Origin of the sequence: Metabacillus flavus (assembly GCF_018283675.1) — a bacterium.
GTDB lineage: Bacteria > Bacillota > Bacilli > Bacillales > Bacillaceae > Metabacillus_B > Metabacillus_B flavus.
Genome location: NZ_JAGVRK010000001.1, coordinates 686,332 through 800,477 on the forward strand (window position 1 = coordinate 686,332; position 114,146 = coordinate 800,477).

119 protein-coding genes and 5 pseudogenes (2 of these 124 only partly in view) are annotated in these 114,146 nt (G+C 44.7%); 81 read left to right on the forward strand and 43 right to left on the reverse strand.

The genetic code is table 11. The features are described 5' to 3' along the window. Positions 1 to 476 carry the 5' portion of an alpha/beta fold hydrolase gene (locus J9317_RS03605; protein ID WP_211556520.1) on the reverse strand. Its footprint begins 382 nt before the window's first position, so 476 of the gene's 858 nt are visible here — the first part of the coding sequence; its start codon is at positions 474 to 476; its stop codon lies off the left edge, out of view. 161 nt (positions 477 to 637) lie between these two features. On the opposite strand from J9317_RS03605, the gene J9317_RS03610 reads away from it, so the two are divergent. From J9317_RS03610 to J9317_RS03635, 6 genes and pseudogenes are all read left to right on the forward strand, one after another. Further along, the gene (locus J9317_RS03610; protein ID WP_211556521.1) at positions 638 to 1,222 is read left to right on the forward strand and encodes a CGNR zinc finger domain-containing protein; all 585 of its coding nucleotides are present in this window, start codon (positions 638 to 640) and stop codon (positions 1,220 to 1,222) included. Between the two features lie 104 nt (positions 1,223 to 1,326). Further along, positions 1,327 to 1,452: pseudogene (locus J9317_RS03615) on the forward strand (helix-turn-helix domain-containing protein); the annotation flags it as partial. 474 nt (positions 1,453 to 1,926) lie between these two features. Continuing rightward, complete coding sequence (locus J9317_RS03620) at positions 1,927 to 2,562, forward strand: hypothetical protein (RefSeq protein ID WP_211556523.1); 636 nt, start codon at positions 1,927 to 1,929, stop codon at positions 2,560 to 2,562. 45 nt (positions 2,563 to 2,607) lie between these two features. Then, positions 2,608 to 3,087 (forward strand): DinB family protein, encoded by a 480-nt coding sequence (locus tag J9317_RS03625; protein WP_211556524.1) that lies wholly within the window; start codon positions 2,608 to 2,610, stop codon positions 3,085 to 3,087. A gap of 140 nt (positions 3,088 to 3,227) precedes the next feature. Then, positions 3,228 to 3,722, forward strand: coding sequence for a GNAT family N-acetyltransferase (locus J9317_RS03630; RefSeq protein WP_211556525.1), 495 nt, complete (start codon positions 3,228 to 3,230; stop codon positions 3,720 to 3,722). Further along, complete coding sequence (locus J9317_RS03635; protein WP_211556526.1) at positions 3,712 to 4,143, forward strand: NUDIX hydrolase; 432 nt, start codon at positions 3,712 to 3,714, stop codon at positions 4,141 to 4,143. The genes J9317_RS03630 and J9317_RS03635 overlap by 11 nt, the downstream gene beginning before the upstream one ends. A gap of 29 nt (positions 4,144 to 4,172) precedes the next feature. Here the strand turns inward: J9317_RS03635 and J9317_RS03640 are convergent, their stop codons facing one another. Both J9317_RS03640 and J9317_RS03645 read right to left on the reverse strand, forming a co-directional pair. Then, positions 4,173 to 5,045: an RNA polymerase sigma-70 factor gene (locus J9317_RS03640; RefSeq protein ID WP_211556527.1), complete on the reverse strand. Its 873-nt coding sequence runs from the start codon at positions 5,043 to 5,045 to the stop codon at positions 4,173 to 4,175. A 1-nt stretch (position 5,046) separates the two neighbouring features. Continuing rightward, a complete protein-coding gene (locus J9317_RS03645) occupies positions 5,047 to 6,333 on the reverse strand; it encodes a phytoene desaturase family protein (RefSeq protein WP_211556528.1) in 1,287 nt (428 codons plus the stop codon). Positions 6,334 to 6,511: 178 nt separating this feature from the next. On the opposite strand from J9317_RS03645, the gene J9317_RS03650 reads away from it, so the two are divergent. The 4 genes from J9317_RS03650 to J9317_RS03665 all read left to right on the forward strand — a co-directional run bounded on the left by J9317_RS03650 (position 6,512) and on the right by J9317_RS03665 (position 10,805). Then, positions 6,512 to 7,711, forward strand: a complete 1,200-nt coding sequence (locus J9317_RS03650; RefSeq protein WP_211556529.1) for a dicarboxylate/amino acid:cation symporter — start codon at positions 6,512 to 6,514, stop codon at positions 7,709 to 7,711. Positions 7,712 to 7,855: 144 nt separating this feature from the next. Continuing rightward, the gene (locus J9317_RS03655; protein ID WP_211556530.1) at positions 7,856 to 8,833 is read left to right on the forward strand and encodes a ring-cleaving dioxygenase; all 978 of its coding nucleotides are present in this window, start codon (positions 7,856 to 7,858) and stop codon (positions 8,831 to 8,833) included. A gap of 91 nt (positions 8,834 to 8,924) precedes the next feature. Beyond that, on the forward strand, positions 8,925 to 9,362 hold the full coding sequence (locus J9317_RS03660; RefSeq protein WP_211556531.1) for a hypothetical protein: 438 nt from the start codon (positions 8,925 to 8,927) through the stop codon (positions 9,360 to 9,362). Positions 9,363 to 9,821: 459 nt separating this feature from the next. Beyond that, positions 9,822 to 10,805 (forward strand): DUF3231 family protein, encoded by a 984-nt coding sequence (locus J9317_RS03665; protein WP_211556532.1) that lies wholly within the window; start codon positions 9,822 to 9,824, stop codon positions 10,803 to 10,805. 175 nt (positions 10,806 to 10,980) lie between these two features. Here the strand turns inward: J9317_RS03665 and J9317_RS03670 are convergent, their stop codons facing one another. Continuing rightward, the gene (locus J9317_RS03670) at positions 10,981 to 11,931 is read right to left on the reverse strand and encodes an MBL fold metallo-hydrolase (RefSeq protein WP_211556533.1); all 951 of its coding nucleotides are present in this window, start codon (positions 11,929 to 11,931) and stop codon (positions 10,981 to 10,983) included. 228 nt (positions 11,932 to 12,159) lie between these two features. Here J9317_RS03670 and J9317_RS03675 point away from each other — a divergent pair, with 228 nt between their 5' ends. The 3 genes from J9317_RS03675 (at position 12,160) to J9317_RS03685 (ending at position 15,771) form a co-directional block, all read left to right on the forward strand. Next, positions 12,160 to 13,005: an AraC family transcriptional regulator gene (locus J9317_RS03675; RefSeq protein ID WP_211556534.1), complete on the forward strand. Its 846-nt coding sequence runs from the start codon at positions 12,160 to 12,162 to the stop codon at positions 13,003 to 13,005. A 77-nt stretch (positions 13,006 to 13,082) separates the two neighbouring features. Further along, the gene (locus tag J9317_RS03680) at positions 13,083 to 14,738 is read left to right on the forward strand and encodes an SWIM zinc finger family protein (protein WP_211556535.1); all 1,656 of its coding nucleotides are present in this window, start codon (positions 13,083 to 13,085) and stop codon (positions 14,736 to 14,738) included. A 109-nt stretch (positions 14,739 to 14,847) separates the two neighbouring features. Next, positions 14,848 to 15,771, forward strand: coding sequence for a transglycosylase SLT domain-containing protein (locus J9317_RS03685; protein ID WP_249291982.1), 924 nt, complete (start codon positions 14,848 to 14,850; stop codon positions 15,769 to 15,771). Positions 15,772 to 15,841: 70 nt separating this feature from the next. Here J9317_RS03685 and J9317_RS03690 read toward each other — a convergent pair whose 3' ends face one another. Then, positions 15,842 to 16,951 carry an AI-2E family transporter gene (locus J9317_RS03690; RefSeq protein WP_211556536.1) on the reverse strand — a complete coding sequence of 370 codons (1,110 nt, stop codon included), beginning with the start codon at positions 16,949 to 16,951 and terminating at the stop codon, positions 15,842 to 15,844. Between the two features lie 455 nt (positions 16,952 to 17,406). On the opposite strand from J9317_RS03690, the gene J9317_RS03695 reads away from it, so the two are divergent. Further along, positions 17,407 to 18,336 (forward strand): aminoglycoside 6-adenylyltransferase, encoded by a 930-nt coding sequence (locus J9317_RS03695; RefSeq protein ID WP_211556537.1) that lies wholly within the window; start codon positions 17,407 to 17,409, stop codon positions 18,334 to 18,336. Positions 18,337 to 18,361: 25 nt separating this feature from the next. Beyond that, entirely contained in the window at positions 18,362 to 19,258 is an 897-nt protein-coding gene (locus J9317_RS03700; protein WP_211562091.1) for a TIGR01777 family oxidoreductase, read from the forward strand. Between the two features lie 329 nt (positions 19,259 to 19,587). On the opposite strand, the gene J9317_RS03705 is transcribed toward J9317_RS03700, so the two are convergent. The 3 genes from J9317_RS03705 to J9317_RS03715 form a co-directional block, all read right to left on the reverse strand. Continuing rightward, positions 19,588 to 20,049, reverse strand: a complete 462-nt coding sequence (locus J9317_RS03705) for a GNAT family N-acetyltransferase (protein WP_211556538.1) — start codon at positions 20,047 to 20,049, stop codon at positions 19,588 to 19,590. A gap of 12 nt (positions 20,050 to 20,061) precedes the next feature. After that, positions 20,062 to 20,424, reverse strand: a complete 363-nt coding sequence (locus J9317_RS03710) for a hypothetical protein (RefSeq protein WP_211556539.1) — start codon at positions 20,422 to 20,424, stop codon at positions 20,062 to 20,064. 71 nt (positions 20,425 to 20,495) lie between these two features. Further along, positions 20,496 to 20,906 (reverse strand): DUF1801 domain-containing protein, encoded by a 411-nt coding sequence (locus tag J9317_RS03715; protein ID WP_211556540.1) that lies wholly within the window; start codon positions 20,904 to 20,906, stop codon positions 20,496 to 20,498. 210 nt (positions 20,907 to 21,116) lie between these two features. On the opposite strand from J9317_RS03715, the gene J9317_RS03720 reads away from it, so the two are divergent. From J9317_RS03720 to J9317_RS03735, 4 genes are all read left to right on the forward strand, one after another. Continuing rightward, complete coding sequence (locus J9317_RS03720) at positions 21,117 to 21,419, forward strand: heterocycloanthracin/sonorensin family bacteriocin (protein ID WP_211556541.1); 303 nt, start codon at positions 21,117 to 21,119, stop codon at positions 21,417 to 21,419. A gap of 111 nt (positions 21,420 to 21,530) precedes the next feature. Then, entirely contained in the window at positions 21,531 to 23,354 is a 1,824-nt protein-coding gene (locus J9317_RS03725; protein WP_211556542.1) for a bacteriocin maturation protein, read from the forward strand. Next, on the forward strand, positions 23,351 to 25,279 hold the full coding sequence (locus J9317_RS03730) for a TOMM precursor leader peptide-binding protein (protein WP_211556543.1): 1,929 nt from the start codon (positions 23,351 to 23,353) through the stop codon (positions 25,277 to 25,279). Before J9317_RS03725 ends, J9317_RS03730 begins: the two co-directional genes overlap by 4 nt. Positions 25,280 to 25,293: 14 nt before the next feature. Beyond that, positions 25,294 to 26,850, forward strand: coding sequence for a SagB family peptide dehydrogenase (locus J9317_RS03735; protein WP_211556544.1), 1,557 nt, complete (start codon positions 25,294 to 25,296; stop codon positions 26,848 to 26,850). 389 nt (positions 26,851 to 27,239) lie between these two features. Here J9317_RS03735 and J9317_RS03740 read toward each other — a convergent pair whose 3' ends face one another. Beyond that, on the reverse strand, positions 27,240 to 28,193 hold the full coding sequence (locus J9317_RS03740) for a D-2-hydroxyacid dehydrogenase (RefSeq protein ID WP_211556545.1): 954 nt from the start codon (positions 28,191 to 28,193) through the stop codon (positions 27,240 to 27,242). 157 nt (positions 28,194 to 28,350) lie between these two features. Next, positions 28,351 to 28,653, reverse strand: coding sequence for a hypothetical protein (locus J9317_RS03745; protein WP_211556546.1), 303 nt, complete (start codon positions 28,651 to 28,653; stop codon positions 28,351 to 28,353). Between the two features lie 94 nt (positions 28,654 to 28,747). Between J9317_RS03745 and J9317_RS03750 the strand changes: the two genes are divergently transcribed. The 5 genes from J9317_RS03750 to J9317_RS03770 all read left to right on the forward strand — a co-directional run bounded on the left by J9317_RS03750 (position 28,748) and on the right by J9317_RS03770 (position 32,662). Then, on the forward strand, positions 28,748 to 29,056 hold the full coding sequence (locus tag J9317_RS03750) for an alpha-helical endospore appendage domain-containing protein (RefSeq protein ID WP_211556547.1): 309 nt from the start codon (positions 28,748 to 28,750) through the stop codon (positions 29,054 to 29,056). Continuing rightward, positions 29,053 to 29,505 carry a hypothetical protein gene (locus tag J9317_RS03755; RefSeq protein ID WP_211556548.1) on the forward strand — a complete coding sequence of 151 codons (453 nt, stop codon included), beginning with the start codon at positions 29,053 to 29,055 and terminating at the stop codon, positions 29,503 to 29,505. The genes J9317_RS03750 and J9317_RS03755 overlap by 4 nt, the downstream gene beginning before the upstream one ends. Before the next feature lie 61 nt (positions 29,506 to 29,566). Further along, positions 29,567 to 30,622: a glycosyltransferase family 2 protein gene (locus J9317_RS03760; protein ID WP_211556549.1), complete on the forward strand. Its 1,056-nt coding sequence runs from the start codon at positions 29,567 to 29,569 to the stop codon at positions 30,620 to 30,622. Beyond that, complete coding sequence (locus tag J9317_RS03765) at positions 30,619 to 31,698, forward strand: polysaccharide pyruvyl transferase family protein (protein WP_211556550.1); 1,080 nt, start codon at positions 30,619 to 30,621, stop codon at positions 31,696 to 31,698. The genes J9317_RS03760 and J9317_RS03765 overlap by 4 nt, the downstream gene beginning before the upstream one ends. A gap of 16 nt (positions 31,699 to 31,714) precedes the next feature. Further along, complete coding sequence (locus tag J9317_RS03770) at positions 31,715 to 32,662, forward strand: glycosyltransferase family protein (protein ID WP_211556551.1); 948 nt, start codon at positions 31,715 to 31,717, stop codon at positions 32,660 to 32,662. Between the two features lie 11 nt (positions 32,663 to 32,673). On the opposite strand, the gene J9317_RS03775 is transcribed toward J9317_RS03770, so the two are convergent. Then, positions 32,674 to 33,756: a glycosyltransferase family 2 protein gene (locus J9317_RS03775; protein WP_211562093.1), complete on the reverse strand. Its 1,083-nt coding sequence runs from the start codon at positions 33,754 to 33,756 to the stop codon at positions 32,674 to 32,676. A 94-nt stretch (positions 33,757 to 33,850) separates the two neighbouring features. On the opposite strand from J9317_RS03775, the gene J9317_RS03780 reads away from it, so the two are divergent. Continuing rightward, complete coding sequence (locus tag J9317_RS03780) at positions 33,851 to 34,759, forward strand: CgeB family protein (protein ID WP_347880498.1); 909 nt, start codon at positions 33,851 to 33,853, stop codon at positions 34,757 to 34,759. 25 nt (positions 34,760 to 34,784) lie between these two features. On the opposite strand, the gene J9317_RS03785 is transcribed toward J9317_RS03780, so the two are convergent. Beyond that, positions 34,785 to 35,846: a polysaccharide pyruvyl transferase family protein gene (locus tag J9317_RS03785; RefSeq protein WP_211556553.1), complete on the reverse strand. Its 1,062-nt coding sequence runs from the start codon at positions 35,844 to 35,846 to the stop codon at positions 34,785 to 34,787. A gap of 227 nt (positions 35,847 to 36,073) precedes the next feature. Between J9317_RS03785 and J9317_RS03790 the strand changes: the two genes are divergently transcribed. Beyond that, positions 36,074 to 38,215, forward strand: coding sequence for a polysaccharide pyruvyl transferase family protein (locus tag J9317_RS03790; RefSeq protein WP_211556554.1), 2,142 nt, complete (start codon positions 36,074 to 36,076; stop codon positions 38,213 to 38,215). 40 nt (positions 38,216 to 38,255) lie between these two features. Beyond that, a complete protein-coding gene (gene wecB, locus J9317_RS03795) occupies positions 38,256 to 39,350 on the forward strand; it encodes a non-hydrolyzing UDP-N-acetylglucosamine 2-epimerase (protein ID WP_211562095.1) in 1,095 nt (364 codons plus the stop codon). Between the two features lie 309 nt (positions 39,351 to 39,659). On the opposite strand, the gene J9317_RS03800 is transcribed toward wecB, so the two are convergent. After that, positions 39,660 to 41,174: an alpha-helical endospore appendage domain-containing protein gene (locus J9317_RS03800; RefSeq protein WP_211556555.1), complete on the reverse strand. Its 1,515-nt coding sequence runs from the start codon at positions 41,172 to 41,174 to the stop codon at positions 39,660 to 39,662. A 228-nt stretch (positions 41,175 to 41,402) separates the two neighbouring features. On the opposite strand from J9317_RS03800, the gene J9317_RS03805 reads away from it, so the two are divergent. Beyond that, entirely contained in the window at positions 41,403 to 43,112 is a 1,710-nt protein-coding gene (locus J9317_RS03805; RefSeq protein ID WP_211556556.1) for a CotO family spore coat protein, read from the forward strand. Here J9317_RS03805 and J9317_RS03810 read toward each other — a convergent pair. Together J9317_RS03810 and J9317_RS03815 are read right to left on the reverse strand one after the other, a co-directional pair. Next, positions 43,109 to 43,516, reverse strand: a complete 408-nt coding sequence (locus tag J9317_RS03810) for a CotY/CotZ family spore coat protein (RefSeq protein ID WP_211556557.1) — start codon at positions 43,514 to 43,516, stop codon at positions 43,109 to 43,111. The two genes, J9317_RS03805 and J9317_RS03810, sit on opposite strands and share 4 nt — an antisense overlap. 341 nt (positions 43,517 to 43,857) lie before the next feature. Beyond that, the gene (locus J9317_RS03815; protein WP_211556558.1) at positions 43,858 to 44,433 is read right to left on the reverse strand and encodes a CotY/CotZ family spore coat protein; all 576 of its coding nucleotides are present in this window, start codon (positions 44,431 to 44,433) and stop codon (positions 43,858 to 43,860) included. 525 nt (positions 44,434 to 44,958) lie between these two features. On the opposite strand from J9317_RS03815, the gene J9317_RS03820 reads away from it, so the two are divergent. Then, the gene (locus J9317_RS03820; RefSeq protein ID WP_211556559.1) at positions 44,959 to 45,126 is read left to right on the forward strand and encodes a hypothetical protein; all 168 of its coding nucleotides are present in this window, start codon (positions 44,959 to 44,961) and stop codon (positions 45,124 to 45,126) included. A gap of 130 nt (positions 45,127 to 45,256) precedes the next feature. Continuing rightward, positions 45,257 to 46,027 carry a TerC family protein gene (locus J9317_RS03825; protein ID WP_211556560.1) on the forward strand — a complete coding sequence of 257 codons (771 nt, stop codon included), beginning with the start codon at positions 45,257 to 45,259 and terminating at the stop codon, positions 46,025 to 46,027. 594 nt (positions 46,028 to 46,621) lie between these two features. On the opposite strand, the gene rbsK is transcribed toward J9317_RS03825, so the two are convergent. The 5 genes and pseudogenes from rbsK to J9317_RS03850 all read right to left on the reverse strand — a co-directional run bounded on the left by rbsK (position 46,622) and on the right by J9317_RS03850 (position 49,649). Then, complete coding sequence (gene rbsK, locus J9317_RS03830) at positions 46,622 to 47,524, reverse strand: ribokinase (RefSeq protein WP_211556561.1); 903 nt, start codon at positions 47,522 to 47,524, stop codon at positions 46,622 to 46,624. A 100-nt stretch (positions 47,525 to 47,624) separates the two neighbouring features. After that, positions 47,625 to 48,005: a two pore domain potassium channel family protein gene (locus tag J9317_RS03835; RefSeq protein WP_211556562.1), complete on the reverse strand. Its 381-nt coding sequence runs from the start codon at positions 48,003 to 48,005 to the stop codon at positions 47,625 to 47,627. Between the two features lie 115 nt (positions 48,006 to 48,120). After that, a pseudogene (locus tag J9317_RS20990) lies at positions 48,121 to 48,371 on the reverse strand (DUF3986 family protein). Positions 48,372 to 48,467: 96 nt separating this feature from the next. After that, on the reverse strand, positions 48,468 to 49,106 hold the full coding sequence (locus tag J9317_RS03845) for a YczE/YyaS/YitT family protein (protein ID WP_211556563.1): 639 nt from the start codon (positions 49,104 to 49,106) through the stop codon (positions 48,468 to 48,470). 90 nt (positions 49,107 to 49,196) lie between these two features. After that, the gene (locus J9317_RS03850; protein WP_211556564.1) at positions 49,197 to 49,649 is read right to left on the reverse strand and encodes a DUF2269 family protein; all 453 of its coding nucleotides are present in this window, start codon (positions 49,647 to 49,649) and stop codon (positions 49,197 to 49,199) included. Between the two features lie 217 nt (positions 49,650 to 49,866). Here J9317_RS03850 and J9317_RS03855 point away from each other — a divergent pair, with 217 nt between their 5' ends. The 15 genes and pseudogenes from J9317_RS03855 to J9317_RS03920 all read left to right on the forward strand — a co-directional run bounded on the left by J9317_RS03855 (position 49,867) and on the right by J9317_RS03920 (position 62,842). Beyond that, positions 49,867 to 50,214, forward strand: a complete 348-nt coding sequence (locus J9317_RS03855; protein ID WP_211556565.1) for a DoxX family protein — start codon at positions 49,867 to 49,869, stop codon at positions 50,212 to 50,214. 93 nt (positions 50,215 to 50,307) lie between these two features. Further along, complete coding sequence (locus tag J9317_RS03860; protein WP_211556566.1) at positions 50,308 to 51,321, forward strand: carbohydrate kinase family protein; 1,014 nt, start codon at positions 50,308 to 50,310, stop codon at positions 51,319 to 51,321. A gap of 141 nt (positions 51,322 to 51,462) precedes the next feature. Then, positions 51,463 to 51,867 carry a YhfM domain-containing protein gene (locus J9317_RS03865; RefSeq protein ID WP_211556567.1) on the forward strand — a complete coding sequence of 135 codons (405 nt, stop codon included), beginning with the start codon at positions 51,463 to 51,465 and terminating at the stop codon, positions 51,865 to 51,867. Between the two features lie 28 nt (positions 51,868 to 51,895). Continuing rightward, a complete protein-coding gene (locus J9317_RS03870; protein ID WP_211556568.1) occupies positions 51,896 to 52,300 on the forward strand; it encodes a VOC family protein in 405 nt (134 codons plus the stop codon). 229 nt (positions 52,301 to 52,529) lie between these two features. Then, the gene (locus J9317_RS03875; protein ID WP_211556569.1) at positions 52,530 to 52,982 is read left to right on the forward strand and encodes a YwqH-like family protein; all 453 of its coding nucleotides are present in this window, start codon (positions 52,530 to 52,532) and stop codon (positions 52,980 to 52,982) included. Beyond that, entirely contained in the window at positions 52,979 to 53,245 is a 267-nt protein-coding gene (locus J9317_RS03880) for a YwqI/YxiC family protein (RefSeq protein ID WP_211556570.1), read from the forward strand. The genes J9317_RS03875 and J9317_RS03880 overlap by 4 nt, the downstream gene beginning before the upstream one ends. A gap of 22 nt (positions 53,246 to 53,267) precedes the next feature. Beyond that, the gene (locus J9317_RS03885; RefSeq protein WP_211556571.1) at positions 53,268 to 55,352 is read left to right on the forward strand and encodes a T7SS effector LXG polymorphic toxin; all 2,085 of its coding nucleotides are present in this window, start codon (positions 53,268 to 53,270) and stop codon (positions 55,350 to 55,352) included. Positions 55,353 to 55,386: 34 nt separating this feature from the next. Continuing rightward, positions 55,387 to 56,184: an Imm47 family immunity protein gene (gene imm47, locus J9317_RS03890; RefSeq protein ID WP_211556572.1), complete on the forward strand. Its 798-nt coding sequence runs from the start codon at positions 55,387 to 55,389 to the stop codon at positions 56,182 to 56,184. A gap of 170 nt (positions 56,185 to 56,354) precedes the next feature. Beyond that, entirely contained in the window at positions 56,355 to 57,776 is a 1,422-nt protein-coding gene (locus tag J9317_RS20995; protein WP_211556573.1) for a pre-toxin TG domain-containing protein, read from the forward strand. Positions 57,777 to 57,779: 3 nt separating this feature from the next. After that, complete coding sequence (locus J9317_RS03900) at positions 57,780 to 58,262, forward strand: DUF6985 domain-containing protein (protein WP_211556574.1); 483 nt, start codon at positions 57,780 to 57,782, stop codon at positions 58,260 to 58,262. 681 nt (positions 58,263 to 58,943) lie between these two features. Continuing rightward, a pseudogene (locus J9317_RS21000) lies at positions 58,944 to 59,666 on the forward strand (T7SS effector LXG polymorphic toxin); the annotation flags it as partial. A 135-nt stretch (positions 59,667 to 59,801) separates the two neighbouring features. Then, complete coding sequence (locus tag J9317_RS20510; RefSeq protein ID WP_249291985.1) at positions 59,802 to 60,899, forward strand: hypothetical protein; 1,098 nt, start codon at positions 59,802 to 59,804, stop codon at positions 60,897 to 60,899. Between the two features lie 16 nt (positions 60,900 to 60,915). After that, positions 60,916 to 61,413 (forward strand): Imm6 family immunity protein, encoded by a 498-nt coding sequence (locus J9317_RS03910; RefSeq protein WP_211556576.1) that lies wholly within the window; start codon positions 60,916 to 60,918, stop codon positions 61,411 to 61,413. A 217-nt stretch (positions 61,414 to 61,630) separates the two neighbouring features. Continuing rightward, positions 61,631 to 61,798, forward strand: a pseudogene (locus J9317_RS03915) (pre-toxin TG domain-containing protein); the annotation flags it as partial. A gap of 600 nt (positions 61,799 to 62,398) precedes the next feature. After that, entirely contained in the window at positions 62,399 to 62,842 is a 444-nt protein-coding gene (locus J9317_RS03920; protein ID WP_211556577.1) for a toxin-antitoxin system YwqK family antitoxin, read from the forward strand. 191 nt (positions 62,843 to 63,033) lie between these two features. Here the strand turns inward: J9317_RS03920 and J9317_RS03925 are convergent, their stop codons facing one another. Then, positions 63,034 to 63,780, reverse strand: coding sequence for an Ltp family lipoprotein (locus J9317_RS03925; protein WP_211556578.1), 747 nt, complete (start codon positions 63,778 to 63,780; stop codon positions 63,034 to 63,036). 750 nt (positions 63,781 to 64,530) lie between these two features. On the opposite strand from J9317_RS03925, the gene J9317_RS03930 reads away from it, so the two are divergent. Together J9317_RS03930 and J9317_RS03935 are read left to right on the forward strand one after the other, a co-directional pair. Next, entirely contained in the window at positions 64,531 to 65,094 is a 564-nt protein-coding gene (locus J9317_RS03930) for a hypothetical protein (RefSeq protein ID WP_211556579.1), read from the forward strand. A 34-nt stretch (positions 65,095 to 65,128) separates the two neighbouring features. Further along, positions 65,129 to 65,674, forward strand: coding sequence for a GNAT family N-acetyltransferase (locus J9317_RS03935; protein ID WP_211556580.1), 546 nt, complete (start codon positions 65,129 to 65,131; stop codon positions 65,672 to 65,674). A 61-nt stretch (positions 65,675 to 65,735) separates the two neighbouring features. On the opposite strand, the gene J9317_RS03940 is transcribed toward J9317_RS03935, so the two are convergent. From J9317_RS03940 to J9317_RS03950, 3 genes are all read right to left on the reverse strand, one after another. Next, positions 65,736 to 66,140, reverse strand: a complete 405-nt coding sequence (locus tag J9317_RS03940; protein ID WP_211556581.1) for an ankyrin repeat domain-containing protein — start codon at positions 66,138 to 66,140, stop codon at positions 65,736 to 65,738. Positions 66,141 to 66,287: 147 nt separating this feature from the next. Further along, a complete protein-coding gene (locus tag J9317_RS03945) occupies positions 66,288 to 66,950 on the reverse strand; it encodes an O-methyltransferase (RefSeq protein WP_211556582.1) in 663 nt (220 codons plus the stop codon). A 201-nt stretch (positions 66,951 to 67,151) separates the two neighbouring features. Continuing rightward, positions 67,152 to 68,693: a BCCT family transporter gene (locus J9317_RS03950; RefSeq protein ID WP_211556583.1), complete on the reverse strand. Its 1,542-nt coding sequence runs from the start codon at positions 68,691 to 68,693 to the stop codon at positions 67,152 to 67,154. A 349-nt stretch (positions 68,694 to 69,042) separates the two neighbouring features. Here J9317_RS03950 and J9317_RS20755 point away from each other — a divergent pair, with 349 nt between their 5' ends. From J9317_RS20755 to J9317_RS03965, 4 genes are all read left to right on the forward strand, one after another. Beyond that, positions 69,043 to 69,168 (forward strand): hypothetical protein, encoded by a 126-nt coding sequence (locus J9317_RS20755; RefSeq protein WP_284143251.1) that lies wholly within the window; start codon positions 69,043 to 69,045, stop codon positions 69,166 to 69,168. A gap of 982 nt (positions 69,169 to 70,150) precedes the next feature. After that, a complete protein-coding gene (locus tag J9317_RS03955) occupies positions 70,151 to 70,444 on the forward strand; it encodes a CD3324 family protein (RefSeq protein ID WP_284143295.1) in 294 nt (97 codons plus the stop codon). A gap of 100 nt (positions 70,445 to 70,544) precedes the next feature. After that, positions 70,545 to 71,177: a FusB/FusC family EF-G-binding protein gene (locus J9317_RS03960; RefSeq protein ID WP_211556585.1), complete on the forward strand. Its 633-nt coding sequence runs from the start codon at positions 70,545 to 70,547 to the stop codon at positions 71,175 to 71,177. Between the two features lie 522 nt (positions 71,178 to 71,699). Further along, positions 71,700 to 72,926 carry an MFS transporter gene (locus J9317_RS03965; RefSeq protein WP_211556586.1) on the forward strand — a complete coding sequence of 409 codons (1,227 nt, stop codon included), beginning with the start codon at positions 71,700 to 71,702 and terminating at the stop codon, positions 72,924 to 72,926. A gap of 41 nt (positions 72,927 to 72,967) precedes the next feature. Here the strand turns inward: J9317_RS03965 and J9317_RS03970 are convergent, their stop codons facing one another. Further along, positions 72,968 to 74,134 (reverse strand): ABC transporter permease, encoded by a 1,167-nt coding sequence (locus tag J9317_RS03970; protein WP_211556587.1) that lies wholly within the window; start codon positions 74,132 to 74,134, stop codon positions 72,968 to 72,970. Beyond that, positions 74,124 to 74,873: an ATP-binding cassette domain-containing protein gene (locus J9317_RS03975; protein WP_211556588.1), complete on the reverse strand. Its 750-nt coding sequence runs from the start codon at positions 74,871 to 74,873 to the stop codon at positions 74,124 to 74,126. The genes J9317_RS03970 and J9317_RS03975 overlap by 11 nt, the downstream gene beginning before the upstream one ends. Positions 74,874 to 75,036: 163 nt before the next feature. On the opposite strand from J9317_RS03975, the gene J9317_RS03980 reads away from it, so the two are divergent. From J9317_RS03980 to J9317_RS03995, 4 genes are all read left to right on the forward strand, one after another. Continuing rightward, positions 75,037 to 75,738, forward strand: a complete 702-nt coding sequence (locus J9317_RS03980) for a LytR/AlgR family response regulator transcription factor (protein WP_211556589.1) — start codon at positions 75,037 to 75,039, stop codon at positions 75,736 to 75,738. 14 nt (positions 75,739 to 75,752) lie between these two features. Beyond that, a complete protein-coding gene (locus J9317_RS03985) occupies positions 75,753 to 76,712 on the forward strand; it encodes a sensor histidine kinase (protein ID WP_211556590.1) in 960 nt (319 codons plus the stop codon). Position 76,713: 1 nt separating this feature from the next. Further along, on the forward strand, positions 76,714 to 77,709 hold the full coding sequence (locus tag J9317_RS03990) for a serine hydrolase domain-containing protein (RefSeq protein WP_249291987.1): 996 nt from the start codon (positions 76,714 to 76,716) through the stop codon (positions 77,707 to 77,709). 232 nt (positions 77,710 to 77,941) lie between these two features. After that, complete coding sequence (locus tag J9317_RS03995; RefSeq protein WP_211556591.1) at positions 77,942 to 78,568, forward strand: MSMEG_1061 family FMN-dependent PPOX-type flavoprotein; 627 nt, start codon at positions 77,942 to 77,944, stop codon at positions 78,566 to 78,568. Between the two features lie 316 nt (positions 78,569 to 78,884). On the opposite strand, the gene J9317_RS20515 is transcribed toward J9317_RS03995, so the two are convergent. Both J9317_RS20515 and J9317_RS20520 read right to left on the reverse strand, forming a co-directional pair. After that, positions 78,885 to 79,322 carry a peptidoglycan-binding domain-containing protein gene (locus J9317_RS20515; protein WP_347880548.1) on the reverse strand — a complete coding sequence of 146 codons (438 nt, stop codon included), beginning with the start codon at positions 79,320 to 79,322 and terminating at the stop codon, positions 78,885 to 78,887. A gap of 60 nt (positions 79,323 to 79,382) precedes the next feature. Next, positions 79,383 to 79,904 (reverse strand): annotated as a pseudogene (locus J9317_RS20520) (peptidoglycan recognition protein family protein); the annotation flags it as partial. Between the two features lie 423 nt (positions 79,905 to 80,327). Here J9317_RS20520 and nagA point away from each other — a divergent pair. The 4 genes from nagA to J9317_RS04020 are packed head-to-tail and all read left to right on the forward strand — an operon-like array spanning position 80,328 to position 83,830. Then, positions 80,328 to 81,500, forward strand: coding sequence for an N-acetylglucosamine-6-phosphate deacetylase (nagA, locus tag J9317_RS04005; protein ID WP_211556593.1), 1,173 nt, complete (start codon positions 80,328 to 80,330; stop codon positions 81,498 to 81,500). Further along, a complete protein-coding gene (nagB, locus tag J9317_RS04010; protein WP_211556594.1) occupies positions 81,491 to 82,252 on the forward strand; it encodes a glucosamine-6-phosphate deaminase in 762 nt (253 codons plus the stop codon). The genes nagA and nagB overlap by 10 nt, the downstream gene beginning before the upstream one ends. Further along, positions 82,249 to 82,986 (forward strand): phosphonate metabolism transcriptional regulator PhnF, encoded by a 738-nt coding sequence (phnF, locus tag J9317_RS04015; RefSeq protein WP_211556595.1) that lies wholly within the window; start codon positions 82,249 to 82,251, stop codon positions 82,984 to 82,986. Before nagB ends, phnF begins: the two co-directional genes overlap by 4 nt. A 1-nt stretch (position 82,987) precedes the next feature. Then, complete coding sequence (locus J9317_RS04020) at positions 82,988 to 83,830, forward strand: DUF4037 domain-containing protein (protein ID WP_211556596.1); 843 nt, start codon at positions 82,988 to 82,990, stop codon at positions 83,828 to 83,830. 19 nt (positions 83,831 to 83,849) lie between these two features. Here the strand turns inward: J9317_RS04020 and J9317_RS04025 are convergent, their stop codons facing one another. Then, on the reverse strand, positions 83,850 to 84,434 hold the full coding sequence (locus J9317_RS04025; protein ID WP_211556597.1) for an RDD family protein: 585 nt from the start codon (positions 84,432 to 84,434) through the stop codon (positions 83,850 to 83,852). A 201-nt stretch (positions 84,435 to 84,635) separates the two neighbouring features. On the opposite strand from J9317_RS04025, the gene J9317_RS04030 reads away from it, so the two are divergent. Together J9317_RS04030 and J9317_RS04035 are read left to right on the forward strand one after the other, a co-directional pair. After that, on the forward strand, positions 84,636 to 85,847 hold the full coding sequence (locus J9317_RS04030; RefSeq protein WP_211556598.1) for a threonine synthase: 1,212 nt from the start codon (positions 84,636 to 84,638) through the stop codon (positions 85,845 to 85,847). A gap of 129 nt (positions 85,848 to 85,976) precedes the next feature. Next, positions 85,977 to 87,185: a C40 family peptidase gene (locus tag J9317_RS04035; RefSeq protein ID WP_211556599.1), complete on the forward strand. Its 1,209-nt coding sequence runs from the start codon at positions 85,977 to 85,979 to the stop codon at positions 87,183 to 87,185. A gap of 44 nt (positions 87,186 to 87,229) precedes the next feature. Here the strand turns inward: J9317_RS04035 and J9317_RS04040 are convergent, their stop codons facing one another. The 5 genes from J9317_RS04040 to J9317_RS04060 form a co-directional block, all read right to left on the reverse strand. Further along, entirely contained in the window at positions 87,230 to 87,418 is a 189-nt protein-coding gene (locus tag J9317_RS04040; RefSeq protein WP_211556600.1) for a YfhD family protein, read from the reverse strand. Between the two features lie 75 nt (positions 87,419 to 87,493). After that, a complete protein-coding gene (locus tag J9317_RS04045; RefSeq protein WP_249291989.1) occupies positions 87,494 to 87,613 on the reverse strand; it encodes a YfhE family protein in 120 nt (39 codons plus the stop codon). A 382-nt stretch (positions 87,614 to 87,995) separates the two neighbouring features. Then, entirely contained in the window at positions 87,996 to 88,553 is a 558-nt protein-coding gene (locus J9317_RS04050; protein ID WP_211556601.1) for a GNAT family N-acetyltransferase, read from the reverse strand. Between the two features lie 251 nt (positions 88,554 to 88,804). Beyond that, positions 88,805 to 89,977 (reverse strand): amidohydrolase, encoded by a 1,173-nt coding sequence (locus tag J9317_RS04055; RefSeq protein WP_211556602.1) that lies wholly within the window; start codon positions 89,975 to 89,977, stop codon positions 88,805 to 88,807. A gap of 31 nt (positions 89,978 to 90,008) precedes the next feature. Further along, positions 90,009 to 90,899: a TIGR01777 family oxidoreductase gene (locus J9317_RS04060; protein ID WP_211556603.1), complete on the reverse strand. Its 891-nt coding sequence runs from the start codon at positions 90,897 to 90,899 to the stop codon at positions 90,009 to 90,011. 96 nt (positions 90,900 to 90,995) lie between these two features. Between J9317_RS04060 and recX the strand changes: the two genes are divergently transcribed. Together recX and J9317_RS04070 are read left to right on the forward strand one after the other, a co-directional pair. Then, positions 90,996 to 91,814: a recombination regulator RecX gene (gene recX / locus J9317_RS04065; RefSeq protein WP_211556604.1), complete on the forward strand. Its 819-nt coding sequence runs from the start codon at positions 90,996 to 90,998 to the stop codon at positions 91,812 to 91,814. A gap of 59 nt (positions 91,815 to 91,873) precedes the next feature. Continuing rightward, entirely contained in the window at positions 91,874 to 92,191 is a 318-nt protein-coding gene (locus J9317_RS04070) for a YfhH family protein (protein ID WP_211562099.1), read from the forward strand. Between the two features lie 146 nt (positions 92,192 to 92,337). Here the strand turns inward: J9317_RS04070 and sspK are convergent, their stop codons facing one another. After that, on the reverse strand, positions 92,338 to 92,529 hold the full coding sequence (gene sspK / locus J9317_RS04075; protein WP_431190668.1) for a small, acid-soluble spore protein K: 192 nt from the start codon (positions 92,527 to 92,529) through the stop codon (positions 92,338 to 92,340). A 93-nt stretch (positions 92,530 to 92,622) separates the two neighbouring features. On the opposite strand from sspK, the gene J9317_RS04080 reads away from it, so the two are divergent. Then, positions 92,623 to 92,892 carry a YfhJ family protein gene (locus tag J9317_RS04080; RefSeq protein WP_035405955.1) on the forward strand — a complete coding sequence of 90 codons (270 nt, stop codon included), beginning with the start codon at positions 92,623 to 92,625 and terminating at the stop codon, positions 92,890 to 92,892. A 33-nt stretch (positions 92,893 to 92,925) separates the two neighbouring features. Here the strand turns inward: J9317_RS04080 and J9317_RS04085 are convergent, their stop codons facing one another. Beyond that, positions 92,926 to 93,906: a metal-dependent hydrolase gene (locus J9317_RS04085; RefSeq protein ID WP_211556606.1), complete on the reverse strand. Its 981-nt coding sequence runs from the start codon at positions 93,904 to 93,906 to the stop codon at positions 92,926 to 92,928. A 138-nt stretch (positions 93,907 to 94,044) separates the two neighbouring features. On the opposite strand from J9317_RS04085, the gene mutY reads away from it, so the two are divergent. The 3 genes from mutY to J9317_RS04100 all read left to right on the forward strand — a co-directional run bounded on the left by mutY (position 94,045) and on the right by J9317_RS04100 (position 95,812). Further along, positions 94,045 to 95,133: an A/G-specific adenine glycosylase gene (gene mutY, locus J9317_RS04090; protein ID WP_211556607.1), complete on the forward strand. Its 1,089-nt coding sequence runs from the start codon at positions 94,045 to 94,047 to the stop codon at positions 95,131 to 95,133. A 97-nt stretch (positions 95,134 to 95,230) separates the two neighbouring features. Continuing rightward, entirely contained in the window at positions 95,231 to 95,605 is a 375-nt protein-coding gene (locus J9317_RS04095; RefSeq protein ID WP_211556608.1) for a hypothetical protein, read from the forward strand. Positions 95,606 to 95,653: 48 nt separating this feature from the next. Further along, on the forward strand, positions 95,654 to 95,812 hold the full coding sequence (locus J9317_RS04100) for a hypothetical protein (RefSeq protein WP_211556609.1): 159 nt from the start codon (positions 95,654 to 95,656) through the stop codon (positions 95,810 to 95,812). Here J9317_RS04100 and J9317_RS04105 read toward each other — a convergent pair whose 3' ends face one another. Next, positions 95,813 to 96,037, reverse strand: a complete 225-nt coding sequence (locus tag J9317_RS04105; RefSeq protein WP_211556610.1) for a hypothetical protein — start codon at positions 96,035 to 96,037, stop codon at positions 95,813 to 95,815. Positions 96,038 to 96,127: 90 nt separating this feature from the next. On the opposite strand from J9317_RS04105, the gene fabL reads away from it, so the two are divergent. From fabL to J9317_RS04130, 5 genes are all read left to right on the forward strand, one after another. Continuing rightward, positions 96,128 to 96,877: an enoyl-[acyl-carrier-protein] reductase FabL gene (gene fabL / locus J9317_RS04110; protein WP_211556611.1), complete on the forward strand. Its 750-nt coding sequence runs from the start codon at positions 96,128 to 96,130 to the stop codon at positions 96,875 to 96,877. A 76-nt stretch (positions 96,878 to 96,953) separates the two neighbouring features. Further along, complete coding sequence (locus J9317_RS04115; RefSeq protein WP_211556612.1) at positions 96,954 to 97,145, forward strand: gamma-type small acid-soluble spore protein; 192 nt, start codon at positions 96,954 to 96,956, stop codon at positions 97,143 to 97,145. Positions 97,146 to 97,422: 277 nt separating this feature from the next. Then, the gene (locus J9317_RS04120; protein WP_211556613.1) at positions 97,423 to 97,677 is read left to right on the forward strand and encodes a YgaB family protein; all 255 of its coding nucleotides are present in this window, start codon (positions 97,423 to 97,425) and stop codon (positions 97,675 to 97,677) included. 172 nt (positions 97,678 to 97,849) lie between these two features. After that, entirely contained in the window at positions 97,850 to 98,380 is a 531-nt protein-coding gene (ntdP, locus tag J9317_RS04125) for a nucleoside tri-diphosphate phosphatase (RefSeq protein WP_211556614.1), read from the forward strand. Positions 98,381 to 98,499: 119 nt separating this feature from the next. Further along, entirely contained in the window at positions 98,500 to 100,245 is a 1,746-nt protein-coding gene (locus tag J9317_RS04130) for an ABC transporter ATP-binding protein (RefSeq protein ID WP_211556615.1), read from the forward strand. 113 nt (positions 100,246 to 100,358) lie between these two features. Here J9317_RS04130 and J9317_RS04135 read toward each other — a convergent pair whose 3' ends face one another. Beyond that, positions 100,359 to 100,625 carry a hypothetical protein gene (locus J9317_RS04135; protein WP_211556616.1) on the reverse strand — a complete coding sequence of 89 codons (267 nt, stop codon included), beginning with the start codon at positions 100,623 to 100,625 and terminating at the stop codon, positions 100,359 to 100,361. Between the two features lie 819 nt (positions 100,626 to 101,444). Between J9317_RS04135 and J9317_RS04140 the strand changes: the two genes are divergently transcribed. The 6 genes from J9317_RS04140 (at position 101,445) to J9317_RS04165 (ending at position 107,575) form a co-directional block, all read left to right on the forward strand. Further along, the gene (locus tag J9317_RS04140) at positions 101,445 to 102,446 is read left to right on the forward strand and encodes an ABC transporter ATP-binding protein (RefSeq protein ID WP_211556617.1); all 1,002 of its coding nucleotides are present in this window, start codon (positions 101,445 to 101,447) and stop codon (positions 102,444 to 102,446) included. Then, the gene (locus tag J9317_RS04145) at positions 102,421 to 103,389 is read left to right on the forward strand and encodes an ABC transporter ATP-binding protein (protein ID WP_211556618.1); all 969 of its coding nucleotides are present in this window, start codon (positions 102,421 to 102,423) and stop codon (positions 103,387 to 103,389) included. Before J9317_RS04140 ends, J9317_RS04145 begins: the two co-directional genes overlap by 26 nt. A 48-nt stretch (positions 103,390 to 103,437) precedes the next feature. After that, complete coding sequence (locus J9317_RS04150; protein WP_211556619.1) at positions 103,438 to 105,051, forward strand: ABC transporter substrate-binding protein; 1,614 nt, start codon at positions 103,438 to 103,440, stop codon at positions 105,049 to 105,051. A gap of 57 nt (positions 105,052 to 105,108) precedes the next feature. Next, positions 105,109 to 106,110, forward strand: a complete 1,002-nt coding sequence (locus J9317_RS04155; RefSeq protein ID WP_211556620.1) for an ABC transporter permease — start codon at positions 105,109 to 105,111, stop codon at positions 106,108 to 106,110. A 14-nt stretch (positions 106,111 to 106,124) separates the two neighbouring features. Beyond that, on the forward strand, positions 106,125 to 107,015 hold the full coding sequence (gene nikC, locus J9317_RS04160; RefSeq protein WP_211556621.1) for a nickel transporter permease: 891 nt from the start codon (positions 106,125 to 106,127) through the stop codon (positions 107,013 to 107,015). 152 nt (positions 107,016 to 107,167) lie between these two features. Next, on the forward strand, positions 107,168 to 107,575 hold the full coding sequence (locus J9317_RS04165; RefSeq protein WP_211556622.1) for a cytidine deaminase: 408 nt from the start codon (positions 107,168 to 107,170) through the stop codon (positions 107,573 to 107,575). A 285-nt stretch (positions 107,576 to 107,860) separates the two neighbouring features. Here J9317_RS04165 and J9317_RS04170 read toward each other — a convergent pair whose 3' ends face one another. Further along, the gene (locus J9317_RS04170; protein WP_211556623.1) at positions 107,861 to 108,937 is read right to left on the reverse strand and encodes an FUSC family protein; all 1,077 of its coding nucleotides are present in this window, start codon (positions 108,935 to 108,937) and stop codon (positions 107,861 to 107,863) included. Positions 108,938 to 109,304: 367 nt separating this feature from the next. Here J9317_RS04170 and J9317_RS04175 point away from each other — a divergent pair, with 367 nt between their 5' ends. The 3 genes from J9317_RS04175 (at position 109,305) to J9317_RS04185 (ending at position 111,111) form a co-directional block, all read left to right on the forward strand. Further along, positions 109,305 to 110,126 carry an MBL fold metallo-hydrolase gene (locus J9317_RS04175; RefSeq protein WP_211556624.1) on the forward strand — a complete coding sequence of 274 codons (822 nt, stop codon included), beginning with the start codon at positions 109,305 to 109,307 and terminating at the stop codon, positions 110,124 to 110,126. Positions 110,127 to 110,674: 548 nt separating this feature from the next. Further along, positions 110,675 to 110,845, forward strand: a complete 171-nt coding sequence (locus J9317_RS04180) for a YezD family protein (RefSeq protein WP_211556625.1) — start codon at positions 110,675 to 110,677, stop codon at positions 110,843 to 110,845. Beyond that, positions 110,842 to 111,111 (forward strand): hypothetical protein, encoded by a 270-nt coding sequence (locus J9317_RS04185; protein WP_211556626.1) that lies wholly within the window; start codon positions 110,842 to 110,844, stop codon positions 111,109 to 111,111. The genes J9317_RS04180 and J9317_RS04185 overlap by 4 nt, the downstream gene beginning before the upstream one ends. Before the next feature lie 101 nt (positions 111,112 to 111,212). Here the strand turns inward: J9317_RS04185 and J9317_RS04190 are convergent, their stop codons facing one another. The 4 genes from J9317_RS04190 to J9317_RS04205 all read right to left on the reverse strand — a co-directional run. Beyond that, the gene (locus J9317_RS04190; protein WP_211556627.1) at positions 111,213 to 111,395 is read right to left on the reverse strand and encodes a hypothetical protein; all 183 of its coding nucleotides are present in this window, start codon (positions 111,393 to 111,395) and stop codon (positions 111,213 to 111,215) included. A 30-nt stretch (positions 111,396 to 111,425) separates the two neighbouring features. Then, positions 111,426 to 112,244, reverse strand: coding sequence for a carbohydrate ABC transporter permease (locus J9317_RS04195; RefSeq protein WP_211556628.1), 819 nt, complete (start codon positions 112,242 to 112,244; stop codon positions 111,426 to 111,428). An 11-nt stretch (positions 112,245 to 112,255) separates the two neighbouring features. Next, complete coding sequence (locus J9317_RS04200) at positions 112,256 to 113,131, reverse strand: carbohydrate ABC transporter permease (protein ID WP_211556629.1); 876 nt, start codon at positions 113,129 to 113,131, stop codon at positions 112,256 to 112,258. A gap of 65 nt (positions 113,132 to 113,196) precedes the next feature. Further along, positions 113,197 to 114,146 carry the 3' portion of an ABC transporter substrate-binding protein gene (locus J9317_RS04205; RefSeq protein WP_211556630.1) on the reverse strand. The gene runs 295 nt beyond the window's last position, so 950 of the gene's 1,245 nt are visible here — the last part of the coding sequence; its start codon lies beyond the right edge, outside the window; it ends in the stop codon at positions 113,197 to 113,199.

Genomic DNA, 114,146 nt, shown 5'->3' on the forward strand with positions numbered 1-114,146 from the left:
GAATCTCGGCAGGCTTCACGGTTTTCAGGTGTTGGAGAGTACCAATAATTCTTCCATGGTCCCCATGCGTCACTAAATCCCTCCATATAAGCGTTGCCATTCTGACTAATAATTGCTTGAACTCTTTCCGGGTGAGCTACTGCCAAACGATAGCCAACAGGTGCACCGTAATCAAACACATAAAGGATATAATGCTTTAGAGCTAATACTTCAGTAAAACCTTCAACTACTTTGAACAGATTTTCAAATGTGAAGTTAAATTGACTGCGCTGTGGAGTTATTGTTTGGCCGAACCCAGGAATATCAGGGGCAATGACACGATATTGTTCTGCCAGCTTAGGAATAAGGTCCCGAAACATATGACTTGAAGATGGGAATCCGTGTAATAATAAAATTACTTGACCGTTCTTAGGACCAGCTTCACGATAAAAAACTTCAAAATCCCCGACTTTTTGTTTATGATAACTAATTTTCAATTTTTACATCTCCTTTAAATTTTTTATTATCACTCCAGAAAAACGATTTATTATAACCTCTAAAAATAAATTTTAGCGGTTACGCAACTCTATATTACTACTCACTATCTAACTTGTAAACGGATTTTTTAAAGGTTATAATTAAATGGAGGTGAAACATATTGAACAAATCACTATTCTTATTAGGTGGAGCAGCGTGGATAAACCTGGTAAATACACGGTATATCTCCGAAAACCAAAACATTGATATCCTTATCGAGCCATCCAAAACTCTTCAGTGGCTTGAAGATAATAAATTATTACGGAAGTCAGATTTTCTGGCTTTAAAAAATGAAGAAATCCTTAATTCTTTTATAGAGGACCTCAAATCACTTCGTGACCTGAGCAAAATGATTTTAGGTGATTTAGAAAAACAAGGAAAACTTTCTTTAAATCACACGGAGCAATTAAAAAGGCTTACCCAACAAATTAAGGTAAGCCTATCTATCGATTCAGAGTTTGACAAATTGACATTGGTCTATGAAGGATTAACGACCATAGAACACGTGCAATATACTATCATCCAATCAATTATTCGAACGCTAAATTCAACCCCTGCACATCGAGTTAGGAAATGCGAACACCAGGAATGTCATCTCTATTTTGTCGATACTTCAAAATCAGGAAAAAGGCGTTGGTGTAGTATGGAATTATGCGGAAATCGCCAAAAAGCAGCCGAATTTTATGCAAGGAAAAAGAAAAAGTAATAAGTACTTTAAAAAGACACCCCTTTGGCTAAATAAAACCAAGGGGTAAAGCTTAAAATCATTAGACTAACCTAAATAAATGATACACTTCAAAACACCTTCGATTAACGGGTGTAAGTGTTGACTTGTATACAAGACTTGAGCAAGGGAGGGATATTCAGGTCTCTATTTCAGTCTTGGAAAGCCTAACAAAAGCTCTTCAATTAGATGCGATTGAACGTAGACATTTAAGGAGCCCTAAATGATTCCAAAAAGAATTGTTTAGGGTTCTTTCTAATATGGGACTCTTTGTACCCTCCAGTATCCCTTTCAGGAGTTTGCCCATTCGTGAGCTTTCCTGCGAGGGACTCCGAGTCTAATGAGGTCCCGTTTACTTGCCAGTTTTGATACTTTGTTATATAGATAGACTGTTTTTCTACCATTTTTTTATTTTAATAAAAGCATCCTCAGTAAATTGAGATAAGTATTTAAACAAGATACTATCATGAACTTCAATCATTTATTGCGCCTCCCCTGTGAGAGGTTAACTTTAATTTTATAATGGCCAGCGCGGCAGGGAATTGAGTGCAGTGCTGCCATTACTCTGTCTTTTGAGTTCTTTACAGAGCAGCATCAGAAAAACCAATGACTTCATATTATGAATACCGGTCATCCTATTTTCCCTCTACAGCTACCCGGTAGTGGTGATTGGCATGTTGAAGATCATGAACAGAAAATCAGGATTCCTATTGGTGGCGGCCATCAGTATTTGGGCTTTGGCTGCATGCGGTGATGCTGAGCTGGATAAGAAGTCAGAACCGGCAGCGGCAGAGGAAGGATCAAAGAGCGATAAGAAGAAAGAGGAGAAGAAAACAGAAGAAAAGGCTCCGGAAAAAGAAAACACGATTACCCTGGCACAATATGAAAAGGCCAAAGGGGGCATGACGTATGAAGAGGTGACAGCCCTATTCGGCTCCAAGGGGGAACTGGTCGGAGATGATAAAGGTGACGGGAACATTACGTACAAATGGATGGGGGCTGAAAAGAAGCTTAGCTCGGCGATGCTGTTCTTTGAAGAAAATAAGCTAGCGACGAAACAGCAGGCAAGGATGGGGCTCGAATCGACCGTAAAAGCGACAAAAGCTCAATTTGACCAAGTAAAAGAAGGGATGAACATGGAACAAATTGAAAAGATCATGGGTGGAAAAGGCAGCATTGGTGTAGAAACGGACGGGGAAAATGGAGAATTTAAGACCGTGCAGTATGTGTACGATGCGGAAGATGAGGACATTTACTATTACTTGAAGAACGGGATTCTGCAAAGCAAATCGTATGGTTTAACTATGAATCTACCATCATGATATTCTTTTTGGTAAAATAATCAAAAAGAGCAGGAGATGATTACGATGGAACACTTCCTATTTAACCAGCTGGCGTTTGTGAGAAACCAAACCTTGAAGCAGCTGGAAGGCGTGACAGAGGATATGGCCGATCGTATTCCGGATGGATTCAGGAACTCGATTCGCTGGAATGCGGGACATGTGTATGTTGTATTGGAGCGGTTTGCTTTTTCATACATAGGTCTTCCTCAAGTATTGCCGGATGGGTTTAAAGAGCAGTTTGAGTACGGATCCACGCCGTTAAACGGGCACTCTTTTCCCGTTCCGACGCTGAATGAGCTGAAGGAACTCATGGAATCCCAGCAGTCCCGGATCAGGGAAGAACTGTCCGGCCGCCTGGAGGAAAAGGTTCCTGCACCGTATACGACTTCTGCCGGAATGACGCTCGAGACGGTCGAACAATTCCTTACCTTCAGCTTGTATCATGAGGGGATGCACGTTGATACGATTAAGATGTATAAGACGTTGCTGGCCCGTAAGCAGTGAAAAGCCACTTTTTAAGTGGCTTTTTTGGCGGAATCCTTACGGGACTTAAATAGATGGGAGTATGATTGAAATTACGATAGGAGGGAGAGGAAGCGTCGGTACTGCTCTTTTAGTATAATAAGGAAAAAGGGGGAGTCCATATGAATCTCATCATTCGGCCGTCACAAAAGAAGGACATGCAGCAGCTGATGGAGCTCGATCGGCTGATCTGGGACAGCACGACTACACCCGTTCTGCTCCATTGGGACTCGGCCGGGGTTTACGAAAAATCGTATCCCGAGGGGCAGCAGACAGTCGCGGCAGATGGAGACCGGATTGCCGGATACATAAGCTATAAGCACCCTGTCGACATTCCGTCCAACCGGCATGTGTTCGACATGGCGATCGGGATTCATCCTGATTATCAGGGCAGGAAAGTAGGGAGCCGCCTCATGGAGCACTTAAGGCAGACCGCCCGCGAACAGGGCGTAAGGAAAATTTCCCTCAGAGTCCTGTCCACAAATGAAAAGGCCATCGCTTTCTACAAAGCCATCGGATTTAAAGAGGAAGGCCGCCTCCACGAGGAATTCTTCCTGGATGGGAAGTATGTGGATGATTTGCTTATGTATAAGATGGTGGATGGATATGAAAATTGAATTCTATGATCTTGGTATTGTAGAAGACCAAAAGTTAGATTTTGCAGTCATAAGTGCTTATTACAAAGGACAATGGGTGTATGTCAGACATCGCAGCCGGCAATCCTGGGAGATTCCAGGTGGAGACAGGGAACAAGGTGAGACAATCGAGGAAACCGCAGGACGAGAGTTGTTTGAGGAAACGGGGACGAAAGAAAGTAACATATTGCCAATCTGTGATTACTCAATGGATGATTCCTTAAATAAAGTGTATGGACGATTATACTTTGCAAGGATCAATGGAACTGGTCCATTACCTGATTCTGAAATAGAAGAAGCAAAAGGATTTAACAGTCTGCCAAATCACCTTACATATCCTGAGATTCAACCTATGTTATATGGAAAAACAATTGCTTTTATGAGAGAGCGTGATTTGTATTAAAATAGAGCAGCCAAGCGGCTGCTCTATTATCAAGTAATATGAGTGAGCTTCTCTGGGTTCATGACGGAGTAAATTGTTTGGATTTTGTTGTCCTCGATGTGAAGGGAGAGGACCGCGTACGCGTGCTTCCCGGCATATAGAATGAGTCCTGGATCTCCGTTTACGTAAGTGATGGAATAGGTCATGTCCTGAGGGAACTTTGACAGAATCCCCATGTAAAAGCGGATGATGCGTTCCGCTCCAAGGATTGGGAAGATGGCTGCTTTTACTTTTCCGCCGCCGTCCGTTAAGAGGGAGGCGTCTGCAGACAGGAGGCTCAGCATTTTGCTTGTATCTCCTGAAGCGAGGGCTCCAAAAAACTGTTCGGCGAGCAATTTTCCCTTTTGGGTCATTTGTGGTTCTTCCTTTGGGGGGACGATGCTCCTTTTAGCCCGCGAGAATATTTGCCGGCAATTGGTGCTGCTCTTGCCGACGATTTCCGCGATTTCCTCATAGCTGTATTGAAGCACTTCTTTCAGGATAAAGACCGCACGCTCTGTTTCGGATAATTGCTGAAGCAGCAGCAGATAGGCCATGGATACCGATTCTTTTAAAAAGATGTGGCCGGCCGGGTCGCCGTTCGGACGGTTTTCGGTAATCAGCGGTTCAGGCAGCCATGTTCCGGTATATTGTTCCCGTTTCTTAGAAGCAGATTTTAGACGATCGATACAGCGGTTTGTCACCATTTTGCATAGATAGGCTTTCTTATTTTGAATACCCCCTGTCTCTGTTTCACTGAATGTGATATACACATCCTGAAGCAGATCCTCTGTATCCTGTACACTGCCGAGCATTCGGTATGCCAAAGAGAAAAGCAGGGGGTGGTGAGAGGTGAAAAGCAGTTCGGATTCAGTCGGACTCACATTATGCCTCCTTTAAAATTCCAGGGTTTGCACACTTTTGAATCATCAAGGCTGACGCTCTTTTCGCGCTTGCGAATGCGGCATCTGCAAGTAATTCGCTGCGGCCGGCTCCATCTCCTGCAATGTAAAGGCCCGGGATATCAGGGACAGCTGGACCGAGGGGAAGATAGCCATTCTGTGCACAGGATCCGTTCGACACCGCTATGTGAGGCAAGTACTGATAGCCTTCCAATTCCTTTCTCCAGCCTGGCTGCATTAATTCCAGGACGTTTTCGAGCTCTCTTTGATCAGACTGGGCATTTGAGGTTGAGTCTGTCCCCAAGTACTTGATGAGACTGATCACGGAGGAGCCAGTATCGCTTAATTGGGCGGCTCTCGATTGATTGGTGAACAGGATCGGCTGGTCGATGCCGATGGCAAATTGCTCGTTCGGTTTTGGGAGCTGACGAAGTGAAACGTCGAGGCAGGCGGCATAAATCGGTTTGACGCGCTGCCTCCATGTATCTAATGAGGTTCCAGCCGCTCCTTCTACCAGAGAGAAGGTTTGATGAGGGCTTGCTGTTGAAAGAACCATCGGAACTTGGATGATGTCCCCGTTTTTTAAAGTAATTACAAACCCTGATTCTTTCTTGATCGAAACAGCAGATTGATGAACGATGTCTGCGCCGAAATCTATAGCCTTTTTCTTTAACGGATCGATCATGGATTGCCAGCCGCCGTCGATATAGAATACCCCATTCATCCCCCTCTGCACTTGATCGAGAACAATCGCCGCCTGCTGATTTTCGGGTCCGATGCAATACGTTGAGGTTCTGCATAGTGCGTAAAAAGCATGCCGGACCATTGGATCGGTCATCTCAGCCTCAGCCCAATCCCGTAAGCTCCTCTCGCCGATTGATGCAGGCTGTAGATTCTTCAGCTTTCTCATCACGTTTCCGAGCTCGATCTTTCCGGATAGCGTTAAAAGTTTTGTGGATAAGAGGGAGGAGAGGCTTGCAGGAAGCGAGAAAAGCGACCCGTTCCAAATGGCTCTCCCCTTCGTATCAGGTACACCGCCCGACAGTTCAATCCCCAGTTGATCTAATACCGCTTCCGCTGCTCCCCCTTTATAGAGAGCATGGGCTCCGATATTGAAATAGGCGCCGTTCTTCTTGATTGTTTTTGCCCGGCCCCCAAGTGCTTTTCCTTTTTCAATCACCACCGTTGAGATCCCGGCCTTTGCCAAATAAACTGCCGCCGTCAAACCAGAAATCCCTCCGCCAATAATCGCTGCTTCATATTTTTTCATCAAAAATTCCCTCTTTCTGTTTTTAGTAACAAGACGAAGAGGGGAGGTGTTCTGTGACAAATTAAGAAGAAAATGGTTCGGGGAAGGGTAAACTACCTCAAGTAATATGAGTTGGTTCATCTTGAAACTTATTATATAGTAAACCTATGAAACAACTAGGGATAAGGAGTGGTACAACTTGAAGTTATCAACGAAAATCTTAGCAGGCCTCATTTTAGGTATTGTGGCAGGCGCTCTATTGCATGCGCTCGCACCCGGTCAAGTGGGAACAATCGATCGTTACATTCTGTCACCTATTGGACAGGCTTTTATCCGCATTATCCAATTTATCGTCGTACCCGTTGTTTTCACATCCTTAATCATCGGACTGACAAGCCTTCAGGGAACAGGAAAGATTGGTTCTTATACAATCAAGCTTTTGCCTTTATACATCGTGACGAGCTCGGTAGCGCTTGCTGTGGGGATGATTACGGCGGCGATTTTGCAGCCGGGATCAGGTGTGTCCCTTTCCAATATGGGGGAGGGACCGAAGACTCAAAAGGGGCAATCCCTGGTAGAGTGGCTCGTCAGCATTGTCCCGACCAATCCATTTGAAGCTTTGAGCACCGCTAATTTGCTGCAGGTTATCATATCCGCCGTGCTGATCGGCGTGGCCATGAACCTGGTAAAAGATAAAGCGAAGCCGTTTCTGTCATTGGTGGAAAGCATCTATGCCATTGCAGATCGGATTCTGCAGCTGATTTTAAAAGCGGCACCGATTGGGGTATTTGCTTTAATGGCCTCTGTCATTGCTTCACAGGGCTTTGGCATTTTGAACAAGCTCCTGTTGTACATTGTGGGACTTCTTTTGGCCATTGCAGTGATGACGGCCATCTATTATGTATTCCTGCTAATCGTTGGCGCTAAGCCAAACCATTTCTTTAAAAGCTTTTTCCCATCATTTTCTTTGGCGTTCGGAACAGCGAGTTCCAACGCGGCTCTTCCCGTTTCCATGGACAACGCAAAAAGCCGCTATGGGATGAATCATGGCGTGGCAAGCTTCGCGCTGCCGTTTGGAACAGCCGTGAAACGGGATGGAGCGGCCATTCTCCAGGGGTTCAACGCCCTGTTTATCGCCCAGTTCTTCGATGTTCCCATTACGGCTTCATTAATTACCGCTGTATTTATCAGCGCCCTGCTTGTCTCCTTCAGTACGGCAGGAGTGCCAGGTGCCGGAATTATCATGATGACGACCGTATTATCGGCGGCCGGACTGCCGCTCGAAGGAATAGCGATTGTCGCAGGAGTCGACAGATTAACGGATGGATTCAGAACCGCTCTCAATGTCATCGGAAGCACCGCGAATGCTGCAGTGATTAACCGCTGGGAGAAAGAATAGCTTGTTAACCAGAGGATTCCTTAGTTATGAGGAATCCTCTATTTAATTTAAGCAACTTGGAAATAAACACCGTTCTTGACTTGCTGAGCATTACATGATAAATTTATCTCGAATCCAAGATATTTTTATAAGGAGCTGTGGACCATGAACCACCTAAAAGGCATCCACCACGTAACCGCAATTACAAGCAGTGCTGAAAAGAACTATGAGTTTTTCACATATGTATTGGGAATGAGACTGATCAAGAAGACGGTGAACCAGGATGATATCCAGACATACCATCTGTTTTTCGCGGATGATAAGGGAAGTGCGGGAACAGATATGACGTTCTTTGATTTCCCGGGCATCCAGAAGGGTATGCACGGAACGAACGAGATTTCCAAAACGTCATTCCGCGTGCCGACCGATGCGGCGCTTGATTACTGGGTGAAGCGATTTGACCGGCTGGACGTGAAGCATGAGGGCATTACGGAGCAGTTCGGGAAAAAAACGCTGTCGTTTGCTGATTTTGATGATCAAAAGTATCAGCTCATTTCCGATGAGTACAACGAAGGAATCGAATCCGGCACACCTTGGCAAAAAGGACCGGTTCCACTGGAGTATGCGATCACCGGACTTGGACCGATTTTCGTCCGGATTGCGAATTTTGATTTCTTGAAGCAGATGCTTGAGAAGGTTCTCCTATTTAAAGAAACGGCGCAGGAAGACTCGTTCCACCTGTTTGAAGTCGGAAAGGGCGGAAACGGAGCTCAGGTCATCGTCGAGGATAACCCGGAACTTCCGGAAGCGGTCCAGGGCTTTGGAACCGTTCATCATGCAGCGTTCCGAGTGGAAGACCGCACCGTGCTGGATGAATGGACAGACAGGCTTTCAAGCTTCCGTCTGCCAAACTCCGGCTATGTGAACCGCCATTTCTTTGAATCCCTGTATGCAAGAGTGGCTCCGCAAATCCTGTTCGAATTCGCGACAGACGGACCTGGATTCATGGGAGACGAACCGTATGAAACACTCGGCGAGAAATTGTCGCTCCCTCCATTCCTTGAGCCGAAGCGCGCAGAGATTGAAGGTTTGGTAAGACCGATTGATACGGTGAGGAGTACGAAGGAGTTTGTGAAGGAATAAAGACAGCTTGCTTCAAACCATCGGGAAACCCGTCATTATTTGACGGGTTTTTCTTATATAATAGATAGTGGAACGATAGGAGGAAGAGTGGATGGAATTTAAAGAGGCAATTCTTAGCGCTGATTTTCAAAAAGCGAAGGAAATCGCCAGTCATAAAAATATGGATGCGGAAAGCTTGATGGATAACCTTTTCCTCATTGCATATGAAGAGGGAAGCATGGCTGCATATGGTTTCGCAAATCAATTAATCCTGGAAGAGGAAACGTCAGAGCATCATTATTTAGCCTCCTTTCTGCTCAGTATGGGGTTAACCCATTTTGAAGGGGCTTATCCAACAGCCTTTTACCACGCAAAACGAGCTGCCGAGCTCTCACCTGAGGATCTTTCCTATAAAGAATATCTCCTGTTTTTTCATATCCTTCCCGATCCGCTTTTAAGCAGGGAAGAAGCCATTGATATTGCCGGGCAGATCCTTGAAGTGGAGCCGGATAACGACTCTGCTTTAGAGGTTTTGAATCAAAAGAAATGAACGTATTCTACATCCCTAGAACGGCCAAGGCTTACCGGCCTGCTGCAGGATCGGAATTGGCCGGGGAGCACTGGCAGCGAGCGAGATCTTTAGAGGGGTAGGGAAAGAAATCAGTATTCCCTATATTGAGGCTGAGGTAATCGAAGCGCTCAAACGGAACGATCCAGGCTGTACTTGGGATGGGATGAACGGGATTTCCAGGAGACTGACCACTATCGGCAATTGAACATGCTGGCTGAGGATTAAAATTATTTTCTCTCCTCCGAGAATCCTACTAGTGCAAATCAGCCATTCCTATAGCAAAAAAATTCGGAAAAACAGCCAACGAGTCAGACAATACGGGAAGGACAGGCAGGTTTTTGCCATTCTCGTCTTCGTTTCAGTCCTACTAAAGGATAGTAGCAAGGAATACTCCGCATACTATATAAAAAGGACAAAACTTGAAGGGATTGCTTCATCATGTCAAAGACCAGGAAAATGAGTTCAGCCGAGATCGGTGCTTTGTGGACAACGTATCATAAAAAGACGATGATCCTTAGAATACTGGAGGGGTTAATCGAGAAATCGGATGAGAATGAAGCAAGGAATTTGATGTCTGATCTGCATAGGAAGCTTGATAAGAAAGTTCTTGAAATGAAAACGATGATTGAAAAGGAAGGAGCAGCCGTACCGGTGGGATTTACAAGCCAGGATGTCCATCTCGATTCACCGAAACTATTCGATAACGGCTTCGATATTATGTTTTGCAGGGTACTGAAGCAAATCAGCATGGGTATGTATGTACTCCACATGACCATCTCTTACCGGGAAGACATTATAGAATATTATAGGCAGCTGACGGATTTAACACAGACCTATTATGAAAAGTTCACCCAATATCTTCTGAAAAAAGAACTTCTATCATATCCCAACTATAGTACCATGCCAAAATCGGTTGGTTACATAACAGATCAATCCTACACAAAAGGCACCAATTTATTTGGAGAAAAAAGACCCTTAAATACAATTGAATTCGGGATGATGTACCATTCAATTGAGACAAACATTTTCGGAATGCAATTAATGAAGGCCTTTGCCCAATGCACCAAGGATGAGGAAGTGAAAAAATACTTTATCAGCGGGCACGAGCTGGCAAAGGAAATATTAAAAGAAACGAACGAAATTCTTCTGGCGGATGATATACAGCCTCCTGCTGCATCTGGCGGAACCTTAACTGGCTCGACAGCCGCACCTTTCTCCGAATATCTGATGCTGTACTGTACATACCTGTTAGGCGGATTCGGGCTTGGAGGCCAGGGCTTTAGCTCAGTTTTTATCCTTCGGAATGATTTGAGAGCAAAGTCGGCCGTATTTGCGAAAGACACGTACGAATACACGATGGCAGGTGCCAAATTAATGATGGATAAAGGGTGGATGGAGGAGCCTCCGGGAATGGACAGCTGATCAGGATGAATCAGAGGTGCTTATTGGGCCTCCATTTACTTAATAACAAACCTGTTTATGATAATTGCTGACTTTTCCTAAATAATTGCTGACTTTTTCCTATTAATTGCTGAAACACACCTTGTCCGGTTAAAAAGGGGTCCCGCGCTTTATGCACGGGACCCCTTTTGATTATTCAAGAATGGCTTATCGCAGCGTGCTCCACATAATCAGATAAAAACCGCACGTTCCGCTCATACATATGGGCACTATTCAGAATGGCGTGCTTAAGTGGAATCGGTTTGAGAAGAATTTCTTCCGCGGTCAGCCCCTTCTGTTTATGAGCGCATACGAAACTCAACATATCTTTAAGGTAGCTTTTCATTTTTCCTATATGCTCCGGTCCTCCGACAGGTCCGTGCCCTGGAATGACCGCGTCAATTTCAAACGGTGCGAGACGGTCCAGAATTGTGAGCCATTCTTCCGGACGTCCATGTCCCATCCACGCATGGTTGTCTACTAAAACCAAGTCTCCCGCGAACAAAACCTTTTCCTTCGGTACATACATAATGAGGTCGCTGCACGTGTGGCCGCAGCCGAAATGATGAAGCTCCACACTGCGCTTGCTGCACTCAAGGACAAGCTTATTCTCCATCAGCAGGGTTGGAAGGATTTCTTCTAAAAGATCCATCGCTTCTTCCTGTCTTCGTTTGTCAGATAAATTGATTTCAAGGGAGCGGCGCAGCTGATCGTTTTCCGTTCCTGCGATCCTCTCTTCGGCTTTTTGCAAGAAGTTTATTAGAGCAGTTTTCCGTTCAGAAAGACTCTGTTCTGCAAAAGCTTCAGCTATTTTTTCCTTCGTTTTGGGGGTGGAAATGATCACACAGTCTTTAAAAAGCTGGTTTCCATTTGTATGGTCGCCGTGATAATGGCTGTTAACAGCGTATTTCACGGGGTTTCCCGTCAAGCTTTCAGCTGTGGCCCGAAGCTCAGCCGCTGCCTGTGGCAGAGCGAACGTATCAAACACGAGGGTGACCTGTCCCAAATTGACGAACCCGGCATTTCCAAGCGCTCCCATTCCTTCTTTCACAATGGCCGCATACACTCCTGGACGAACTTCCTCGCACGTAAAGTAATGGTTTTCCATTAGGGCCTCCTGGCTTTTTGGCGTTGCCTAACCATTTCGGGGTGAGAAGTTAGAATCCTTTTTCCTTGTAAAAAATGAGAGTTTTGGAGGAGACTTGGGAAAGACAGGGAGGATTTTGTCAATATATGCTGAAATATAAAAGAACAAACATCCGGCTTTTTGGTGCAAGGAATATCGGACATACACTTTTGTCCTTAATTAGAATAGAAGAGGAAGGGAGGTTAGCGGATGGAATGGCTAGACCGGATGAACAGGGCATTGGATTACATAGAAAATCATTTGCAGGAAGAGATTGATTATAAGGAATTGGCGAAGGCGGCCTGCTCCTCGGAATTCCATTTCTCGAGAATGTTTTCGGCGATATCAGGAATATCCCTTTCTGAATACATTCGGCGGAGAAGGCTGACGCATGCCGCATTCGAGCTGCAGAAAAGTGATCGCCGGATTCTGGAGATTGCCAATCAATACGGCTATGAATCAGCGGATTCGTTTGCACGAGCGTTTCATAAAACCCATGGAATCAAGCCTTCTGAAGCACGCCGGGAAGGAGCGCAGCTGAAAGCCTTTCCTAAGCTCTCCTTTCAATTAACAATCAAAGGGGATACGGAAATGGAGTATCGGATTGAGCATCTTGATTTTGAACTGATTTTAACAGGGAAAAGGGAGCCGGTGAAAACAAGCCGTGCCTTTAAAACCATTCCAAAACTCTGGAGCCAGGCGAAGAAAGAAGGGTTTACACAGCAATTAATCGATCTGTCATGGGAAAATCCAAAATGTAAGATGGAAGGCATTTTAGGCGTCTGCGGCAAAGAAGCTGCCATTACCGATGAGGAATTTGATTACTTTATGGGGGTCCGGTATGAAGGCGACTTCCCAAAAGATTTGGAAATTCTTACGATTCCCCCGGCCACATGGGCGGTATTTCCGAATATCCCGGATGCTTGGAAGCGCCTCTATACGGAATGGGTTCCTACATCCGGCTACGAACTGGCGAATCTGCCGTGCATCGAGTGCTACTACGGACCGGGCCGCAAGCCGAGGCATGAATTGTGGGTACCGGTGATCATGAAGTGATGAATTCCTGACACGATTGAAAGGACCGTTGCAGACCTGTTACATTAATGATAAGACAAACAGACGGGGTGCCGGATATGTATTTAGCTGATTTTGAGGATTTTATCAATGAAACGATCCTGAAGCGCGGAAAAGATTATTATAAAAAAGGTCAGATCTTAAAGCTTCGGGAAGTGGATGGCATGCATAAGGCCGTTGTAGAGGGCAGCAGCTATCCTTATCATGTCAATGTGAAAATGGCCGGCGGAACGGTTCTTGAAACGTATTGCGATTGTCCGTTCGACGGGCTTTACTGCAAGCATGAAGCGGCTGTGCTTTTTGCTTTGAGAGACGGCATGGTGGAACGGGAACCCGAGGAGAGCAAATCGAAAAAGAAAGAGACAGCGATTGAAGACCTGCTTCCTCAAATGAAAAAAGAGGACCTCGTCCGTGTATTGATTGACCTTTCTGAAACCTATCCGGAAATTGAGAAAAAGCTGCTCTTCGAATTTGCGCCAATTGAGGACGAGGTGGCAGCGAGCAAAAAAATGATCCGCGAATACATACGCAAGGCTAAGAAGCAAGGATTCATTTCATATGGCCGAGTTGATCAGGCCCTTTATGGAGCGGTGCTTACACTTGAAAAGGCACAGATAAAAAGGGATGCCGGCCAGCCTGAAAGTACGGTGCTGCTGAGTCTTGCGGTCATGTCGATCGTTATTGAGATGCTGCAATACACAGATGACTCCAGCGGTTCTATCGGCTCTGTATTATTTACAGCCGTGAATCTCATCGATGAAGCCGTTGAAGAGGGCTTGGGGCAGTGGCCGGAAGCGAAACAGAAAGAATTATTGAAAGCCATTTTAAAAGAAGCCATGCATGCCAGATACGATGACTGGAGCGAGCGCGTTGATCTGCTTCGGATATGTGTCCAGTTTGCCGTTGATCCTGAACTCCGAAAAGAACTGGAAAAGACGCTGTTGAAACGACTGAGGGAACTAAATGGGGAAGATTATGGCGGACGGTATGAAGAAGAGAGCATCATGGGCTTTTTGCTTGAACTTTACGAATCGGCAGACCTGGAAGAGGCCGAGGCATTTCTCAAGGCAAACCTCAGCTACCCGTCATTCAGGGAAATAGCCATTAACCGGTCTATGGAAAGCGGGGACTATCAGCAGGCGATTTCCCTATGTGAAGAAGGAATCCATGCAAAAAAGGAACGGCAGGGAAATATAATCAAGTGGAAAAAGCTTGAATATAAGGCCTATGAGCTGCTTGGCGATCGTGAAAAGCAAAAGGAACTGGCAAGAAAGCTAATCAGCGGTCAAGAAGGAATCCATTACTACCTCAAGTTGAAAGAGCTGTATGATCCTGAAGAGTGGCCGGCTGTTTTGGAAGAGCTTTTAACTGAACTCTACCCATCAAGTCCTTATAACCCTTACTTGGAAATCCTTAAAATCGAGAACCAAAAGGACAAAATTCTGGAGTACTGCCGCGCTTCAACCAGTGAAATCGTAAGGCTGCATCCTTATATTCAGGGGGAGTATCCAGAAGAAGTGAACGACATTTTTGCCCAGCACATTCGAAATGAATCATCCCGGGCCTCCAACCGCAATCAGTATAAGAAAGTAACCAAGCTATTTGAGCCTTACAAAAAAGCATGTGGGGAATCGAGCGCCCGTGGGCTAGCAGAGGATCTGAAGAAGGAATATCACTACCGTCCGGCGATGGTGGAGGAACTGGAGAACGTATAGGGGGAGAAGCAGATCATTTCTGGTCTGCTTTTTTGTATTTTCCAATTATTCTCTTTTGTGTGGTAATATTTACATAGATTAATAACGATTATGAATGGAGAATAATTGAATGAAATTAATGGGGAAATTGTGTTTAACTGCGGTTTTGACATTAGGGTTGTTTCATCCAGGAGGATCTGCAGAAGCTGCAGGAACGAATTTTTCGTCTAAGTGTACAAAGTACGGTGTATTAAAACCTAATGTAAATCCGTCTTTTCAGCATATGAATTGCTTGTTAACAAATGCTGCATTGGCAGCTGATATACCGCCAGAAGTAGTGAAAGCTGTTGCTACGCAAGAAAATGGCAAGTGGCAGCAATTTGGAATTAAACCTGTTGATAGCGGCATCGGTCTTATGCAGGTCACTAACTACCCTGGTTACTCCAAGGAAAAATTGAAAAATAATGTTATCTATAACATTGACGCTGGTGTTAGCATTCTTTCAAAAAAGTATGATAGTAATGTTCCTAAGATAAAAGGGGCAGGCCGGAGTATTATTGAAAACTGGTATTTTCCTGTAATGGCTTATAACGGAATCAAGCCTGTGAACAGTCCGCTTATAAAAGCAACCGGCAAGAAAAATACAAGGGCGTACCAGGAAGAAGTGTTCACCAAAATAGTGAAAGATAGCTTAATGGGGTCTGCAAATCTAGGTCAATTCCCTTTCAATACAGCAGATTTTGAATATGATCCCACATCCAATAAGAACATCGTTTTTCGAAAGATGGAATACTCTATAAAAAATCTGCATCCAACCGTTTATCAATTTAAAGCAGGAAATCGAGTGATGGTGACAGTAAATAGCGTCAATGTAAGGGTTCATCCAGATACTACAAAATCGGCAAAAAATGTGGGGAAAAATACCGTTTTATTAGTTAGGGGAGATTTTGTTTATAGCAAAAGTTCTGCTAATCAATTTGTTTGGTACCCGGTAAGAACGGCTGATCAAAAGATAAAGGGATATATTTCATCCGCTTACATTAAAAAACTTTAATAGGCCATAAAAAAAGAAGCAGAGATTGAAAGCTAATCTCTGCTTCTTTTTATTTTCCTGCAAGCGAATCTCAATCTTCCTCAATCTTCAAAACCTGTTTCTTCTCAATCTTATGCAGCTGATACAGCCTGTAAATATGGCTGACGATTACTTTCAGCACGGCATATACCGGCACAGCGAGGATCATGAAGAGCAATCCGCCCATGCTTCCGGCGACGAGCAAGAGAAGGATGATGGTCAATGGATGGACATCAAGTTTCCGCCCCATGATGAGCGGGGAGCTGATATTTCCGTCAATTTGCTGGACAATAATGGCGACGATCAGTACTTTGACTGCCATAAATGGAGAGTCAATGAATCCAATGATTAACGCCGGAATGATAGCTAAGAACGGTCCGATAAACGGGATCACATTCGTAAACATGGCCACAATCGCCAGGATCAAAGAATATTTGACGCCGATAATCAGGTAGCCTATGTACATCATGATACCGACTATTAGACAGATGATTGCCTGTCCCTGAATGTAGGAACTCAGCGCGGAGTCCATGTCCTTTAGAATTTTTTTTGATTCGTTTGCTTTTAACGGGAAGAAGCGGGCAATCTTTGTTGACAGGCCTTCGCTGTCTTTCAATAGATAGAACAGGATAAATGGAACCGTCACGATGATGGTGGCGAGGCTTGAGATAATGCCAATTACGCCTGTTATGCCGTTTCCGATATTGCTTACATTGTTTTTAAGATAATCAGAAACTTTGGCAGTCGCCTGTTCCACCGTCATATTGCTGTTTTCCTCGAAACGGGACATCCATGAACTTTGTCTGATTTCATTGGCTTTGGTCTGAAGCGTTTCAATAATGCTTGGGGCATTATCAATCAGTGTTTTGAACTGCTTCTGAATTTCGGGACCAATAAGGAAGAATAGCAGCGTGCCGATGCCGATAAATAGGATGTAAATGACAACGATTGATAACGTTTTTGGAACTTTTTTGTGATCCAGGTAAAGAACGATTGGCCGAAATAAATAGAAAATGACCCCTGAAATCAAAAACGGAAAGAATAACGTTTGAAAAATGATGACGAGCGGTGTGAAAATGAACTGAACCTTCACAGCAAGCATAATGATGACCAAAATAATGATGATGGTATAACCAAGTCTGAAATATTTGGAATCCGGCAAACTGGAACACTCCTTTTTCGAAAGCAATTGCACATTATCATGTCGCAATTGCCTAAATTAATAAAAGCTTAGACACTCAATTATATAAGAAAACGAAAAGAAACGCATTTTTTTCCAAATTGTTCTTTTTATTTATTAGCTCTGTTAAACTTGGCTGTTGATTGCAGCTAGCAGGCGCTCGCTTTCCGCGGGGCGGGCGGTGAGCCTCCTCCTCGCTTCGCGACTGCGGGGTCTCACCTGTCCCGCTGCTCCCGCAGGAGTCTCGTGCCTTCCACTCCAATCAACAGGTTTTAAAAATCAACAAAATGCTTTAACATAGCCTATTTGTTCAATCAGTCAGCCTACTTTACCCTGCCAGTAAGAATCGGAAACTTTAGGGGAATAACATTGGAGGAATTCCGCTATTTTTCAAGAAGTACCTATAGAGAAAACCTTAAGGAATGGGTGAACCGCGCTTGAGAACTGAAAAGGAAATGTTTGATTTAATTATAGGCACGGCCGAACGGGATCATCGCATTCGAGCAGTCTATATGAATGGCTCAAGGACGAACCCGAATGCCCCGAAGGATATTTTTCAGGATTACGATATTGTCTATGTAGTGACAGAAACCGCTTCCTTCATTAATGATGAGGGCTGGATTGGAGTGTTCGGGGATTTGCTTATCCTCCAGGAGCCCGATAAAATGGACCAGCTTGTTGGAATAGAGACGGATTTTGATCAATCCTACGCCTATTTAATGCTTTTTACTGACGGAGTTCGCATTGACCTTCATATTGAAACCGAGGAAGCGATGATGGAAAACGGATATATCTCAGAGAAGCTGACGGTTTCGTTATTGGATAAAGACGGTATTTTGCCGGAACTCCCAGATCCATCTGATGAGGATTATCACATAAAAAAACCTTCTGAACCGCTTTTTTTGAATGGCTGCAATGAATTTTGGTGGTGCCTTCAGAACGTGGCAAAAGGAATCTGGCGGGACGAGCTGCCGTATGCAAAGCAATTCTTTGAGGACCCGGTTCGAACTGTTCTTAATGAGATGGTTTCATGGTGGATTGGAACTAAGCATGGCTTCCAAGTTTCATCAGGGAAAATGGGAAAGTACTTCAAGAAGTATCTGCCTGAATCCTACTGGGAGCTTTATAAAGAAACCTACTCTGACGGCAATCCGGAAAACATGTGGAGATCCGTATTTGCGGCATGTGAGCTGTTCCAGGCTTTGGCTAAAGAAGTCGCCGATTATTTCTCGTTTACCTATAACTTGGATGAAGCTGCGAAAATGACGAACTATCTTAAGCGGGTAAAGATATGCCTGGTGCAGGTCTCCAATAAGAGCTTTGAGAAATCCCCATCTATCTATAATACTATAATGATAGAATGGTAACAAAAGAATGAAGCGAGCTGATGGAATGAAAAAGAAGGTTGTGTTAGCCGGCGGAACGGGGTTTATCGGTCATTACCTGAACGGCCAGTTTGCAGGAGCGGGTTATGATGTGAAGGTCATTTCGAGAGGTTCAAAGAGCCATTCATGGGACCGGTTTGATTCAGTTGTTGAAGCAATTGAGGGCTCAGATATGCTGATCAATCTCGCAGGGAAATCCGTTAATTGCCGCTACAATGAGAAGAATAAAGCCGAGATTTTCAGCTCGAGGACGGATACAACCGAAATGCTGGGAAAAGCGGTTCTGAAATGTGTAAATCCGCCATCTCTTTGGATCAACTCGAGTACAGCGACCATTTACCGCCATGCGGAGGACCGGCCGATGACAGAGGAGAACGGGGAGATTGGATCTGGTTTTTCTGTAGAGGTAGCCAAGGCTTGGGAAAAATCGTTCTTCAGTTTTGACTTGCCGAATACACGCCAGGCAGCGTTAAGGATTGCCATTGTTCTCGGGGACGGAGGCGTCATGACCCCATACAAAAACCTCGCCAAATTCGGACTCGGCGGTGTGCAGGGATCGGGGAAGCAGATGTTCAGCTGGATTCACGTTGAGGATGTTTACCGAATCATTCAATTTATCCGTGAGAACGAACACTTAAGCGGCGTATTCAATACGGCTGCGCCTAAGCCTATTTCCAATAAAGAATTTATGAGCGAGGTTCGGAAAGCGATGAACATCAAGTTCGGACTGCCCTCTCCGAAATGGATGCTGGGGATGGGTGCCGTGTTCATTCGGACGGAAACCGAGCTCGTTCTAAAAAGCAGATGGGTGATTCCGGAGCGGCTGGAGAGGGAAGGGTTTACGTTTAAGTATCCGGATATGGAGTCGGCGCTTGGTGAGATTTTGGGAGAGGGAGCGAGGTAGGTGCCAGTCCCGCTATCCTTCACCGCATCAGGGGACAGAGACTGCAGTCTTCGAGCCCTTACGCAGCAAGGGTTTGAAAGGATGGTACCGGAGCTTTATTGCGGTAAAATCTGAGGGGACTGGCACGGTGCCAGTCCCCCTATTCTTCACCGCAACAGGGGACAGAGACCGCAGTCCGCGAGCCCTAGCGCTCCAAGGTTTTGAAAAGGTGGTGCCAGAGCTTCACTTCGGTAAAATTTGAGGGGACTGACCCCTGCTACTGCCACTCCGTTCGAGTGGACCCCTGCTCACGCCACTCCGTTTGAGGGGACTGACCCCTCAGAATAAACTCAAGCATTCTCCAAAACCCATACCTCTTCATCCCCATACATAACCCCTGTCGCCTGAAACCCCATTTTTCCATAGAGCTTCCTTGCTCCTTCGTTGTCCATCCTTACGGTTAAACGGATTTCCCGACAGTTCGGATTGTGCTCCTTTATCCAGCGGATCATTTCAGCGAGGGCGTCCCGGCCATAACCTTTTCCCTGATGCTCGCTATCAATCAAAAAGCCGTTGATCCAATACATATTGGCCGTCGCCTCATCACGTGCATGCATGATAAAGCCTACCATTTTAGCGGCATGATAGATTCCGAATGGGAGATATTCAATGCTGTCCCCATCCGGCTTTATGCCGATTTTTGCAAGAGATACGGCCGGTGAAGGGACTAAATGGATTTGAGCCGATTTAAGCTTGAGTTCCAACGCATCCTCCCAGTTATCTCTCGTAACCGGTTTTAAATGAATGGTCATAGAAACCTCCTGTTAAGTAAAGGCATACCTGAATAATCCGTAGTATAGCGGCCCGAGAAAAACAATAAAACTCCCGGCAATGACTATCGGCCGGGCCGATTTTGGAATTTCTTCGTAGAGGGGTTCTCCATTTACATCCTTCAATTTGATGCTGAAAATAATATCCCACAGCAAACCCCCGAAAAAAGCGAATTTCCAAAAAAGCGGACTTAAGAAGCTGGAGTTTGTCACATACCCCATCAATCCGATCCAGGTGATGATGGAGATGACGAAATCCACGCGCATCAGGTTTGTCTTGTACCCTCCTTTAAGCAAAAAGCCAATCGCTGCCGTTCCCAAAATTCCTAAGTAGATGACCCATAAAGTATGTATCACTTGATGTACCTGCTTTCTATAGTATGACTCCATTATAGTTGAGAGGGGTAAGAGATTAATAGACCTCCGAATTATTCCGTTCTTTCAATCCATGTTTTCACGATTTCCTCCAGATGTCCTCTCTTATTCATTACATCTTCCATATCTGTAAAGACTGCGATGGCTCTGTCAGGCGCAGCCCATTCGAGCAATCCAGTCTCATCAGGAAAAAGCGGCTCCTTGCCGGTACCCTCTCTTACTTTCGCTCCACGATGAAAAATCAGCCGGAAGGAGTCTTTGCCCCGCAGGTTAAAGGTAATCCGATCCTCTCCGTTTATGCAGAAGCTCGGTGCATTCCATTTAATGTGTTCGGTCAGCCGGCCGCAGGCAGCAAGAATGATGGAGCGGACCTCTTCAATTTCCTTCTTTAATGGATGCTCAAGACTAATCATAAATTCTGCAGCTTGTTCAGAACCGTTGTGTTTGAGCTGTTTTTTCGGCATTTATCCAACACGCTCCTTTCCTATCCTTTGTATTCGTGATTGAACAAAAAAAACCTTTTGAACTTTTTAAAGATGGGCTCGCCCAGTTAGAACCCAAACCCGCCATCATTCATAAAGTGAAGGAGAATGTGCCAGAAAATTGGTGAATTCACCTATCGCCGCTTTAGATAATAAAGACTTTGTAAATATAAAAATGTGGAGGTTATGATCATGTATCCAATTCAAAATGATTTACAGGCATTGCAGCTTGGCGACTATCATGCAGGGCAAGTGATTCCCTGGGATTCTCGTGATGCACAATATGGCGATTCAAGTCGGATTTTCGGTTGCGTAGGTTTTGGCATTTTAAGATGTTTCGGATGTTTCGGCTGTGTGGGCTGTGTGGGCTGTGCGGGCTGCGGCGGCTGCGGCGGATGCGGCGGATGCGGTGGATGCGGCGGATGTGCCCGTTGCGGCGGATGTGCCCGCTGCGGAGGGTGTGCCCGCTGCGGAAGATGCTTCCGGGGGGAATGATTTTAAAACCTCTGCACAAGTTTGTGCAGAGGTTTTTTCCTTATGCATAACGGACAATTTCTGTTACATATCTTTAAATGATAAAGATTAATAGGGATAAGGAGGGGCAGAATGCATAATTTGGATCCTTCTATGCGGCTGAAAGTGAATCGGGATACGGTGTTCATTCCAGATCCATCAGGCGAAGTGTATTTCCGGAACAATAGGAGCTCATTCCAAATGGAGGGAAGCACCATTTCCCAGTGGATTGAAAAACTGATGCCGATGTTTACGGGTGATCGCAGTCTTGATGAATTGACTGCAGGCTTGACGCCTGCTTACCGCGACCGGGTATATGAAATTGCCGGTGTTCTTTACAACAACGGATACTTGCGTGACGTCAGCGAGGAACGGCCCCATCAATTGCCGGAGCAGGTGCTGAGGCATTTCGGCTCTCAAATTGAATTTCTTGATGGATTCGGCGGATCCGGTGCGGCAAAATTTGAGGATTTCCGTAAGACGAAAGTGTTAGCAGCCGGCTCAGGTCCTTTTTTTGTGTCGCTTGTATCTGCTCTGCTGGATTCGGGTTTACCGAAGTTTCATATGCGAATGACGGACATGGCCCCTTCTGACCGGGAACGGATCAGAGAGCTTGTAGAGGAAGCGCGCAAGTATGACCAGGAGGCGGCAGTTGAGGAAATCCCATCTCAAAGCTGGCAGGAAGCTGTTCAGCCCTATCAAACGATTTTGTATATCTCGGAGGATCGCGAAGAACTGACGGCTCTCCGCCAAATATGCGAAAGTGAAGGGAAAATCCTGATTCCTGCGATTTTTCTTGAGAATGAGGGGATTGCAGGGCCGGTTCTGCATCCGGAGATGAATGGCGATGTGGAGTCAGTGATCAAGAGTGTCCATACTGTTTCGGATGAACGGCTGAATCCTCCATCTCCAACGGCTGCAGCGATGCTTGCGAACTTGATTGCCTTCGAATGGCTGAAGGAAGCGACGGGACTAAAGGCTGCAGAGGACCGGCAATTTTATCTGCTGAATCTGGAAACGCTCGAGGGAAGCTGGCATTCCGTTACCCCTCATCTGAAAAAAAAGGCATCGGTCACGCCGGCAGTCCATATTAGAGAGCGGATAGAAAGGGAGCCGGATCAAAAGCTTGGATATTGGCTCATAAGCTTCAGTGAACTAACCTCGCCTCAAACAGGCATTTTTCATGCATGGGAAGAAGGAGAACTGACACAGCTTTCGCTTGCGCAGTGCAGGGTGCAGGCTGTTCATCCGGAAACAGGTGAAATTCTTCCGGAGATCGTCTGCGCCGGCATTAATCATGAAGAGGCCAGAAGGGAATCGGGACTTGCGGGGATTGAAGCGTATGCCTCCTGCCTGATGGAAGCAGATGGAATCGGAGCGGGAGAAACGGCAGCGGAGGCGATTTGCCGCGCACTTCATAAGGCACTTGAAAGGGAGCTTGGCAAAAGAGAAAAGGAAAACGCTCCGATTTATCCTGTACAGCTGCATGCAGAGGATGAAGAGTGCCGTTATTACTGGCAGGTGTTGAATACGCTGCAGGGACCTCCCGTCATTGGAATTGGAAAAGAAATAGCGGGCTTCCCGTCGGTGTGGGTCGGTACAGGCAAAGGCTGGACGAATCGTACGGGGCTGAATTTGACCCTAGCGGTGAGAAGCGCCCTGAAGCAGGCGATCCAGCAGGTGCAGTCCTCGAACGTAACCCATTCAGCGAATTCTCCGGTGCTACTGGAGAATGCCATACGGCTGATGATTCCAGCCTATGAACTGGAAGAAAAAGCGCTGTACAGCTATGCGGAAGACGTTCTAGACCGGGAAGGGATTCAACTTGAAATCACCGAGCTTGAGGTGGACCCGCTAATCAAACAAGGGATTGCCGGGGTCTTTGGGGTAGCTCTCCGAAAGGGGGAATCCGATTGAAAACAATCGCTGTGATTGGAGAAGGAGCTCTTGCTGAGCTGGCCGCTCAAAAGCTTTCCAAAACGTATGATGTCATCCATACCGTTCATGCTGATGAAAATCCAGCTGAAGCCGCATTGATTTTGCAGGATTGCTGGAATCCGGCTTTTTTTCGGGAGGCGAAGGAAAGGCTTGGGGGGATTCCAAGGCTGTATGGGTATGTTTCGTTTGGAGAAGGTGTTATTGGCCCGCTTGAAACACAAGGATCGACCGGCTGCTTTCACTGCGCTTCGGTAAGGAAGCTGATGGCAGGACGGGACCGGAAAGAAATGTGGGACCTGACAGAGAGAGCGGCAGAATCGGCATTGGAAAGTGATGTATGGGCAACCCGGACGGGGATGGCGCAAATGATTCACATTCTGGAGAATGAAGTCCGGTTATTGCTGGAAGATATGGAGGTCCATTCGAACGGAAGCATCTTTTTGCTGAATTTGAGGACCCTAGAAGGTTCCTGGCATTCGTTTCTGGCAGATCCATTCTGCGCGGTATGCGGGTTTGTGCCCGATGATTGTGCGGAATTAGCACGAATTGAATTGAAATCAAGTCTAAAAACAGATAAGAACAGCTACAGATGCCGATCAATGGGGGAGCTTTCCAAATTCCTGTCAAAGGATTACCTGGACTCAAGCACCGGACTTTTCAATGAAAAAGTGGTAGATCTTAGTACGCCGTTTGCAGATACGATTGTGAACCTGCCGCTATTCGGAGGGAACGAAGGAACGGCCGGCAGGACACTTTCCTATAAAGCAAGTGAAATGACTGCTATCCTTGAAGGACTGGAACGGTACTGCGGTTACACAGCCCGCGGGAAAAACACGGTCATCCGCGAAAGGTACCGCAACTTGGCGGGGCAGGCAATCAATCCGCTTACAGTGGGGGTTCATGCGCCAGAAAAATATGCAGAGACCGGCTTTCCTTTTCAGCCGTTCCATCCAGACCGGAAGCTCAACTGGGTGTGGGGGTACTCATTTCTGGAGGAACGGCCGGTTCTTGTTCCAGAATTGCTTGCCTATTACAGTATGGGCTGCGGCCATAAAGGCGGATTTGTATATGAAACATCCAACGGCTGTGCGGTCGGAGGCAGTTTGGAGGAGGCCATTTTCCACGGCATTATGGAAGTGGCAGAACGTGATTCCTTCCTGATTACATGGTATGCAAGGCTTCCGCTGAGACGGATTGATCCGCGTTCGTCCGGGGATACCGAGCTCAATTTGATGCTTGACCGGATGGAGACGTTGAACGGATATGATCTTCATTTGTTCCAGTCTACGATGGAGCATGGCATTCCGAGTATTTGGGCTATAGTGAAGAACCGCAAAGACAGCGGCATGAATTTGATGTGTGCAGCAGGCGCCCACCTCGATCCGGTCAGGGCTGTGAAAAGTGCCGTTTTTGAGCTTGCGGGAATGATGGGAGCTCTTGGTGAACGGCTGGATGATAAAAGGGAGAGGTATAAGCGGATGCTGGAGGATGGTTCATTGGTCAGGCAGATGGAGGATCATGGGATGCTGTATGGCTTGCCTGAGGCGGAAGAACGGCTGAATTTTTTGCTTCAGGATCAACGCCCGCTTTTGACGTTTGAGGAGGCATTCGAGCATGCCCCGATCAGAGCGGATATAAAGGATGATCTCGAAGACGTAATTTTGCGGTTCAAAAAACGGAATATGGATGTCATTGTCGTGGATCAGACGGCGCCTGAGCTGAAAAAGAATGGATTGCACTGTGTCAAGGTCCTCATTCCGGGAATGCTGCCGATGACGTTTGGCCACCATTTAACCCGCTTAACAGGCCTTGAACGGGTGCTGAAGGTGCCGGCAGAGCTTGGATACAGAAATGGACAATTGTCACTAGACGAACTTAATCCATACCCGCATCCGTTCCCATAGGGAGGAGTGTCCGCTTGAATCTCGAGAAATTTCTTTACACGATTCATTTTGATATGGATCAGGCAAGCCCTCCGGATTGGCAGCCGGACTGGGAGGATGCACCGCTTCCTTATAAAGTGTACCGGGAACTTCCGGTCATCCAGCTTGAAGCGGATGTGCCTCTTTCGCTTGCCGCGCCGGAACCCCCTTGTTCGCCGGGCTTGAAACGGCTGGGTCATTTTCTCTGGTATACGTATGGACTGGCGCAGATTTCCCATACTGTTTACCCTGAGGAGGAGTCTGACGAACTTTCGCAATCCTTACGAAGATTTGCCCCTTCCGGCGGTGGGCTGTATCCGAATGAATTGTACGTCTATTTGAAGCTTGAGGATATCCCCGCCGGAGTCTATCATTACGACGTTGCCCGACATGGGCTGGTGCTATTGCGGGAAGGAAATGCCGATGTCTATCTTTCAAAAGCACTCGGAAACCGCTGCGACGTTTCCTCCTGTTTTGGAACGGTGCTGATCTCGGCAAGATTTTGGAAAAATTTCTTTAAATACAATCAGTTTTCCTACCGCCTGCAAGGACTCGATGCAGGGGCAGTGACCGGACAGCTTCTGGAGATGGCAAAGCGCTTCGGTTATGCTTCTGGAGTCTACTTTCAGTTTCTGGATCGGGCGGTGAACCATCTCCTTGGGCTTGATCAGCAGCAGGAGAGTGTATATGCGGTCATTCCACTGTCAGTAGAGCCAACCAGGTGGTCTGCAACCGGAAATGGTGAGAGTGAAACGGCGGAGGAAGTGTGCAGGATGATTCCGGGAATCGAGACTAGCCACTATGTCGGGTCAAAAAGAATTCTGGAGTTCCCTGTGTTAAATGCAATCAACGAAGCTTCTTTTCTGGAGTCCGGCGGTTCGTTCAGGAAAATTCGTTTGAGTGAAAAAACGGAGCGGGGTGAACAGGAAATACCTCTGCCGGGTACCAGATTATCGTATGATCTGGCTTTAGCATGCAAAAATCGATTTTCGCCTGAAATGGATTTTACCCTCGGCAAGGTGACCAGTCAACAGGCAGGAAATCTGCTGCGGGAAGCGTTCGCAGCCTATTCATACCGGAATGATTTAGACGGCGCCGGTGAAAATAGACCGCGAGTTTCCATCTATGCCTGCTTTTATAAAGTGGAAGGAACCGCGGATGGCGCCTATCGCTATGATGAGGAAAAGCAGGTGCTGAAGGTAATCCGTTCAGGGGACCACCGTTTTTATCTTCAAGATGCCATGACGCTGAATAACCTCAACCTGTATCAGATCCCAATGGTCATCCATGTGGCAGGCGCTCGAAATCATCTCTTGCCTGAACTCGGCTACAGAGGCTACCGCATTCAGCAGATGGAGGCGGGTATGCTCACACAGCGGCTCCTTCTCACCGCTGCGGCCATCGGCTGGGGCGGCCATCCGCTGCTGGGCTTTGAAGGCAGCAGGGTGGATGAGCTATACGGACTGGACGAGAGGGGAGAAACGTGCCTCATTCAAATCCCGATTGGACCATACCGTGAGCGGGCTAGTCTGAAGGGGTCACTGAAAATGTGATTCGATAATAAATGAGTGGTTTTCGATAATATATCGTGAAAATCGATAATATATCAGGAAATTCGATAATAAATAAAAAAAATCAATCATATCTGGAAGGCAAGCAGATAAATGAGCACGGACGTATTGCTTGGGAGGACTGGATACTAAAAATCGCCTGAACCATAGAAGGTTCAGGCGGTTTTTTAATTAGGCTATGCTAAAGCATAATGTTGATTTTTAACACCTGTTGATTGGAGCGGAAGGCGTGAGACTCCCTCGGAAACAGCGGGACAGGTGAGACCCCACAGACGCAAAGCGGCGAGGAGGCTCACCGCCCGCCCAAGGATAAGCGAACGCCTGCTAGCTGCAATCAACAGCCAAGTTTAACAGAGCTTTTAATTAAAGAGTTAATATCCTTTCTCAAAATCCACCCGGTTCACATCCGGTTCCTCTCCAGCCAAATACTTTTTCAGATTCGGAAGCAGGATCTCTCCGATTACTCGTTCATCATAATATTCCGTGGAGCCTGCTGTATGAGGAGTCATAATCACATTTTCCATGTTCCACAGCGGACTGCTGTTTTCAAGCGGCTCGTTTTCAAATACATCGAGACCCGCACCTGCGATTTCCCCGGATTGAAGAGCTGCGATCATGTCTTTTTCTACCACAATATCGCCGCGGCCGATGTTGATGAAGAAAGCGGAATTCTTCATTAGCGAAAATTGTTCTTTTCCAATCATCCTGTGTGTATCCTTTGTCAGCGGGAGGGTGATAACAACATAATCGCATTCCGGCAGCATTTCATTCAGCTGATCCGGAGTGTACATTTCGTCCACAAACTCCGCTTTCTTGCCGGAATGCCTCAATCCGAGAACTTTCATATTAAAGGCTTTCGCGATTTTTGCCGTTTCTTTCCCGATTGCGCCGATTCCTAAAATTCCAATCGTTTTATGATGGATCTCAAGCTTCAGGTTCGCATGGTGCCACGTTTTGGCTTGCTGATTACGGACATAGGAATGGATATTCCGGGTAAGACCGAGCATGAGGGCGAAAATGGTTTCAGAAATCGGGTAAGCATGGACGCCATTCGCACTCGTCAATGCGATCGTTTTTTTCTCCAGTTCCTTAAGCGGCATATTGTTGACGCCGGCGCTCCAAGTTTGAATCCATTTGAGATCCTCTGCTTCCGCAAGATGATCGGTCATTTCTTTCCTCCAGCCGGCGATGATCTCGGCGCCAGCTATGTCTTTTCCCCAGATTGCAGAGTCTCTTCCAACAATAATCTTCCAATCAGGTATGACTTCCTGTATTTGGTTTACATATGTATCCTGTAAATTTTGTCCGATAATTAGCTTGCGCATGACCCCATATCCCCTCCTTTTTGTTTCCATTATTGTATCAGAGGGGAGGGAGAGGGTGGAAACAAGGTGCTCAAGTTTAAGGAATGGCTTGTTGGCAGTCCGATTTAATGAAAAATTTGGACAGGCTATCGCAGGTTTAGCAGGTTCGCTGCCCCATTTAAATAGCCAGTTCCTTGTCTGACTTCGGGTTTTGACCTGTGGACATTCTGCAGTGGGTGATTTTGGCTTCCAGTTTCCCTTGAATGGCTTTAACAACCCGTAAAATTACGGAGTATGGAACCTGTTCCCCTCCGAAAATGGAAACCTTTATTTCACATCGGCAAATCCGTTCCAGAGCTGGAATTGCACTCAGACCTGAAACGCATCCATTAAGTGAAGGAATCATTAATGAAGCTTTGGAAATAAAAAAGGATGGATCTCTTCCATTCTTTTTTTGCGCGTGGAAAAGCAGATCAATCAATGGAATTCCCCTGCATTTAGGAGCAAAAAGACAGGCTAAGCCATAGTATAAAGAGGAGCGAACCTGACTTAAAATTGTGTAGGAGATGAAAGCCATGTCTTTGCCCCATATTCCTAATATTACCCCGCCCATCTCCCTTACCCGGAGTGAAACGATCAACCTGCTGCTTGCGTCCATAGCCCAAGAAGAAATCGGATTAGCGCATATTCTAAAGGCTGAAGGAGAAACATTCAGAAAGGTCATGGATGCAGGTTCTTCAACCCTGAAGGACTGCCTGCAGATCAATGAGAGCCTCAACAGAACCCTTCGTTCAGTCGTTAAATCCCAAATGCTGCTTCACTTTAAGCTGGAGGATGTTTTGCTGCTGGATGCTGCGAACCGGAGCGAAGGTAAGCCGCAATGACAGAAGAATACTCGATGACAAGTGAAAAGCTTAAGGAAATGGAAGAGGAATATATAAAAAGCTTTTTCCCGCTAATTGGTTTCCTATCTGACTTTGTTCAAGAACGGTCGTTTCACTCCCTTCCTGCTTCAGAGAGAAAACGGGCTGGATCAAGCATCACATCGGCCCTTCGATTAATGGAAAGCATGCACACCCATCTGATTTTCCAAAAATACTTGTATGCTGAGGGGCTGAAACTGGAGGAGGATTCTTTAGAGATGGACAAAGATCTAAAGAAATCAGCCGTTTCCGCCTTTCATGATCTTGATTCGCTGATGCAGAAGACCCCTCTTCTTATAAAAGAGCATAGACAGCAATGCAAATACGTGCTGGGGCAGATCCTTCATTACTATAATAGCCGCTCGAAACCTGGTGTCGTTAAATCCTCAGAGCCTCCTTGGATTCCATAGCAAGGCAGAGTGAAAGAATGGAAGTGAGAGTTTGAAAGATTGTTTGAGAATAAGCTTGTGCATGATCGTGAAGAATGAGGAATCATCCATTGAACGATGCCTGAAAAGTGTGGAAGGGATTGTTAGTGAAAAAATTATCGTAGATACAGGCTCTGAAGACAGAACCATTGAACTGTGCAAAGAGCATCAAGCACATGTATTTCCCTATGAATGGAATGACAGCTTTGCAGATGCGAGGAATTTCGGGTTAACTCATGCTTCAGGAGACTGGATTCTCTGGCTTGATGCAGATGAGGAGCTCGGCACTTTTGAAAAAGAGGATTTGACCATGTACTTATCCCAAGCACAATCATCCATTTTATCATTGCCTGTCATTCATTATTACGGCGATGCACTGCCTGTTCAAACGAATCAGGCACATTTATATCATCAAAACCGGCTTTTTAAAAATCAAGCCGGGATAAAATTCTATAACAGAATTCACGAAATTCCTCTTCTGCCTAATGGAGCAGATGAGAAAACAGATATACTAGCCTTGCCTGTTCATCATTACGGATATTTGAAGGAAATAGCAGAAAAGAAGCAGAAATCCAGCCGGAATCTTAGGCTCCTAGAGATAGAGGCTGAGGAACCGGGACATAGCCCATGGATTGAATATCACCTTGCCAGTGAATATTACCGGCATGGAAAAATTGAACTGGCTTTTGCGCTAGTCAATCAGTCCATCCTGAAATTTATTCAAGAAGGAAAGATGCCCCCCTCGATGCTTTACAAGTTAAAGTACACCATCCTGCTGGACACAAATAACACGGAAGGGACGAGAGAAGGATTAGAAAAAGCTCTTCTTCTCTATCCCGACTACACCGATCTTCATTTTTACAAAGGAATGATTCTCTATCAGGAACGGGATTTCGATGAAGCCATCCGTGCATTTGATACGTGCCTGGAGCTCGGCGAAAATCATCCGCATCATCTGATTCTAAAGGGAGCCGGCAGCTTCAAGGCATGGAACTGCAAAGGACTTTGCCTTGAAAGGCTTGGAAGGATCAAAGAATCCCAGGAGGCATTTGCGATGGCGGGCGGGGTTGAATGGCAAAATCAGGAGGGGAAAACTTGAAAAGAATTCTTTATATCGGGTGGCTCGGGTACAAGAATCTAGGAGATGAACTCATGTTTGATCTATTCAAAGAACAGTTTTCATCCCTTGGAGAAGGATATAAATTGGATGCTGTCAACAATGAACCTGTCTACTTGGATCGTTATCCGCTTGATTCCTATGATTTAATCGTTCTTGGCGGAGGTTCAATTCTTAGCGGCCCGCAGCATTTTATACAGCCATCATTAATCAATACGCTGCATAAAGCTGTGCGTTCCGATAAGAAAGTGATGATTTGGGGTTCCGGGATCGATTGGGTTCCAAAACCATTGCATGCTGCTCTTCAGGAAAAAAGAGAGTGGAAGTTTACTGGTCATGAAGACTTATACAGGAAAACAAAAGAGGTGTTCGAAAAAGCAATATGGGCCGGGGTCAGAGGGCCTTTGACAGAGGGGCTGCTGAAAAATCTGGGAGTCAGCCCGGAGAAGATTCATGTAAGCGGGGACCCTGGTTTTCTGTTAAAGAAAGCTGAGGAAGATTTTACAAAGCCTGTACAGAAAATAATCGGAGTCAACTGGGGTACGACCTATAATATGCTGTATGGAAATGATGAAAATAAGGTAGAGGATCAGCTGGCTGCTGCCCTGAAAGGCTTTATTAAAAAAGGGTACAAAGTTTATTTATATACCGTTTGGAGTGTGGATCTGCCGGCGGCGGAACGTTTATATGAGAAAATAAATGAGCGGGAGGATGTTGTACTCGATAAGCATTTGTACCATCAGGATGAGCTTATCTCCTTACTTGAAGACTTCAGCTTTACCATCAATTTTAAACTTCACCCTAATTTTCTCTCGCTCGCTGCCCACGTCCCTTTTGCGGCTCTTGGGTACCGTTTCAAAGTGTTTGATTTTGTGAAGTCAATAGACCTTGAAGAACTGGTCATCTCCACAGATTCAAACGACATCACAGCAGAGCTTGCGAAAGCGGAATTGTATATTTCACAAAACAGAGATCGCATTGTTGAGAAAATGAAATTCTGGCAGGCTTATTACCGCTATCAAATGACGAAACCTTTTGAACAGCAACTGTATCTCTAGAAAGGAACAGATAGAAGTGGAACCTATAAATCTGCTGTTTATTACAAGAGATGACCGCGGCTATACCGTCCCGGCTTCTGTCTACTTCATCCGGGAACTAAGCAAAGTGACCCGTTTAAGCGTCTCCTGCGAATCCGGGCCTATTAAAGAGATTATCAATAACGCCGGCATCAAGCCTGATTTTATCTATTTAAATGACTACGGGGAAAATGGATCCCCTGAGATTTCAGGATTAGAGGATTTAGAAATTCCCTTTGCCGTCGGTCTCCATGATCTCCATTACAATTATCCAAACCGAAAAAAAGATTTAACCGGGATCCGGGTAAAGTATATTTTCACCTGCTACAGGGATAAATTTCTGAATTGGTATCCGGAGTTCACCGAGCGCATGAGATGGCTTCCCCACCATGTGAACACGGAGATATTCAAAGATTATAAGCTTGAAAAAGACAATGAATTGCTGATGATGGGCGCGGCTCTGGAGGAATTCTATCCGTTAAGAAGGACCATCATGAAGAGGTTTGAAGAACGTCCTGAATTTGTCTATCACGGGCACCCAGGCTACAGGAAAATCGGCGAGGGTGAGAAAAAGGTGTTTACAGGAGAGAAATATGCAAAGGAAATCAACCGGGCGAAAATCTTTCTGACCTGTGATTCCATCTTTCATTACCCGATCATGAAATACTACGAAGCCACGGCCTGTAACACGCTATTAATGGCCCCGTCCTCCAGAGAACTTATGGATCTTGGATTTATTCCGGGTGTAAACTTTATCTCGATTGATGAAGGCTGCTTTGAAGAAAAGGCAGATTATTATCTGCACCATGACCAGGAGAGAGAGCGGATTGCCTTAAATGGAATGAGAATGGTTCATAAGAGGCATTCAACGAAAAAGCGGGCTGAAGAATTCGTTCAGTTCGTTGATGAAATTCTAGTTCAGCAAAGCGAGAAGCCCTGCAGATGAATGCAGGGCTTTTACTTGATATAGTTCTTGAAAAATTCATCGTTCTGTCTGACGCTTGCATCGTCGGGCCGGTATTTTTTCGCATGGAGATGGTGTTCAATGGAAAGGTCTTTTTCCCCGATTTCCCAATAGGCTACACATAGCTGAAGATGAGGATACCAGGTAGAATACGCAGGCTGGTTAAACCCCTGACCGCCTGAATTTCCCCCTTCCAGCGCAAGCTTATACCAGATGATGGCTTTCCTGAAGCTTTTATCTGCTTTATAAAGGTCGCCAAACCGGCAGGAAATCTCCGGACGGGGGGTATCGTACTTTAAAGACAAGGCAAGCGCTTCTTTTTCTTTGTCCTTGTTTCCAAGCTTTTGATAACATTCTGCCATCATGGCGCAAGCCCGGATTTCATCTTCCACCCAGCCCTTTTTTGTCGCTAGAAATTCCCGGTAATACATAATGGCTTTCAAATACTGTCTGTGATCTTTTAATTCATTTGCATAATAGTACAAATCCCTTGGAGTAAACGGGTCTCCTCTTTCCAGCCGGGCTTCATAAATGGCCAGGTTGCGGCCGCTCCGCTCAGATGAGTTGATTTTATCGGATTTCCGGTGGGTGATGGCGATATCAGCAGAAAGAATGTTTCCGGACACCTCCAAATACTCGTGGACAAATCCTACCCACTTAAAGTCCCGGCAGCTCTTCACCAACCGGTTGCGCCTGTAGCTGAAGGTCGGGCTGCCGTACTCATCGAATGCAATGTTATAGATGAAGGAGACGGCGTCATAGGAGGATTCCAGAGTCTTCTTCAATCTCAAGAACTTCTCCTGATCTTCATTTAGCAGCACATCATCTGCATCCATCCAAAAAATATAATCCATTTTTGCTTGACTGAAGGCAAAATTTCTCGCTGCAGCGAAATCATCAATCCACTCAAAATCCAATACCTTATCTGTGAACACACGGGCGATTTCCTTTGTTTTATCCGTAGATCCTGTGTCTATAATGATGATTTCATCACAGATGTCTTTTACACTGCTCAGGCATCTATGGAGCACTTCTTCTTCGTTTTTGACTATCATGCATAGAGAAATTGATATCATCATGCTCACCGCCTCATATAAACTTACTTTTCCGATGTTCTTCCTAAGCTGTACCTTTCATATCCTGTATACAGTGATAAATATGAGGAAAGAAGTGAAAATCACCTTGAAAACCAACAAGAAGCTGATTATGTGCTATGGGAAAACAGCCTTCACTCCTGGACGATATTTGGAAGATGGATTGAGGTCCATCGGAGCCAATGTAGATGTGTATAAGACCGAAATTGATTTCGGTGCCATTGATTTTTCTGAAGTCGCAGGTGTTCTATTTGTGGAAAGCCCTTCAAAACCGGCTGTTAAAACGAAGAATATTGACTTGGTCACCGTTCCAAAGCTCTTATGGGTACACCACGGGGAGAATCGTATTCCTACAAACGTAAAATTAGCCAAAAAATTCAAAGCTGATCTGATACTGATGGCACATTCCCTTCACCTGGCGAAAAGATTTCCAGCCCCTGTCCGCTTTTTTCCCTTTGCCATGGCAAAAAACATTTTCAACAGCAAGACAGATTTAAATGAAAGGCCGATTGATATTTCATTTGTTGGAAGCAGAGACCCGGGCTATTATCAGAAGAGAAGAATCGCCTTAAAAGCCATTAAAGAGAAATTCAGCAGTTCATACAAGCTTTCCCTGAATTCATCTGTGTTCGTAAATGGTCTAGCTGAGCAGTACAGCAAATCGAAAATTGTCGTAAATCATACGGCAGATACCATTAAAAGCCTGAATATGAGGATATTCGAAGGAATGGGCTGCGGGGCACTTGTGATTACTGATTTTGTCCCAGGCCAGGATCAGCTCTTTCGAGATCAGGAGCATTACGTGCTTTTTAAAAACCATGCTGAACTGCTTGAGAAGATTGATTATTACTTGACCCATCCAAAGGAAGCGCAGAAGATCGCCTCAGCCGGCCATCTGCATCTTCTCTCTTCCCATACGTATGAACACAGGGCTCATGAAATCTTTCGCCACATAGAAGAACTTGCAGCAAACGCCCCGGATTAACCCGGGGCTTTTTTGCGAAAAAATGTCACTCTGCTGTATAGAGCTGTTTTTCAAAAGGTTCGATTAACAATGGCCGGTACTTGCTTTGAGTCTGCTTATAGCGTTCCAGGATGCTGTCTGTGTTCTTTTCAATCAAGTCCACACGGTTTAAAACTTCTTCCTCCAAATTTATAGCACCTGTAGATAAAGCATACTCTTCAAGACCCGCTGAATAAGCGAGATCAAATACTTTGAATCTGTAACCGAGAAATACACAGGGTACGCCAGCTGAGAGGGATAAGAGGTTTGGATGAAGCTTAAAATTGATTGTCATCCGGCATGCCGATAACTGTGTCATAAGCTGCTGCTCTGAATACAGCGTTTTGTCAAAGGAAGCGTTCAAAGGATCATCGATTTTCTTTAAAAGCCTGCTGCATGCTGTACGGTCTTCATTCCAGACTGTATAGATCCAAATTTTGTAGCCCTTCTTAATGAGAGTCTTGCAGATAGACACAAGTTTGTTTTCCAATTCAGCCTCATTGCTTCCATACAAATTGTTGTAGGTCGTGCCCCAGTTGATTCCAATGGTGTTTTCCCTTTTAGCCAAGACTTCTTTCGGCGTTAGCAGCAGTCCTGCATCTCCCGCAATTTGAATGTGATCCTGGTGTATGCCGGCTGCTTCCAATGCTTTCTTCGTAAATGGCCCCCGTACGCCCGAGAAGGAGGCCTGCGAAAAAACCTTTTTAAATATTGCAGCTTCTTCCCCTTTAAGTCTTTTCTCCATTGAAGGAATTTTCCCATCTATTATGGCATCCAGCTGTTTCTTTGGAATCTTATCGATTCCGCTCCCCCAGATCATTCCCTTTTTCCCTTTTTGCAGAGCCTTGTTGAGAAGGTTCATATACCTTGGAACAAGGAGGGAGCCTCCTCCAAGCACCACCGTATCGAACTCATCCAGTTTGCTGATATCTGTTCCGGGCAGGGAGGGCACAATTTTGATGTCTTTCTCATTCAGGTGCTCCTTGCTGAGATTTTTAAATAACCTCCATAACAGGTCATCTCCAAGATTTTTATATCCAATCCATCCTAAATACAGAACTTTTTTCAAGATGCCTGCCTCCTCGTGATACTGCGAGTTTTTTTACTTGAGCTGCCGTATCCTTACACCCCGGATATAATATATGTCTTAATCCCTGAATTGGTATGAATTCATGCCTATTGTTCCTGTCAAATCCTTGAAAGCCGGCCGAAGTGTAGGGAAATAGTACAACCGCTTAGCCGAAAAATTAATATATTATCCAGTACACAAAATTTAATAGAAAGGAGCTGCAAAGCTTGAAATTCGTAATACATGGCTATTACGGGGCAGGAAATATAGGGGACGATGCGATTTTGGAAAACATGATCGACTCGGTGTCCGAAGCATTTCCTGACGCTGAATTCTGCGTGGTGTCTAAAGGGCTTTTTACTGCCTATCGGGGCGATAAATGTGTCAAAGCTGTGCAAGTAAAGTCTTTCTCTGCAGTTAAAGAAAAAATAAAACAGGCTGATGCTGTCATTGTGGGTGGCGGAGGCATCCTGCAGGACTATTCCGGCTGGAAGCCGCAAAGTGGCACAGGCCTGGAAGCGAAAGGAATGAACTACTATGGCCAGGTAGTTCAAGCCGCCCATCAATACGGGAAAAAAATCTTTTTTTACGGCATCGGAATCGGGCCCTTTTTTACATCCAAGGGCAAAGAGTATGCCCTCTCGCTGCTTTCAAAAGCAGAACGCATATCGGTAAGGGATGAAGTTTCACTTCAATTTGTTAAAGATCACCTTACTGAAAAGGAAGTAACCCTCACACCCGATCCTGCCCTGAACCTGAAAAGCATATCAAGTGCAGCTGCAAAAAATCACCTGATAAAAGCTAAAATCCCTCTCAATAAAAAGCTTGTAGGAGTTTGTCTGAGACCGTGGAGATTCAAGCATAAGGAACAGCAGCAATTGATTGTCCGGATGGCTAGACTTTGCACAATGCTTGCCATAAGAGAAAAAGCACATCTGGTCCTGTTTCCGATGAGCCAATATGCAGGAGACAAGCAAATCATGAGGAAGCTGGAAAAAAAGCTTCCTAAAGGATCCTATACGATGCTTTCCGGCAACCAGCAGCCAAAAGTTCTGAAAGGAATTCTTGGTGAATTTTCCTTAATGATCGGAATGCGTCTCCATTCTTTAATCCTGAGTGCAAGTCAAAATGTTCCGGTTATCGGCATTTCCTATGATCCGAAAGTGGACCATTTCATGGACTCCATTGGAAGGAAACACCATTCATTCCGCTATTCTGCAATTAAACCGGATAACCTGTTCGCCATTTCCAAGCAGCTGATGAATCAGCCGGAAGCTGAGCGGCATGAGATGGGGCAAATAATTTCCCGATTGCAGGATGCAGAAAAAAGAAGCTCTCATTTATTGATTGCAGGAAAAGGAGAGGAACCAGCAGCAGTGAAAAAGCTGAGAATTGCTCACTTTGGAAGATACGGTGAGGGAGATACGGACATTGTAAGAAGCATGTTCCTGTCCCTTGTCCAAATGGGTCATGAAGTTCAGGAGTGGAACACCGGAATTCATCCTGAATGGACCTATGCTCCTAAAAAACACGGCGGAGGAAATGGCCCCATCTATGTTCGCCTGAGAATCATACGGGAGAAGCTCATGAAATTCAGACCGGATTTGATTATTTGCAATGCAGGCGGTTTAACCTTCAGCCGCAGTGATATGGACTGGTTAAAAAATAATGGGATCCCTGTACTTGGCATCTCCTTAAGCGACCCGGATGTATTTCCGACCGTATCCCAATATGCGGACCGTTTCACATGGCATGCCACGAACGCGATGCTTGCCTATGAAAAGTATAAAAAGCAAGGGTCTACTAATATTTATTACATGCCATTCGGAATAGACAGCCGATTTTTTGAGGAAAGACCGGCCTATTCGAAATTTGCGGCGGATGTTGCCATTATCGGACACGGCAGGAGAGACCGGTATCCGATTGCCAGTGCTTTATGCCAGAACTTCAACACAAAGCTGTACGGGGTGAAATGGCCATACCCGGGTCATGCAATGGGAGAAGTTAGAGGGGACGATTGGTTCAAGGCAGCCTACTCCACTAAAATGCTTGTGAACTTCCCGCGGACGGTGAAGGGCCATACGAATATTAAAGTAGGTATTCTTGAAGCAGCAGCCACGGGAAAACTGCTTTTTACCGAGTATTTTGAAGAAATGAAAAACCTGTTTGAATATGGCGAAGAAATTGTCGCCTACCATTCAAAAGAAGATTTGATCGGGAAAATCAAGTACTTTTTAGAGCACCCTGAGGAAGCTGAAAGAATCGGGAGTAATGCGAAACAAAGGTGCCTGAGGGACCATACGTGGGAAAAGCGTATTGAAAAGCTGTTCTCCGAAATCGGTATCTATGCAATGAAAGGATCGAAGTAAGTTTATTGGGGGAACATATGTGTCTGAAAAAAAAAGAGTCATGATTGTATTTGGAACAAGGCCAGAAGCAATTAAAATGGCTCCTCTGGTCCATGTTCTGCGCAGAAACAGCAAAATCGATCTCTCTGTCTGTCTAACGGCACAGCATAGGGAGATGGTCGATCAAGTCCTAAGGGAGTTTCAGATTGTTCCAGATTATGATTTAAATATAATGAAGGAAAAACAGACGTTATCGGGCCTTTCTGTCCGTTTGCTGACGGGTATGGATGAGCTTTTCCAAAAAACAAAACCCGACATGGTCCTCGTCCACGGGGACACCACCACAACATTTATTGCGAGTCTAGCAGCCTTTTATCAACAGATTCCGGTAGGCCATGTCGAGGCCGGTCTGCGCACGCGGAACAAATATTCTCCATTTCCGGAGGAGCTAAACCGCCAGTTTACCGGTATCATATCTGATTTGCACTTTGCACCAACAGCTAAGGCAGCTGACAATCTGAAGCAAGAGAATAAACTCGAAAGCTCGATTTTTATAACGGGAAATACCGTTATAGATGCAGTGAAAATGACCATTCGCAAAAACTACTCCCATCCTGCAGAAGCATTAATGGAAGGAAAAAAACGAATTCTCCTGACTGTTCACAGAAGAGAAAATTTGGACAAATTGGATGAAATTTTTTCTGCAATCAGAGACCTCGCTGATCAATTCCAGGATATCGCCTTCATGTACCCTGTTCACATGAATCCCGGCATTAAAAATAAAGCGAACCGGCTGCTAAGCGGCCATGAACGAATCATTTTAACCGACCCCCTCCCGGCCTTTGACTTTCATAACTTAATGGCCAAATCTCATCTTGTCTTAACAGACTCAGGAGGTATCCAGGAAGAAGCCCCCAGCTTCGGAGTGCCAGTGGTGGTTCTCAGAGATACAACTGAACGTCCGGAGGGATTAGAAGCAGGGACCATTGTCCTCGCTGGAACCGAACGGAGCAGCATCCATCAAACCGTCTCTGATCTCATGACTGATCCTGATCTTTACTCCAAAATGTCTAATGCGAGCAATCCTTATGGAGACGGCCGCGCATCCGAAAAAATCACTCAGATCATATTGGATTATTTCGGGATCTCTTCTTAATCTTCTTTCATACGAATCTATATTTGCCCACCCTGAAGACGTACCCGGCTCATTGGCCGGGTATTTTCGTGCCTCGCAGAGCAAAAAAGAAAAAGGAGGTGACCTAAAAGGATAAAAATTTCCTTTTAAAGTCAGCTCCTTATTTGTTGAGGTGCCAGTCCTGTCATACATCACCGCAGCGGGGGACAAAGACCTTGGACAACGAATCCATTGGTTCAAGGGGTTGCAAAGATGGTGCCAGATCTTTAGTACGGTGAAATTTTGTGGGACTGGAACGACCCTCCATTGTTAAATCATCAGCTATTAATATTAGAAAGGAGAAGGGAATCTCGCTGCTTCAAAGTGGGTAGTATTCTGTCCATTTACATTCTCCGCAATGTAACCATTTGTTGTACTGGAAGCAAAGACTTCCACCTCATCACCGGCAGCAAGCTGCAGGATGGTAGAGACCGTCACCACATTGGAGGCTCTTACTCCATCGCCGAACAAATCGTTTTCAATAGCAATGGCAGGAGCACCATTTACACGAATTTCTACCTGCACGCTGTAATCTACGTTGTTAAACCTTGGAACGAAAGCAATTGTTGCAATAACCAGGTAAACACCATTCAAATTCGGAACAAATTTAGATTCAGCAGGATTATACTCCCCTGCTAAGTCAAACTGCTCTGTCTGATAGAGTACTTTCACAGGGGTATTCTTGCAGACTTTCTGCTTGGCATTATTGACCGCCCTAAATGCTGATTGAGGCTCTGAAGGACCTGTTGCACCAGTAGCTCCAGCAGGTCCAGTCGGTCCAGTCGGTCCAGTCGGTCCAGTAGGTCCAGTCGGTCCAGTCGGTCCAGTCGGTCCAGTCGGTCCAGTCGGTCCAGTCGGCCCAGTCGGTCCAGTCGGTCCAGTCGGCCCGGTAGGCCCAGTAGGTCCAGTCGGTCCAGTCGGCCCAGTAGGTCCAGTCGGCCCAGTCGGTCCAGTAGGTCCAGTCGGCCCAGTCGGCCCAGTCGGTCCAGTCGGTCCAGTCGGCCCGGTCGGTCCAGTCGGCCCAGTCGGTCCAGTCGGTCCAGTCGGTCCAGTCGGCCCAGTCGGCCCAGTCGGTCCAGTCGGTCCAGTCGGTCCAGTCGGCCCAGTCGGCCCAGTCGGTCCAGTCGGTCCAGTCGGCCCAGTCGGCCCAGTCGGTCCAGTCGGTCCAGTCGGTCCAGTCGGTCCAGTCGGCCCAGTCGGCCCAGTCGGCCCAGTCGGTCCAGTCGGTCCAGTCGGCCCAATCGGTCCAGTCGGCCCAGTCGGCCCAGTCGGCCCAGTCGGTCCAGTCGGTCCAGTCGGCCCAGTCGGTCCAGTCGGCCCAGTCGGTCCAGTCGGTCCAGTTGGTCCAGTTGGTCCAGCCGGCCCAGTCGGTCCAGTTGGTCCAGTCGGTCCAGTCGGCCCAGCCGGTCCAGTCGGTCCAGTTGGTCCAGCCGGCCCAGTAGGTCCAGTAGGTCCAGTAGGTCCAGTCGGTCCGGTCGGTCCAGCCGGCCCAGTCGGACCAGTTACTCCGCTGGGGGAAATGTCTGAAACCTGTTTTAGTTTGTTATCCAGCAGTAATTCCTTCTTAATTGTCATAGCCAGTACATCCTGAACGCTTTCGTTTACTTTTAGAATATCCGCCAAGGATGCTGCAGGACTCAGGCCGGGAATGGTCCCTAGAGCATATTGGATTTTTTCCCCTTCGGCATTGAGAATATGAGCCAGGCCTAACTCTTCCATCGCAATGGATGCCAAGAGCAAGTTGATGACATCGTCTCTAGTAATCGATATCGTAGGGGTGATATTCGGAAGGTTCGGTTGTGACATTACATTTCTCCTTTATAAGTTTTGAACCTTTGTACCGTACTTGTTAAGAAGTGCACATTGGTCTTTACTAAACTATTCATTCTGAGAGAAAGGGTATAAGCGAATACCCCTGCAATCCAAAATTGGGTATTTTTTTTTTGCGATATGCTAATTGCCATACGTTTTTGTCTTTAAAAACAAAATTCCAGCGGGGAATGCATATATATAGGTAAAGGGGAGGCGGGACAAATGTTTGAAAATAAAAACAGAACTCGGATGCCTTTGATGTATATTATTGATCCCCTGATTAATGAAAGGGATCAGCCGCAGGAGCAGAAGGAAATTTTAATGAAGAAAAAGCTGAAACCAAGTCCGCTTGAAGAAGAAGAGTATACATTAATTGAAGCTGATCACGTTACAAACCTTCAAAAGGGAATGGTCATTGTATTAAATCTTGAAGATAAAGATTCTGATTTACAGAATGAAGTCTTTTTAAATAAAAATGAATCCCTAATGACTAAAGGGATTGACATGACATTAATGAAAACGAGAAGACATGAAAAAGAAGGGAAGGAGAAGCTACAGGAAGACATGGTTTTGAATACAATGGAACGGGCTGCGTTTGATTATCAAGAGACAAGGCATAATCATGAGGAGGCTGCTGAAGTGAAAAATGAAGAGCAAAATACAAGTGTTATTCAAGGCTTTGGTAAAAGGGATCATCCTTCCCGGGATTCAGGCTTTGAAAGTTTAGAAGTGGACCCTTTTAACCCTATGTTTGGAATTGATTTATTCCATTTTATGCATAAAGAAGATCCTGCATTTCCGCTAGGTACAGCTCCTCTTGAAAATCTTGAAGGAACTGAATATGAAGGTGTCACTGACAATTATAAACAATCAGAAATCAGTGATTATTTAGACAATGAGCTTGATTTAGTGGAGGAGAATGAAATTGAAGAGTTGTCATCACTGCTTGAGGGAACCGAAGAAACTGAGTTGAAGAGTACGGAAGATGGCAGTCAAGAAGTAAAAGTAGAGAGCAGTGAAGCGGAAGAGCGCATAGAAAGCACGCTGGCAGCAAAAAAAGGGGGGAATTTCCAGCTGGAGTCCGCGAAGGAAGACGTGACTGTATTAGAATCTTTATCTCACCACGAAGAGGCTAAAGAGATAGAAGATGTAAACCAAATCGAAGCTGAAGCCAGCACTGGAATTGAGGAGGAAGAACCTGTTTTTTCAGATATTCATCAGGGAGAAGTGGCTGAGACAGAGGCTTTCCCTGAAGAAACTGGGGAGCTTAAGCGGCAAGGAATAGATGAAGTCAGTCAAAACTTAGTAGAAGCCATTGGGGAAGCAGAAGCAGTGGAATCTGTCTTGCCGGAGCTTCAACAGGAAGAAGGGTATGTTTCAGAACCTTTAGCTTCTAGTGACAATGGTGAAACTGACATTCAAAATATAAAAGAAATTAGTGGAGTAAAGGAACTAGAAGGGGAAGAGGGTATCGTTTCAAAGGATTTTTCCAAGGAAATTGAAGTTTTGCAGGACCAATATAGAGGATGTTCTGCAAAGCAGCAATATAAAGCCGAAAAGGGGAGAATGGATTCAGCTGAAGAGCTATTAAAAGAAGCTGAAAAGGGCGAGAACGGGAATCGACTGAATCATAAGAAAAAGGCTCATGTAAAGGTTCCGACAGAGAAGCTTTTACTGAGGACTATGAGAGCAGTTCGTTCAGATTCGTTTAAGAATAAGACGGTTCTTGAAAAAATTGAATATATGACAGCGTTGCCTAAACACGTTACCCGGGTATTTGTGGAGGTTAAAACAAATAAAAAATTCTTTTTTGGTGTCATTTGCGCTTATTCCAGAGAACAAGAATCCCTTACCATCATTAGCAGGAACACATTAAAACTTCACACTTTGGAAATAAAAGAGATCCAAAATATTAAAATTATCAGTCTCTAATTTTCTTTGACCAGTATTGAGTCCAAGTACTGCACTCCTCCAAATACCTTACAATTCATTTCAAAGAACAAATTTGTCTTCGTTAGCTTGGATACATCATATAAATCGGTCGGATATAGATGATCATAATGCGGCTTTAAAAGGCTTAAGGTAACATAGGAAGGCGGATGAATATCCTCCATTCGAAAAAAGGGAGTGATAAAGCTATTGCTCCCTTTTTGCCTGCCAATATTGCCCGAGGTTTGAAAGACATTTCCGTTATTCAAGTAAAAAAGGAGCGGAATGGTATCTCTCTTGGATTCTAAGATAAACAAGCGCTGAATTTTGTCAGGTTCTTCTATAGCATCCTGTAGAGTTTTTATTTGATGCAGTTTTTTTAAAAGGGGATCCACATGCATGCGCAATGTCCTTCCCTCCTTTTTTTAGTCTTTTACATAATTTATGTAACTCAAAATGAAATATGAAATGTGTTCATATAGACATTTGCTGAGTATGAAGTAACTTAAAAAAAGCTCTGTTAAACTTGGCTGTTGATTGCAGTTAGCAGGCGCTCGCTTATCTTTTTAGCGGGCGGTGAGCCTCCTCGCCGCTTTGCGCCTGCGGGGGCTCACCTGTCCCGCTGCTCTAAGCAGGAGTCTCCAATCAACAGGTGTTAAAAATCAACATCAGGATTTAAAAGAGCCTAAAAAAAAGACAGTCCGAAGTATTACCGGAGCTGTCTTTAAAAAGAGAGAATAATTCTATATTATTGAGCACCATTAGCTGCTGGAGGGCAGCTGCTGGCATTTACTGCAGGCAAGCAGGAAACTCCGCAGAAGCATTTTAGATCTACAGTGATGCAGATGCCTGTTCTTCTAAATACTGGTTCTTCAAGAACTAAACAGCCATCATCAAGTTGATTAGGAAATGGTCCAAATTGTACGTTCGTTCCTGCTGGTCCGGTCCCTTCTACACATAAAAGTTCTAACTGAGCACAGCAGTTCTCAGTATCAACTGATGATACCCTAAAGAAAGCTGAGGTTTGTCTTGACAATGCATTCGGATTTGAAGGTGTAGCATTTCTTTTCCATCCTTGAGCAATAAATACCGTACCACAGAATCCGCCAACTTCTGCATTTCCACTAACGTTTTGGGAATTGCAAATTAGCTGAAAAGGAATCGTGTTGAAATTCGGGCCAGTCGAACCGCCCATTAATTCACGGATGGATTCAGAGCAGCTTGCTTGACAATCCATAGAATGATCGTCTTGTTGGGCATTAGCAATTTCAGCAAGTGTGTCGCATACACAGTTGCCGGTATCGAAGTGACTTCCACAACCCATTAAATCTTCCTCCTGTTATTATCAATTTGACTATTGTCAGTTACATGATATGTTTACGGATTTTAATGGTGTGAGAGTATAGCCTGTTTCGATGAAAATGGACAGGGGCGTAAAAACTAATCGCTGTAATGTTTTTACATAACTGTTTTGGTAAGTATCCTCGCCATCGGACTTGGGAATGGGGTACTATTTTAACATGTAGTATTATGTGAAATATGATTATCTATTGACGAATAGCTCATTCATAGATTATGATTTCACTAACAGCCGAAGAGTTAAGGCTGTGCTCGATTACAGAGCCTATATACTCCAAAGGGGAGTAGCTTACAGTTATGTCGACAATACGTGATGCATGCATGCATCGCCGGCCTGACTGGCAACAGAAATGTTGTTTGCGAGACCTTTGCCATTATGGTGAAGGGATAATTATGTTGATTCTAACCTTCACCGGCCAATGGTGGAGGTTTTTTGTTTACACAAAAACCCTTCAGAAATCTAAATGGATGAAGGAGAAATGGAAACCTTTTGAAACCGCAAAAGAACATTCTTTTGTTTGTGACGATGCTCGTCACGTTTAAGCTATACGCTGTAGCGATCATGACGCTTGAGATGCACAACCCGCCGCGAAGCCTTTCGCTGCAATCCCAGCAGAGCCAAGCGGATCAGCCGCGGCTATTGCTTAACCATAAATGAAAACCCGTTCACTAAATGTTCGCATTTAGATGCATTGACGAGAAAGTTTTAGGGAAATTTCAGAATGAGCAAAAGTCATAAAGTTCGGGGCATTACTAAATACTAATAAGAATGAAAAGGGGGACATAATTTGGACGCTGGATTATTGTTGGAATATGGATGGGTCCTGCTGATCCTGATCGGGTTAGAAGGAATCCTTGCTGCGGATAATGCTCTTGTCATTGCGACAATGGTTAAACACCTTCCGGAAGAAAGACGAAAAAAAGCCTTGTTTTACGGTTTGGCCGGGGCTTTTCTTTTCCGCTTCGGATCGCTATTTATTATTTCCTATCTAGTGGATATTTGGCAGGTGCAGGCAATCGGTGCCTTGTATTTATTAGGAATTGCGTTTTATCACATCCTGAAAAAGCATGTGCTGAAGCCTAAGGTAAAGGAGAAGGCTGAGACCGAAAATGAGGGTTCAGGATTCTGGATGACGGTGATTAAAGTTGAGGTAGCGGATATCGCATTTGCGGTAGATGCCATTCTCGCAGCGGTCGCACTCGCCGTAACCCTACCGGAAACGAGCCTTCCCGATATCGGAGGACTTGACGGGGGTCACTTCGCTGTCATTCTGACTGGTGGAATTATCGGGCTTGTCATCATGAGATTCGCAGCAAGCTACTTTGTAGTGCTGCTCGAGAAGCGGCCTGGTCTTGAAACGGCCGCCTTTGCAATCGTTGCCTGGGTAGGGGTAAAGCTTGCTGTATACGCCCTTTCTCATCCGCAGCTAGCCATTATTTCTGAAGGATTTGGGAAAAGTGTCACGTGGAAAGTGATTTTCTGGTCTGTTTTGATTTTGATTGCTGTGGTAGGCTGGTTTTTATCCAAGCCAAAAGCTGAAGTTGAAGCAGGAAGATAGAGAGAAGAGCTGGCCAAAAGGCCGGCTCTCTTTTTGTGGGGCGTGCGGCAGGTGCTGAATCGGCGGGTGCTGAAGGTGTGGGTGCTGAATCAGCGGGCGGGTGCTGAAGCGGGGCCAGTCCCGCGATGCTTCACCGCATCGGGGGACAGAGACCTTTATCAGGGAGGCCGTATGGGTCAAGGGTTTGCGAGCGAGGTGCCAGAGCTTTAGTGCGGTAAAATTTTGGGGGACTGGCACGGTGCCAGTCCCGTTCTCCTTCACCGCATCGGGGGACAGAGACGTAAAGGCTGGATGCCTTATAGTTCAAGGGTTTGCGTGGGATGGTGCCAAAGCTTTAGTACGGTAAAATCTGAGGGGACTGGCGCCATCGAGAGTCTATTCGCCGCCGATGGAGCGGGCGAACTGATGAATTACGGGCAGTTCCATGTCGATAACGGGCAAAACCATGTCGAATACGGGCAAAACCATGTCGATTACGGGCAAAACGACCATCCCTGCCTCCAACCATACAAAAAAGACGCACGGAGTTCCGTACGTCTTTCTTCGATAGTATCGGTGTGGCTCAGATCTGCCAGCACCTTCGATAAATGACTATTAAGAATTCCGTTTTTCCTCATCCAGCAGCCCTCGTTCGACCTCATCTCTAGATGGCATGCCGCCCTGCGCACCGAATTTCGTCACAGAAATGGAGGCTGCTTTGTTGGCGAACCGGATGCTTTCCGGAAGGCTTTTACCCTCCGACAGAGCTACAGCGAATGCTGCATTGAAGGTATCGCCTGCACCTGTCGTATCCAATGCTTCAACAGGGAAGGAGGGAATGACGTTTTCTATTTCCCCATCATGATAGCGGACCCCGTTCTTTCCTTCCGTCACAAACAGTTTATTTGGATTCGCTTTTAGTGCTTGCTTAATGGAGGTTTCTCCAAAAATCAGCCTTGCTTCTGTTTCGTTTGGTGTCAGATAAGATGCATTGGACAATACGCTTTCCCTCACTTTTCTCGCTGGTGCCGGGTTCAGAAGAAGGGGAATGCCATACTCCTTGCAAAGCTTGCTCACATGCTCAACCGAATCTTCGGGAATTTCCTGCTGGATCAGCACCATCGCAGATTCGCGGATGATAGGGAGCGCATCGGTAATAAGGTCAGGCGTTACGAGTTTATTGGCACCCTGGACAACAATGATGCTGTTGTCACCTTCAGCCAGAATAATATGGGCTGTACCGCTGGCCGTATCTGGAACGGGTTTCACATAGTCTGTATGAACACCGTTTGCCTGTAAATTGCTCACAATTGCCTTTCCATAGGGGTCATCTCCTACACACCCAACCATATAAACATCTGCACCAAGTCTTCCCGCTGCTACCGCCTGGTTGGCGCCTTTTCCTCCCGGTACGCTTTTAAAATCCTCTCCCAGGATCGTTTCTCCTGCTTCAGGACGTTTTGCTGCTGTGACAACAAGGTCCATGGAAGAACTTCCTATTACTGTGATTTTCGCCATATCGATCCCTCTTTCGTCGTTTTCCGTTTAATAAAGGCAGCAGGTTTAATATGTTTATCGCTGACTGACAACCATTAGAACCGCAGAAAGCACGAAGAGATCACTCGCCTTCCTCATGCTTTTTCTCTTCTTCCTCAAGCTTTTCCTTCACTTCATTCGGAAATAAATTAATTACTAGGGCAACAGGCAATAAATAACCGATAAAAGCCTGAAGGGAGGCAAAAAGCCTGGATAATTCAAATGGCGTTATATCTCCGAAACCGACCGATAAATTGGTCACGAGGCTAAAATACAGGCATTTTAAAATAAGCGCGTAAAGAGTCAGGCCTTTTTCGTCCAGGTAGTGCTCCTTCAGATGGCCCGCTCCGCTTAATTCCAAGCCTAGGTATATGGCCGCGAAAAGGAGGATGGAAACTAAATAGATAACCGCAAACAGGAGAAATCCTGTCCAGGTTTTATGCATATGGATACGTGGAAACAAGAGTATTCAATCCTTTCAAACTGGGGGTTATCGTACCCTTATACCCGTTTCCTTAGAAAATAGGCTATCTTAATTGAAATTTAATGATTAATGGAAGCCTGTATGAATCCCTTATTTATTTTGGAACTATTTTTTGGCTGAATAACCACTGTTCAAATTGCTTTGCGCCGGGATCATAATCAAGTTCCTTCATTTCAACTGAAAAAATTTTTGTGCCGAAGTGTTCAAATGATAATTCGCTATCTTGGACAGTATATTTCAAATCGTTTTGCTCAAAATCAAAGAAGATGTCCCAAATTTCTTGTGATTGCTTTTAAAAGCAATAGCTTCTAAATCAAAACCATTTTTGTAATAACCTAAGTGCAGATCATTAAAAAATTACTATTTCTCAATATGCTTTAACAGCCTTGCCACCTCCAGAATATTTTCAACAAAATAAAGACCCCATAATGGAGTCTCTAACTATCCCGTCATTTCTTTCGTTTCCTTCATGGTTCCCGCCCTCTGCATAATCCACTTTGAACAGAAAACGTATGATCGCTCATAGATTGGACTTTGGATAAACGGATAGATGAAAGTGAAGATAAAAACCGGTCCTCCGATGACTAAGCCGATCACCACCACAAGACATTCAATCAGGATTCTGACCCGGCTAATGGAAATCCCCGTTTTATCAGACAGGGAAAGCATGAATCCATCCCTCGGGCCGGCGCCAATACCGGCAGCGGAATACATGCCGCCGCCGACTCCCATTGTAATTATGGCCAGGAGCAGGATCCCTATATCTGCAGGAAGGCTGGACGGGCTGGGGAGAAAACCGATGAATAAAAAGGCATCAACCATCACTCCGACCAGGACGGCATTCAACAGAGTACCGATGTTAATGTACTTCCGACCGATAAACAGGGAACAGCCTATGAGAAAAAGTCCGACAAGAATCGTCCATGTTCCGATGGTTAAACCGAACCGGTCCTTTAATGCGATATTCAGCATATCCCAAGGGCTGACACCCAAATATTGAACCTGAATAGCCATAGCGATTCCGTAGCTGAAAATCGTCAATCCTATAAGGAAAATAATCAATCTGTAACTGTACCGCATCTGCCTTCCCCTTTTTTGCGTGTTTAAATTTGACTATACGCCACTTAAGGAGAAAAATAAACGGAAAATTAAGTTTTTTAATGAGAGGAGTTAAAACGGCTTCAGCACCATCAGGGCGATTAAGATGATGGCAGCGGAGTGAAGAAATCCGTTATAAGGGGCCATGCTATTCCCGATTTGATGATAGGATTCCGGCAGATCTTCTCCGGAATGGCTCTCAAGGATGGCTTTTTGTTCGGCAATCCGTTTCGGAAGAATGCCGGCAGCAATTGGCTGCACGGCCACATAGATAATGAGAGAGGCAATAAACCATATTTTTGTGAAGAGAACAGGGTTGAGAATACCTAATACAATTCCGGTGACAAGAAGGGTGATGCTTCCGATTTTGGCGAGTTTCTCAATGCCTGCATTCACATGAATGGCAAAATGCGCTTGTGCAGCGGTCTTAGGCCTGTTCATTAGAATCGGAAGGGCGAAGGTTGCCCCGAGTCCGCACACAGCGGCAATTACATGAATAAGAACAATAATTCCATAGATGGTCATAAACCTTTCCTCCTATAATAATGATAGGATAATAATACTAAAATATAATCCGTAATATTTAATAAATTACAAAATTTACAATTTGTAACATAAAAATAAACTTGGAATATTTATCTTTTGAAACAAGACTAAATGCAAAATACCAGGAATATATAATACTGTAACTCAGTCTTCCTGACATATATGAGGGTCATTACAAAGCGAGGAGGAAGTAAAGATGGGTACAGTTGCCTTTATTCTTCAAATTTTATTAGGTTTGGCTTTCCTTTTCTTCAGCTTTAACAAATTTGGTTCAAAGATGAACGGTGAGTTTACCCGCTACGGCTATCCGCAATGGTTCAAAATTGTAACGGGGATTGTCGAAGCTGCGGCAGGAATTCTCCTGCTCGCCGGGTACTGGAACGATCAGCTGACGGCATGGGGCTCGCTGCTTGCGACATTAACGATGCTCGGAGCGGTTGTGACCCACATGAAAGTAAAGGACGCGGGCTCGAAGTTTACGGTTCCAGTCGTGCTGCTGCTTCTTTCAGCGTTTCTTCTGTATTTGAACAGCGGGAATTTTTAATGGAAAAAGCCCCTCTTGGCATGAGGGGTTTTTCATGTTCACCGAAATGAAATTAGGATATGATGGGGTAAAAGCAAAAGAACGGGTGACACGATGAAAAAAGTTTACTGCATCGGAGAAACACTGATTGATTTTATCCCTCTTCAAAAAAACAAAGCCTTAAAGGAAGTCGGGGGATTTGAAAAAGCGGCCGGTGGTGCTCCGATGAATGCAGCTATTGCCGTTGCGAAATACGGCGGGCAATCTGTGATGCTGACCAAAATGGCTAATGACCACTTCGGCGATTTTCTGATGGACGTGATGTCTGTGAACGGAGTCGATGTTTCTCATATTGTAAGGACCGACGAAGGCGAGACCGGGCTTGCCTTCGTATCCGTTGACCAGGATGGAGAACGGAGCTTTACCTTTTACCGGAAAAATGCGGCGGATTTGCTGCTGGAGCCTGAGGAGGTTGCCCGTGTTCAGTTTCAGGAAGGGGACTTTCTCCACTTTTGTTCAGTAGATTTAGTGGAAAGCCCCATCAAACAGACGCATATAAATGTGATTGAAGATATTCGAAAGGCAAACGGCACGGTCTGCTTTGACTTGAATGTCCGAATTCCTCTCTGGCCCGACGAAGCGAGCTGCCGGGAAACGATTCTGGATTTCGTTCCGCTTGCCGACCTTATTAAAGTATCGAGCGAGGAGCTGGAATTTGTCACCGGTATTGCAGATGAAAACAAAGCCATTCAATCCCTGCTGTGCGGCCACGTTAAAGCCGTTGTTTATACAAAAGGCGGCGATGGGGCGGCAATTTATTTAAAAGAAGGCTCGAGTTTTGATGATCCCGGCTTTAAAGTAACCGTCGAGGATACGACTGGCGCAGGAGATGCGTTTATCGGAGGCTTGTTAAGCGAACTGCTGAGCCTTGAGACAAAACCGGACAGTCTCATCCAAACGCTGCAAACCCACCATGAACAGCTGCTCACCTTTGCCAATGCGTGTGGAGCCCTCGCTGCCTCGGTTAAAGGAGCCATTGAATCGGCACCTGGCAGAGAACAGGTCCTGGCATTCATCGATACGCAGCGGCCATCCGTTCTAACGGACACATCAAATAATAAAAGATAATTTTTACTGGTTAATGAGAAGCTGGATATTCCGCTTCTTTTTTTATGGGGATTGGGAAGGGCTTGATGAAGCTGGAAGAGCAGCGAGATCTTCGTAACCTTTCTTTCAAACTATCCGTCAATTAAAAAAAGGGGGAAGAATATGAGACGTACAAAACCAGTTTTTGCTATAGCAGTAATCTTTCTGTTTATCCTGTGTGCGGCATGCTCCGAAGAAAAACTAATTGTGATCGTTCAGGGACCTGAACATGAGGACAATCGGCAAGTTTCTGATCCCAAAATGGTAAAGAGGATGAAACACATCATTGATCAGGCGGATTGGAAGCAAGCAAAGGTAGAAATGACCAGTTCGCCTCAGTATCGACTTGGTTTCCAAAAGAACAAAGCCGAACCGGTTTTCTATAATGTATGGATGAATGCAGATAACCAACGACTTTCCCTTATTCAAGGGAGCAGCTATGTTCAACTATCAAAAGAAAACTCGGTAGATTTAATAGAGCTAATGAAAGGAAAGCAGGACGATATCGCTCTTTTCATTGTACAATAGGCATAGAATCGTGAGGAGGACTTGAATCATGAAACTCGATCACACCGGCATCGCTGTCAGGAGAATAGATGAAGCAATTGAATTTTATACTGAAATCCTCGGCGGCAAAATGGTCGAACGATATACGAGCGAAAAACCAGGAGTGGAAACCCATATTGCGGTTATCCATCTAGATAACCAGGTTATCGAACTTCTGGAACCGACCAGCAAAACCTCACCCATCGACCGGTTCATTCGGCAAAAGGGAAGGGGGGTCCATCACCTGGCTTACGAGGTAGATGATTTGGACAACGCCATCGTTGATTATGAAGCCCGTGGAATGACCTTCTTGAAGGATACATACCGAACTAACCCTTTCGGAAGAAGGCTCATATATATGAATCCCGCCCACACACATGGGCAGATTATCGAACTTTGTGATTATAAAGGATAACTAGAGGCAGCCTTGGATTCCATTCCGGGGCTGTTTTTTATAGGTGATTATTCTTACACTTTTTAATAATCACCCCAATTAAACTAGTTAATATCACTCATTTATTGTTTTTCACGGAAATAAGATGAGGACTTTCTTCCAATTGGGGTATATGGTAAAAAATGATAAAATTAAAAGTAGATGAATGTGGTATTTTGGCGAAAATAATTAGTTTTCGAGGTGAATGAAGATGGATTTATGGGGAACGCTCAATAGCGCCCAATCGTACATCAGCGGCGGAATTGAAGGCTTAGAGGAAAAAATCAGAAAGCTTCAAAAAGCAAACAGTGATCTTTCAAAGGAGCAGGATCAGGGGCAAAGGGAGATCAAGACCATTCAGCAGCCTGAGCTTGCCAATGAGTGGAAGGGTCCGCGTGCAAACGATTTTGATGACTCACGTGAAGCGGCCTTTAAGGACATGGAGAGAGTCTTCAGCAAGGATTACGATGAATATCAAGAAAAAATCAGCAGTGAAATAAAGAGATTGCAAGATCAGCTGAATGATTTAAAGATGGCGATGGCCTTTGCGTCTTCGATTGAAGAAGGTTTAAGAGCCGTTGATGACACGCTGGAAAGTGCCCAAAAGAAATTGGCTTCAATCGGAAATGATATTGAAAGCCTGACGAAGAAGGTGTTCTCATGACGGACATTAAGCTTGACCATGCGGAGGTTATGAAGCAGCTGGCCGATATGAAAAAAGCGCTGAGCGAAATCAAAATCGATTCGCCCTCCGCTGAGTCCCTTGGAGAAAATGACCTTAAGTTTACGAAGGTGTGGCTTGAAAAAGAGGAGCAAATCCATACGTTTGCCGATGAATACGTCAAAGCGGTTCTTAAAAATATTGAAGACACCGAAGACAACGTGAATTATTTGAGAGAGCAGGATGAAGCCATCACAATGAAATAAGTAAAGAGAGGCAGCGTGACGGATGACCAAATTATATGAATCAGACTCGTTAGCCACGGCCATTGAATCAAGGACGAAGCAGTATAAAGACCTTGAAGATAAGCTGATTACCCTTGAAAATACGTTCAAAGCACTTGTCGATAATACCGAATTTAAGGGCAAAGGCGCCGACAACATTAAAAGCTTTTACCAGGCCCAAATAGATCTGGTCAAGGACTGGAAAAAATTCATCCAGGCCGTGACTGATTTTTACAGCGACGTTCCGAAATGGGCAGAGGATTACAACCTTGCCGAATCGACTAAAGTCGCCATCCCCTTTCTTGAGGAAGGACTCGAAACAGGTTCAAAAAACAGTAAAACGATGGTTGAAACGCAGCACAGCGATCTCGAGGAGATTTTTAAACCTATTCACGATCTGATTTCCCTCACCGCTTTCTCCACAGAATCCTTCGACACCAATATGAAAAAAGCGGACACGAAAAGAAGTGAAACGGTTACGGCTGTAGAGAATCTTGATACCTCCTATAAGGAAACCTACACGGCTCAGTCCAGTACCATCGGAGTCGTCCAGCAAGGCTATATGGCTATCATGAACGCCACCGCCAAAAGCGGTTCCGTCCAGCCTATGAATTTCAACGTCAAAACCTATCAGGCCGACCCCATCCACGAGGTCCGGAAAAACGTACAGGAATCCATCGAAGCCTACCAAAAGCAGCAAGAAGAAGCCCAGAAAATCCGCGACGAAATCGCCGCAGAAAAAGCCAAAATCGAAGCGGAAAAGGCCCGCATTGAAGCCGAAAAGAACAAGCCATGGTACGAAAAAACGTGGGACGGCGTCAAAACATTTGCCGGAGAATTCAGCGGCTATTATGACTCCGTCCGGGCGACGACAGGCGTAGACCCCGTCACAGGCCGCAAGCTCTCCAACGCCGAGCGAGTAGCCGCAGGCGCCATGGCAGCCGCCGGCTTCATCCCCGTCGTCGGCTGGGCAGGCCGCGCCGTCAAAGGCGGAAGCGCGATCTATAAAACCGCCAAAGGCATAAACACAGCCAACCATATGCTCGACGCCTACAAAGGCACAAAAGCCATGGACATTCTAAACAAGACCGAAAAAGGAATCTATGGCCTCTACACCGCTAACAGCGCCTGGGAATTCGGCAGCGGCCGGGATATGTTCGGGAACAAGCTGACGGAAGAGCAAAGGCAGAATGCGCTATGGAATGGGTTGACGATGGGGTTAGTTGGGGGTGGAGCTCATATTATTGATAAGGGCGGGTTATCGAAACTAGCCAACAAAGCACCACATAGTACGGCATTTGTGAGAGATAAGGTGGCTAAGGCACAGGAATCGTTGAAGCAGATTGGGAAGCAGGTAGGAAATAAAACTCATCAAACGCTATCAGATTTAGGAACTACTGCTAAAGAGTCACTTAAAGTAGTTGGTAGAGAGATAGGTAAAGTGGATTTACCAGTTGTGGTTGTAAGAAAAGTAGCCTCTTCAACTGGTGAAACATTGAAAGTCCTTGGTATGGAAAGTAGGAAGCTTAGTGATATTATTCCAGAGCGGCAATCTGGTATAATAGAAAGTAGAAAAGTGAAAGATGAAAAAGATGCAATTTACAGTCAAACTGATGAGGATATAGGTTTTAAGGATAGTGTGGAAATAACCGGGGCAGATGTATACGGGCCACATTATGAACAAGCAATAGGATTATATGAGAGTAAAAGTGAATGGTTTCCTAACCCGGATGAGTCAACTCTTGTTAAAGGAAATGAACTTAAAGCTGCTCGTGAAGAATACAACTCTTTAGCAAATAGCGGTTTATTAGAAAAAGGTCATCATGTACAAGGTTTAGCTTTTGGTGGAGAAAATGTATCCTCAAATATTAAATTTACAGGTGAATCAACTATCAAAAGTGATAAACTTTCTGGCTTAGATTTAAGTTTTTATCACACTCAAGGATATGGAAAAGAAAATGCCAAAATATTAAAGATTCATCAGACCGAAGGGGGAGTATTCATATTTGGGAACAATCCCAACCATACTGAGGCGACTGTTTTTCAGAATAAAGTTTTAAAATGGCAAAGAGATAACGATCTAAGATAAATTGTGAGATGATAAAAAGGAGGGAGGTTTACTTTTGAAAAGAGAAATTGATGTGTTAAATAGCATTTGGTACGGAGAACAGAGTACTAGTCGAGATATTAATTCCTTGAAAAATACACTTCCTCAAATTACAAATGAAATAGAATGTATGATAATTATAGCTGAGCTATTAAAACTAGGAGATTTTGAATCCAAACAGTTGCTTATTGATCTATTGAATACAGCAAAAGATGAAGAGGTTTTAAACTTCTGTATTAAATTATTTTGTTCTGTTTCATCTCATAAAGATCTTTTAAATAGTGAGAACTTATTGTTTCTTTCAAATGTTTCTGAAAAAAATGCTGACACTTTCGCCTCTAGTGCGGTATACACATTATCTTATCATGTAATTCCATACTTATTAGCTCTTCTTGAGGAATGGGAAGATACAAGTGTAGAGGAAACGATCAGAAACAGTCTAGATATTATGCTTGATTACACTGATGAAATAGGCGAAGATGCAACCGTCGAGGAAATTGGAGAGCTGTATTATAATACTATAAAGTCCATTAACAGGGATAAATATTATTACTATTTGAAACCAGTGTTTCCTGGGGATTTAGCCAGAAATTTAGTAGAAAAATCCATTATCTCATTAAGATCTGAAAGTCCATTAAACACACATGTAATTCCCTCTTTGTTATCTATATGGAGTGGATTACGTTGTCCAGTTTATTATTCTTTAGTAATAAATGATGCTAAATATAAAGAATTAATCAATTATGTTAAGACACTTTCAAATCTAGAATGGGAAACTGGGGAAAAATATTTTTATGGGAATAAAATAAATTAAGAGCTAAAATACTATGGATTGTTCCAAATAAAGAACCTGTGTGTCCAGAAAAATACTATAAGATAAAAAGTGCCTGTCACCACCCGAAACATGTCCAATTCGGGATGTGATAGGCGCTTTTTTAAACCTTAATTATATTCCCTACCGCCATAAGCGGTTCGGTCCAGCCCATGAATTTCAACATCAATACCTATCAGGCCGACCCCACCCACGAGGTCCGGAAAAACGTACAGGAATCCATCGAAGCCTACCAAAAGCAGCAAGAAGAAGCCCAGAAAATCCGCGACCAAATTGCCGCAGAAAAAGCCAAAATCGAAGCGGAAAAGGCCCGCATCGAAGCCGAAAAGAACAAACCATGGTACGAGAAAACATGGGACGGCGTCAAAACGTTTGCCGGAGAATTCAGCGGCTATTACGACTCCGTCCGGGCGACCACAGGTGTCGACCCCATCACCGGCCGCAAGCTCTCCAACGCCGAACGCGTAGCTGCAGGCGCCATGGCAGCCGCCGGCTTCATCCCCGTCGTCGGCTGGGCAGGCCGCGCCGTCAAAGGCGGAAGCGCGATCTATAAAACCGCCAAAGGCATGAACACGGCCAACCATATGCTCGACGCCTACAAAAGCACAAAAGCCATGGACATTCTAAACAAGACCGAAAAAGGAATCTACGGCCTCTACACCGCCAACAGTGCGTGGGAATTCGGCAGCGGCCGGGATATGTTCGGGAACAAGCTGACGGAGGAGCAAAGGCAGAATGCGCTTTGGAATGGGTTGACGATGGGGTTAGTTGGGGGTGGAGCTCATATTATTGATAAGGGCGGACTATCGAAACTAGCTAACAAAGCACCACATAGTACGGCATTTGTGAGAGATAAGGTGGCTAAGGCACAGGAATCGTTGAAGCAGATTGGGAGTAGGGTTGGTTCTAGGGTTCAGGACTCGTTAAGCAAGTTTGGTCAGAAGGCAGCAGATTTAAAAGTACCAACAGCTATACGAGTTTATAGTATGGATGCAAATGGAATTAGAATCCCTTTAGTTGCAATGGAAAATAAAAGGTTTGGAGATGTAATTGCCAGACCGGTTTCTGATAAAATGAGTATAGAGAATCTTCGTACCTCTAAGGAAATTGAGAAATCGGAAATTAGAATTCCTCAAAGTACTTATAAAGAAAGACTTGGACAAACTCCTCTTAATAATGGTGCATGGACAGGGGAAAGAGGAGAATCAAAATTCATCTCAGAAAATAATGAGGCACAAGAAATCTTAGCAAATGTTGGAGAAGAAGGAGTAAACTATTCAAATGCCATCCCGGATTTCTCACCTGTTACTAAACATGAAATTGAAATTCCAAATATGACAACGGATAGGTCTATTAATTTTAGAGAAGCCGACAACAAACTTGCTAAGGAATTGGGTGTCACAAGAAAAGAAATTGTGAAAATGAGGAAAGAATTGAAGTTAACTTGGCATGAGTTAAATGATATGAAATCAATGCAGCTAGTACCTACTGTAATTAATAGTAAATTTGGCCACCTTGGTGGTGTAGGGGAAATAAAGAAATTAATCCAGATGAACATTTTTGAGGAGGATTAAAAGATGAGTGAAGAAATAAATCATGAGGTATTTGGAAAAATTACTTTTAGACATGGATGGAGAAAGAAAGACTTTGAATTAGAGATGTTTGGTAAAATTCAACTTATCGAAATAGTAATAGATGCTGAAGAAGATGGGGATTTTGAGGTTGAGCAAGAACACTCATATACAGAGTTTATGAAAGACTTAAACAAAAGAGTAAATGATGCGGAGAAATCGGTGTTTAATTATTACCAAGAGCATGTTCTTTCTTACCGAGAACAGTTTGGAACGGATGCGGATAAATTAGCTCCAAATATAAACAGTGTTGAAGAACTTGGAAATTTGGTGGTTCCTAAGCAGATATTTTTCCCCATGATATTTGATGAAGATAGAAGGGAAGCTGGCTTTATTTGTGATTGTTCCTGGGATATTGAACTTGGCTTGGGTATAAAATTTGTAAACGAATCTATAGAAGAAGTTGGAGCCCAAGATATACTTATATGAACTTTTTCTTCTGAAGATATAGCCAAAAATAAAATTTTTAAAAAGTGCCTGTCACCACCCGACAAACGACGAACTTGGGAAGTGGCTGGCACTTTTTAAAACTTCAATTATTTTCCCCGTAGCAAAAAAACAGGTCATTCTATCCAATAAATTTCAACGTCAAAAACCACCAAGTCGACAAAATTCACGAAGTTTGGAAAAACGTAGAATATAAGGAATCAAGGCCCACTAAAACAGCAAGCAGGGACAAAGGGACTGGTTCCTTGTCCCACGCTTTAGGAAAGCTCTGAAGAGAGAAATTCTCTGCGGGGCTTTTCTTTTTGTATATACATTATGCATTTGCGGTGAGGACAAGGGCACAAGAACCTCGTCCTGAGCTCCCGTGGAGTTTACTGACCTAGAAATTTATCCAGTTCTAAATGGATTCTATCCATTGCATAGGTCTAAGAGTTTATAAAGATAGCATAAATGGAGTTTGATTGAAGAAATTTTGTTTTAGTAACATTCATGCAGTTCATATAAAGGGTTGTTTACATAAATGAGAAATATTTGGAAGAGGACATTTAGTTCCTTCCTTGATTCTGTATCCGTAAGGGACTTCATTTCCTAATGATCATGTTTTAAAGGGGAGTATGTTCCAAGGAGGCCTAAATCGACCTGGTCACGGACTGGAAAAAATTCATCCAGGCCGTTACTGATTTTTACAGTGACGTTCCGAAATGGGCAGAGGATTACAACCTTGCCGAATCGACTAAAGTCGCCATCCCCTTTCTTAAGGAAGGGCTCGAAACAGGTTCAAAAAACAGTAAAACGATGGTCGAAACGCAGCACAGCGATCTCGAGGAGATTTTTAAACCTATTCACGATCTGATTTCCCTCACCGCTTTCTCCACAGAATCCTTCGACACCAATATGAAAAAAGCGGACACGAAAAGAAGTGAAACGGTTACGGCTGTAGAGAATCTTGATACCTCCTATAAGGAAACCTACACGGCTCAGTCCAGTACCATCGGAGTCGTCCAGCAAGGCTATATGGCTATCATGAACGCCACCGCCAAAAGCGGTTCCGTCCAGCCTATGAATTTCAACGTCAAAACCTATCAGGCCGACCCCATCCACGAGGTCCGGAAAAACGTACAGGAATCCATCGAAGCCTACCAAAAGCAGCAAGAGGAAGCCCAGAAAATCCGCGACGAAATCGCCGCAGAAAAAGCCAAAATCGAAGCGGAAAAGGCCCGAATCGAAGCCGAAAAGAACAAACCATGGTATGAAAAAACATGGGACGGCGTCAAAACATTTGCCGGAGAATTCAGCGGCTTTTATGACTCCGTCCGGGCGACGACAGGCGTAGACCCCGTCACAGGCCGCAAGCTCTCCAACGCCGAGCGCGTAGCCGCAGGCGCCATGGCAGCGGCAGGCTTCATCCCCGTCGTCGGCTGGGCAGGCCGCGCCGTCAAAGGCGGAAGCGGGATTTATAAAACCGCCAAAGGCATAAACACAGCCAACCATATGCTCGACGCCTACAAAAGCACAAAAGCCATGGACATTCTAAACAAGACTGAAAAAGGAATCTACGGCCTCTACACCGCCAACAGCGCCTGGGAATTCGGCAGCGGCCGGGATATGTTCGGGAACAAGCTGACAGAGGAGCAAAGGCAGAATGCGCTATGGAATGGGTTGACGATGGGGCTTGTTGGGGGTGGGGCTCATATTATTGATAAGGGCGGACTTCAAAAGCTCGGAAGCAAATTCCCGTACAGCACGAATTATGTGAAGGACAAACTCGCCAACGCCAACAATACTCTAAGGCAGATCGGAAGCAGGATAGGATCCAGAACGGAGGATGGCTTCCGCAGCATGCGAAACAGTGTTAACACCATCGGGACCAGAGCTAAGGACGCTGTGAACCAGGTTAAAAAGAGAGCGCTGGATATTGAGGTTTCAACACCTCGTGTGTATAGCACAGCAGGCGGTCCGGGCATGCCACTGATTCAATGGGAGAAGCAAAAGCTTGGGGATATGATTCAGAGGATGGATTCAGGTGAAAATGTAAAGGCAAGTAACAAAGCTATGTACGGTGATAAGTTTTTGCCAAAAAAAGAAGATTTGGATGGTTTGCGAAAAAAGTGGAATGTTCCAGAAACACAAACAGTTGCAATTGGAAAAACTGATATACCTGGACTTGAAGATTTAAGTTTTGAAGGGGGTTCTCCAAAAGTTAGAAAAGAAGCAGGGCTACCAAGTTTGGATGAAATATACCCTGATCGGGAAATTAAAGCTCCATATAATAGAACAATAAGAGGACACGCCCAGTTTATGGACCATGCAGAGGAAGGTGTAATAGCATCTTTCGAAGATTCTGTAAAAAAAGCAGGTATTGAGCCACATGAGTTGAAAGGAATACTTTATATTCACCAGTCTAATCCCAACGGAATTTGTAATAAATGTACAAAAGGATTATTTGATCCTGTTGCAATAGGTGAGAGGGGAATTTTTAAGCAATTAACTGATATGTATCCAAATTTAAATATAAAGGTATCTACAGAAATAGATTCAGGTCTACCATATCCTAGAGATACTTTGTCTTTTGAGATTCTTAACGGTGTCACAAAAGATGTTGTTAAAATAAAAAAGTGAATAAGGAATGATTATTATGAATTCTATTGAAAACCTCAAAGCAGAAGAGAAGGTAGCAGTTGGACTAGTGATAGCGGAAAAAATGTTTAATAGTCTTGCTATAGAAGAACCAGGGTATAATACTGGAAGAGAAGCATTAGATTCTAGTTGGAAATGGCTTGAAGGTGGAAATATTAGTGGAGATGAATTATGCAACTATATAGACAGCGAAGATTATATAGATGTAGCGGAGTTTGCGAACAAAGAAAAAGACGCTCAAAAGCAGTATGCGTGGTATTCCGTTTTAGATGCGGTTTCATATACAACATACCAAGCATATAACAAAGAGGGAAGGAGATTTCTTCCTCAAGTCATTGAAATAATTGATGATGAAACTTTGATAACATTATGTGAAAACGCAATAGAATCTGGACAAGTTGAAAAGGAAAATCTTAATAATATAATTAGTTATGTATCAGAAAACGGTTACGTATCTGAGAAAAATATAAAAAAGGATAGTTTACCATTTTTTTGAGAATCTATCTTGGGAGTCCCCTGGTAATGACCAGGGGGTTTTTTTGTTAGAGGACGAAGTTTAAAAGGATGGGACAAAACGCTGTAAATATGAGAGGCCGTTGCAGCTGAAGTCAAAGCAGGTATAAGGGTTACTGGAAAGGAAAGTTTTATCTAAAGAAATGGAAAAATAATTGAGTAAATGAGGGATACTATGTTAGATACACTTCGGAAATTAAGAGAAAACATGGGACGGCGTCAAAACCTTCACAGGCGAAGTCAACGACTACTATGACTCTGTCCGCGCGGCAACCGGAGTCGACCCGGTCTCCGGTCGCAATCTCTCAGACGTCGAACGTGTTGCTTCCGGAGCCATGGCCGTCGCTGGCTTCATCCCCGTCATCGGCTAGGCCGAGCACGCCATCAAAGGCGGGACCGCCATTGTGAAAACCGCAATTGATTTTACTGAGGGAATTCATATAGATACAAATATTGGATCGATCATCATTCGGGTGGAAATTTATCTGTGAAGAGATAATGGGGGGATTCATATGGTTATGAAGATAAAATAACGAAGCTAACTGAAGAATTTGAAAATGATAAAACTGGAGAAAAAGTACAAGGAATAACAATAATTGTGGATGGAAAGTTTCAACAAGTTTTAGATATTTAGAGAACAGCATGGTTACGAGAATTATACTGATTTGATAAGAGATGCTTTATTTGAAGGAATGAATGGATTAAGGAAGCGGTAATATAAAAGTTATCCAAAGGCTTCATATCGCCAATGGTAGTGATTTTACTGATGAAGAATTGTTAGAATTTGAAAGTTAACTATGCAATAACTTTAACGAGACAGCTCCCATTGTTATTCATTTATTCAAAAGTAGTGTCTGTCACCATCCGAACATGTCAGAAGACCTGATTTTGGTTTGCAGGGGATTGTTTAAATCTTGTCCTCTGTACCTATTTATTAGAAGGATTTAATATAATTTCGGAGGTGCCAAATGGAAGGCGAAACAATTTATGACAAAAAATATATTATTGATAACGGGCTGGTATTTAACGATCAGTTGAGTTACGGAGGAGATGAATATGACTCCTTTATAGTTAAATACGATCAAAATAATAATGAACATATATATACTGGTATTATTTATGAGCTATACGAGAATGGGAACATTGCAAATTATTATGAAGTAAAAGCTGGTATAAAAGAAGGTTTAATGGTTTATTTCTTTCCAAATGGCCAAATTAAGGAAATTAAAAGATTGGAAAAGAACTCTTTGGAAGGTTTGCAAAAAGAATTTTCTGAAAATGGTGTTATAAAATCAAAAGAGCATAGAGTTTCCGGAAGATTAATGTCTTTTAAAAAGTATGATAGCAAGGGGAATATTATTGAAGAAGAAACCGAACCTGCAAAAATAGAACTAAACTATAGGAACATGTAAGGAAGATAATGAGTATTGGGAATTTAAAAAAGAACAAGAAAAATGGACTGCTGAAATTCCATTGAGGCGATGAGAAATACAAAATCCGGGAACTGAGAATTGAAAAGGCGATTTCAGCCTCCATCGAACACAAGAGGGCATTCATTAAAGAAACAAATAAAGCACTCTCATGAGTGCTTTATTTCATCTTATTAGTTTAGTTTTTGTATCGCGTAATCGGCTTCTTCTTTAGTAAACTTCTCCCCGTACTCAGAAGTGAGCTGATCTCTTATGGATTCAGGGGACATGTTCATTTGGGACTGATAATCTTTTGCTTTTTTTAAAGCATTTTCTTTGTAGTCCGCTTTTAAATTGTCGACGGCATATTTCGCTTCTTCCGTCGTGAATTTCTCGCCGCTGTCTGAGGTCAGCTGGTCATAGATGCCTGCTTTGGACATGTACATCGTGTCTGAATACGATTGGGCTTTCGCGAGTGCGTTCGCATTCCAGTCGTGCTCTAGGTTTTCTATAGCGTAATCGGCTGCCTCTTTTGAGAACTTTTCGCCGTACTCTGATGTCAATTGGTCGGATATGGAGTTTTTTGACATATCCATGGTGCTTGCGTAGGATTTTGCTTTATCGAGTGCAGAGGCGTGCTCGGCAGGAACGTTGCTCTCTTCCGCTTCCTCGACTGCTATCTCTTCTGCTTCCTCGACTGCTATCTCTTCTGTTGCATCTTCTGCAGGTGCCGGTTCTGTTTCCTCGACGACTACCTCTTCAGTCGTCGTTTCCACTGCAGCTGGCTCTGTTTCGACCTCTTCTGCTTCCGCTGCCACCGGTTTTTCTTCCGGTTGTTCTTCTTGTCCTCCGCCGACAGTCCCTGCACCAATCAAAAAGATAATGGCCCATACCCACCATTTCTTATACCAGGATTTTTTAGATTTTACTTGTGCTTGCACGTTGTGTGCCTCCTTCTTAATTTAACTGATTTAGTATATCATGCCTGCATCGTTTGTAACGCTTTTATTTTCCTTGATTTTCACCTTTTTCCACATTAAAGTATCCTTGCCCCGATATGAACTGTTTAAGCGGAATCCCTTCCTTGCTCAACCGTTTAAACTCTTCTGGGGTCCCTTCGTTAAAGATACAGGTTCATTTTATGGGTCCCGTCAAGGTGGTGGCCAAGAATGGTAACAATGGGTTCAATTGCTACTTCGATGGCGTCCACAGTAACCGAGATAATGCGACCTCCAAGGATGTCCCTATTTCACAGTCCGACCGTTCCAGCAAGCTCGGCAGCAAATTTCCGTACAGCACGAACTATGTGAAGGACAAACTCGTCAATGCAAATAGCAGATAGGAAGCCGGGTAGGATCGAGAACAGAGGATGCCTTACGAAATACCCTAACGGCTGCAAACAAAATGGGGACAAGAGCCAAAGAGGCCGTCAACTATGTTAAACAGAAAGTATTAAATACCAAGGTTCCAAAAGAAGTCCGTGTGAAGTGACAGGCACCTTTTTAAAGAAATTTATTATATTCATCACAGTAAAAAGCCGTTCAGTACAGTCAATGGATTGGCATACAAACATGTATGATAGTTATGGAACTGTAAAATTCATTCCAATTGTTCAGTGTTTAAGATATCATAATTTTTAGAATAAGTAATATTAGTTTCGAAAACATAGTCTGCTAGAGGATGTGAATGATATGGGATTCTTTCAGCGCTTTTTTAAGAAAGTGGAAGAGGTAAATAATCAAGAAGCGGCCGCTTCTGAACTGGAGTCTGAGTTATATGTCGAGTCACCGGAAGAAGAGGCAATGAACCTATGGGTGGAAATTGCACAGAATATTCTTGTCAATTCAGTCAGGGCCACTGGTAATTCAGTCGATCGTGCTTTTGTTTTAGTTGAAATGAGAGAACAGCCTTCTTTCGATATTTTTTATCAAAAAGATGGAGATTTAGTAATGTGGTACGAGCTGGAAGATCCTGCGATTAAAGAAAGAATTGAAAATGAGCTTTTGCCGCAAGCGCCGAGTGTTGCGTCTGCGGTGAATGGAAACTTTGCTGAAATTGGACAACCTGAAATTACATTTGCCCAGCTGCAGTTTGAGTGGGCAACGAAAGCATGGTTTTCTCATATCATCAGGGAAGATGATGCTCATGCCAAGCTTGCCAAGGATGAGGTTTTACATAATTGGTTCAATAACTTAAGTACGGAAATTAAAACGCAGCAATTGGATAGCGATACAAAGCTTTCGTGGTATCCATAAACGTATAATAAAAACTGTACACCGGAGGCAAACCATGAAAAATATCATCATCCAAAGACCCGTACCAGCCCAGACAAACGAACTGCACCAATTCTTCAGCCGCGTCATCACCGATACCTTCATTAAAGAAGGAATTGGCGACAGAAAAGAGGACTTAAAAGACGAGATAGCTGAAAAAGTATATTATCTTCAAAGTGATTTTGAAACGAATGGAGAAAAGCGATTTTTTTTAGCTGCATTAGAAGATGGCAAGGTCATTGGCACGATTGAATTTGGTCCTGCAAGTGAACTCATTTGTAAATGTACAAACGGCACTTATAAAGATCTGATGGAGGTTGGCACGGTGTTTGTAGATCCGGATTATCAGAAGAATGGACTTGGCAGCCGGATGCTGCAGGCTATGTTTGCCGAATTGAGGAATCGGGGATTTGAAGAATTTTGTCTGGACAGCGGCTATGGCCAGGCACAGCAGATCTGGAGTAAAAGATTTGGGGAGCCGGAGTATTGGCTGCGGGATTATTGGGGAGAGGGATTGGATCATATGATTTGGAGGTTTAAGGTTAGGGATGTTTTGGTTTAGTTTTTTTCATTTAAATGGCCAAGTTCCGAACAAAAAAAGGGCTATAGTAAGCCCCTTTTGTTTACCTGCAGCCAGCTAAGTTATACTCATTCAAAATAGCTGTGTGTTCGCCTGTTGTTACCAATTGGATGATGTCTTTATTGTTATGTTTGATGGCAGCACTTATTTCCTTTGCATTTGGAGCAGCTCCATATTTCATGAGGTAGGCGACCATGTATTTATTATTTCTGGCGATGGCCAGTTCCAGTGCAGAATGTCCGGATGCCGCTTTTGAGTGGGGTCCGTGGTTCGCTTCCAATGCCGCTGCTAGGCTTGTTACATTATTGTTTATTATACTATTAATCAGGATATTGTTTGGTTCTTTTGGTTCTTTATTTTTTCCAAATGTATATAGTCCAATGGCTATGATCATAACAAGAGTCCAGGAGTTTGCGGATAAAAAAGTGCTGATTGTTTCAAAATTCATGCTGTGTTCTCTCCTTCGATATTTGTTTCTTACAATAGCTATATCGGGAGAGATTCGTAATAGTTTAGTAGTGGGTATTTTTACATAAATCCCTATTATGGTCTAACATAAAAGGGAAGCAGCTCCCTATGAAGGTCTGCTTATTTTTCAATCCTTCACAATTCCTAATGCAAATCCGTCATATCCTTTAGATCCGACGGTCTGAATGGCGGTGGAATCGATCCTTGGGTCTTCTGCCAGCAGGTCAATAAACTGCTGAACGCCTTTTACGCTGGCATCTTTGTGGTTTTCGTCCGCCACCTGTCCTTCACGAACGACGTTATCCCCAATGATGACCGCTCCGGGCTTGGAAAGCTCCAGTGCCCATTTCAAATAATGAGGGTTGTTCGGTTTATCAGCATCTATAAAAATGAAGTCAAACTCTTTTCCTTTTAAGGATGGCAATGTATCAAGGGCTGCTCCGACCAGTACATTAATTTTCTTCTCTAAGCCTGCATTACGGATATTCTCCTCCGCAACCTTTGCGTGCCTTGGATCATACTCCAGGGTCGTGAGGTATCCATCCTCTGGCAAAGCACGGGCAAGCCAAATACTGCTGTATCCGCCGAGTGTACCAATTTCCAATATGTTTTTTGCTCTTTTCAGCTTGGCGAGTAGATGAAGGAATTTCCCTTGATTCGGAGAGACATCGATGGCAGGCAGATTGGCATCTGAATTTGCTTTTAATACGGCATCCATGATTGGATCTTCCGGATGGAGTTTCGTACTGAAATAATGGTCTACATCTTTCCAAAGCTCTGTTTGGTTCATGGGCCTCTCTCCTTGAAAGTAGAATTTTCAAACAAATTGATTGTATCATATTTCCATATGGGGGAGAGGTGTTTGTTAAATAGTTTCAGGGATGTGGTTCTTGATAATCTGGTTCAAAAAGTATAAAGGGCATCCCCAACCCCCATTCGCGAAAACCGCCTAATTAAAAGAGGGATGCCGTTTTCAGCATCCCTCTCCAGGTTAACGTGTTTCTATAGGATCTTTCATCATTTTAGCCTTCAGCTTTCTTTCTTCTTCCACTTCACTCTTCATCGCTTTTTGCAATGACCAGCACATGAGAAGAAGGACGATCGCGAATGGGAAAGCGGCCACTAGGGAAGCGGTTTGAAGAACTTCAAGACCGCCTGCTAAGAGAAGCACAGCAGCAGAAGCAGATTGAATGACTCCCCATGTTACTTTAATCTTGATGCTCGGGTTCAAGTTCCCTCTTTCGCTTAGCATGCCAAGGACATATGAAGATGTGTCAGCAACCGTAATATAATAGATGGCTACGACAGCAAATCCAATGACACTCAGCAGGGAGCTTGCCGGCAAATAATCAAAGAAGTTGAATATGGAAAGTGAAACGTTGTCCGCAATTTGTTTAGCCAGTTCTGGGTGACCCATGTTCTGGATGATATCAAGAGCGGCTCCTCCGAAGATGGCGAACCATACACATGTTCCAAGCGCCGGAACAAAGAGAACACCGATTACGAATTCACGAACGGTCCGCCCTTTTGAAATACGGGCGATGAACATTCCGACAAACGGACACCAGGCAATCCACCATGCCCAATAGAATAGCGTCCAATCTCCAATCCATGTGTTGTCCCCAAACGGTCTGATCCGCAGACTCATGTTGACAAAGTCGCTTGCGTAGCTTCCGAGTGAGCTGAAGAACACTTCAAAAATAGTCAGTGTAGGTCCAAGGATCAGCACAAGCAGCATGATCAGGAATGATAGGATAATCGCTGCGTTGGACAGGTACTGAATTCCCTTCTCCAATCCGGTGCTGATGGAGACAATAAAGAGAAGTGTAGCCACTCCGATCACGATTAATTGGACCGATACATTATCCGGTACACCCATAAGGGAGTGCATACCTGCGGATATTTGCATGGCACCTAGTCCAAGAGAGGTGGCAATTCCGAAAACAGTGGCGAATACGGAAAGAATATCAATTGTCTTTCCAATCGGACCGTAGATTTTTTCTTTTAAAAGAGGGTAAAAAGCAGAGCTTACGGCTGCAGGAAGACCCTTTTTAAACTGGAAATAAGCAAGTGCGAGGCTTATGACCGTATAAATTCCCCAGGGCTGTAATCCCCAGTGGAAAAAGGAGTACTTCATAGCTGTATTCGCTGCTTGAGCGGTGTAGCCTTCTCCGTATGGCGGGTTTGTGTAGTGGGTAACAGGTTCAGCAACCCCCCAGTAAACAATTCCAACTCCCATCCCTGCGCCAAACAGCATCGCAAGCCAGGAGCCTGTTTTAAATTCTGGTTTGTCCGTCTCTTTTCCCAGCTTAATGTGCCCGAATTTAGAAAATAACAGGTAAATCGCATAAATTACGAGAAAAAAGGCAGTTCCGATATAAACCCAGCCAAGATACTCAATAACAAAGTCATAAGCTGTGGTCGTAATTTTGTTGAAGCTGGCTGTGAAAAAACCACCCCAAACAATGAAAATCAGTGTTAAAAGAACGGATATAAAAAATACACTATGCTTTGAAAAGCTAAAATTCTTCATAAGTTCTAGTTCTTCTCTCCTTCCATTTTATTGGTATTCCGCCCGAACTATGCCACCGTGTAGTCTAACGATAACTTTTGGCTATGTCCAGTGCAGCCCCTTGCTATCGTCTCAAAACCGCTTGCAATGAACCCTAAGTCACCGTTGCCATGAAGGCGATGGTATCCCTTTCAAAAAAAAACCGAAAAAAGTTTGAGAGGTTTTTTTATTTTTATATAATATTTTCCTGTTATTCAATGGATTGCCTATTTTATCTTCTGCAAATTTATGGTGATTTAGTCGGAAAAACTAAAAATTTGAAGAGGAAAATCCAAGCATGCCGAAAAGGTATGTAAAGGAGGCAAAGAAGATGAAAAAATTAATGGCAATATTGCTCGCAGGAAGTCTTTTGATCATAGCCGCTGGATTTCAGCAAAGCCCTGCAGAGGCCAGTTTTCGTCTGAATTTGGTAAACTATTCCTCAAACCGAATATGAAAAAATATACAAACAGACAAGCGATGAAGTCCTGCTGGACGCATTTGTGCACTTAGGCCGGGAATTTAACAAAGGGGTACGCAAATACCGCTTGGAATCCACCATACCCTTAAGCGGAAACAAGCAGTATATCTGGACGAATCAAACGAAAACCAAAGGGATCTAAGTGATTGTTCAGGCAGATTGGACAATCGCCGGCTTAAACCTATTACCACTTCAGCCTAATTCTCAAACCGATAAATACTATACTAAAAAAATACAGCATGCCGGTCAGGCGGCACGAATGTCCTGATTAATTACTATTACGCACACGAAAGCCAGTGTTACGCTTACGATCTCCTGCAAATGAAAAAAGGACAAACCTACCACGGTGATCCATTTGTTTTTTGGCAAGCCAGTGGCTGTTCCATTAGAAGGAACCGCCGTAAAAACCGTTGATGGAATAAAACATAATGTACCCGGTGAATCCGGATCATGATGAAGGAAATTACGTGGAAATCAAGCACAAGAACGGAGAACACAGCATCCTGGCTCACTTCATGAAAAACTCCATCAAAGTACGTGAAGGAAAACGGGACAAGTCCTTGGAAACTCCGGGAATTCGACGGAGGCGCACATTCATTTTCAAGTGAGCAGCAGTCCGGATAACATGACAGGCAAATCGATTAGAATTCAGTTTAAAAACGGAAAAGAGCCGGTAAGAGGGGAATTTACGAGGAAATAGCGGGTGTTTAATGAAGTATAGCTAACCCTTTAAAAATAATCATTTATCCGGTATTATTTATAGTGAGCTACTTGATTTTTCCAGGGGGTGTCCTTATGGCCGTGAGTTCTCTTTTGCCATACATGTCAGCTTCCCATGCAGAGCCTAAGTAAGCAGAAGGCGATCCTTTGCATGGGTGATGTTTATCAATCGCCTAAAAGATAGGATTACTTCTGCGGAATCGGCTTTGCCCTTCATTCTTACATTCAGAAGAAGGAGCTGGCAGAAGTGAAACAAATCAAAGCAGCCGCTGTGCTGCCTGAAAGTCTGCTGATGGAAATCCAGAAGTACGTACAGGGAGAAACCATTTATATACCGAAGCCGAAGGAGGCTTATGGAAAATGGGGATCCCAATCAGGTGGAAGAAAAGCGGTAGACGAACGGAACGCGCAAATGAGGAGAGCATTTAAGCGGGGAAGAGCCATTTCTCAGCTGGCATCAGACTATCATTTATCAGTGGAGACCGTGAAAAAAATTGTATATACGAAAACCTCAAAGCACGGATCATCATGATTCGTGCTTTTTATGGCGAAATTGGTTCATAAACATTTTATCCCTTTCGAAAAAACAAAGTCGTGTTTACAATAAAAGGGTACAGAAAGGGGCGGTACAAGTGGAACCGTTTATTCGAACTGATCAGTACCACTATATAAAATCACAAGCGCAAAACCTTGTAAATGGCCACGCCACAGCAAACGATCAAGGTGTTTTGAAGGCAGTCAGAGAATTGGCCAGAGAAAACGTGCTGAATCTAATGGAATTGAATGAGGAACAGCAGGAATTACTGCTTCCGATTACAGAAATTAAAGAACGCGGCGATGCGGAACTATTCACAGCTGCCGTAAAATCGTATGTTATTCCTTTTCCAGAATTAACGGAAGCGGCCATCAAAAGGACGTTTCCTAAAGCTAAAAAGCTAAAAGCTCCTGCAATGGAGGAACTGGATTTAAAGGAACTGACCTATTTGAGCTGGATTGATAAAGGTTCAGATAAAATGTTCATCATTGCCCCGTACAAAGGGAAACTCAAGGGGCTGCAAGGAACCTACGACCGCTTTCATAAAAAGGGTATCTGCACCATCTGCCACGGCTATGAAGAAATCGGAATGTTCATGACTGAGATTAAAGGGAAGGTGCAGGGCACATTCGTAAAGCGCGGCAATTATATATGCCGGGACAGCTTAAACTGCAATCAAAATTTGACGTCGCTTGACAGGCTTGAGGATTTGTTTGAATTGTTGGGTTGAAATTTATTTATTGGGTGGTGCCTCACCATGGGTGGCGGCGCCTGACCCGCGTTGCTTCACCGCATCGGGGGACAGAGGCATAAAGTGATGAACACTTATGGTGCAAGGGCTGGGAAACCACCGTGCCAGAGCTTTAGTCCGGTAAAATTTGAGGGGACTGGCACGGTGCCAGTCCCACTTTGCTTCACCGCACCGGGGGACAGAGGCAAATAGCGATGAACCCTTATGGTGCAAGGGCCGGCGAACCACGGTGCCAGAGCTTTAGTCCGGTAAAATTTGAGGGGACTGACACCCCAGAGGCGAGGAACGGCCAAATTATCAGAGTGACCGGCCCGATAAAATTGATTAGCTAAAAAAGCTTGTCGATCGGTCAGAAACATGGATGGACCGGCTAAATTAGGACTATGAACGGTCAAATAAAATCAATCGGCTAATTCATAAGCATTTCAGCACTCTCAACCACCTCCCTAAAAAGTGGTAATATGAAAGAAGAGCTTACCTACATAAAGGGGAGAAACCAACATGCAAGCTGCTGAAAGAAGGCCATCGGTCAATCCGACGGTGTATCCGATTCTTTTTGCGATCGGATTTGTACATTTACTGAATGATACGATGCAATCTGTCGTTCCGGCTGTGTTTCCGATTTTGGAGAGAAGCATGAACCTATCCTATGGCCAGCTGGGGTGGATTGGGTTTGCGCTTAGTATGACGTCTTCCATTATGCAGCCGGTTGTGGGGTGGCTGACGGATAAAAAAAGTGCTCCGTATGTGCTGCCGTTCGGAATGGGGCTGTCAATGATCGGGATGCTCGGGCTAGCCTTTGCGCCGAACTTCGGTTTCGTGCTGCTTTCGGTTATTTTCATCGGGCTTGGTTCGGCGGCGTTCCATCCGGAAGGATCGCGGGTTGCTTACATGGCAGCGGGAGGAAAGCGGGGGCTTGCTCAATCCATTTACCAGGTGGGCGGAAATTTTGGACAGTCGCTTGCGCCGCTTATGACGATCCTGATTTTCATTCCGTTAGGCCAATTCGGTTCGATTTGGTTTACGCTTGTCGCTGCCTTAGCGGTTTTCGTACTCCTTTTTGTATCAAAATGGTACTCAAACCAGCTGATCCGGTTTCCGAAAACAGTAAAAGCGACGGTGAAAACGAAGACCAGAAAACGGACGAAGCAGGTAGGCTTTGCGATTACGCTGCTCGTTTTCCTCGTATTTGCCCGTTCCTGGTATTCTGCCGGAATCTCAAACTATTTTCAGTTTTACTTGATTGAGGATTATGGAATCTCCATTAAGGAAGCACAATATTTTATTTTTCTATTCCTTGCTTCCGGGGTAATTGGAACGTTCCTCGGCGGACCGCTTGCCGACCGGTTCGGCAAACGGAATGTCATTTTGTTTTCGATGGTCGGATCGGCTCCATTTGCGCTCATCCTTCCTCATGTCAGTCTGATATGGGTGTACCCGTTATTCTTTATTATTGGAGTGATTATTCTATCAAGCTTTTCCGTTACGGTTGTTTATGCGCAGGAGCTCATTCCAGGAAAGATAGGAACAGTATCCGGGCTTATTGTGGGCTTGGCCTTCGGAATGGGGGCAATCGGGTCTGCGTTTCTCGGAATGCTTGCGGATGTATGGGGCTTGTATGCAACGATGATTTTGTGCAGTGTGCTCCCGGTGATTGGGATTTTGACCGTGTTTTTGCCTTCGGATCAGAAGCTGAGGGAGTGGGAAGCGGAGTCTCAAACGCAATAAAAAAAGCAGGCCATCCTTTTGGGATGTGCCTGCTTTTTTAGTTATTTCCCCATTACCCACTGATCCTTCTTAAACAGAGAAACCGTGACGGCAAGTACGATGATCATGAACAAAGCGGTGCTTCCGACAGTCAAAAGAATGTTCTGGACATTAATGATGCCGTAGAGCATTTCTTTTATCAGGGCAAACATATTGATTGCGGGAATGATGAAATGCTGAAAGCTCGTTTCATTTACGCCAGTGCTTGTTAAGGTGAAGATTGGCAGAATGGGTAGCATCATAATCGGAGTTTGATAGCTTTGGGCCTCTTTTACCGACTTTGAGATAAGACTCGCGAGCATTTGCACGGATGACATAAAGAGGGCGAACATGACGGATGTTATTAGCGTAATTCCGATAAAAATCCAAACATGATCTCCAAATTGGAGCGCTTCTTTCAATTTTTCGGTCAAAAAGATAATTTCTAAGCTGACAACGGCAACTGCTGCAACACCGGAAAATACGGCTATGGTGGAGACCGTCAGCCATTTAGCTAAAAGCATTTTTGTCCGGCTTACCGGTGTAATAAGGAGAGCTTCCATCGTTTTGCGGTCTTTTTCGCCTGCGAATAAATCGGTTGCGGAAGGGTAAGCACCTGATACGATTGCCATAGAGATAATCATTGGCAGGAAGTTTGAAAAGATACTTAAGGCGGCAGCACTGTCATCCTCACTGTTCATTTCTTTCGTCGTGACTTCAAGAGGCTGAATGACCATTGGATCAAGGTTTGCTGCCTGAAGGCGGTTTTTGACTACTCCCTCCTCAAATGCAGTTAGCTGTGCATCAATCATCTCCATTAATACAGACGAATTTTTGCTGAAGGAATCACCATATAGAGTGGCATTTGCCTGCTGTCCGCTGTTAATTTTCTGCACAAATCCGCTGTCGAATGTAACCGCCGCCTGAGCATCTCCATCTCTTACGGCTTTTTCAGGATCCGTAAAGCTTTTTGTATTCACATTCTTCAATCCGCTCACCAGCTGTTCTTCATCCTTAGCAATGCTGGAAGAAACGGCAAGGGTAAAGGTTTGCTTCGAATCTGCCATGATATTTTCGTAAAACAGAGTGAGTCCCGTAAGAACCAGTATTGGAATAAACACTCCCATCAGCAGCGTTCTCCGGTCTCGAAGCGAGTCCTTCATTTCCTTTAGATAAATTTTAAGAAACATGGCTTTTCCCCCTTACTAATTTTGACATGAAAATGTAGTTCAAATCCTTGCTTGCTTCCTCTTGATAAAGGCGCTCTAGATTCCCCTTGTAAACGACTTCTCCTTTATGAATCATGACAACGGAATCGCAAAGCATCTGAACCTCTTCCATGATGTGGCTTGAAAAGACAATCGTTTTCCCCTTTGACTTCAGCTGGTGAATCAGCTGGCGGAAGATGTTCGACGACGTGATATCAAGTCCGGTTGTCGGTTCATCAAACAGGATGATGTCCGGATCATGAATAAGTGTTCTTGCAATCGCGACCTTTTGGCGCATCCCCTTCGAAAAGCCGCCGACTTTGCGGTCTAGGTAATCCTTCATCCCGAACATCACGGCAAGCTCATCAATCCGTACCTTTGTTTCATGCTTGCTCATTCCGTAAAGAGCAGCGAAATACTCGAGATTTTCTTTGGCCGTCAGCCTATCGTACAAGCCGGTTTCTCCTCCAAAGAGCACACCGATCCGTTTTTTTACATCAAAGGATTTTTTGACGGTATCGAACCCGGCTACGCTGATTGATCCGTCTGTAGGTGTAATAAGGGTTGCAATTGAGCGGAGAAGGGTTGTTTTGCCGGCTCCGTTTTCACCGAGCAGCCCGACCACTTCTCCCTTTTTCACGTCGAATGAAACATGCTTGAGTGCCGTTACGTATGTTTTTCGATCTTTAAATTGCTTTGTTACTTCTTTTATCTGAATCATGCTCTCGTCTCCTTTTCTGCTGGTTTCTTTCGTTATCATACCTGGTGGAATCCGGTGAATCTGCGAAGTTGTCGCGAAAACGCCTTTTCCTGTCGCGAATGGGTCAAAAAGGGAATCTTAAATGTTACAATAATGGTGGAATTTGTTTACTAGGAGCAGAGCGATGATCAAAGTAGGATTAGTAGATGACCGGATGATAGATCTGGATAAACTGAAGGGCATTGTGTCCAAAATGGATGAAATCAAGATCTTTTTTGCGACCCAATCTGCAGAAGAAGCGTATGAGTATGTAAAAAGGGAAGAAGTGGATCTGCTGATTGCCGACATTGAAATGCCAGAGCTGTCAGGCTATGAGCTTGCCGATATCATCCATACCCATGCCCTCAGTATTGCGGTTATTTTTGTAACAGCGACTAGCGGCTACGCCGTGCATGCATTTGAACTGAATGTGCATGATTACATTATGAAGCCGTATACGAAAGACAGGCTGGAAAAATCGATTCAGCGCTACATAGAAAAAACCCACTCCTCTGAAATTGCGGGAAGACTGTTTTTAAAGCAAAAATCAGAGATTCATATTGTTCAAAAGAAAGAGATTATTTTTATCGAACGGACGGGCCGGTCTACAACCATTTATACAAAGTCCGGCCAGGTCAAAACGTATCAGACGCTGAATGAACTGGAAGGGGAGCTGAGGGAACGGGATTTTATCCGCTCTCACCGTTCATTTATTATCAACATTCATTTTGTGAAAAACTTTTCGATTTATACGAAAACGACGTATATGGTTTCCTTTGAGGGAATTGAAGAAAAAGCGATGATTACAAAAGAGCAGATTGATTTTATTCAATCTCATTACTTTTAAGGCGGAGATGATGAATGAAAGGAATGATTTACGCGGCGTCCGCGGGAATCGGAGTTTATTTTTTGATTTTGATGATAGATGTCCTGCCTTTATGGGCGGCTGCCATAGCTGCGGTTGTTTTTATTTACGCAGGAGTTAAGCATTGGTTCAGGAATATCGTGTATGTCCAGCAATCTATGAATGGAACGCTGACTGGCATTCAGCTGCTGCTTGCGATCAGTGCTTGGCAGGCTCCTATTCCGGTTCGCTGCCTGCTTTTCCTTGTATTTTCCGGATTGGAATATGTCCGCTTTTTAATAGGAAAACAGTCAAAGGCAACAGACCGGAAAATGACTCAGCTTCTCGATGCACAGAATACGGTCAACGAAACCTTCCGGGTGGTCCGAAGCCAGCGGCATGACTACATGAAGCATATTTCAGCCGTCCACTATCTATTGGAAAAGGGGAGGTATAGCGAAGCGAAGGAGTATATGAACGGCCTTGTCCGCACCTATGAAGAGACGAATATCTCTATAAAAGGCGAGGACGGGGTAGCGGCGGGAATTCTGCATGATGTCTACCGGCGAGCAGACAGTCTCGGAATTCAGATCGCTTATGAATTCGATTTGCCGATCTCCACCTTGCCTATGCACCCGGTTGACCTGGTCGGTTTGCTTGGAAACATGCTCTCCAACGCAATCGAGGCTTGCGAGGAATCGATTCGTGAGGGGCAGAAAGATCCGATGCTGACCGTCCGATTTGAGAAAAGAAGCGGGGTTTATCTCCTTGTTTGCCGGAACTCAAGTGTTCAGCCTCCAAACGAGGTGCTGGATGTTCTTTTTGAAAAATCAGGCCGCTCCACAAAAGGACAGGAAGGCCTTGGTACAAAAGTGATAGCAGATACAGTCAAACAATACGGCGGCTTTCTCGATTTTACATACAAGGAACACATTTTTACGCTGAAGCTGAAATTTCCTTCGATAGGGAGGAGCTGATATGGAAAACCTTGATATTGCGGAAAGTATGAAGGAGTACCATATTGCGGGTGCCGGCATTGCCTTAATTCAGGACGGCCGAATCAGCCGGAAAGCAGGGTTTGGAGTGCTTGAAAGAGGGCAGGAGGAGAGAGTTACGGCTGATACCGTGTTCAATGCTTGTTCCATCAGCAAATTTGCTGCAGCGATGCTTGCCCTGCGACTAGTAGGTGAAGATATTCTTGCTTTGGATGAGGATGTGAATATAAGGCTGAAATCATGGAGAGTCCCGTCAAATGGTTTTACGCAGCCTGTAACGCTCCGTCTGCTTTTAAGCCACCAATCAGGCATAAAGGATCCAGGCGGAAGTTTTATGGAATTGGATTTTTCAAGGTCAGCTCCATCTATTATAGAGATTCTTGAGGGGACAACACCTTATTGCCCGGAGCCTGTAAACATCAAGTATGAACCTGGAACAGAGTTTCATTATTCAGATGCCGGATTTTGTGTGCTGGAGCAGTTGATTCATGATGTGACAGGTGTAACGTATGAGGAATTGCTAAAAAGCAAGGTGCTGAATCCACTCGGCATGGATGGCAGTACATTAAATGTTTTAGGTGCTCATGCGGCAGCGGGCCATGATCGAGAAGGCAGTTTACTGGAGGAAAAGTATCCGGTATATCCATACCCTGCAGCTGCAGGTTTATGGTCAAGCGCGGCTGATCTTGGAAAGCTTTTTGGTGAATTGCTTGATGCCATGAATGCAAGAAGCAAATTGGGTATATCCCAAAAACTTGCGGAAGAGATGATTCGTTCTCAGGGCTGTTCACCGTGGACGGGATTAGGGGTTTTTGTAAACGGAGAGGAAATTTCCTCGCTTGGCTGGGGCAAAGGGTTTCAAAGTATGGCGGTCGTTTATCCCCGCCTTGGCACTGGGGCAATCATCATGACGAACACGGATACGGGTTTCCATCAAAGGAATGGGTGGATTGGGGAGACTATAGAACGTATTCTCTAGCTAGAGTAATGAGAAACAAGTTGAAAACGCTTGGATGTCATTTTCCATGCGTTTTGCAGTGGATTATGCAATAGAGGCTTTCCTCAAACAATCGACCTTTTGCAATAGCTTACGTTCCATTTTGCAGTCCCTTAGCTTGAATTATTTTTTGAAATTAATGGACCGGGCTCTTCTTTTGGAGGGGGAGCATGTTTGATTCGATAATAAATAACCTGCAGGAGGACAGGAAGCGATGAAACAATTCCAAAACATCATAGAATCAGCGGAACAGCTGGATGAGATATGGGGAAAACCGGGTAAGCTCGCTTCAAGCAAGGTCATTGACCACTTAGATCACCACTGTATAAACTTTCTATCTCTCTCCCCATTTGCATTGATCGGTACTTCCAATTCTAATGGAGAATGTGATGTTTCTCCCCGGGGAGACCATCCCGGTTTTATACTGATATTGAATGAAAAGCAGCTTGTCATACCAGAGCGTCCAGGAAACAAACGATTGGACTCCATTCGCAATCTATTAGAAAATCATCATGCAAGTCTGTTATGTCTGATTCCTGGTTTAGATGAGTCGCTTAGAATAACGGGGAAAGCTTCTGTCATCAGAGACCAGGATATTCTGGAGCAAATGCAGGCAAGAGGGAAAACTCCGATTGCAGGAATTGCAATAGAAGTAGAGGAGTGCTTTATTCACTGCGGAAAGGCACTGAAGCGATCACATCTTTGGGATAGCGATGAATGGCCGGCAGAAGAATTGCCTAAAGTAAATGAAATATTGGCGGATCATGCGAAATGTAAGGAATTTGATGCTGAAAGTGTGGCTGCTGCTCTGGAAGAAAGCTACAAGAGGAGATTATATTAGCAAATAGTTCTTTTGAGGCTGGCTGCATATTGCTGATCTAATATATCGACCGAAATAAAAATATATCGACCGAAAAAAAGTTATATCGACCAAAATAAAAATATATCGGCTATTTTTTTGATATATCGACTTTTCGACATGAAGTGACAAATTCCGCCGGCCGTTATGACCGCCAACTTCATACGCATCCCTAAACCCAACCCAACCCAACCCAACCCAACCCAACCCAACCCAACCCAACCCAACCCAACCCAACCCAACCCAACCCAACCCCAAACCAAAAGGATGCCCCCAAAAAAAATGAGGCATCCTTTCCTTATTTCAATGCATTAAGCATGTAAGTTCGAGTACTCGGTCCGTACACACCGTCATCTGCCAGAGAAGTATACCGGCTTTGAAAACGGCGTACGGCAGCGGCTGTATGCGGACCATATTGTCCGTCGATGGAACCGCTGTAGAGACCGAGTTTTTGCAGGGCGCGCTGAATTTGTTTAACGGGCTCGCCTGATGATCCGTCTCTGGATACTCCTGTAGGCAGTGGGTAACTGGCAGAGGGCGGCTTGAATTTGCTTAGTGCGGCATATGTCTGACTGCCGATGATGCCGTCAGCGGTAAGGTTGTTTTTCTTTTGAAAAGCAAGTACCGCAGCTTCGGTACTTGCTCCGAAAATTTCGTCCGCTGTCAAGGTGTATCCAGCGGCAATCAATTTTCTCTGGACATCTTTAACCAGATCTCCTGTGTCGCCTCTTTTCACCGGCAGATTTTCGGCAGCTGGAGGTGCAGCGGGTGCCTTGCCAAAGTCATTTGCGAGGGAACGTTTAACGCTGCTGATAAACTGAGTCCATGATACGCCATATCGCTGAAAGGCATTGAGAGGATCGGTTCTCCTCGAAGGATCCAGTGTATAGTGGCCGATAATGTGTTTGTCCGAATTCAATCCGAAGCGGTCGCAAAGGTAGGCATGATACCAGACATATCGATCGAATGCCTGCTGGAAGTTAATGCTTCCGCCAAAGCATAATTCCACACCGATGGCTGCATCATTGGCATCATCTCCAAATCGGCGGTTGTCTTCCGTAATGCCTGATTGAACGTGAAAAGCTAGTTCATCCAAAGGAATGATTTCCAAAATCGTTTTGTCATCGATAAATGCATGGGCCGAGGCTAATGGCTGCTGATCGTTAAAATATTTGCGGTTCTGAGCCGCACTTGTCCCAGGGTTTCCAGTGTCGTGGCTTACAATGAACAGAACTGTCCTTATTTTTCGTCCGGAACGAGAATTCCCGGTACGAATGTAGGAACGTTGTATAGGATATTTCACTCTCTCACTCTCCATCTCTCTATATAGCTTGTTTATGTTTCTGGGAAAACATCGTTCCGAGGATTCGACAAAATGGTTATCCACACAAAATTCGCACAATATAGAATAATTCAAGAGTTATCAACGTTATCCACACCTAAAACGACGAGAAATTGATGATATTGTGGATAGAGGGTTGTTGTCCTAAGCGTGATCCACACATTTTTCCACAATATCAACAGGGGTGTGAATAACTTATGCACAGCTTTTGCGGAAATTGTAGAATGGCGCGGAGCGATATTGCTACATAAGAAAAACGTTCGGTTAAGATATACAAATTGGTTTCTGTAAAGGATCGGATGGGGAAAATTACGATGCTGATTTTTATAAGTGGTCTAGACGACTAGCCTCCTATATGGTACAATTTTTGTAAAATTAGGAAAAGTAGGTGCCTTATCGATGCTTGCAATCACTCACGCAACGGTTTATGCAGAGTTTGAAACATTCCGGCCGGGATATGTACTTGTTAAAGAGGGGAAAGTGGCAGAAGTCGGGCCGATGGAAAAATTTCAAATGCATTCAGGTTATATTGAGCTGAAACTTAGCCAAACAATTGAACTAATTCCTGGGATGATCGATATGCACATTCATGGAGCTGGCGGGGCTGATGCGATGGATTCAGAAGAGGAAGCACTTGCAGCGATGGCCAACCAGCTTGTTCAAGAAGGAACTACGGCCTTTTTGCCAACAACCATGACTTCCGATACTCAATCAATTGAAAAAGCACTTTCCAATCTAGCTGTCTGCATGTCTAGACCTCCTAAAGGTGCGGAAATTCTCGGGGTCCATGTAGAAGGGCCTTTTTTATCTCCAAAGCGGGCAGGAGCGCAGCTGCCGACTCATTTCTTAACGCCGGACATCCCTCTTTTTGAACAATGGCAGGAAAAAGCAGGCGGTGCGATTAAATTAGTTACGATGGCTCCAGAACTGGAAGGCGGCTTGGAACTGGCCGATTATTTGACCAACAAAGGAGTTATTCCATCCATCGGGCATTCAGATGCGCTATTTTCTGAAGGAGAAAGTGCGGCAGATCACGGGGTACGCCAGGCAACCCATTTATTCAATGGAATGAGGGGACTGCACCATAGGGAAGCAGGAACAGCGGGTTTTGCGCTGCTGGATCCGCGAATCAAGTGCGAGATTATCGCTGACGGGGTTCACGTTGCGCCTGAAATGATCCTTCTCGCATACCGTCTGAAAGGTCCAGAAGGGATGATTATGGTTACGGATTCCATGAGAGCCAAGGGATTAGAAAATGGAGTGTACGATCTTGGCGGCCAGGACGTGTATGTGAAAGACGGAAAAGCAGAGCTTGAGAACGGATCCCTTGCAGGCAGTGTTTTGAAAATGAATGAAGCGGTGCAGAACATGAAGAAATTCACAGGCTGCTCTATGGAGGATATTGTGCAAATGGCATCTGTGAATCCCGCAAAGCAGCTGAATATTTTTGACCGGAAAGGCAGCATTAAGCCCGGAAAGGATGCAGATTTGACGGCTTTATCAAAGGATGGAGATGTGGTGCTGACGATTTGCAGGGGGAAAATCGCATATCAAAAAGGGGGATGGGCATGAAATTAATAGCAGCAGCGGATTATCAGGATATGAGTCAAAAAGCAGCCAGTATTTTTCTAAAGCAGATGGAACAAAAAAAGCAGTCGGTCCTTGGCCTGGCGACGGGAGGAACGGTTAAAGGGGTTTATTCTGAACTGGTTGATGTATTCATCGAAGGGGAAATCTCTTTTGCTGAAGCGGCTTCCTTTAATCTGGATGAATACTTTGGAATGAAAAAAGAGGATCCGAACAGCTACTTCAGCTACATGCAGGAACAATTTTTCAGTAAAACGGATTTTGCTTTAGAAAGAAATCATATTCCGGATGGAACAGCCGCTGATCCTATGGAGGAGTGCAGCAGATATGATCGTTTGATTGAGCAAGCTGGCGGGGTGGACCTGCAGCTCCTTGGCATCGGAGAAAATGGCCATATCGGGTTTAACGAGCCCGGTACGCCTTTTGAGATTGGTACCCATCTCGTCCGGCTGACGGAATCAACGAGACAGGCGAATGCAAGGTATTTCGAAACGATGGCACAGGTACCAAAAGAAGCCATCACAATGGGAATTGGCACCATCATGAAAAGCCGCAAGATCGTTCTCCTTGCTTCCGGAGTGAAAAAAGCGGGAGCGATCGAGCAGCTATGGTACGGAGAAGTGACAGAGGATTTCCCGGCATCCGTGCTGAAACAGCATCCTGATGCTACCATAATTGCAGATAAAGAGGCACTCTCTGGTATTCGTATGGATGGGAAGGGGGAGCTTCATCAATGATAAAAAAAGATTCCCCGGTTCCGATCTATTATCAGGTGGAAGAGAATATTAAAGAAAAAATTAATTCGGGTGAGTGGAAAAGCGGAGAAGCGATCCCTTCTGAGAGACAATTTTGCGAGCAGTATTCGATTAGCCGGATGACGGTCAGGCAGGCAATCAGCAACCTGGTTAGTGAAGGCATTTTGGAGCGGAAAAGAGGGCGGGGAACCTTTGTTTCTGCTCCAAAGCTCAATCAGGAACTGACAGGAATTACGAGTTTTACGGAGCAAATGGCGGAGCAGGGAAGAAAACCGGAAACGAAGGTTATTAGCTTTGAGCAAACGGCATCCTCAAAGCAGGCTGCAAAAGAACTTGGCCTCACGCAGGATGAGGAGATGTACAAAGTGAAAAGGATTCGGCTGGCAGATGGGGAAGCGATGGCTTACGAAACTCTCTACATGCCGGTTCATCTCTTTCCAGACATGACGAAAAAGCATGCCGAGGGTTCCATTTATCAATACATTGAAAATCACTGCAGCATGCCGATCCAATATGGAAAGCAGGAGCTCGAAGCAGCGGAAGCAGGAAAAAAAGCCGCAGAGGCATTGAAACTTGCGGAAGGGGCTCCTGTTTTGAAAATACAGCGGACAAGCTTTTCGGCAGATCATCAGCCAGTTGAATATACAAAAACCATTTATCGCGGAGACCGCTATAAGTATGTAATGGAGCTTGAACGGAGGCAAGGGGGACAATAGGATGGAGCTTAAGGATTTAGCTGTAAAAATGGCAGAGATATATAAATGCAATCCAAAAGTGGATACTATATGGCTTGGAGGATCTGTCTCCAGAGGCTGGGAGGATCGCTATTCCGATATTGAGCTTTTCCTATGCTGGAGTGAAGAACCAAGTGATGAAGACCGGCTTCTTCCTATTCAAGAGGTCAAGGGGGAAATCATAGATTTTCATGACTATGAAGACGAAGAATGGTCAGAAACCTACCACGCTCACGGTGTGAAAATGGAGCTCAGCCATTTTTTGACGAGGACCGTAGATTCAGTTATAGGAGATGTCATTTACCGTTTATCCACAGATCTTGAAAAACAGTGTCTGGCGGCAGCTGTTTTCAACGGGAAATGTCTTGCAGGGGAAGACACATTTCAGAGGCTAATAGAAAAAACAGCTGTCTATCCGGAATCCTTAAAGCTGGCGATGATAACAGAGAATCTAAAGCTTGGAAGCAGATGGAGAAACCGTGATGCCCTTGTGGAAAGACAGGATTGGCTCTTGCTCCATCAGATTTTTGTCACCGTACAGAGAAACGTGATGAGTGTGCTTTTTGCATTAAATGAAACCTATGTTCATCACCCGGGATTTAAATGGCAGAGGCAGTCTCTAGGCGAAATGAATAGGAAGCCAGCATTGGCAGCAGAGCGCATGGAAAATGTCTTTTTGAAGGATCCAAAGCAAGGTTTGGTTATTTTGGAGGAGCTGTTAAAGGATGTCTATCAATTGGTGAAGGATGAATGCCCTGCCCTCAGTATTGATCCTCTCATTCAAGCTAATCAATCGTTTACAGCAAAAAAAACAGGCAAATCATAAATGATTCGCCTGTTTTTTCTTATGCTTCTTTTATTACATTTACTCCAGTGCCAACCGGTTCACCTGGGGAATTCCGGGTTACATATGTACCGGCAATTAAATCATGAAGCGAGCGCTTATCTTCCCTCACACCTACCATAATGGCACTTGCTGCAAGCAAGATTAAAGTAAGCAGCATTCCTCCGAAAAAAATGGCAAAAGCTGACATCATTGAATTGCTCATTTCTAAATTCGCATCCATTGGGCTTGCTAAGGCTTGTGCAAGCTCAGTCCATGCCATTGTTAACGCAATAATAACTCCGATTCCAATGGGAGCGCTATAGAGAATACCGCTTAACAGCGTCCGTTTGAGCATGGTCCAAAACGTGACGTTCGACCCGTTCACTCTTACAATACGAATGCTGACGGCCCTTTTCCCTACCGTATATCCATACCAGAATATCGGAAGCAGCAGTCCGTATAAGAACTGAATTCCGCTGTTAGCATTACTGCCAATGCCTTCTCCAATTAGTAAAACCAAAAAATAACCTAAAATTGCAAAAATAATTCCGTCAATCAGATTTGCGCCTAAGCGAATCCAAAAGCCTGCAGGATTTTTTTCCATAGGCAATCCCCTCCTTTAATATAGTACTTTCCCATCATACACTTTAAAAAAACTCCAGGTAAACCAGTTTTTTGGATAAATGGAGTGCTGCAGCAGAAAAATTTTCTATGATATGATAAAAAGCAGATGCCAATCAGACAAACTGAAGGCTCATCTTTATTTAAAAGTGAGTTTTTATTTTTCAAGGGGAGGCAATTTGTTATGCAGTATAGCTATATGACCAGGCTTTTTTGCCCTAAATGCGGGAGGGATTATGATCCCGAGCAAATTCATCAATTGTGTACATGCGGCTCTCCGCTGCTGGTGGATTATGATTATGAGGAAATCAAAAAGGTATGGAATAAGCAAAGTTTAGCTGCAAGACCAAGCAATATATGGAGATACCACGAGCTTCTGCCAGTGCGCAAGGAAGAGAATGCCGTCACGATGGGCGAGGGTGGAACACCAATACTTCCCGTCTCGAAAATGGGCGAAAAATATGGAATATCACAGCTGTTTATGAAGGATGAAGGACTGATTCCGACTGGGTCCTTTAAAGCCAGGGGAGCGGCAGTTGGGCTCTCAAAAGCGAAAGAGCTTGGAGTGAAAAGATTTGCGATGCCAACGAATGGAAATGCAGGTGCAGCATGGTCGCTTTATGCCGCCAGGGCAGGCCTTGAAGCGAATGTAGTGATGCCGGTTGATGCTCCCATCACGACCCGAAAGGAATGTGCAGCCTCGGGAGCAAGATTGTGGCTGGTGAACGGGCTGATCAGCGATGCCGGAAAAATGGTGGGTGAGCTTGTGGGCAAAAAAGGGTACTACGATGCTTCCACCTTAAAGGAGCCTTACCGGATTGAAGGAAAGAAGACGATGGGCCTGGAGATCGCAGAGCAGTTTAATTGGGAAGTTCCGGATGTCATTCTTTATCCAACAGGCGGCGGAGTCGGACTGATTGGAATTTATAAAGCCATGGTCGAATTGCAAAAACTCGGCTGGATTTCGTCTGAAAAACTGCCCAGGCTGGTTGCTGTTCAGGCGGATGGGTGCGCCCCAATTGTGAAAGCATGGGAAGAAGGAAAACAGGAATCCGAATTCTGGAACAATTCCCAGACCGGGGCCTTTGGAATCAATGTTCCAAAAGCGATTGGAGATTTTCTCGTTCTTGATGCGATTTATCAGACGAAAGGCTGTGCTGTGTCTGTATCAGAGGAAGCCATTCAGCATGCACAGCTGGATGTTGCATCGAAGGAAGGCCTTTTTATTTGTCCTGAAGGGGCGGCCGTTTTTGCTGCTGCCCAGAAGCTGCGTCAGGAGCAATGGATAAAGGAAGATGACACGGTTGTCCTGCTTAACACAGGACTGGGTATTAAGTACGCTGATGATCTCAAGGCTGAGGCTCCCGTACTTGAACCGGGTGACTCCCTCTTATAAACATTTCGACTAAAAATAAGGAATTCACCAGTCTAAATGAGCAGGAACAGTTGGGGAATTGGCGCTATTGGCATCGGATGAAGCTGCTGACATAATGGTGGGGAGATTAGGAAAAGGAGCCCAAACTATATGAAAATGAAAGTAATCGCCGCCATAGCCATAAGCTCTAGTTTAGCAATTAGTCTCCCGTTCATTAAGTCATCTGCAGCTACAATCCTGCAAACAGCCAAGCAGTATATGGGTACAAGCTATTCAAGTAAAGGAAATACACCGGCTGAAGGATTCAACTCAGCCGGATTTGTTCAATATGTTTTTAAGAAAACTAAGGGAATTGAACTTCCGTCTCTATCAAGCGAGCAGTGGAGCTTTGGAACAGAGGTAAAAAGGGATAACCTGCAGCCGGGGGATGTCCTGTTTTTTAACGATTCATCCGGCGGAAAGCTTTCCACGACCGGAATTTATGAAGGGAATGGACGGATGATTTACAGCTCTGTGTCGAAAGGAGTTACAACTGTCGGATTTCAAAACTCTGATTATTGGAACAGCCGCTATGCGGGAGCGAAGCGGATTACCGCGCCGCTGAAGATGGCATTGGATAACCCGGTTATTTCAAAAGGGCTTCAGTATTTAAATGTTCCGTATACAGAGGGAGGCCAGTCGCCTGATGGATTTGACTGTTCCGGATTCACCAAGTATGTGTATGAAAAAGCATCCGGAATCTACTTGCCGGACACCCCTGACCAGCAATGGGCGGTTGGAGCTTCGGTAGCGAGGGAAAACATCCAGCCGGGAGATCTTGTGCTTTTCAAAGACACACATCGGCCCGGAATTTCCCACGTTGGCATTTACGCAGGAAATAACCAAATTCTCAATGCAACGCGGATTGGCGGCGCGAATAAAGTAACGGTCAGCTACCTCACGAATAACTTTTTACAGGAAAAATTCGCGGGAATAAAACGGGTCAGCGGACTTGGGATCGACCGAAGCGAGCCCGTGGTGAAGAATGCTGAAGAACTTGTCGGAACAAAGTTCGCGAAGAACGGAGTTTCGCCTGAAACCGGATTTGATACATCCGGTTTCGTGCAGTATGTATTTAAGAAGGCAAAAGGCATGCAGCTGCCAAGGTACGGAAACCAGCAGATTAACCTGGGTCAGGAAGTTGCTGAAAAGGACCTTAAACCAGGAGATCTCGTCTTTTTCCAAACCGGCTCAATCGTACCTGCTATTTATGCCGGTAAAGGGCAGGTAATCCTCACATCAAATGATGGAGTAAAAGTCATTCATTACAAGGTGAGCACTTACTGGTCCGGCAAATATTTGAAAGCTAAACGCATATAAGTGAAAAGCCCCTGCTGACTCCTGGCAGGGGCTTAATGCATGTTTTAGTGGCTTTTTTGCTGACGCTGGTTTGCTGCGCTGGCTCTCGCCTGTGCTTCAACGTCGGCTTGGTCGGCTAATTCACGGGAATACTCCTCATACGTTCCATCCGTTTCTTTTTTCAGCTGCTTCGGAACTTGAGGAAGACTATTCTTGTTTTTATCACGATTGTGCTGTTTGTGTCCTCTTCCCAAAATGAACGCCCCCTGTGTTGTGAACTTGTGGTTCCCTACTAGAATGGCCGATATAGGCGGCGAACATGCTGGAAACTAGTTCTTCTTCTTCGTAAAACCGCCAGCGCGGTCAGCCGCTTTAAATTCTTTTCCGAAGAGAACCTCCTGTGCAGTGGTCAGTGTTCTCTTTGAATTCTCATGACGTTTCTTTTCCATTATGTATTCAGCTCCATTCATTAGAATAGGACTATTTTCGACAAGTATGGGGGGATTCATACAATGGGGCGGGGAAGTAATTGAAGTAATTATAACCGATAGCTGAAGCGGGTGGTTTCGGCTGGTTCTAAGGTGAAGGTGGCTGAAAAGAAGGCGAGTTTGGCTGGAAGGAGATTCGGGTCGGCTGGAAAAATCAGTTTGGCTGGAAAGCCGCTGGTATCGGCTGAAATCGGGATCGAAGTGGCTGATATAACATTGAAATCGGCCGCAAAGAGAAGGGGATCGGCTGGAAAAGCACATTACGATGGAAAATTTGTTTATTCCAGCAGCTGCAGTCCAAACCAATCAAAAAGCCCGCAAATAAAATTGGCGGGCGATTTTCTCAAGCTTCTTTCAAGTGCTGTTCTTCCGCAGCGGAAGGGGTTCTCATGGTGAAGAGTGTATATAAATCCTTTTTAATTTCATATAGGCTGTAGATGTCTTCGCCGTTGTTGATTTGATCCAGCAGCGCTTTGCGTGTTTCATTGGCACATTCAACGTATGGGAGTTTTTCAGCCGCTTTGGTGGACCGGACGTTGACTTTCCGGATGCGGAGAAAAATAGTGTCGATTCCCAGTTCGTAGAATAGTTCATTGAAAAATGCGTCTTTTGCCGCTTGGTTGTAGCCCTTCCCATGGTAAGGCTTGCCGAGCCAGGTTCCGAGGAACCCGGCATTTTCCTGGAGGTCAAAAAGACTGATGGTCCCGATTGGAGAGCCCCATTCATCGAGAATGGTCCGTGAAATCAATTCACTGCGCTCTTCGGCTTCGATTGTTTGCTTGGTTAAAAACAAATATTCCTCGATTGAATCAGCTTTATGACGTACGTAAGGGAAGACGTCGGGGTGTACCATAAGTTCATACAGCGCATGACTATCGTGAATGTCACGTTTTTTAAGCATCTTTCTCGCTCCCTCCAACATGAGGGCAGACGCGTAGCCTTAGCCCCACCCTCGAAATTTTTTAAATTAGCCAAAAAATTTCGGGGTGGGAATCGAACCCACTAGGACCAGTAAAACTGGTGGCGCACCATTTGCCTTCCCATTGAACCCAGGTCATTAAGTTGTCATACACAGCAAGGCTTTGTGAGCAAGCCATGCACTGATATCATACTCGAATTTGTTTGAAAAAGATACAGTTTTTTTATGAAAATTTATTGGTTTTTTTGGCCAATTTTTATCCCTTTTTCAGAGGCCCATTTGGGGTCTTCAAACACAAATTTTCCGTCGATCATCGTGCACTTTGGTTTCGCTAAATAATGGAAAGGGTGATGGCTCCAAAGAACCAAATCTGCGTCCTTTCCAACCTCTAAACTGCCGATGCGGTGGTCGACTTGAAGATTGCGTGCTGCAGTAATTGTGATGCCTTCAATCGCTTTTTGCTCATCGAAGCCTTCACGGACGGCAAGTGAAGCGACTACATTCAAATATTGGATTGGAGTGTATGGGTGATCCGTTGTAATGGATACTTCTACTCCTTTATCGGTTAGGGCCTGATACGTTTGCCAGCTTTTATTTCTAAGCTCGATTTTTGACCGTCTTGTAAAGGTCGGACCAACACTAACCTTTGCATTCGTGCCTGCAAATTCATCTGCAATGAGATGGCCTTCCGTACAGTGCTCAATTCTGTAATCTAAATTGAACTCCTCCGCGAACCTGATGGCAGATAGGATATCGTCTGCTCTGTGTGCGTGAATGCGGACAGGAATTTCGCGTCTTAATGCACGGCGGATGGATAGGGAGCGGAAATCTTCTTTTTCATCGCAGTATTTTGCGAGATAAAACGCTTCCCTGAGCATCCCCATAATCCCCATTCTGGTGATGGAATCCTTATTGCCTGTACTATGGATCCGTTTTGGATTTTCCCCAAGGGCAATTTTCAGACCGGCGGTTTCCTTGATCAGCATGTTGCTTATGTTGACCCCGCAGGTTTTGATAACAGATGTCGTTCCGCCGATTACGTTGGCGCTCCCAGGCATAATGTGAACGGTCGTAATTCCGTGGGAAATCGCATCACGGAATCCGGAGTCAAGCGGATGAACCCCATCAAGCGCCCGGATGTGAGGGGTCAATGGTTCAACGGTTTCATTGGCGTCGTTTCCGGCCCATCCGGTTCCTTCATCATAAAGACCAAGATGGGTATGAACATCAATCAGTCCCGGAAACAAATATTGATCCTGACAATCAATGATCGTACAGTCATCAGGTGCCGGAATGTTTTTTTCGATTTTGACGATTTTCCCATTTTCTACAAGAAGATCGGAAGCATATAAAATCTCGGACGTGACGGGAAAAATAGTAGCGCGCTTAAATAATGTGCAGGTCATTTTTGTGCTCCTAGCGGAAATGGATTTTATACTATTTTATTATGTCAGACAGAGCAGGTTCAAGCGATGGATAAATAAATGTATAGCCGTTTTCAATCGCTTTTTTCGGAAGCACACGCTGTCCTTCCAATAAAAGAATGCTCATTTCCCCAAGAGCAAGCTTAATGGCGCTGCTTGGTGCCGGCAGCCAGTGGGGCTTGTTAATGACTTTGCCTAGCGTTTTCCCGAAGGTTTCCATTTGAACAGGGTTGGGTGACGTCATGTTGATCGGTCCGCTGATTTCATCATTCTGGATGATGAAATCCATTAAGCCGGCAATATCGGTTACATGAATCCAGGACATCCATTGGTTGCCTGAGCCGAGCGGGCCTCCGCCGTATAATTTATAAGGAAGGATCATTTTCTGGAGCACGCCGCCTTCTCCCAGAACAATTCCGAGTCTGGCATAAACCGTACGGATGCCAAGGTCGCGGATCATGGATGCTTCCTGTTCCCATTTTTGAACGGTGCTTGAAAGGAAATCTTCATCCGTTACATCAGAATCCTCTGTAAATGTATTTTCTTCAGACGTCCCGTATATTCCAACGGCACTGGCATTTATGAAAACAGACGGTTTATTTTCCAGTCCGTTCAAAATTTTAAAAACTTCTCTTGTGGATTCAACGCGGCTTTCTACAATTTCCTTTTTCGTTTCCTCCGTCCAGCGGGAGCTGATTGATTTTCCTGCAAGGTTGATCATGACATCGAGGCCTTCAAGATTCGGTGCAGGGTTAGACCCATCCATCCATTTCATATATTCAATGTTTCCGTAGCCTTCTTTTTCACTTCTGGATAAGATAACAACTTTATGGCCTTCTCTTGCAAAGTATTGGGCGATATGTTTTCCGACGAAACCGGATCCTCCGGCTATAGCTATTTTCATTCTTCTCACCTCGCGTTAATTTTAAATGCTTTTTCTAAGCTCTACCCTGCCTCCCTGATGATAAACGTGTGCTAAAATAGGAGAGAGGTGTTGAGGATGGCTTTTATAACGAAAATTACGTCCCAGCAAAAAAACGCTGAGCGGTATAACATCTATTTGGATTATGGAAAAGGGGAAGAGTTTGGTTTCGGTGTGGACGAGCACACTCTGCTTAAACACGGCCTCGCAAAAGGCAAGGAACTCTCCGAATTGGACATTGCAGAAATCTGCACAGGTGATAATGTAAGAAAAGCGTACAATTCCGCTCTGGACTTTCTCAGTTATAGAATGCGCTCAACCATGGAAATCAAGCAGCAGCTGGAGAAAAAAGAATTCCAGCCTGAGACCATTCAAGAGGTGCTCCATCAGCTTAATGAATCCGGCTTAATTAATGATCAGCAATTTGCTGATGCATTTACGAGAACGCAGTGGCAATCTTCTGGAAAGGGCCCGACCGTCATTAGGCAGGAGCTGATACAAAAGGGGATTGCACCGCTTGATATTGAACAGGCATTATCCTTATATTCACATGAAGAGCAGCGCGATGCTGCGATGGTGCATGCTGAAAAATTCATGAAAAAAAATCATGCTATTTCCGCGTTTCAAATTCAAAAGAAGCTTGAACAGCTTCTCATTCGCAAGGGCTTCAGTTTCAACCTAATCTCCGAGGTCGTGCAATCGCTGGAATTCGGCGGCAATCAGGATGATGAAAAAGAAGCGCTCGCTAAGCAGGCAAATAAAGTGATGTACAAATATAACAAAGGCAATGACTATGAATACAGGCAAAAAATGAAGCAATACTTGTATCGGAAAGGCTTTCAGATCGAACTCATTGATGAGTTCCTGGAAAACCCCGAAGAATTTATACAGAATTAATATTCGCTTCAAACCTGCCCGATTCCTTTTTGGGCTGCACACTAGGGGGAACGATGGAAATGCAAACACAGCGATACAGTGAAATGACCCAATTTGAACTGAATACGGAAATTGGAGCATTAAAAGAGAAAGCAAGGAAGGCAGAGCAAATGGGGATGGTCAACGAATTTGCCGTGCTCGACCGGAAAATTTCAATGGCAAAATCCTACTTGCTGGATCCTGCAGAGTTTAAGGCTGGGGATGAATATGAAATCGAGGGTGCTCCCGGAGAGATTTTCAAGATTGTATATATGAACGGAATATTCGCCTGGGGACACCGTCTTGAGACCCCTGATCGGGAGGAAGCGCTGCCGATTTCCGTGCTCCTTAAACCTTAAAGACCGGCCGCATTAGCACGGCCAGTCTTTTTGCTGCGTTCCGCCGTTCACCTGGGGTGAGCGTACTTCAGGGTTATAGAAGCTGCGAATACGCTTTGTTCTTGAATCGAAGGATAGGTGAAGATTGCCCGGCAAGAAGATCTCGATTAGTTGTAATCTTCTCTTTGGCCAGAAGCTCTCATACGCTCCTGGGGATGATCGTTGATCGAACCGTCAGCGCGTTTGGACGCATACGCGCCTTTCGCACGCGCTTCGCCTTCTGATCTTGCTGCAATGGGGAAATCCTTTGCTTTGTTCCGCAATCGAACCGCCTCCAGTGATGGGTTGTTTCGCTTCATTTGTATCGAAGCGTACTACTATTATGAGCATCAGGCTTTGTATTATAATTAGTACATACAGGCAGAATTGCCTTCAAAAAGGAGGTGCTCTGAATGGAGAGCTATTATGAGCGTCTTACTGATTTGCTGCTTTTAAAAAATGATTCGCTTGCATATGCACAGGCAAGAACATGGGTAGAACTGCTTTGGGAGGATTTCGAAGCTACTTATGCAAAAGCGGGTGCAACATATAAAGGCAAAGAAATGACGGAAGCCATCGTAAGAAATTGGATTGAACAATATGGTCCAAGGCTTCATGAATTCGTCGCTTCAAATCCGAAATACAAGCATCTTTTAAACAACGATGATTATCTGCAGCATTAAAAAGAGGCGGGTTCCTTTTAGGAACCGCCTCTTTTAATCGGGAATGATGTGAAGTTTTTTTCTGAGTTTTTCTTCACTGAAGATCCATCCAGTATAGGAACTGACAATTTTCAGACTGCTGTCAAGCTGAACAATCGCAACGAAAGGATAATATCCTTTACTGCGGTAGCGAAGATCGATAAAGCGCACTTCATAGTGATCAGAGAATTCTTCCACTTCCCAGCGATAAACAGGCGAGAAGGATAAGAACGCAGAAATGTTATGATCCTCTTCAGCAGCTTTAATCATTTCTGTCTGCGGAACAGGGACGCGGTCGAACTCATCAAGCACAGTTAATACACCTTTAACATGACGCGCCACATAAAAATGGGATTCCGTCGTAACAGCAAGGTGCCAGCTCCTGAATTTCAATGTCGGAGAAATGATGATTCCGGTCACATTGTTGAACCGTTCGTTAATTTCATGAACGATTTTTTTGTTCATAATATACCTTACTACATAATAACCTGCCAGGATTGCGAACATGACGGCAAACGTATAGCCCTGCGGTGCTCCGAAGACCCAAATCGCAATAGCAAGACCATGAATGGAGAAAATAATCGGATCAAACGTGTTGATTAATCCGAGTGCAATCCATTTATCCGAAAATGGCCTTAAAGCCTGAGTTCCATAAGCGTTAAAAATATCCACAAACACGTGCAGTGCGACAGCAATGAATGTCCAAATCCCTAAATGCAGCAAATCTACCCCGGGAAAAAAAAGATAAATCAATGCTGTAATCAGAACTGACCATATCAAAACGGCAGGCATGGAATGCGTAATGCCCCGATGATTTCGGATATAGACAGCATTGTTTCGAAGTTTTAGAATAGTATCCAGGTCCGGAGCCTGCGAGCCAAGAATAACAGCTGCCATAACAGCATGAGATGCTGCAGGGTCACTTCCAATTACGGGATCAAGTGTCGCCGCTCCTCCAAGTGCAATCCCCATCACCACATGGGTGGCAGTATCCATAAAATCCCTCCCAGCTTTTAAACGATTCTCAAGTAAACTCTCCGACAAAATAACCGGGAAACAGGATCTCGTTTTTCTTATCATGCTACTGCTATGTTTCCCATTTTAATATGAATCTTAACATCTGGAGGCTCCAACATGAAAAACATATTGTCTAAATTGAAAAAAGAAGAGTTTCAGCAGGACCTGATCGGCTGGTTTCAAAAGGAGCAGCGGATTCTTCCATGGCGCGAAAACTCCGACCCCTACCGAGTCTGGGTATCTGAGGTTATGCTCCAGCAAACAAGAGTAGACACGGTCATCCCATATTTTCTGAACTTCATGGAAAAATTCCCTAATCCAGCAGCCCTTGCAAATGCAGACGAGGAACAAGTCATGAAAGCCTGGGAAGGGCTCGGCTATTACTCAAGAGTGCGCAACCTCCAAGCAGCTGTTAGGGAAGTACATGAATCATACGATGGAGTAGTACCTGCTGACCCCGACAAGTTCGGTGAACTTAAAGGGGTCGGCCCATATACGAAGGGCGCTGTAATGAGCATCGCCTACAATATCCCGGAACCGGCTGTAGACGGAAACGTTATGCGCGTGATGTCCAGAATCCTTTTAATAGAAGAAGACATCGCCAAACCGAAAACAAGAAAGCTCTTTGACACAGCCATCAGAGAAGTTATTGCAAAGGACAACCCATCCGATTTTAATCAGGCACTCATGGAACTCGGCGCCCTCATCTGCACCCCGACGTCCCCATCATGCCTGCTTTGTCCCGTAAGAGAACATTGTCAGGCATTTGAGCAAGGAAAACAAAACGTCCTGCCCGTCAAAAGCAAAAAGAAAAAGCAGAAGTCCCTGCTTCTTGGAGCCGCCGTATTGACTGACAGCGAGGGGAACTTCTGGATTCACAAACGGCCGTCGGAAGGCCTGCTCGCCAATCTTTGGGAGTTTCCAAACTGCGAAACTGTATCGGAGACCATGACACAAAAAGCAGAGCTTGAATTATTTTTAAATAAAGCATACGGTGCACTAACTGAATTAACACCTATAGAAGGAATCATCCAGCACGTGTTCAGCCACCTGATTTGGAACATCACCCTTTTTACAGGAAAAGTGGAACGGGCTGATGCCGGAGCCGGACTCGTTAAAGTAACGGAAGAAGAGATGAGGGCTTACGCCTTTCCTGTATCCCACCAGAAGATTTATCAGCTGTTTTTGGATAAGGAGAAGAACTGATTGAGGAACCCGGCATGTGCCGGGTTGTATTCTTATTGTTAGGACGGGCATCCAGAAACCCCGAATAGGATGCCAGGCAAACATCAAATGAGCGTGGATGCCAGGGAAGAATGCCAGGCAAACCTCAAATGAGCGGGAATGCCAGGGAAGAATGCCAGGCGAGAATGCCAGGCAAACTTCAACTGAGCGGGGAATGCCAGGCAAGAATGCCAGGCAAACCTCAAATGAACGTGAATGCCAGGGAAGAATGCCAGGCAAACTTCAACTGAGCGGGGAATGCCAGGGAAGAATGCGGCAAACTTCAACTGAACGGGAATGCCAGGCAAGAATGCCAGGCAAACTTCAACTGAGCGGGGAATGCCAGGGAAGAATGCGGCAAACTTCAACTGAACGGGAATGCCAGGCAAGAATGCCAGGCAAACCTCAAATGACCGTGAATGCCAGGCAAGAATGCCAGGCAAACATCAAATGACCGTGAATGCCTGGGAAGAATCCCAGGCAAACTTCAACTGAGCGGGGAATGCCAGGCAAGAATGCCAGGCAAACCTCAAATGAGGGGGAATGCCAGGGAAGAATGCCAGGCAAACCTCAAATGAACGTGAATGCCAGGCAAGAATGCCAGGCAACAATGCCAGGCAAACATCCCAACATGCAAAAAACGCCCCTGCACGGCAATTAATTAATCGTAACTAACCCTCGTCCCATGCGTATAATCTGCTTCATTTCTCTTTATTCCGCCGCGCTCCTCGATTTCTTTCATTATTTCTTTGTGAATGGTTAGGCCTTCGGAATTCATATAAGGAAGAATTTGCTGCAGGGCATGGTGGAAATAGGCAAGTTCTTCGTTTTTCCAGTCCCGTTTCGAGATCATTGTGAGTTCTGACATATCGCGTCCAATGTACATATCTTATTGCCTCCTTGCCGAATATGGCGAATTGACCTTATTGTTTGATACAATAAACGTATCTATTCGAAAGAAAAGAGGATTAAAAAAATGACACAAAATCGAGTGGCGCTTGTAACAGGAAGCAGCAGAGGAATTGGAAAGGCAATTGCTTTAAGCTTGGCGAAGCAGGGCTATGATATCGTAATTAATTATGCGAGAAGCAAGCAGGCTGCTCTGGAAACAGCGGAAGAGATTGAAAAGCTGGGTGTGAAAACCCTTGTAGTTAAAGCGAATGTAGGTAAAGTGGATAAAATTAAAGATCTTTTTGAACAGATTGATTTAGCGTTTGGACGACTTGATGTTTTCATCAATAATGCAGCCTCCGGTGTTTTGAGGCCGTTAATGGAGCTTGAAGAAAATCATTGGGATTGGACGATGGATATCAATAGCAAAGCTTTGCTGTTTTGCGCTCAGGAAGCGGCAAAGCGTATGGATGAAACAGGCGGTAAAATTGTGAGCATTAGTTCACTGGGGTCCATTCGCGTGCTTGAGAATTATACGACTGTTGGAGTATCGAAGGCTGCACTAGAGGCGCTTACCCGTTATTTGGCTGTTGAATTGGCTTCTAAGAATATCGTTGTAAATGCTGTTTCCGGCGGTGCCGTTGATACAGAAGCATTGAAGCATTTTCCAAACAGACAAGAGCTGCTGGATGATGCCATTTCCAAAACACCAGCAGGACGGATGGTGGAAATTGAGGATATTGTCAACGCTGTTGATTTCCTTGTCTCCGATCAATCCTGGATGATCAGGGGTCAAACGCTCATCGTGGATGGCGGACGTTCTTTGCTCGTCTAAGATGATAAAAATTAAAAAATAAATCGCATATTCCTCACCTTCACAGGACATGATATTTTTTGTGGAGGTGATTACAATGGCAAACAACAACCAAAACCAACAACAAGCTGGTAAAACTACTTCTGGTACAAACGTGCAACACGTTAAGCAACAAAACCAGCAAGCTGCTCAAGGACAATACGGTACTGAGTATGCTTCTGAAACAGATGCTCAGCACGTGAAAAAGTACAACCAGCAAGCTGAAGCAAACAAATCTAAAAATAGCTAATTCACACCACTGAATGCAGCAATGCAAGAGAGGTCGCCTGTAAGAATTGTGCTTATCTCCAAACTCTGTACAAGGATCGCTTAATCGTGAGCGGGTCCGGCTGCAGAAGGAGAGAAAGGACGGCTTGCATGAAGGCGGCCTCTTTTCATTTTTTCTGAAAAGAGTTTTAGCCTCCGACAAAACATGCCATTCTTCTGCATTATTTTCTAAAGGAGCCCGGTCATTCGAGGCCGAATATATAGATGAACGAAAGGTAAAGCGGGAAAGGGGCTCTTGCATGAGCAAATTTGATGTGCTTGTTGAGGAGCAGCTTAGGACGATGGATAAGCTGCTGGAACTTCAGAATGAAGTGGAGCGATGCCAGAGGATTGAAAGGGAGCTCGAAAGGCTTCAGAACGAGGATAAGCTTAGATTGGTTCAGGATGAGATTCAGGTGATGAAAATGGAGTTGCATTCCATTCAGCAGACATTTGAAAAGCAGACGGAAGAAGTAATCCAGTCCTATAAAAATCACCCGGTGAGGGAACGATAAGAGATTCGAAGGTCATGCATCTGCGAAGTAGAGGATCCCTCTATTTCTGCGGCAATGGCCTTTTGTTTTCTTTTTCAATCTAGTAACTGTATAATAAAAAGAAATATGAATTCTGGCTTCTGCATATGATCGGAAATTCTTATGGAAGCTGCTTCAAAGGATGGCGAAAAAGATGGGCTTACCGGCGGAAGGAGAAACAATACAAATACATAGCTATAAACACAACGGCAAGCTGCATCGAATCTGGGAAGAGACAATGATTCTTAAAGGGACGGACAGCCTGATTATCGGAGGCAATGACCGGACTACCGTTGTAGAGTCAGATGGAAGGACTTGGATTACCAGAGAACCCGCTATCTGCTATTTTCACGCAAAGCATTGGTTTAATATTATCGGCATGATCCGCGAAGACGGTGTCTATTACTACTGTAACATCAGCTCCCCATTTGTATGGGACGATGAGGCACTGAAATATATTGATTATGATCTGGATGTTAAGGTGTTCCCGGACAAGTCGTATATTTTACTCGATGAGGATGAATACGAAACCCATAAGAAAGAAATGAACTATCCGGGTGTAATTGATCTTATTTTGAGAAAAAATGTTGATAGGCTGATTACTTGGATTCATGAAGGAGAGGGACCTTTTTCCTCAGAATTTATTGATACATGGTACGAACAGTATTTAAAATTCTCGAAATGAAGAGGCCTGTTGGAGCGGTTCAGCAGGCTTTTTGCTTGTTTCACGGGGTTGAATGCCCTTCTCGTAGAGGCAGAGAAAGGTGCTTCTGTTTTTGTTTTATACATCATGGGGGTTAGAAAATGGGTTCAATTAAGCGCTATATGGAATTTGTTAAACCTTATAAATGGCAAATCACCGGTACAATAGCAATCGGGATTATAAAATTTGCGATACCGCTTCTGATACCGCTTTTGATCAAATACGTGGTGGATGATATTGTTGGCGGTCCTGGCACGGCTGATGAAAAGACGCAGCATCTTTTCACCATTTTGGGTGCTATGTTTGCCGTGTTTGTCGTGATGAGGCCTCCGGTTGAGTATTATCGGCAATACTTGGCTCAGCTTGCATCGAACAAGATTCTGTATGATATCCGGGATCATCTTTTTACCCATCTCCAAAAGCTTAGTCTCCGATATTATGCGAATACCCGGGGCGGAGAGATTATTTCGCGGGTAATAAATGATGTCGAGCAGACGAAAAACTTTGTTATGACGGGGTTGATGAATGTCTGGCTGGATGTTGCCACCATATTGATTGCTATCGCCATCATGATGACAATGGATATCCCGCTTACACTCATTTCCATCGTTCTTTTCCCTCTATATGGTATCTCGGTAAAGTATTTCTATGGAAAACTGCGCACCTTGACTAAGGTACGGTCACAGGCGCTCGCAGAGGTACAGGGCCATTTGCACGAACGTGTTCAAGGGATGCCTGTGATCCGAAGCTTTGCCATTGAGGATCATGAGCAGCGCCAGTTTGCTTCTGAAAATCAGAACTTCCTGCAGAAAGCGATTGATCATACAAGCTGGAATGCGAAGACATTTGCCGTCGTGAATACGATCACCGATGCCGCTCCGCTCATTGTCATCGCTTATGCAGGATATCAGGTTATCCACGGCAATTTAACAGTCGGAACAATGGTCGCATTTATTGCTTATATTGAAAGACTGTATGGTCCTTTGAGACGTCTGATCAATTCCTCTACTCTGATTACCCAGGCATTTGCTTCGATGGATCGTGTATTTGAGTTTATGGATGAACCATATGATATTGTAGACAAGCCGAATGCAGTCAAAGCGGATCGTGTGAAAGGGCAGCTCAAATTCGAGAATGTAACGTTTCAATACGACGACGATGATGCAAAGGTTCTCGATGATGTAACCCTTGAGGCAAATAAAGGGGAAACCATTGCCCTCGTAGGAATGAGCGGAGGCGGAAAATCGACGCTTGTCAGCCTTATTCCCAGGTTTTATGATGTAACGGGCGGCCGGATTACCCTTGACGGCACCGACATTCGCGACTACGAAGCGACCAGTCTTCGCAATCAAATTGGCATGGTGCTTCAGGATACCTTCCTTTTCTCTCACTCAGTAAAAGAAAACATCCTTGTCGGGAAACCGGATGCGACGGATGAGGAAGTAATCGAGGCCGCCAAAGCAGCCAATGCACATGACTTTATCATGAAGCTTCCAGACGGTTATGAAACAAAGGTCGGAGAACGAGGGGTCAAGCTTTCCGGGGGACAAAAGCAAAGAGTATCTATTGCCCGGGTATTCCTGAAAAATCCTCCAATCCTTGTAATGGACGAAGCAACCAGCGCACTCGATCTCGAAAGTGAACACCTCATTCAGGAAGCGCTCGAAGGGCTATCTAAGGATCGAACCACCTTTATTGTCGCTCACCGCCTTTCAACCATTACCCACGCAGGCCAGATTATCCTCATGGACCATGGGAAAATTGCGGAAAAAGGAACACATAGGGAACTGATGGCGAAAAAAGGTCTGTACCACAACCTGTTTCAAATTCAGCAGTTAAACTTGTAGAAGCCCTCGAATACAGCGGCTCAAACTGGGTTGCTTTATGGAGTGCTGATAAGGGAGCGATGCTTTTGGTTAAGGTGAACGGGTTGAGATTGCTGAAAGGAAAAGATCGCTAATCAATGGTTTAATGAAGGCACCGGAGCAGTTTTTCCGGTGCTTTTTGTATAATCAGCTGCCATGTTTCCGTTTGTATACCATCCAGTAAGCGGGAATAATGCTAGCTGTTTAGGATAATTGCTGACTTTTTGGGATAATTGCTGACTTTTTGGAATAATTGCTGACTTTTCAGGATAATTGCTGACTTTTTGAAATAATTGCTGACTTTCGAGATTAGCAGTCCATCCCGGCGATTTCATGGATGTCAGCGGTATCTTGAATAGCAATTTCACCGCTTCTAAATTCTGCTTTAAACGTAAGGAAGAGAACGTGAGCATCAATATTTTTGACGAAAGACTCGTTCACGGAGAGCAGATTTCCTAAGTCCTGTTTTCTCAAAGGCTCTCAGCTGCGCTGCCAGCGTAAGTAATTCTTCTTTTCCGCCCCGCCCCCGGCTTCAACTAATCATCCCGTTTTTTTACCATTGCTTCAAGCTCTCCAAAAAGGAGGGCTTTTTGTCATAATAAAAAGCCTGTCTTCATAACAATGTAGTACCTTCTGGCTAATTCAGGGAAAAATTTTTATAGCAAATAAAATTATATTGATTGCCATCACATTGCCTGAAACCAGTGATTTCTATCATAAAAAATACTATAGAACAGAAAATGTTATTTTTTCTGAATATTTACACTAGTGTAAAAGTTTGATATATTATTGAAATATAAAACTCCTTAGTTTCCACTCTGCTCAAAAAAATCTTAGATTTTCTGCATTATCTACATAATTTCTGCAAAATCTGCCCGCAAATTGGCTCGTAAAAGAGCCCCAACAAGATGAAAAACATTTAAGCTGCTGTAATAATTTTTCTTAAACAGAGATAAACGAATACGGCTGAAAAACGTCCAGTATCGGCTTGAAAAAGAAGATTGGCTGGAACCCCAGGTGAACGGCTCAAAAAGAACCGCACCCGGCCAGCTGGGAAGCGCCGAGCTCTGGCTGGAAAATAAGGTTTGGCTGGAAACCCCAGGTGAACGGCTGAACAGCGTTCCGCCTGGACTGCAAAAAGACAAAATAATAGAGGGTACCGCATAGAGGGGGCAAGACCTTTGAAAAATGAGACGGTGTTGGAAGTCAGGAATCTATCAGTCGGCTTCAAACGAGATGCTTCTGTAACGGATGTGGTGAAGTCCGTTGATTTGACCTTGAAGAAAGGAGAAATTCTCGGGATTGTCGGCGAGTCAGGCTGCGGAAAAAGTGTGACGTCGATGGCGCTGATGGGTCTTTTGCCGAATACTTCTCTGGTTAGAGGCGAAATTCTCTATAAGGATAAGGATCTTCTTAAACAAAGTGAAGTGTCGTTAAGAAAAATCAGAGGCAATGAAATTGCAATGATTTTTCAGGAGCCGATGACGTCGCTGAATCCGCTTCTCAAAATCGGGGAACAGCTGATGGAAGCGTGCCGGGTTCATACGAAGTGTTCAAAAAAGGAAGCGAAGGAGCAGGCGGTTCAAATGCTTGGGCTTGTCGGTATGCCAAGGCCGGAATCTCTTCTCGGTGAATATCCGCATCAGCTGTCTGGCGGGATGCGCCAGCGTGTCATGATTGCTATGGCGATGATCTGCAATCCGGGTGTATTGATTGCGGACGAGCCGACAACAGCGCTTGATGTAACAATTCAGTCTCAGATCCTGGCGCTTATGAAGGATTTGAATAAAAAGCTGAATACATCGATTTTACTAATTACCCATGATCTTGGTGTAGTTGCTCAGGTGTGCGACCGGGTCGCGGTGATGTATGCAGGGCAAATTGCTGAGGAAGGGGATGTTGAATCCATTTTTTCTTCTCCAAAGCATCCGTATACGAGGGGGCTGCTGCAGTCCGTTCCGGATATCCGTACGAAGAAAGAAAAGCTTTTTTCTATAAAAGGTCAGGTTCCGAAGCCAGGCAGTATCCAGAGAGGATGCGCGTATGCCAACCGGTGTGAATTCGTTCAGCCGCTGTGCCAGGAGGAGGGGCCGGACTTGACTGTAAGCAGCGGGCAGAAGGTTCGATGCTGGCTGTATAAAGAGGAGGGTGCCCTGATTGAGTCAGCCATTGCTAGAGATTGAAGACTTAAGAAAAGTATATACAAGCCACAAGGGGCTCCTTGGCAGGAATAAAACAGAGGTCACGGCTGTGGATGGAATCAGGCTTCAATTGAATGCCGGGGAAACGCTTGGAATTGTCGGGGAGTCGGGGTGCGGGAAATCTACCCTCGGCCGCCTGATTGCCAGACTTACTGAAGCGACATCCGGTTCGGTCCGGTTTAATGGAGAATCACTATTTGACCTGAACAAAAAGGACATGAAATCCGTTCGGCGGGAGATGCAAATGGTGTTTCAGGATCCGTATGCTTCCTTGAATCCGCGGCAGCAGGTCCAATCCATTTTGGAGGAGCCGCTCATCGTTCATAAAATGGGATCTAAGAAAGATCGGACGGAGAGAGTCGCGGAAATTATGCGAATCGCGGGCTTTGATCCCGATCTTGGTAAAAGGTATCCCCATCAGTTCAGCGGCGGCCAGAGACAGCGGATCGGGATTGCAAGGGCGCTGATGACGAATCCAAAGCTCATTATTGCCGATGAACCTGTTTCCGCTTTGGACGTTTCCATTCAGGCACAGATTCTGAATCTGCTAAAGGAGCTGCAGGGAACTTTTTCTCTGACCTATCTATTTATCTCTCATGATCTTGGGGTCGTCAGGCATATTAGCGACCGGGTAGCCGTTATGTACCTTGGTAGATTGGCAGAGCTGTCTGACAGCGAATCTCTTTATCGGAATCCTCTTCATCCGTATACGGAGGCATTGCTGTCGAGTGTTCCGATTGCTGAGCCTTCCGGCAGAAAAGAGCCGATTGTCATCAAAGGGGACATGCCGAATCCGGCCAATCCGCCGAAAGGGTGTGCCTTCCATACGAGGTGCCCGAAGGTAATGGATATTTGCAAGGAAGTGAAGCCGGAGCTTTATTCGGTGGAGGATGGTCGTTTCGTTGCCTGCCATTTATATGGTTGAGCATCGTGAATGATAGATGATGATGATAAATTAGGGGGGAAACAGACAATGAGAAAAAAGTGGTCCATGCTTGGTTTGATTTTAGTCCTCATTCTTTCACTTGCTTTGTCCGCGTGCAGCAATAAGTCAGCGGGAGGGAAAGACGGAGATGAAAAGGCCGGAGAGAAATCGAACGCGAAGGATACGCTCATTTATGGAAGGGGCGGAGATTCTACTTCTCTTGACCCGATAACCACAACTGAGGGTGAAGCATTTAAAGTTACTGAGAACATTTACGAAAGTCTTTTAACCTATGGCGATGAAGATACTACGGTTCAGCCCGGGTTAGCTGAGAAATGGGAAGCGTCAGATGACGGTCTCACTTACACGTTCCATCTTCGCGAGGGAGTCAAATTCCATGACGGAACGGACTTCAATGCTGAAGCAGTAGTGAAAAACTTCGATCGCTGGATGAACGGAGATGCGGAAAAATTCCCGTATTACACCATGTTCGGAGGCTTTAAAAAGGATGAAGGCCACGTCATTAAAGAAATTAAAGCTACCGATGAAAAGACGGTTGTTTTCACACTGAAGCGTCCGCAGGCACCATTCCTTAAAAATATTGCCATGTCACCATTTGGAATCGCAAGTCCGGCTGCCATTGAAAAATACGGCGACGACTTGAGAGCAAATCCAGTAGGAACAGGTCCATTCAAGTTTGTGGAGTGGAAAGCGAATGACCGGATTGTACTTGAAAAAAATGAGGATTTTTGGATGGAAGGCTATCCGAAGCTGAAACAGGTAATCTTTAAAACGATTCCTGAAAACTCAGCACGCCTTAACGCCCTGCAAACAGGAGAAATCGATTTAATGGACGGTTTGAATCCATCTGATCTTTCTAAGGTCGAGGGCGATAAAAATCTTCAGCTTTTCAAGCGTCCATCTATGAACGTTGGTTACGTTGGGTTAACGGTAACGAGAAAGCCGCTTGATAACAAGCTTGTCAGACAGGCACTTAATCATGCTGTTGATAAGAAAGCAATCATCGACTCCTTCTATGGAGGATTTGCAGAGCCGGCTAAAAACCCGATGCCTCCTTCCCTTGAAGGCTATGATGATTCCGTTGAAGAATATCCGTACGATGTTGAAAAAGCAAAAGCTCTTCTAAAAGAAGCCGGTTTCCCGAATGGATTTGAAATGGAGCTATGGGCTATGCCGGTTGCACGTCCTTACATGCCTGAAGGAATGAAGGTCGCGGAAGTGCTGCAGGCAAGCTTTGAAAAAATCGGTGTTAAAGCGAAAATTGTAACATATGAATGGGCAACGTATTTGGAAAAAGCGAGCAAGGGAGAAGCGGATTCTTTCCTTCTTGGCTGGACGGGTGACAATGGAGATCCTGACAACTTTATCTATACGCTTTTGGATAAAGACAGCATTGGCGGAAACAATTACACCTACTTCAGCAACCCTGAAATGCATGACATTCTGATTGAAGCTCAAACGGTAACGGATCAAGCGAAACGGAATGAGCTGTATAAAAAAGCGCAGGCTATTGTGCATGATGAAGCACCTTGGATTCCGCTCGTTCACTCCACTCCTATGATGGCGGGAATGTCAGACATTGCAAACTTCATTCCGCATCCAACCGGAACGGATCTGTTCACTAAAGTCGAATTTAAGTAATGTGAAAAGGGAGGGGTCCAGGCTCCTCCCTTTTGAAATTTGAAAGGAGATGCGGCGATGCTATCTTATACTATCAGGCGCATTGGCATGCTTGTGCCGGTTCTGCTCGGCATGACAATTGTTGTCTTTGCGATCATCCGTGCAATTCCGGGCGACCCTGCCCAGGTTATCCTAGGCCAGAGGGCTACGCCGGAAGCGATTCAGCAGCTGACCGCAAAGCTTGGGCTGGATCAGCCGATTTATGTACAGTATGGATCTTATTTAATGGATCTTATCACTGGAAATCTCGGTGAATCCATTCGGACTGGCGAGCAGATTAGCAAGGAAATGATTCCGTATCTTGCAGCCACCGCCGAGCTGACGATTTTTGCCATGGCCATCGCAATTATTGTAGGGGTTAACGCTGGGATTATCAGCGCATGGTTTCAGCGCTCATGGTTTGATTACGGAGCTATGATTATCGCACTCATTGGAATTTCAATGCCGATTTTCTGGCTTGGCCTGATGGGACAGTGGTTCTTTTCCATTCAATTGGACTGGCTTCCGACGACTGGCCGCGAAGAAATCCGGAATCCTGTTGACGCTGTGACCAACCTATACTTAATTGATACGCTTATTAACGGGCGGTTTGATCAGTTCGGAGAGGTATTCAAGCATCTCATTCTTCCCGGAACCGCGCTTGCAACCATTCCAATGGCGATTATCGCGCGAATTACCCGTTCAAGTATGATAGAAGTGTTGAACGCTGATTACATAAGGACTGCAAGGGCAAAGGGACTTCGGATGAGCTGGGTCGTTTACCGTCATGCTTTAAAAAATGCTGTCATCCCGATTTTGACGGTCATCGGTCTTCAAACGGGTTTGCTTTTAGGAGGCGCGATTCTTACGGAAACGATTTTCGGCTGGCCTGGACTTGGACGTTATATTGTGGAAGCCATCAGCTACCGTGATTATCCAGTCATTCAGTCCGGAATTTTGATGATTGCTCTTCTTTTTGTACTTGTGAATCTTGTTGTGGATCTGCTATATGCGGCTATTGATCCGCGCATTAAATATTAAGGGGGGGAACTATTATGGGAGAACCGCAGCTGCCAGAATCCATCCAATATGCTGAAGAAAAACCTCTGACCCCGTTTCAGGAGGGGCTCCGCTCCTTTATGAAAAATAAAATAGCAGTAGCGGGAACAGCTATTGTCCTATTCTTTATCGTTGTTGCCATTTTTTCCCCGCTGATTGCACCCTTTGGAATCAACGAACAGGATTTAACGAAGCGCCTGCTGCCGCCATCATCCGAGCACTGGCTCGGAACGGATGACTTTGGCCGGGATATTTTTTCAAGAGTTGTTCATGGGGCAAAAATTTCATTGTTTGTTGGCTTCTTCTCCGTGCTGGGGTCAGTCATCATTGGCTGTCTGCTCGGGATTATCGCCGGCTATTACGGTAAATGGGCAGACACCATTATTTCTCGTTTTTTCGATATCATGCTTGCTTTTCCAAGTATCCTGCTTGCCATTGCCATCATTTCTATTCTGGGGCCATCCCTTCAAAATGCGTTAATTGCCATTGCTGTTATCAACATTCCGAATTTTGGACGGCTGCTGAGGGCAAAGGTGCTCAGTGTAAAGCAGGAGGATTATATTATGGCCGCCAAGTCTATTGGCATGAAGGATGCGCGAATTCTTTTCAAGCATGTGCTGCCGAACAGTTTTTCTCCGATTATCGTTCAGGCAAGCCTTGCCATTGCAACAGCGATCATTGAAGCTGCTGCCCTTGGATTCCTTGGACTCGGCGCACAGGCACCAAGTCCGGAGTGGGGGAAAATGCTTTCGGATTCAAAGCAATACTTGATCCAGGCACCGTGGACGATGATTTTCCCTGGACTTGCCATCATGCTGACAGTTTTAGGCTTCAACCTAATGGGGGATGGGCTCAGAGATGCGCTTGATCCTAAATCAAAGCATTAATAAGGATAATATGAGATACTTTAAAACACCTTCGAAATGGCTACATTGTTACCATTTCGAAGGTGTTTTTGCGTGTTCATCAACTAATTAAAGAATGGGTTTGGGACTATATGTTAAAGTATCAGTAGAGAAAACTTAAGGGGAAGATGAGAATGAATATTGAACAGCAGCTTTATCACTCAGCAATAGATTTAATAGCAAAAAGATATCCTGCCGGCTGGGGTGGAGCTGCAGCGATGTATACGGAAGATGGTCAAATTTTAACAAGTGTGTCACCGGAAGTTATTAATGCATCAACTGAATTATGTATTGAAACAGGTGCAATACTTGAAGCACATAAACTGAATACAAGGATTACACATACTGTCTGTGTTGTAAGAGAGGACGAAAATGCCGAATTTACTGTTTTAACTCCTTGTGGTGTATGTCAGGAACGGCTTTTTTACTGGGGAGAAAATGTAAAAGCTGCTGTAACGAATGCAAATGGTAAATTGGAGTATAAATCATTAAAGGAAATACAGCCGTATCATTGGCATAAAGCCTATGAGAAACAATTGTAATATTGAATTAGCAGGGCTTTATTTGAAAAGCTCTGTTAAACTTGGCTGTTGATTTCCGTTGCAGGCGCTCGCTTTCCGCCTGCGGGGTCTCACCTGTCCCGCTGCTCTCGCAGGAGTCTCGCGCCTTCCACTCCAATCAACAGGTGTTAAAAATCAACAACAGGCTTTAACAGAGCCATTTGAATAGAAGATTAAACACGATGAAAAAACGCTTGGAAAAATCTCCAAGCATTTTTTAGGTGCTAAATTTACAGCTATTTCAAATACTGAATATTTTGGCCATCCCTATTCTTTCGTCTCGCTTATTTCAATTTCATTTTCTTCCTTGTGGTAGCTTTGGAAGCTGTTGATCAGTGTATCGAGATGCTCCAGCTGTTCGCTGTAATCTAATATGTTTGCAACGAGCGGTAGCATGTGATAGAAGCAGGCAGGATCATGGCATTGGTTTTGATATTTCATGAATTCCTCTACCAGTTCCCGTTTATTGAAAAAGCCTTCTTGTATTAATTCATTCGGTGTTTCCGTTTTGATTTTGCCGATAAATTTCAAAAGAATGCGCTCATGATAACTTAGCAGGTAATCCAATTCAGTTGTGATGATCTGCTGCAGCTCAGGTGTTGTCAGGTGAAGCTCGTTTTCAAGGCGGTGCAGCTTTTTCAATGTATCAAGCGCCTTGTTCGTAGTGAGAAGCATCTGTCTGAAAAGAACAAGCTTCCTCGATTTCGTCAGCGTGTTGCGGCGCAAATAGTTTCGCTCTTCCTTGTAAAGGAGATAAAGCTGATCGAGCTGCATCATATTTTCCTTAAGACGCTCAATATCCTCTTTCAGGACACTATGTTCAGAAGCCTGGCGGATGTTGATTCGGATCCACTTCAGGATTTCCTCTGTACTGTCCGAAATCCGGTAGTAAAGCTTCGTCTCATATTTTGGAGGCAGGAATAGCAAATTCACTATAAATGCTGAGAATACCCCAAGCATGACGGTTCCGAAACGGAGCAGGGCGAATTGAATGAAATTTTCCCCGGGTGTCTCCATGATGGCGATGACTGTAACAATCGCAACTGGAATAGTATTTTGAATCTTGAGCTTCAGGTTAATGGAAATGACGATAACAGCAGTCAAACCGACGACGAATGGATGGGGGCCAAAGATAAGTCCAAAAACTATAGCAAAAGCGGCTCCAATAAAATTCGCTTGCACTTGTTCAATTACGGATAAGTAAGACCGGTAAATCGTTGGCTGAATGGCAAAAATCGCTGCGATCCCCGCGAAAACCGGAGACTGCAGGTTCAACAGAGAGGCAATCCATAATGCAATGGCAATCGCAATCCCTGTCTTTAAAATTCGGGCACCGAGTTTCATATAAGTTAAGGTTACATTCCTTTCAAAAGGTTTAAGTAAACAACTACGTAATATACAATGTTTAAAAGGATTATTCAAGATACTATTTCCCATTTTCGAATAAATAATAACGCGATCCATCGAAAGAGAAAAAACGCACCCTCTATTTATAAGGATGGAAGCCTTTACACTGATAAAATAGAAATTAACCCATTTTCAGTAAATTTGTCTGTTCTTTTAGCTAGTAGCAATGGTAAATTAAAACAGGATTTATTTTAATACAGTTAAAATAGGTAGTTGTATGGGCAATCCGCAAATCGGCGGGACGATGGAGAAGCAGAAATGAGCAATTATCACAAATGAAAAATAAACAAGAGGAGTCACTGCCATGGATTATGTTATTTGTGCAACATGCGGAGTGCAATACGGAAAGGTACAAAGTCCATCCCAATGTATAATCTGTTCAGAAGAAAGACAATATGTCAGTCCATCCGGCCAGACATGGACTAGCCTTGAAGAAATGCAAAAGTCAGGTTCTTATAAAAATGAGATCCTTGCAGAAGAACCGGGACTGTACAGTTTAACAACCAAACCGGGATTTGGAATTGGCCAGACGGCCTATTTGATTCAAGAGAAGGGGTTTAATGTCCTTTGGGATTGCATCACCTACCTAGACCAACAAACCATCCAGCATATTAATGAACTTGGAGGACTGCAGGCAATCGCTCTATCCCATCCTCATTATTATTCAACTCAAGTGGAATGGGCAGAAACCTTCAATGCTCCCATATATATTCATGAGGATGACAAAGAATGGGTAACGAGAAGCAGTGATAAAATCATCTTCTGGTCTGGAGAGTCCATAGAACTCCATCAAGGTATCGTACTGCACCGGCTGGGAGGACACTTCAAAGGCGGAGCAGTGCTCCAATGGATAAATGGAAACAGCCATAACGGAGTTTTGCTGACCGGAGATGTGATCCAAGTCGTAGCTGACCGGAGATGGGTGAGCTTCATGTATAGCTATCCGAATCTGATTCCGCTGCCGCCCGGCAAGGTTGAAGAAATAGCTGAAAAAGTAAGACCATTAAAATTTAATCGGCTTTACAATGCTTTTCACCGTGTCGTACAGGAGCAGGCAAATCAATCTGTTCAAAAGTCAGCAGAGAGATATGTGAAAGCGATTAATGGGACGCTATTTGATACATAAGGAAAAGGCCTGACTTACGGCCTTTTATGTTTTCCTTTAACAAGGTCACTCGGCATTATTTAAAAGATTTATATTTGCTGAAGGCTTTAATTTTCCTTGTGCATCTCAAGCAGTTCATTCACTATTCTACCGTCTTTACTGAATACCCATTTTATATAAAAAGGTTTTTAATAGTATCTGCAAAGAATAAGTCCATAGAAATAGAAGCAGGAACCGTTAGGCGGTTCCTGCTTCATAAATCGGCTAACGCTTTCTTCACCTTAATCTCCTTTTTTGTAAGGGTGTTTTCAGAATGTCTTCATTGATTCCTGCAAGCAAAGAAAGGTAGCCTGCGAAGTTATCGGGATGCACCTTTGCCAAGTCTCAAACCTTTTCTTGATCTATTTGGATTATTTTTTTAATTCCGAGTTGACCGATGGGATAATATTGTTTAAAATACAAATAATAAAATTATTTTTGCCGATCGGTTAACCGAAGGCTCTTTAATTCCCTTTTTGGCGAGGAATAAAGAGCCTTTTTTCATTATCTAACAGAGGGAGTGGACATGGATGAAGAAGCTTGATCAAACGAAAATAGAGTATTTGATGTCCCTGCTGCAGCGCCTTGAATATGGTTCATTGCTTATAACCGTTCATGCAAATGAAATTACTCAGGTAGAAATTAAGGAAAAAACGAGAATAGCCAAAACAGGAACAGTGAAATATGAGGGAGAGGGTTGATTTCAACGGAAACTGTGAACAGTCCTGATCTTGTTTTTCAGCAATATTGCAAAGAGGTCTTCGGAGTTAATAGAGGGATTTATAATACGATTGATGAGTGGTTTCTTCAAGCGGGAGCTGTGTCTGTTCTCGAAAGACGGAGGATGATTGTTGATTTTCTGCAGGATTTGTCTGAACCGAATCCAGGGGAAAAGGCAGCTCTGTTAAAAGTAGGGAAAGGGGGACTGACGACAGCACTTCATGCGTTTTGGAAGAAGTGTGCGTAGGGCTGTTTAGAGGGTGTCTGACCCGCGTTATTGTAGAGAACTAAAGCTCCGGCACCATCTCTGCCGGTCTTTGCGGCTCAAGGCCTCGCAAAACGCAGTCTCTATCCCCCGCTGCGGTGAAGATTGAGGGGACTGGCACGGTGCCAGTCCCCGGTTTCTCTGCAGAACGAAAGCTCCGGCACCTGCTCCTTAATGGCTTGATAGGAAAGGGTTAAAGCATCGTAGTCTCCGTCCCCTGTTGCGTTAAAGCAAGTCGGGACAGGCACCCGCCATAAAATATTCAAACGCGAAAAAACCGGCCGTAGCCGGTTTTTTTACCCTTTCAACGCACCGCTTAATGCTCCCGAAATAAAGAAACGCTGCAAAAACACATAGAGAATGATCAGAGGCAGAGATGTAATGAGAACGCCTGCAAACAAAATAGGGTAGTTGGTTAAATATTCTCCCTGAAATTGCAGAAGGGCAAGAGGCAAAGTCTTTTTCTCCTCGTTGGTAATAAACAAAAGGGAAAACAGCAGATCGTTCCATACAATGACCATTGAAAAGATGGCTGTAATTGCAAGTGAAGGGAAGGAAAGCGGGAGCGTGATTCTCCAGTACATATTCCACTCCGATGCCCCGTCTACTCTTGCCGCTTCAAATAGTTCACCGGGAAGGGTCTTCATAAATCCAGTTAAGATAAAAACGCAGATGGGCAGAAGCACAGCGATATGAACAAGAATCAGCCCAAGCAGTGAATTGGTTAATTGCAGCTTCAGCATAAGAGAATACAACGGAACCATGAGCGTTTGTGCGGGTACAATCATTCCGAGCATGAATGCTGCGAAAAGAAGGTTCCCCAATTTGTTGCGTATCCTTGTAATTCCATAAGCGATCATACTGGCAAACCATAGGGCGAAAAATACGGAAGCAGCCGTCACAATGATGCTGTTAACGAGATAGTGAGAGAGGGATTTCTCAAACAGCAGAAGGCTGAAGTTCGAGAAATCCAGCTGTTCCGGCAGAGCAAGGGCCCCGTCATACACATTGCGTAGCTGTTTAAATGATGTCAGCAATGCTACAAAAAGCGGGACGATTATGAGCACAGAATAGCCTGACAGAAGGATCGGTTTAACAAGTCCTGGTCTCTTCATGGGGACCTCCTTTAATAGCTGATGCTGCTTGAACGGAGCAGTTTAAATTGGATAAATGTAAGGATGGCAATCAGTATCATAAAAAGTACGGAGGCAGCTGACGCATATCCAAACTGATAATTTTCAAAGGCTGCATGATAAATAAAAGTTGATAGAATTTCTGTTGAATAGTTTGGCCCGCCTCTTGTCATAGCAAATATCAGGTCAAATGCTTTGAATGATTGAATGGTTGTGTAAGCCACGACAATGGTTGTGGTCGGAGCGAGCAGGGGCCAAGTGATTTTCCGGAATATGTCCCATTTCGAACCGCCCTCAATGGCTGCGGATTCATACAGCTCTGCAGGGATTGCCTGCATTCCGGCTACGAAAAGAACAATCATCTGTCCGATATGAGCCCATACTTGCACGAAGGCAAGGGAGAAAATTGCCCGCTTCGGATCTCCAATCCAGTTTGCGGCAAGGAAATCGAGGTGCACCGCATTTAAAACCTGATTTAACAGACCAAGACTCGGGTCGTAAATAAACGACCATAGAAACGCCACTGCAACCGAAGAGAGAATGGTTGGAAAAAAGAACAGCGCTCTGAAGAAAATACTGATTTTGTTATTCTTTAATAAATAAAGTGCAAGAATAAGAGAAAACAGAGTTTGCAGAATGACAACCGTCAGCATGAATTTTCCATTGTTGCCGAGCGACTGCTGAAAAATAGAATCATTTGTAATCAGCTGTACATAATTTTTTATTCCGACAAAAGGCGGATTTCCCGTATAGCCGTCCCAAGTTGTAAAAGAATAATAAACCGTTTGAGCGAGCGGCAGGAGAAAAAAAAACGCGAATAAGAGCAAGCCAGGCAGGAAAAACAAGTAGATGCTTTTGCTGTATTTCATAGTTTGTCCTTCCTTTCTCAGATAAAAAGGAAGAGGGTGGATGACGGCTCTCTTCCTTTTTACGTTTATTTGTTTATCGTCTGGTCAATGATTTTCTGTGCCTTTGAGGCTGCTTCTTCAGGGCTTGTTCCGCTTAGTGTATCCTGAATGGAGTTAACGACCGCTTTTTGGACATCAAGGTTTTCAATCAGGAAGCGCGGCTGAAATCTTGTTTTCTTGTCAGCCCATACCGCGGTTTCTTTTAAATCTTCAGATTCGTATTTTACTTCATTAACGGTTACATGCTGGGCCGTTTGATTGGCATAATCGGATGCGTGTTCAGGCTCACTTAAGAATTCAATAAATTTTTCTGCTGCTTCCTTATGTTTTGAACGGTTGTTGATTCCGAGCATAAAGGTGGTAGTATGAATGCCCTCCCACTTTGCTTCGCCTTCCGGAACCGTAATAGGAGCCAGCAGCTGAACTTTTATATCGGGATTAAGGGATTTCACAGTTGCAATGGAGTAGGAACCGGTAGCAAGCATGGCAGCTTTTTCCTGAGCGAATAATGCAACAGCTGTATCCTGCTTCGTTCCAAGAGCGTCTTTCTGGAAGGCACCCTTATCCTGGAGCTCTTTTATTTGGGTTAATGTTTTGACCCACCATTCTTCAGTTAGCTTTGAATCTCCTTTTTCCAAGCCGGTAATTGTCTTGTCATCAGGTGCGTTATTCATGACCATTGTATTCATGAACTGGCCGGCACCGATGTCTGCACCTGCAAAAGCAATTGGAGTGATTCCATTATCCTGGAGCTTTTTGGAGACAGAAAGAAACTCTTCCCAGTTCTTTGGCGGGGTCAGCCCATATTTCTCAAATAGCTCCTTATTATAAAGCGGCATGTTGTAAACAAGCTGATATGGAACCGCCAGCTGCTTGCCATCCTTCTGTCCAGCCTTTATGTATTGGGGCTGATATTGTTTAACTGCCTTGCTGTCAGTGAGGTCAGTGTATAAATTTGCTTTGGCGATGGACTGGA

Bases quoted from the DNA above. Each gene is read 5' to 3' on its own strand.
- J9317_RS03805 (WP_211556556.1), top strand. From the start codon at position 41,403: ATGTTTGAAAATAAAAACAGAACTCGGATGCCTTTGATGTATATTATT.
- nagA (WP_211556593.1), top strand. From the start codon at position 80,328: ATGCTTGCAATCACTCACGCAACGGTTTATGCAGAGTTTGAAACATTC.
- J9317_RS04180 (WP_211556625.1), top strand. From the start codon at position 110,675: ATGAAGAAGCTTGATCAAACGAAAATAGAGTATTTGATGTCCCTGCTG.
- J9317_RS04100 (WP_211556609.1), top strand. From the start codon at position 95,654: ATGCCAGGCAAGAATGCCAGGCAAACCTCAAATGAGGGGGAATGCCAG.
- J9317_RS04115 (WP_211556612.1), top strand. From the start codon at position 96,954: ATGGCAAACAACAACCAAAACCAACAACAAGCTGGTAAAACTACTTCT.
- wecB (WP_211562095.1), top strand. From the start codon at position 38,256: ATGATTGTATTTGGAACAAGGCCAGAAGCAATTAAAATGGCTCCTCTG.
- J9317_RS20995 (WP_211556573.1), top strand. From the start codon at position 56,355: ATGAATTTCAACATCAATACCTATCAGGCCGACCCCACCCACGAGGTC.
- J9317_RS03920 (WP_211556577.1), top strand. From the start codon at position 62,399: ATGGAAGGCGAAACAATTTATGACAAAAAATATATTATTGATAACGGG.
- J9317_RS03815 (WP_211556558.1), bottom strand. From the start codon at position 44,433: ATGGGTTGTGGAAGTCACTTCGATACCGGCAACTGTGTATGCGACACA.
- J9317_RS04165 (WP_211556622.1), top strand. From the start codon at position 107,168: ATGAATATTGAACAGCAGCTTTATCACTCAGCAATAGATTTAATAGCA.
- J9317_RS03635 (WP_211556526.1), top strand. From the start codon at position 3,712: ATGAAAATTGAATTCTATGATCTTGGTATTGTAGAAGACCAAAAGTTA.
- rbsK (WP_211556561.1), bottom strand. From the start codon at position 47,524: ATGGCGAAAATCACAGTAATAGGAAGTTCTTCCATGGACCTTGTTGTC.
- J9317_RS03950 (WP_211556583.1), bottom strand. From the start codon at position 68,693: ATGAAGAATTTTAGCTTTTCAAAGCATAGTGTATTTTTTATATCCGTT.
- J9317_RS03800 (WP_211556555.1), bottom strand. From the start codon at position 41,174: ATGTCACAACCGAACCTTCCGAATATCACCCCTACGATATCGATTACT.
- fabL (WP_211556611.1), top strand. From the start codon at position 96,128: ATGACACAAAATCGAGTGGCGCTTGTAACAGGAAGCAGCAGAGGAATT.
- J9317_RS03680 (WP_211556535.1), top strand. From the start codon at position 13,083: ATGTATTTAGCTGATTTTGAGGATTTTATCAATGAAACGATCCTGAAG.
- J9317_RS20510 (WP_249291985.1), top strand. From the start codon at position 59,802: ATGGACATTCTAAACAAGACTGAAAAAGGAATCTACGGCCTCTACACC.
- J9317_RS03700 (WP_211562091.1), top strand. From the start codon at position 18,362: ATGAAAAAGAAGGTTGTGTTAGCCGGCGGAACGGGGTTTATCGGTCAT.
- J9317_RS04060 (WP_211556603.1), bottom strand. From the start codon at position 90,899: ATGAAAATAGCTATAGCCGGAGGATCCGGTTTCGTCGGAAAACATATC.
- J9317_RS03875 (WP_211556569.1), top strand. From the start codon at position 52,530: ATGGATTTATGGGGAACGCTCAATAGCGCCCAATCGTACATCAGCGGC.
- J9317_RS03740 (WP_211556545.1), bottom strand. From the start codon at position 28,193: ATGCGCAAGCTAATTATCGGACAAAATTTACAGGATACATATGTAAAC.
- J9317_RS04035 (WP_211556599.1), top strand. From the start codon at position 85,977: ATGAAAATGAAAGTAATCGCCGCCATAGCCATAAGCTCTAGTTTAGCA.
- J9317_RS03665 (WP_211556532.1), top strand. From the start codon at position 9,822: ATGTCAAAGACCAGGAAAATGAGTTCAGCCGAGATCGGTGCTTTGTGG.
- J9317_RS03760 (WP_211556549.1), top strand. From the start codon at position 29,567: ATGATCGTGAAGAATGAGGAATCATCCATTGAACGATGCCTGAAAAGT.
- recX (WP_211556604.1), top strand. From the start codon at position 90,996: ATGGCTTTTATAACGAAAATTACGTCCCAGCAAAAAAACGCTGAGCGG.
- J9317_RS04030 (WP_211556598.1), top strand. From the start codon at position 84,636: ATGCAGTATAGCTATATGACCAGGCTTTTTTGCCCTAAATGCGGGAGG.
- J9317_RS04155 (WP_211556620.1), top strand. From the start codon at position 105,109: ATGCTATCTTATACTATCAGGCGCATTGGCATGCTTGTGCCGGTTCTG.
- J9317_RS03910 (WP_211556576.1), top strand. From the start codon at position 60,916: ATGAATTCTATTGAAAACCTCAAAGCAGAAGAGAAGGTAGCAGTTGGA.
- J9317_RS20755 (WP_284143251.1), top strand. From the start codon at position 69,043: ATGAAAAAATTAATGGCAATATTGCTCGCAGGAAGTCTTTTGATCATA.
- J9317_RS03945 (WP_211556582.1), bottom strand. From the start codon at position 66,950: ATGAACCAAACAGAGCTTTGGAAAGATGTAGACCATTATTTCAGTACG.
- J9317_RS03985 (WP_211556590.1), top strand. From the start codon at position 75,753: ATGAAAGGAATGATTTACGCGGCGTCCGCGGGAATCGGAGTTTATTTT.
- nagB (WP_211556594.1), top strand. From the start codon at position 81,491: ATGGGCATGAAATTAATAGCAGCAGCGGATTATCAGGATATGAGTCAA.
- J9317_RS03845 (WP_211556563.1), bottom strand. From the start codon at position 49,106: ATGCGGTACAGTTACAGATTGATTATTTTCCTTATAGGATTGACGATT.
- J9317_RS03705 (WP_211556538.1), bottom strand. From the start codon at position 20,049: ATGACCATTCATTTAAAACCGGTTACGAGAGATAACTGGGAGGATGCG.
- J9317_RS03720 (WP_211556541.1), top strand. From the start codon at position 21,117: ATGTATCCAATTCAAAATGATTTACAGGCATTGCAGCTTGGCGACTAT.
- J9317_RS04020 (WP_211556596.1), top strand. From the start codon at position 82,988: ATGGAGCTTAAGGATTTAGCTGTAAAAATGGCAGAGATATATAAATGC.
- J9317_RS04130 (WP_211556615.1), top strand. From the start codon at position 98,500: ATGGGTTCAATTAAGCGCTATATGGAATTTGTTAAACCTTATAAATGG.
- J9317_RS03865 (WP_211556567.1), top strand. From the start codon at position 51,463: ATGAGACGTACAAAACCAGTTTTTGCTATAGCAGTAATCTTTCTGTTT.
- J9317_RS04055 (WP_211556602.1), bottom strand. From the start codon at position 89,977: ATGACCTGCACATTATTTAAGCGCGCTACTATTTTTCCCGTCACGTCC.
- J9317_RS04170 (WP_211556623.1), bottom strand. From the start codon at position 108,937: ATGAAACTCGGTGCCCGAATTTTAAAGACAGGGATTGCGATTGCCATT.
- J9317_RS03660 (WP_211556531.1), top strand. From the start codon at position 8,925: ATGGAATTTAAAGAGGCAATTCTTAGCGCTGATTTTCAAAAAGCGAAG.
- J9317_RS03750 (WP_211556547.1), top strand. From the start codon at position 28,748: ATGTCTTTGCCCCATATTCCTAATATTACCCCGCCCATCTCCCTTACC.
- J9317_RS03685 (WP_249291982.1), top strand. From the start codon at position 14,848: ATGAAATTAATGGGGAAATTGTGTTTAACTGCGGTTTTGACATTAGGG.
- J9317_RS04120 (WP_211556613.1), top strand. From the start codon at position 97,423: ATGAGCAAATTTGATGTGCTTGTTGAGGAGCAGCTTAGGACGATGGAT.
- J9317_RS03755 (WP_211556548.1), top strand. From the start codon at position 29,053: ATGACAGAAGAATACTCGATGACAAGTGAAAAGCTTAAGGAAATGGAA.
- J9317_RS03655 (WP_211556530.1), top strand. From the start codon at position 7,856: ATGAACCACCTAAAAGGCATCCACCACGTAACCGCAATTACAAGCAGT.
- J9317_RS04070 (WP_211562099.1), top strand. From the start codon at position 91,874: ATGCAAACACAGCGATACAGTGAAATGACCCAATTTGAACTGAATACG.
- J9317_RS03625 (WP_211556524.1), top strand. From the start codon at position 2,608: ATGGAACACTTCCTATTTAACCAGCTGGCGTTTGTGAGAAACCAAACC.
- J9317_RS03980 (WP_211556589.1), top strand. From the start codon at position 75,037: ATGATCAAAGTAGGATTAGTAGATGACCGGATGATAGATCTGGATAAA.
- J9317_RS03715 (WP_211556540.1), bottom strand. From the start codon at position 20,906: ATGCCGAAAAAACAGCTCAAACACAACGGTTCTGAACAAGCTGCAGAA.
- J9317_RS04175 (WP_211556624.1), top strand. From the start codon at position 109,305: ATGGATTATGTTATTTGTGCAACATGCGGAGTGCAATACGGAAAGGTA.
- J9317_RS04150 (WP_211556619.1), top strand. From the start codon at position 103,438: ATGAGAAAAAAGTGGTCCATGCTTGGTTTGATTTTAGTCCTCATTCTT.
- J9317_RS03630 (WP_211556525.1), top strand. From the start codon at position 3,228: ATGAATCTCATCATTCGGCCGTCACAAAAGAAGGACATGCAGCAGCTG.
- J9317_RS03725 (WP_211556542.1), top strand. From the start codon at position 21,531: ATGCATAATTTGGATCCTTCTATGCGGCTGAAAGTGAATCGGGATACG.
- J9317_RS04200 (WP_211556629.1), bottom strand. From the start codon at position 113,131: ATGAAATACAGCAAAAGCATCTACTTGTTTTTCCTGCCTGGCTTGCTC.
- J9317_RS03670 (WP_211556533.1), bottom strand. From the start codon at position 11,931: ATGGAAAACCATTACTTTACGTGCGAGGAAGTTCGTCCAGGAGTGTAT.
- J9317_RS03850 (WP_211556564.1), bottom strand. From the start codon at position 49,649: ATGACCATCTATGGAATTATTGTTCTTATTCATGTAATTGCCGCTGTG.
- J9317_RS03975 (WP_211556588.1), bottom strand. From the start codon at position 74,873: ATGATTCAGATAAAAGAAGTAACAAAGCAATTTAAAGATCGAAAAACA.
- sspK (WP_431190668.1), bottom strand. From the start codon at position 92,529: ATGAAGCGAAACAACCCATCACTGGAGGCGGTTCGATTGCGGAACAAA.
- J9317_RS03930 (WP_211556579.1), top strand. From the start codon at position 64,531: ATGGGATTCTTTCAGCGCTTTTTTAAGAAAGTGGAAGAGGTAAATAAT.
- J9317_RS03940 (WP_211556581.1), bottom strand. From the start codon at position 66,140: ATGAATTTTGAAACAATCAGCACTTTTTTATCCGCAAACTCCTGGACT.
- J9317_RS03880 (WP_211556570.1), top strand. From the start codon at position 52,979: ATGACGGACATTAAGCTTGACCATGCGGAGGTTATGAAGCAGCTGGCC.
- phnF (WP_211556595.1), top strand. From the start codon at position 82,249: ATGATAAAAAAAGATTCCCCGGTTCCGATCTATTATCAGGTGGAAGAG.
- J9317_RS03620 (WP_211556523.1), top strand. From the start codon at position 1,927: ATGAACAGAAAATCAGGATTCCTATTGGTGGCGGCCATCAGTATTTGG.
- J9317_RS03855 (WP_211556565.1), top strand. From the start codon at position 49,867: ATGGGTACAGTTGCCTTTATTCTTCAAATTTTATTAGGTTTGGCTTTC.
- J9317_RS04195 (WP_211556628.1), bottom strand. From the start codon at position 112,244: ATGAAGAGACCAGGACTTGTTAAACCGATCCTTCTGTCAGGCTATTCT.
- J9317_RS03990 (WP_249291987.1), top strand. From the start codon at position 76,714: ATGGAAAACCTTGATATTGCGGAAAGTATGAAGGAGTACCATATTGCG.
- J9317_RS03775 (WP_211562093.1), bottom strand. From the start codon at position 33,756: ATGATATCAATTTCTCTATGCATGATAGTCAAAAACGAAGAAGAAGTG.
- J9317_RS03645 (WP_211556528.1), bottom strand. From the start codon at position 6,333: ATGAAAAAATATGAAGCAGCGATTATTGGCGGAGGGATTTCTGGTTTG.
- J9317_RS03970 (WP_211556587.1), bottom strand. From the start codon at position 74,134: ATGTTTCTTAAAATTTATCTAAAGGAAATGAAGGACTCGCTTCGAGAC.
- J9317_RS03675 (WP_211556534.1), top strand. From the start codon at position 12,160: ATGGAATGGCTAGACCGGATGAACAGGGCATTGGATTACATAGAAAAT.
- mutY (WP_211556607.1), top strand. From the start codon at position 94,045: ATGAAAAACATATTGTCTAAATTGAAAAAAGAAGAGTTTCAGCAGGAC.
- J9317_RS03965 (WP_211556586.1), top strand. From the start codon at position 71,700: ATGCAAGCTGCTGAAAGAAGGCCATCGGTCAATCCGACGGTGTATCCG.
- J9317_RS04025 (WP_211556597.1), bottom strand. From the start codon at position 84,434: ATGGAAAAAAATCCTGCAGGCTTTTGGATTCGCTTAGGCGCAAATCTG.
- J9317_RS04080 (WP_035405955.1), top strand. From the start codon at position 92,623: ATGGAGAGCTATTATGAGCGTCTTACTGATTTGCTGCTTTTAAAAAAT.
- J9317_RS03935 (WP_211556580.1), top strand. From the start codon at position 65,129: ATGAAAAATATCATCATCCAAAGACCCGTACCAGCCCAGACAAACGAA.
- J9317_RS03900 (WP_211556574.1), top strand. From the start codon at position 57,780: ATGAGTGAAGAAATAAATCATGAGGTATTTGGAAAAATTACTTTTAGA.
- ntdP (WP_211556614.1), top strand. From the start codon at position 97,850: ATGGGCTTACCGGCGGAAGGAGAAACAATACAAATACATAGCTATAAA.
- J9317_RS03995 (WP_211556591.1), top strand. From the start codon at position 77,942: ATGAAACAATTCCAAAACATCATAGAATCAGCGGAACAGCTGGATGAG.
- J9317_RS04050 (WP_211556601.1), bottom strand. From the start codon at position 88,553: ATGCTTAAAAAACGTGACATTCACGATAGTCATGCGCTGTATGAACTT.
- J9317_RS03860 (WP_211556566.1), top strand. From the start codon at position 50,308: ATGAAAAAAGTTTACTGCATCGGAGAAACACTGATTGATTTTATCCCT.
- J9317_RS04045 (WP_249291989.1), bottom strand. From the start codon at position 87,613: ATGGAAAAGAAACGTCATGAGAATTCAAAGAGAACACTGACCACTGCA.
- J9317_RS03870 (WP_211556568.1), top strand. From the start codon at position 51,896: ATGAAACTCGATCACACCGGCATCGCTGTCAGGAGAATAGATGAAGCA.
- J9317_RS03885 (WP_211556571.1), top strand. From the start codon at position 53,268: ATGACCAAATTATATGAATCAGACTCGTTAGCCACGGCCATTGAATCA.
- J9317_RS04095 (WP_211556608.1), top strand. From the start codon at position 95,231: ATGCCAGGGAAGAATGCCAGGCAAACCTCAAATGAGCGGGAATGCCAG.
- J9317_RS04085 (WP_211556606.1), bottom strand. From the start codon at position 93,906: ATGGATACTGCCACCCATGTGGTGATGGGGATTGCACTTGGAGGAGCG.
- J9317_RS04105 (WP_211556610.1), bottom strand. From the start codon at position 96,037: ATGTACATTGGACGCGATATGTCAGAACTCACAATGATCTCGAAACGG.
- nikC (WP_211556621.1), top strand. From the start codon at position 106,125: ATGGGAGAACCGCAGCTGCCAGAATCCATCCAATATGCTGAAGAAAAA.